Annotated in this window: 103 protein-coding genes and 3 tRNA genes (1 of these 106 cut by a window edge); 54 read left to right on the forward strand and 52 right to left on the reverse strand. The window is 69.2% G+C overall.

Annotated elements, in window-relative coordinates:
• Both BGO45_RS12775 and BGO45_RS12780 read right to left on the reverse strand, forming a co-directional pair.
• On the reverse strand, positions 1-685 hold the 5' portion of the coding sequence (locus tag BGO45_RS12775) for a 3-hydroxybutyrate dehydrogenase (protein WP_292694821.1). 65 nt of this gene lie to the left of the window's left edge; 685 of the gene's 750 nt are visible here — the first part of the coding sequence; it begins with the start codon at positions 683-685; the stop codon falls past the left edge of the window.
• Between the two features lie 5 nt (positions 686-690).
• Positions 691-2,049, reverse strand: a complete 1,359-nt coding sequence (locus tag BGO45_RS12780; RefSeq protein WP_292694823.1) for an MFS transporter — start codon at positions 2,047-2,049, stop codon at positions 691-693.
• 104 nt (positions 2,050-2,153) lie between these two features.
• Here BGO45_RS12780 and BGO45_RS12785 point away from each other — a divergent pair, with 104 nt between their 5' ends.
• Complete coding sequence (locus BGO45_RS12785) at positions 2,154-3,056, forward strand: LysR family transcriptional regulator (RefSeq protein ID WP_292694825.1); 903 nt, start codon at positions 2,154-2,156, stop codon at positions 3,054-3,056.
• An 82-nt stretch (positions 3,057-3,138) separates the two neighbouring features.
• On the opposite strand, the gene sfnG is transcribed toward BGO45_RS12785, so the two are convergent.
• The gene (gene sfnG / locus BGO45_RS12790) at positions 3,139-4,272 is read right to left on the reverse strand and encodes a dimethylsulfone monooxygenase SfnG (RefSeq protein ID WP_292694827.1); all 1,134 of its coding nucleotides are present in this window, start codon (positions 4,270-4,272) and stop codon (positions 3,139-3,141) included.
• A 125-nt stretch (positions 4,273-4,397) separates the two neighbouring features.
• Between sfnG and BGO45_RS12795 the strand changes: the two genes are divergently transcribed.
• Positions 4,398-5,459, forward strand: a complete 1,062-nt coding sequence (locus BGO45_RS12795; protein ID WP_292694829.1) for an LLM class flavin-dependent oxidoreductase — start codon at positions 4,398-4,400, stop codon at positions 5,457-5,459.
• A gap of 128 nt (positions 5,460-5,587) precedes the next feature.
• Here the strand turns inward: BGO45_RS12795 and BGO45_RS12800 are convergent, their stop codons facing one another.
• Together BGO45_RS12800 and BGO45_RS12805 are read right to left on the reverse strand one after the other, a co-directional pair.
• The gene (locus BGO45_RS12800) at positions 5,588-6,892 is read right to left on the reverse strand and encodes an O-acetylhomoserine aminocarboxypropyltransferase/cysteine synthase family protein (RefSeq protein ID WP_292694831.1); all 1,305 of its coding nucleotides are present in this window, start codon (positions 6,890-6,892) and stop codon (positions 5,588-5,590) included.
• Positions 6,885-7,826 (reverse strand): alpha-L-glutamate ligase, encoded by a 942-nt coding sequence (locus BGO45_RS12805; RefSeq protein WP_292694833.1) that lies wholly within the window; start codon positions 7,824-7,826, stop codon positions 6,885-6,887. Before BGO45_RS12805 ends, BGO45_RS12800 begins: the two co-directional genes overlap by 8 nt.
• 143 nt (positions 7,827-7,969) lie before the next feature.
• On the opposite strand from BGO45_RS12805, the gene BGO45_RS12810 reads away from it, so the two are divergent.
• The 6 genes from BGO45_RS12810 to BGO45_RS12835 all read left to right on the forward strand — a co-directional run bounded on the left by BGO45_RS12810 (position 7,970) and on the right by BGO45_RS12835 (position 13,073).
• Positions 7,970-8,800 (forward strand): bifunctional 2-polyprenyl-6-hydroxyphenol methylase/3-demethylubiquinol 3-O-methyltransferase UbiG, encoded by an 831-nt coding sequence (locus BGO45_RS12810; RefSeq protein ID WP_292694834.1) that lies wholly within the window; start codon positions 7,970-7,972, stop codon positions 8,798-8,800.
• A 131-nt stretch (positions 8,801-8,931) separates the two neighbouring features.
• Positions 8,932-9,468 carry a hypothetical protein gene (locus BGO45_RS12815; protein ID WP_292694835.1) on the forward strand — a complete coding sequence of 179 codons (537 nt, stop codon included), beginning with the start codon at positions 8,932-8,934 and terminating at the stop codon, positions 9,466-9,468.
• Between the two features lie 85 nt (positions 9,469-9,553).
• Complete coding sequence (locus BGO45_RS12820; protein ID WP_292694837.1) at positions 9,554-10,489, forward strand: ABC transporter ATP-binding protein; 936 nt, start codon at positions 9,554-9,556, stop codon at positions 10,487-10,489.
• Positions 10,486-11,283 (forward strand): ABC transporter permease, encoded by a 798-nt coding sequence (locus BGO45_RS12825; protein WP_292694839.1) that lies wholly within the window; start codon positions 10,486-10,488, stop codon positions 11,281-11,283. Before BGO45_RS12820 ends, BGO45_RS12825 begins: the two co-directional genes overlap by 4 nt.
• A gap of 20 nt (positions 11,284-11,303) precedes the next feature.
• Positions 11,304-12,413 (forward strand): histidine kinase, encoded by a 1,110-nt coding sequence (locus tag BGO45_RS12830; RefSeq protein ID WP_292694841.1) that lies wholly within the window; start codon positions 11,304-11,306, stop codon positions 12,411-12,413.
• Positions 12,414-12,467: 54 nt separating this feature from the next.
• The gene (locus BGO45_RS12835) at positions 12,468-13,073 is read left to right on the forward strand and encodes a response regulator transcription factor (RefSeq protein ID WP_076493636.1); all 606 of its coding nucleotides are present in this window, start codon (positions 12,468-12,470) and stop codon (positions 13,071-13,073) included.
• Position 13,074: 1 nt separating this feature from the next.
• On the opposite strand, the gene BGO45_RS12840 is transcribed toward BGO45_RS12835, so the two are convergent.
• Both BGO45_RS12840 and BGO45_RS12845 read right to left on the reverse strand, forming a co-directional pair.
• The gene (locus BGO45_RS12840) at positions 13,075-13,311 is read right to left on the reverse strand and encodes a hypothetical protein (RefSeq protein ID WP_292694843.1); all 237 of its coding nucleotides are present in this window, start codon (positions 13,309-13,311) and stop codon (positions 13,075-13,077) included.
• Positions 13,312-13,355: 44 nt separating this feature from the next.
• Positions 13,356-13,952 carry a hypothetical protein gene (locus tag BGO45_RS12845; protein ID WP_292694844.1) on the reverse strand — a complete coding sequence of 199 codons (597 nt, stop codon included), beginning with the start codon at positions 13,950-13,952 and terminating at the stop codon, positions 13,356-13,358.
• Positions 13,953-14,468: 516 nt separating this feature from the next.
• Here BGO45_RS12845 and BGO45_RS12850 point away from each other — a divergent pair.
• From BGO45_RS12850 to BGO45_RS12860, 3 genes are all read left to right on the forward strand, one after another.
• Positions 14,469-14,741, forward strand: a complete 273-nt coding sequence (locus BGO45_RS12850; RefSeq protein ID WP_292694846.1) for a hypothetical protein — start codon at positions 14,469-14,471, stop codon at positions 14,739-14,741.
• A 90-nt stretch (positions 14,742-14,831) separates the two neighbouring features.
• Complete coding sequence (locus BGO45_RS12855) at positions 14,832-15,293, forward strand: response regulator transcription factor (RefSeq protein WP_292694848.1); 462 nt, start codon at positions 14,832-14,834, stop codon at positions 15,291-15,293.
• Positions 15,294-15,429: 136 nt separating this feature from the next.
• Positions 15,430-16,536, forward strand: coding sequence for a hypothetical protein (locus BGO45_RS12860; RefSeq protein ID WP_292694850.1), 1,107 nt, complete (start codon positions 15,430-15,432; stop codon positions 16,534-16,536).
• On the opposite strand, the gene BGO45_RS12865 is transcribed toward BGO45_RS12860, so the two are convergent.
• Together BGO45_RS12865 and BGO45_RS12870 are read right to left on the reverse strand one after the other, a co-directional pair.
• Complete coding sequence (locus tag BGO45_RS12865) at positions 16,533-16,907, reverse strand: (deoxy)nucleoside triphosphate pyrophosphohydrolase (protein WP_292694852.1); 375 nt, start codon at positions 16,905-16,907, stop codon at positions 16,533-16,535. The genes BGO45_RS12860 and BGO45_RS12865 overlap by 4 nt on opposite strands.
• 222 nt (positions 16,908-17,129) lie before the next feature.
• The gene (locus BGO45_RS12870; RefSeq protein WP_292694853.1) at positions 17,130-17,564 is read right to left on the reverse strand and encodes a hypothetical protein; all 435 of its coding nucleotides are present in this window, start codon (positions 17,562-17,564) and stop codon (positions 17,130-17,132) included.
• A gap of 276 nt (positions 17,565-17,840) precedes the next feature.
• On the opposite strand from BGO45_RS12870, the gene BGO45_RS12875 reads away from it, so the two are divergent.
• Both BGO45_RS12875 and BGO45_RS12880 read left to right on the forward strand, forming a co-directional pair.
• The gene (locus tag BGO45_RS12875) at positions 17,841-19,184 is read left to right on the forward strand and encodes an SIR2 family protein (RefSeq protein WP_292694854.1); all 1,344 of its coding nucleotides are present in this window, start codon (positions 17,841-17,843) and stop codon (positions 19,182-19,184) included.
• 11 nt (positions 19,185-19,195) lie between these two features.
• Positions 19,196-20,809, forward strand: a complete 1,614-nt coding sequence (locus tag BGO45_RS12880; protein WP_292694855.1) for a hypothetical protein — start codon at positions 19,196-19,198, stop codon at positions 20,807-20,809.
• 23 nt (positions 20,810-20,832) lie between these two features.
• Here BGO45_RS12880 and BGO45_RS12885 read toward each other — a convergent pair whose 3' ends face one another.
• The 4 genes from BGO45_RS12885 to BGO45_RS12900 all read right to left on the reverse strand — a co-directional run bounded on the left by BGO45_RS12885 (position 20,833) and on the right by BGO45_RS12900 (position 24,512).
• Positions 20,833-21,216 (reverse strand): DUF779 domain-containing protein, encoded by a 384-nt coding sequence (locus tag BGO45_RS12885; RefSeq protein WP_292694856.1) that lies wholly within the window; start codon positions 21,214-21,216, stop codon positions 20,833-20,835.
• A 110-nt stretch (positions 21,217-21,326) separates the two neighbouring features.
• Positions 21,327-22,877, reverse strand: coding sequence for an aldehyde dehydrogenase family protein (locus tag BGO45_RS12890; RefSeq protein WP_292694858.1), 1,551 nt, complete (start codon positions 22,875-22,877; stop codon positions 21,327-21,329).
• Positions 22,878-23,073: 196 nt separating this feature from the next.
• Positions 23,074-23,649: a sugar O-acetyltransferase gene (locus tag BGO45_RS12895; protein WP_292694860.1), complete on the reverse strand. Its 576-nt coding sequence runs from the start codon at positions 23,647-23,649 to the stop codon at positions 23,074-23,076.
• Positions 23,646-24,512, reverse strand: a complete 867-nt coding sequence (locus BGO45_RS12900; protein WP_292694862.1) for a helix-turn-helix transcriptional regulator — start codon at positions 24,510-24,512, stop codon at positions 23,646-23,648. Before BGO45_RS12900 ends, BGO45_RS12895 begins: the two co-directional genes overlap by 4 nt.
• 127 nt (positions 24,513-24,639) lie before the next feature.
• On the opposite strand from BGO45_RS12900, the gene BGO45_RS12905 reads away from it, so the two are divergent.
• Positions 24,640-25,059 carry a cupin domain-containing protein gene (locus BGO45_RS12905; RefSeq protein WP_076492742.1) on the forward strand — a complete coding sequence of 140 codons (420 nt, stop codon included), beginning with the start codon at positions 24,640-24,642 and terminating at the stop codon, positions 25,057-25,059.
• A complete protein-coding gene (locus BGO45_RS12910; protein ID WP_292694865.1) occupies positions 25,056-26,090 on the forward strand; it encodes an alcohol dehydrogenase catalytic domain-containing protein in 1,035 nt (344 codons plus the stop codon). The genes BGO45_RS12905 and BGO45_RS12910 overlap by 4 nt, the downstream gene beginning before the upstream one ends.
• A 63-nt stretch (positions 26,091-26,153) precedes the next feature.
• On the opposite strand, the gene BGO45_RS12915 is transcribed toward BGO45_RS12910, so the two are convergent.
• Entirely contained in the window at positions 26,154-26,678 is a 525-nt protein-coding gene (locus BGO45_RS12915; protein WP_292694867.1) for a hypothetical protein, read from the reverse strand.
• Positions 26,679-26,706: 28 nt separating this feature from the next.
• Positions 26,707-28,014, reverse strand: a complete 1,308-nt coding sequence (locus BGO45_RS12920; RefSeq protein ID WP_292694868.1) for a GAF domain-containing protein — start codon at positions 28,012-28,014, stop codon at positions 26,707-26,709.
• Between the two features lie 256 nt (positions 28,015-28,270).
• On the opposite strand from BGO45_RS12920, the gene BGO45_RS12925 reads away from it, so the two are divergent.
• From BGO45_RS12925 to BGO45_RS12935, 3 genes are all read left to right on the forward strand, one after another.
• Positions 28,271-29,305 carry an NAD(P)-dependent alcohol dehydrogenase gene (locus tag BGO45_RS12925; RefSeq protein ID WP_292694870.1) on the forward strand — a complete coding sequence of 345 codons (1,035 nt, stop codon included), beginning with the start codon at positions 28,271-28,273 and terminating at the stop codon, positions 29,303-29,305.
• Positions 29,306-29,507: 202 nt separating this feature from the next.
• On the forward strand, positions 29,508-29,867 hold the full coding sequence (locus tag BGO45_RS12930; protein WP_076492733.1) for a PadR family transcriptional regulator: 360 nt from the start codon (positions 29,508-29,510) through the stop codon (positions 29,865-29,867).
• Positions 29,864-30,970, forward strand: coding sequence for a hypothetical protein (locus BGO45_RS12935; RefSeq protein WP_292694873.1), 1,107 nt, complete (start codon positions 29,864-29,866; stop codon positions 30,968-30,970). The genes BGO45_RS12930 and BGO45_RS12935 overlap by 4 nt, the downstream gene beginning before the upstream one ends.
• Before the next feature lie 306 nt (positions 30,971-31,276).
• Here BGO45_RS12935 and BGO45_RS12940 read toward each other — a convergent pair whose 3' ends face one another.
• Together BGO45_RS12940 and BGO45_RS12945 are read right to left on the reverse strand one after the other, a co-directional pair.
• Positions 31,277-32,704, reverse strand: a complete 1,428-nt coding sequence (locus BGO45_RS12940) for a CCA tRNA nucleotidyltransferase (protein ID WP_292694875.1) — start codon at positions 32,702-32,704, stop codon at positions 31,277-31,279.
• Between the two features lie 133 nt (positions 32,705-32,837).
• Positions 32,838-34,349 (reverse strand): methyltransferase, encoded by a 1,512-nt coding sequence (locus BGO45_RS12945; protein ID WP_292694877.1) that lies wholly within the window; start codon positions 34,347-34,349, stop codon positions 32,838-32,840.
• A 104-nt stretch (positions 34,350-34,453) separates the two neighbouring features.
• Here BGO45_RS12945 and BGO45_RS12950 point away from each other — a divergent pair, with 104 nt between their 5' ends.
• The 3 genes from BGO45_RS12950 to trxA all read left to right on the forward strand — a co-directional run bounded on the left by BGO45_RS12950 (position 34,454) and on the right by trxA (position 38,065).
• Positions 34,454-36,598, forward strand: coding sequence for a DUF6049 family protein (locus BGO45_RS12950; protein WP_292694878.1), 2,145 nt, complete (start codon positions 34,454-34,456; stop codon positions 36,596-36,598).
• Between the two features lie 94 nt (positions 36,599-36,692).
• Positions 36,693-37,679: a thioredoxin-disulfide reductase gene (gene trxB / locus BGO45_RS12955; protein ID WP_292694880.1), complete on the forward strand. Its 987-nt coding sequence runs from the start codon at positions 36,693-36,695 to the stop codon at positions 37,677-37,679.
• Between the two features lie 62 nt (positions 37,680-37,741).
• Positions 37,742-38,065, forward strand: coding sequence for a thioredoxin (gene trxA, locus BGO45_RS12960; protein WP_292694882.1), 324 nt, complete (start codon positions 37,742-37,744; stop codon positions 38,063-38,065).
• Positions 38,066-38,181: 116 nt separating this feature from the next.
• On the opposite strand, the gene BGO45_RS12965 is transcribed toward trxA, so the two are convergent.
• The 9 genes from BGO45_RS12965 to rpmH form a co-directional block, all read right to left on the reverse strand.
• Positions 38,182-38,529 (reverse strand): tryptophan synthase subunit alpha, encoded by a 348-nt coding sequence (locus BGO45_RS12965; RefSeq protein ID WP_292694884.1) that lies wholly within the window; start codon positions 38,527-38,529, stop codon positions 38,182-38,184.
• Between the two features lie 84 nt (positions 38,530-38,613).
• Positions 38,614-39,600, reverse strand: coding sequence for a ParB/RepB/Spo0J family partition protein (locus BGO45_RS12970; protein WP_292694886.1), 987 nt, complete (start codon positions 39,598-39,600; stop codon positions 38,614-38,616).
• The gene (locus BGO45_RS12975) at positions 39,600-40,517 is read right to left on the reverse strand and encodes a ParA family protein (protein WP_292694888.1); all 918 of its coding nucleotides are present in this window, start codon (positions 40,515-40,517) and stop codon (positions 39,600-39,602) included. The genes BGO45_RS12970 and BGO45_RS12975 overlap by 1 nt, the downstream gene beginning before the upstream one ends.
• Positions 40,518-45,361: 4,844 nt before the next feature.
• Positions 45,362-45,991: a 16S rRNA (guanine(527)-N(7))-methyltransferase RsmG gene (gene rsmG / locus BGO45_RS12980; protein ID WP_292694890.1), complete on the reverse strand. Its 630-nt coding sequence runs from the start codon at positions 45,989-45,991 to the stop codon at positions 45,362-45,364.
• A 9-nt stretch (positions 45,992-46,000) separates the two neighbouring features.
• On the reverse strand, positions 46,001-46,504 hold the full coding sequence (locus BGO45_RS12985) for a R3H domain-containing nucleic acid-binding protein (protein ID WP_076492710.1): 504 nt from the start codon (positions 46,502-46,504) through the stop codon (positions 46,001-46,003).
• 18 nt (positions 46,505-46,522) lie between these two features.
• Positions 46,523-47,593 carry a membrane protein insertase YidC gene (gene yidC, locus BGO45_RS12990; protein WP_076492707.1) on the reverse strand — a complete coding sequence of 357 codons (1,071 nt, stop codon included), beginning with the start codon at positions 47,591-47,593 and terminating at the stop codon, positions 46,523-46,525.
• A 3-nt stretch (positions 47,594-47,596) separates the two neighbouring features.
• On the reverse strand, positions 47,597-47,953 hold the full coding sequence (yidD, locus tag BGO45_RS12995; protein ID WP_076492705.1) for a membrane protein insertion efficiency factor YidD: 357 nt from the start codon (positions 47,951-47,953) through the stop codon (positions 47,597-47,599).
• Positions 47,950-48,288 carry a ribonuclease P protein component gene (gene rnpA / locus BGO45_RS13000; RefSeq protein ID WP_292694894.1) on the reverse strand — a complete coding sequence of 113 codons (339 nt, stop codon included), beginning with the start codon at positions 48,286-48,288 and terminating at the stop codon, positions 47,950-47,952. Before rnpA ends, yidD begins: the two co-directional genes overlap by 4 nt.
• Positions 48,289-48,296: 8 nt before the next feature.
• The gene (gene rpmH / locus BGO45_RS13005; RefSeq protein ID WP_076492700.1) at positions 48,297-48,434 is read right to left on the reverse strand and encodes a 50S ribosomal protein L34; all 138 of its coding nucleotides are present in this window, start codon (positions 48,432-48,434) and stop codon (positions 48,297-48,299) included.
• Positions 48,435-48,729: 295 nt separating this feature from the next.
• Here rpmH and dnaA point away from each other — a divergent pair, with 295 nt between their 5' ends.
• The 10 genes from dnaA to BGO45_RS13055 all read left to right on the forward strand — a co-directional run bounded on the left by dnaA (position 48,730) and on the right by BGO45_RS13055 (position 59,388).
• Positions 48,730-50,154 (forward strand): chromosomal replication initiator protein DnaA, encoded by a 1,425-nt coding sequence (gene dnaA / locus BGO45_RS13010; protein ID WP_076492698.1) that lies wholly within the window; start codon positions 48,730-48,732, stop codon positions 50,152-50,154.
• A 449-nt stretch (positions 50,155-50,603) separates the two neighbouring features.
• Positions 50,604-51,755 (forward strand): DNA polymerase III subunit beta, encoded by a 1,152-nt coding sequence (gene dnaN, locus BGO45_RS13015; RefSeq protein ID WP_076492696.1) that lies wholly within the window; start codon positions 50,604-50,606, stop codon positions 51,753-51,755.
• 48 nt (positions 51,756-51,803) lie between these two features.
• Positions 51,804-52,955, forward strand: a complete 1,152-nt coding sequence (gene recF, locus BGO45_RS13020) for a DNA replication/repair protein RecF (RefSeq protein WP_292694899.1) — start codon at positions 51,804-51,806, stop codon at positions 52,953-52,955.
• On the forward strand, positions 52,948-53,436 hold the full coding sequence (locus BGO45_RS13025; protein ID WP_292694901.1) for a DUF721 domain-containing protein: 489 nt from the start codon (positions 52,948-52,950) through the stop codon (positions 53,434-53,436). Before recF ends, BGO45_RS13025 begins: the two co-directional genes overlap by 8 nt.
• A gap of 119 nt (positions 53,437-53,555) precedes the next feature.
• Positions 53,556-55,592, forward strand: a complete 2,037-nt coding sequence (gene gyrB, locus BGO45_RS13030) for a DNA topoisomerase (ATP-hydrolyzing) subunit B (RefSeq protein WP_292694903.1) — start codon at positions 53,556-53,558, stop codon at positions 55,590-55,592.
• 33 nt (positions 55,593-55,625) lie between these two features.
• Entirely contained in the window at positions 55,626-58,253 is a 2,628-nt protein-coding gene (gyrA, locus tag BGO45_RS13035) for a DNA gyrase subunit A (protein ID WP_292694905.1), read from the forward strand.
• On the forward strand, positions 58,250-58,654 hold the full coding sequence (locus BGO45_RS13040; RefSeq protein WP_076492687.1) for a DUF3566 domain-containing protein: 405 nt from the start codon (positions 58,250-58,252) through the stop codon (positions 58,652-58,654). The genes gyrA and BGO45_RS13040 overlap by 4 nt, the downstream gene beginning before the upstream one ends.
• 68 nt (positions 58,655-58,722) lie before the next feature.
• A tRNA-Ile gene (locus BGO45_RS13045) sits at positions 58,723-58,796 on the forward strand.
• Positions 58,797-58,810: 14 nt separating this feature from the next.
• A tRNA-Ala gene (locus BGO45_RS13050) sits at positions 58,811-58,883 on the forward strand.
• A gap of 82 nt (positions 58,884-58,965) precedes the next feature.
• On the forward strand, positions 58,966-59,388 hold the full coding sequence (locus tag BGO45_RS13055) for an NUDIX hydrolase (protein WP_292694907.1): 423 nt from the start codon (positions 58,966-58,968) through the stop codon (positions 59,386-59,388).
• Positions 59,389-59,395: 7 nt separating this feature from the next.
• On the opposite strand, the gene BGO45_RS13060 is transcribed toward BGO45_RS13055, so the two are convergent.
• Together BGO45_RS13060 and BGO45_RS13065 are read right to left on the reverse strand one after the other, a co-directional pair.
• Positions 59,396-59,869, reverse strand: coding sequence for an aminoacyl-tRNA deacylase (locus tag BGO45_RS13060; protein WP_076492683.1), 474 nt, complete (start codon positions 59,867-59,869; stop codon positions 59,396-59,398).
• Complete coding sequence (locus BGO45_RS13065) at positions 59,866-60,438, reverse strand: DNA helicase (RefSeq protein ID WP_292694911.1); 573 nt, start codon at positions 60,436-60,438, stop codon at positions 59,866-59,868. The genes BGO45_RS13060 and BGO45_RS13065 overlap by 4 nt, the downstream gene beginning before the upstream one ends.
• A gap of 100 nt (positions 60,439-60,538) precedes the next feature.
• Here BGO45_RS13065 and BGO45_RS13070 point away from each other — a divergent pair, with 100 nt between their 5' ends.
• On the forward strand, positions 60,539-61,096 hold the full coding sequence (locus BGO45_RS13070; protein ID WP_076492678.1) for a peptidylprolyl isomerase: 558 nt from the start codon (positions 60,539-60,541) through the stop codon (positions 61,094-61,096).
• 16 nt (positions 61,097-61,112) lie between these two features.
• Entirely contained in the window at positions 61,113-62,042 is a 930-nt protein-coding gene (locus tag BGO45_RS13080) for a rhomboid family intramembrane serine protease (RefSeq protein WP_366515021.1), read from the forward strand.
• 60 nt (positions 62,043-62,102) lie between these two features.
• On the opposite strand, the gene BGO45_RS13085 is transcribed toward BGO45_RS13080, so the two are convergent.
• A complete protein-coding gene (locus tag BGO45_RS13085) occupies positions 62,103-62,342 on the reverse strand; it encodes a cell division protein CrgA (RefSeq protein WP_076492674.1) in 240 nt (79 codons plus the stop codon).
• 54 nt (positions 62,343-62,396) lie between these two features.
• On the opposite strand from BGO45_RS13085, the gene BGO45_RS13090 reads away from it, so the two are divergent.
• The 3 genes from BGO45_RS13090 to BGO45_RS13100 are packed head-to-tail and all read left to right on the forward strand — an operon-like array spanning position 62,397 to position 63,963.
• Positions 62,397-63,170 (forward strand): class E sortase, encoded by a 774-nt coding sequence (locus BGO45_RS13090; RefSeq protein ID WP_292694917.1) that lies wholly within the window; start codon positions 62,397-62,399, stop codon positions 63,168-63,170.
• Positions 63,170-63,325, forward strand: coding sequence for a hypothetical protein (locus BGO45_RS13095; protein ID WP_228161982.1), 156 nt, complete (start codon positions 63,170-63,172; stop codon positions 63,323-63,325). Before BGO45_RS13090 ends, BGO45_RS13095 begins: the two co-directional genes overlap by 1 nt.
• Positions 63,322-63,963 carry an aminodeoxychorismate/anthranilate synthase component II gene (locus BGO45_RS13100; protein ID WP_292694920.1) on the forward strand — a complete coding sequence of 214 codons (642 nt, stop codon included), beginning with the start codon at positions 63,322-63,324 and terminating at the stop codon, positions 63,961-63,963. Before BGO45_RS13095 ends, BGO45_RS13100 begins: the two co-directional genes overlap by 4 nt.
• On the opposite strand, the gene pknB is transcribed toward BGO45_RS13100, so the two are convergent.
• Genes pknB through BGO45_RS13135 form a run of 7 tightly spaced genes read right to left on the reverse strand, consistent with a single transcriptional unit; the run spans position 63,945 to position 72,869 of the window.
• Positions 63,945-65,645, reverse strand: a complete 1,701-nt coding sequence (gene pknB / locus BGO45_RS13105; protein WP_292694922.1) for a Stk1 family PASTA domain-containing Ser/Thr kinase — start codon at positions 65,643-65,645, stop codon at positions 63,945-63,947. The genes BGO45_RS13100 and pknB overlap by 19 nt on opposite strands.
• Before the next feature lie 44 nt (positions 65,646-65,689).
• Positions 65,690-67,435: a serine/threonine-protein kinase gene (locus BGO45_RS13110; RefSeq protein ID WP_292694924.1), complete on the reverse strand. Its 1,746-nt coding sequence runs from the start codon at positions 67,433-67,435 to the stop codon at positions 65,690-65,692.
• Positions 67,432-68,901, reverse strand: a complete 1,470-nt coding sequence (locus tag BGO45_RS13115) for a penicillin-binding protein 2 (protein WP_076492663.1) — start codon at positions 68,899-68,901, stop codon at positions 67,432-67,434. The genes BGO45_RS13110 and BGO45_RS13115 overlap by 4 nt, the downstream gene beginning before the upstream one ends.
• A gap of 46 nt (positions 68,902-68,947) precedes the next feature.
• Positions 68,948-70,348 carry an FtsW/RodA/SpoVE family cell cycle protein gene (locus tag BGO45_RS13120; protein ID WP_076492661.1) on the reverse strand — a complete coding sequence of 467 codons (1,401 nt, stop codon included), beginning with the start codon at positions 70,346-70,348 and terminating at the stop codon, positions 68,948-68,950.
• Positions 70,345-71,583 (reverse strand): PP2C family serine/threonine-protein phosphatase, encoded by a 1,239-nt coding sequence (locus BGO45_RS13125; RefSeq protein ID WP_292694927.1) that lies wholly within the window; start codon positions 71,581-71,583, stop codon positions 70,345-70,347. Before BGO45_RS13125 ends, BGO45_RS13120 begins: the two co-directional genes overlap by 4 nt.
• A gap of 9 nt (positions 71,584-71,592) precedes the next feature.
• Positions 71,593-72,135 (reverse strand): FHA domain-containing protein, encoded by a 543-nt coding sequence (locus BGO45_RS13130; protein WP_292694929.1) that lies wholly within the window; start codon positions 72,133-72,135, stop codon positions 71,593-71,595.
• Positions 72,132-72,869, reverse strand: coding sequence for a DUF3662 and FHA domain-containing protein (locus BGO45_RS13135; protein ID WP_292694931.1), 738 nt, complete (start codon positions 72,867-72,869; stop codon positions 72,132-72,134). Before BGO45_RS13135 ends, BGO45_RS13130 begins: the two co-directional genes overlap by 4 nt.
• A gap of 153 nt (positions 72,870-73,022) precedes the next feature.
• Between BGO45_RS13135 and BGO45_RS13140 the strand changes: the two genes are divergently transcribed.
• Positions 73,023-73,106: transfer RNA gene (locus tag BGO45_RS13140), tRNA-Leu, on the forward strand.
• A gap of 51 nt (positions 73,107-73,157) precedes the next feature.
• Here BGO45_RS13140 and BGO45_RS13145 read toward each other — a convergent pair.
• Entirely contained in the window at positions 73,158-73,559 is a 402-nt protein-coding gene (locus BGO45_RS13145) for a PIN domain-containing protein (RefSeq protein WP_292694933.1), read from the reverse strand.
• Positions 73,547-73,810 carry a hypothetical protein gene (locus BGO45_RS13150; RefSeq protein WP_292694935.1) on the reverse strand — a complete coding sequence of 88 codons (264 nt, stop codon included), beginning with the start codon at positions 73,808-73,810 and terminating at the stop codon, positions 73,547-73,549. Before BGO45_RS13150 ends, BGO45_RS13145 begins: the two co-directional genes overlap by 13 nt.
• Before the next feature lie 186 nt (positions 73,811-73,996).
• Here BGO45_RS13150 and BGO45_RS13155 point away from each other — a divergent pair, with 186 nt between their 5' ends.
• From BGO45_RS13155 to BGO45_RS13170, 4 genes are all read left to right on the forward strand, one after another.
• On the forward strand, positions 73,997-75,304 hold the full coding sequence (locus BGO45_RS13155; protein WP_292694937.1) for a histidine kinase: 1,308 nt from the start codon (positions 73,997-73,999) through the stop codon (positions 75,302-75,304).
• A 1-nt stretch (position 75,305) separates the two neighbouring features.
• Entirely contained in the window at positions 75,306-75,989 is a 684-nt protein-coding gene (locus BGO45_RS13160) for a response regulator transcription factor (protein WP_292694939.1), read from the forward strand.
• 198 nt (positions 75,990-76,187) lie between these two features.
• On the forward strand, positions 76,188-78,749 hold the full coding sequence (lanKC, locus tag BGO45_RS13165) for a class III lanthionine synthetase LanKC (RefSeq protein ID WP_292694941.1): 2,562 nt from the start codon (positions 76,188-76,190) through the stop codon (positions 78,747-78,749).
• A complete protein-coding gene (locus tag BGO45_RS13170; RefSeq protein WP_292694943.1) occupies positions 78,746-78,877 on the forward strand; it encodes a SapB/AmfS family lanthipeptide in 132 nt (43 codons plus the stop codon). Before lanKC ends, BGO45_RS13170 begins: the two co-directional genes overlap by 4 nt.
• 328 nt (positions 78,878-79,205) lie before the next feature.
• Here BGO45_RS13170 and BGO45_RS13175 read toward each other — a convergent pair whose 3' ends face one another.
• From BGO45_RS13175 to BGO45_RS13185, 3 genes are all read right to left on the reverse strand, one after another.
• Entirely contained in the window at positions 79,206-79,559 is a 354-nt protein-coding gene (locus BGO45_RS13175; protein WP_292694945.1) for a UBP-type zinc finger domain-containing protein, read from the reverse strand.
• Position 79,560: 1 nt separating this feature from the next.
• Positions 79,561-79,836 carry a hypothetical protein gene (locus tag BGO45_RS13180; RefSeq protein WP_292694947.1) on the reverse strand — a complete coding sequence of 92 codons (276 nt, stop codon included), beginning with the start codon at positions 79,834-79,836 and terminating at the stop codon, positions 79,561-79,563.
• Between the two features lie 105 nt (positions 79,837-79,941).
• Complete coding sequence (locus tag BGO45_RS13185; protein ID WP_292694949.1) at positions 79,942-80,250, reverse strand: hypothetical protein; 309 nt, start codon at positions 80,248-80,250, stop codon at positions 79,942-79,944.
• Positions 80,251-80,364: 114 nt separating this feature from the next.
• On the opposite strand from BGO45_RS13185, the gene BGO45_RS13190 reads away from it, so the two are divergent.
• From BGO45_RS13190 to BGO45_RS13205, 4 genes are read left to right on the forward strand one after another with little or no spacing between them, the layout of a single operon-like run.
• A complete protein-coding gene (locus BGO45_RS13190; protein WP_292694951.1) occupies positions 80,365-81,111 on the forward strand; it encodes a 3-oxoacid CoA-transferase subunit A in 747 nt (248 codons plus the stop codon).
• A complete protein-coding gene (locus BGO45_RS13195) occupies positions 81,108-81,755 on the forward strand; it encodes a 3-oxoacid CoA-transferase subunit B (RefSeq protein ID WP_292694953.1) in 648 nt (215 codons plus the stop codon). The genes BGO45_RS13190 and BGO45_RS13195 overlap by 4 nt, the downstream gene beginning before the upstream one ends.
• Position 81,756: 1 nt before the next feature.
• On the forward strand, positions 81,757-82,932 hold the full coding sequence (locus BGO45_RS13200) for a thiolase family protein (RefSeq protein WP_292694955.1): 1,176 nt from the start codon (positions 81,757-81,759) through the stop codon (positions 82,930-82,932).
• A 34-nt stretch (positions 82,933-82,966) separates the two neighbouring features.
• Complete coding sequence (locus BGO45_RS13205; RefSeq protein ID WP_292694957.1) at positions 82,967-83,758, forward strand: IclR family transcriptional regulator C-terminal domain-containing protein; 792 nt, start codon at positions 82,967-82,969, stop codon at positions 83,756-83,758.
• A 129-nt stretch (positions 83,759-83,887) separates the two neighbouring features.
• On the opposite strand, the gene BGO45_RS13210 is transcribed toward BGO45_RS13205, so the two are convergent.
• The 4 genes from BGO45_RS13210 to BGO45_RS13225 all read right to left on the reverse strand — a co-directional run bounded on the left by BGO45_RS13210 (position 83,888) and on the right by BGO45_RS13225 (position 87,928).
• On the reverse strand, positions 83,888-84,829 hold the full coding sequence (locus BGO45_RS13210) for an Abi family protein (protein WP_292694959.1): 942 nt from the start codon (positions 84,827-84,829) through the stop codon (positions 83,888-83,890).
• Positions 84,830-85,138: 309 nt separating this feature from the next.
• Entirely contained in the window at positions 85,139-87,346 is a 2,208-nt protein-coding gene (locus BGO45_RS13215) for a cation-translocating P-type ATPase (RefSeq protein WP_292694961.1), read from the reverse strand.
• Positions 87,343-87,630: a heavy-metal-associated domain-containing protein gene (locus BGO45_RS13220; protein ID WP_292694963.1), complete on the reverse strand. Its 288-nt coding sequence runs from the start codon at positions 87,628-87,630 to the stop codon at positions 87,343-87,345. Before BGO45_RS13220 ends, BGO45_RS13215 begins: the two co-directional genes overlap by 4 nt.
• A gap of 16 nt (positions 87,631-87,646) precedes the next feature.
• Positions 87,647-87,928 (reverse strand): metal-sensitive transcriptional regulator, encoded by a 282-nt coding sequence (locus BGO45_RS13225; protein ID WP_076493623.1) that lies wholly within the window; start codon positions 87,926-87,928, stop codon positions 87,647-87,649.
• Between the two features lie 78 nt (positions 87,929-88,006).
• Between BGO45_RS13225 and BGO45_RS13230 the strand changes: the two genes are divergently transcribed.
• Entirely contained in the window at positions 88,007-89,011 is a 1,005-nt protein-coding gene (locus BGO45_RS13230) for an endonuclease/exonuclease/phosphatase family protein (protein ID WP_292694965.1), read from the forward strand.
• Positions 89,012-89,021: 10 nt separating this feature from the next.
• Here BGO45_RS13230 and BGO45_RS13235 read toward each other — a convergent pair whose 3' ends face one another.
• Positions 89,022-89,450, reverse strand: coding sequence for a hypothetical protein (locus BGO45_RS13235; RefSeq protein WP_292694967.1), 429 nt, complete (start codon positions 89,448-89,450; stop codon positions 89,022-89,024).
• 59 nt (positions 89,451-89,509) lie between these two features.
• Positions 89,510-90,127, reverse strand: coding sequence for a GntR family transcriptional regulator (locus BGO45_RS13240; protein ID WP_076492590.1), 618 nt, complete (start codon positions 90,125-90,127; stop codon positions 89,510-89,512).
• A 318-nt stretch (positions 90,128-90,445) separates the two neighbouring features.
• Here BGO45_RS13240 and BGO45_RS13245 point away from each other — a divergent pair, with 318 nt between their 5' ends.
• The gene (locus tag BGO45_RS13245) at positions 90,446-90,652 is read left to right on the forward strand and encodes a cold-shock protein (RefSeq protein WP_076492588.1); all 207 of its coding nucleotides are present in this window, start codon (positions 90,446-90,448) and stop codon (positions 90,650-90,652) included.
• Between the two features lie 7 nt (positions 90,653-90,659).
• On the opposite strand, the gene BGO45_RS13250 is transcribed toward BGO45_RS13245, so the two are convergent.
• The 5 genes from BGO45_RS13250 to BGO45_RS13270 form a co-directional block, all read right to left on the reverse strand.
• The gene (locus BGO45_RS13250; RefSeq protein WP_292694970.1) at positions 90,660-92,723 is read right to left on the reverse strand and encodes a bifunctional lysylphosphatidylglycerol flippase/synthetase MprF; all 2,064 of its coding nucleotides are present in this window, start codon (positions 92,721-92,723) and stop codon (positions 90,660-90,662) included.
• A gap of 27 nt (positions 92,724-92,750) precedes the next feature.
• The gene (locus tag BGO45_RS13255; RefSeq protein ID WP_292694973.1) at positions 92,751-93,956 is read right to left on the reverse strand and encodes a hypothetical protein; all 1,206 of its coding nucleotides are present in this window, start codon (positions 93,954-93,956) and stop codon (positions 92,751-92,753) included.
• Complete coding sequence (locus BGO45_RS13260; protein WP_292694975.1) at positions 93,949-94,650, reverse strand: HAD hydrolase-like protein; 702 nt, start codon at positions 94,648-94,650, stop codon at positions 93,949-93,951. Before BGO45_RS13260 ends, BGO45_RS13255 begins: the two co-directional genes overlap by 8 nt.
• Positions 94,651-94,773: 123 nt before the next feature.
• Positions 94,774-95,469, reverse strand: coding sequence for an endonuclease NucS (nucS, locus tag BGO45_RS13265; RefSeq protein WP_292694977.1), 696 nt, complete (start codon positions 95,467-95,469; stop codon positions 94,774-94,776).
• Positions 95,470-95,478: 9 nt separating this feature from the next.
• On the reverse strand, positions 95,479-96,720 hold the full coding sequence (locus BGO45_RS13270; protein WP_292694979.1) for an MFS transporter: 1,242 nt from the start codon (positions 96,718-96,720) through the stop codon (positions 95,479-95,481).
• A 77-nt stretch (positions 96,721-96,797) separates the two neighbouring features.
• Here BGO45_RS13270 and BGO45_RS13275 point away from each other — a divergent pair, with 77 nt between their 5' ends.
• From BGO45_RS13275 to mnhG, 7 genes are all read left to right on the forward strand, one after another.
• Entirely contained in the window at positions 96,798-97,847 is a 1,050-nt protein-coding gene (locus BGO45_RS13275; RefSeq protein ID WP_292694981.1) for a LacI family DNA-binding transcriptional regulator, read from the forward strand.
• Between the two features lie 95 nt (positions 97,848-97,942).
• The gene (locus BGO45_RS13280; RefSeq protein ID WP_292694983.1) at positions 97,943-100,876 is read left to right on the forward strand and encodes a Na+/H+ antiporter subunit A; all 2,934 of its coding nucleotides are present in this window, start codon (positions 97,943-97,945) and stop codon (positions 100,874-100,876) included.
• Positions 100,873-101,487, forward strand: coding sequence for a Na(+)/H(+) antiporter subunit C (locus tag BGO45_RS13285; RefSeq protein ID WP_292694985.1), 615 nt, complete (start codon positions 100,873-100,875; stop codon positions 101,485-101,487). Before BGO45_RS13280 ends, BGO45_RS13285 begins: the two co-directional genes overlap by 4 nt.
• Positions 101,484-103,040, forward strand: coding sequence for a Na+/H+ antiporter subunit D (locus BGO45_RS13290; RefSeq protein WP_292694987.1), 1,557 nt, complete (start codon positions 101,484-101,486; stop codon positions 103,038-103,040). Before BGO45_RS13285 ends, BGO45_RS13290 begins: the two co-directional genes overlap by 4 nt.
• Positions 103,037-103,651, forward strand: coding sequence for a Na+/H+ antiporter subunit E (locus BGO45_RS13295; RefSeq protein WP_292694989.1), 615 nt, complete (start codon positions 103,037-103,039; stop codon positions 103,649-103,651). The genes BGO45_RS13290 and BGO45_RS13295 overlap by 4 nt, the downstream gene beginning before the upstream one ends.
• The gene (locus BGO45_RS13300) at positions 103,648-103,914 is read left to right on the forward strand and encodes a monovalent cation/H+ antiporter complex subunit F (protein WP_292694991.1); all 267 of its coding nucleotides are present in this window, start codon (positions 103,648-103,650) and stop codon (positions 103,912-103,914) included. Before BGO45_RS13295 ends, BGO45_RS13300 begins: the two co-directional genes overlap by 4 nt.
• Before the next feature lie 2 nt (positions 103,915-103,916).
• Positions 103,917-104,291: a monovalent cation/H(+) antiporter subunit G gene (gene mnhG / locus BGO45_RS13305; protein WP_076493621.1), complete on the forward strand. Its 375-nt coding sequence runs from the start codon at positions 103,917-103,919 to the stop codon at positions 104,289-104,291.
• The last annotated feature ends 264 nt before the right edge of the window (positions 104,292-104,555 follow it).

Here is a 104,555-nt window from a genome sequence, read left to right on the forward strand (position 1 = left end):
CCGCGAGCCACAGCGCGAGCGACGCGACCTCGGACGGCTCGACGAGCCTCTTGATCGCGGCGTCCTTCAGGAGCACCGTCTCGAGCACTTCGGACTCCGGGATGCCATGCGCCCGCGCCTGGTCCGCGAGCTGCTTCTCGACGAGCGGCGACCGCACGTACCCGGGGTCGATGCACACGCTCGTGACCCCGCGCGGGCCGCCCTCGAGCGCCGTGGTCTTCGACAGACCCTCGAGTCCATGCTTCGCGGTGACGTATGCCGACTTATATGCCGATGCGCGTATACCGTGCACGCTGGACACGTTGAGCACGCGGCCGAAGCCACGCTCGTACATCCCCGGGAGTGCCGCACGGATGAGCAGGAACGGGGCCTCGAGCATCAGCCGCAGCATGAACGAGAAGCGCTCGGGAGCGAACTCCTCGATCGGGCTCACGTGCTGGATGCCGGCGTTGTTGACGAGGATGTCGACGTCGAGGCTCAGGTCGGCCAGTGCCGCGGTGTCGGACAGATCGACCGCCCACGCGCGGCCGCCGATCTCGGCGGCGAGGGCTTCCGCGCCCTCGGCGTTGAGATCGGCGACCGTCACCGTGGCCCCGGCCTCGGCGAACGCCCGCGCGATCGCCGCACCGATGCCGCTGGCACCGCCGGTGACGAGGGCGCGACGCCCGCTGAGGTCGATACGCATGGTTCCTACTTCCCCCGCGCGGCGTCGGCGGCGTCGATGTCGCGGAGCGAGATGCCCCGCGTCTCCTTGAGCGACAGTACGGCGATCGAGGTCAGCACGCAGGCCGCCACGATGTACAGCGCGATCGGCAGCCACGAACCGAAGTCCTTCAGCCACTGCGTCGCCAGGATCGGTGCGAGCGAACCCGCGAGGATCGCGGTGACCTGGGCTCCGAGCGAGACGCCCGAGTAGCGCATGCGCGTCGGGAACAGCTCGGCCATGACCGCCGGCTGCGGCGCGTACATGCCGGCGTGGAACACCAGGCCCAGCGCCACGGCGGCGACGATGACGACGGGGTTCAGCGTGTCGAACATCGGGAAGGCGAAGAACGCCCAGGTCGCGCTGAGGATCGCGCCAGTGAGGTACACGGGCTTCCGGCCGATGCGGTCGGCGAGGCGCCCGATCGGGGGGATCACGGCGAAATGGATGATGTGCGCGATCAGCAGCGCGAGGAGCAGCTGACTCGTGTCGTACGAGTGCACCACCTTCAGGTACACGATCGAGAAGCTGACGACGATGTAGTAGACGATGTTCTCCGCGAAGCGGACGCCCATCGCCTGGACGACGCCCTTCGGGTAGCGGCGCAGCACCTCGACGACCCCGAACGACGTCGCCTTCTCCTGCTCGACCTGCTTCTTCGCCTCGAGGAAGATCGGCGCCTCCTCGACCTGCGTGCGGATGTAGAAGCCGACCAGCACGATCACGGCCGAGAGCCAGAAGGCGACACGCCAGCCCCAGTCGAGGAACGCGGCCGGGGACAGGATGAACGACATCACCAGCAGGACGGTCGTGGCCAGCAGGTTGCCCACGGGCACGGCGGCCTGCGGCCAGCTCGCCCAGAACGCGCGCGAGCGGTTCGGGCTCTGCTCCGCGACGAGCAGGACGGCGCCGCCCCACTCACCGCCGACCGCGAAGCCCTGGATGAAGCGCAGGGCCACCAGCATCGCGGGCGCCCAGTAGCCGACGGAGGCGAAGCCGGGGAGGCATCCCATCAGGAACGTCGCGGCGCCGACGATGATGATCGTCGCCTGCAGGGTGGGCTTGCGGCCGAACCGGTCGCCGATCTGGCCGAAGACGATGCCGCCCAGGGGGCGGGCGACGAAGCCGACGGCGTAGGTGACGAACGCGGCGATGATCCCGTCGAGGGGCGAACCCGACGACGGGAAGAAGAACGTGCCGAACACCAGGCTCGCGGCCGTGGCGTAGAGGAAGAACTCGTACCACTCGACGACGGTGCCGGCCATCGAGGCGGCGACGACGCGGCGGATCTTGCTGGTCGAGATTTCGGGGGAGGCGCTGCGTTGCGCGGTGGCGGGGGATTCCATGCTGCTCCTTCGGTGTCGACGGTGACATCCGGGGACGAGTCTGCGGTGCGGTCGGTTTTGCGGCAATGCCCAGACCTGCGGGTCGCGTGTGCAGAATTGCACACATGGATGCCACGAACGTCCGCGCCGACGACCTCCTGATGCTGCTCGCGGTCGCCCGTACCGGCCGCTACACCGCTGCCGCGCAGGTGCGCGGTGTCGACCACACGACCGTGGCCCGCCGCATCGCCGCCCTTGAGGACGCGCTGGGCGGGAGGGTCGTGGCCGCCTCGGGCCGCGGGTGGGAGCTCACGGCGCTCGGAAAGCACGCGGTCGAGACGGCCGGACGCATCGAGGCGGCGATGTCGCGGCTGTCCGGCGGGGGAGAGGAGCCGGATCCCGTCTCGGGTGTCGTGCGCATGTCGGCCACCGACGGCTTCAGCGCCTACGTCGCGGCTCCCGCGATCGCCGCGTTGCGTCAGCGGCATCCGGAGCTCACCGTCGAGATCGTGGCGACGCAGCGGAGGGCGGCACTCCACCGCCCAGGGCTCGACCTCGAGGTCGTGGTCGGGGAGCCGCCGTCGTCGCGCGGGACCGCGACCCGCCTCGGCACCTACACGCTCGGCATGTACGCCTCCCGCGCGTACCTCGAGCGCGAGGGCACCCCGCGCGATCTCGCCGAGCTCGAGCAGCATCGGCTCGTGTACTTCGTCGACTCGATGCTGCAGGTGGAGGCGCTCGACCTGCCCCGACGGCTCGTCCCGCGCATGCGCGACGGCGTCACCTCGACCAACGTGTTCGTCCATGTGGAGGCGACACGCGTAGGTGCCGGAATCGGCATGCTTCCCTGTTTCGCCGCCGACCGGCATCCGGATCTGGTGCGGCTCCTGCCCTCGCTCGTGGCGGAGAGGCTGTCGTACTGGATGATCGTGCGCGCGGATTCCCTCCGGATCCCCGCGGTGGCGGCGTTGGCGGAGGCGCTGCGCGCGCAGACCGCTCGCGCCCAGTCCATGCTCGACGGGGCATAGACGCTTCGGTCGTCGTCGAGTGTCCAAGACACGCCGCATGGCGCCCGACGACACGGCGTGTTCTGGACACTCGACCGGAGCGTCAGCCCCGCGCGACGCCGATCGGGTCGCCGGTGCGGGCGAGGTCGGCCTCGAGTTCGCGCACGATCGGGATGACGGTCTCGCCGAACCGCTCGAGTTCCTCCTGGAAGTGGAGGAAGCCGAGCAGGAACAGGTCGACGCCGCGCTTCTTGTACTCGATGATGCGCTCCGCGATCTGCTCGGCATCCCCGAAGAGCCGCGTGCGGAAGCCGTCGTTGTACTGCACGAGATCGTCGAACGTCGAGTCGGCCCACATGCCTTTCTTGTCGGCGGTGGCGTTGCCGGCCTCCTGAACGCTCTTGCGGAAGCCCTCGACCGCGCCGTCGTCGGCGTGTGCGATGATCTCGCGGAGCTGCTCCTCCGCCGCGGCGCGGCTGTCGCGCTGGATCACGAATCCGTTGAGACCGAAGCGCGTGCGGCGGCCGTGTTCGGCGGCGATCCGGGTGACGTCGTCGTACTGCTCGGTGAACCCGTCGAAGTCCTTGCCGTTGGAGAAGTACCAGTCGGCGTAGGCGCCGCCGTTGAACCGCGCAGCCGTGGAGTTGCCGCCCTGGAAGATGTCGGGGTGCGCGCGCCCCGGCACCTCGTACGGGAACGGCCGCAGCGTGAAGTCGGTGATGTCGTAGTACTTGCCGTGGAACGAGAACCTCTCCTGCGTCCACAGTCCGCGCAGGACCTGGATGAACTCCGCCGCACGTTCGTACCGCTCGTCGTGCTCGAGCCACTCGAGTCCCAGGTCGGTGTACTCGTCTTTGAACCAGCCGCTGACGACGTTCACGGCGGCGCGGCCGTGCGAGAACTGGTCGGCGGTGTTGATGAACTTCGCCAGGACGGCCGGATGCCAGATCCCGGGGTGGATGGCCGAGATGACCTTGAGCTTCTCGGTGGCCAGCAGCAGCGCCAGGCTGATCGACGTCGACTCGTGCTGCTGCGCGGCGCCGTAGCTGGAGGCGTACCGCACCTGGCTCAGGGCGTACTCGAATCCGACGCGCTCGGCCGTGCGGGCGAGTTCGACGTTGTAGTCGAGGCCCCAGTCGGTGCGCTGCTCGATGGAGCTGATCACCAGGCCGCCGCTGACATTGGGGACCCAGTAGGCGAACTTCAGGGGCTCGTGCGTGGGGGCGATGTCGGTCATGGGGTTCTCCTCGCGGATCGGAACCCGGCTACGGTCGCACCCCCGTCGGCGGGGGTCAACGGCGTGTGACGGACCATGTCCTCGCGTGACGACACACACCGTTCGACCGGGTGAGGATGGATGCCATGACCTCCCCCCAGCGCGTGCGTTTCGGCTACTGGACTCCGATCTTCGGTGGCTGGCTGCGCAACGTCGACGACGAGCAGACGCCTGTGTCGTTCGCGCACATCGCGGAGATCGCGCGGGCCGCCGAAGAGGGGGGCTTCGACCTGACCCTCATCCCCGAGCTGAACCTCAACGACATCAAGGGTGTCGACGCTCCGTCGCTCGACGCGTGGGCGGTGACCGCGGGTCTCGCGGCGGTGACGTCGAAGCTGGAGCTGCTCGCGGCGGTGCGCCCGGGCTTCCACAACCCGTTCCACACGGCGAAGCAGGCCGCGACGATCGACGAGATCAGCGGGGGACGCTTCACCCTCAACGTCGTGTCGGCGTGGTGGGCCGAGGAGGCGAAGCAGTACGAGGGTCTCTTCAGCGCGCACGACGACCGCTACGCGCGCACGATCGAGTGGGTCGAGGTGCTCCGCGGCCTGTGGACGCAGACGCCGTTCGCATACGAGGGGGAGTACTACCGCACCGAGGGAACGTTCCTCGAGCCGAAGCCGCGCGTGATCCCGCGGCTGTACGCCGGTGGCGAGAGCGAGGCCGGACGTACCGCGATCACGCGTTTCGCGGACGCGTACCTCACGCACGGCGGCACCCTCGACGAGCTCGAGGTGAAGGTCGCCGACATGCGGCGGCGCCGCGCGGAAGCCGGAGCCGCACCGTTCGAGGCCTTCGGCATGGCGGCGTACGGGATCGTGCGCGACACCGAGGAAGAGGCGCAGGCCGAGGTCGACCGCATCACCGATGTGCGCGGGGGAGCGGCCTACGGCTCGTACCAGGAGTTCGTGAGCAAGTCGAAGCTCGACACCCAGGTCGACCTCAAGGAGTACTCGGTCTCGAATCGCGGCCTGCGCCCGAATCTCGTCGGCACGCCCGACCAGGTGGCCGAGCGCATCGTCGCGTTCGCGAACGTCGGTGTGTCGACGCTGCTGCTGCAGTTCTCGCCGCACCTGCCCGAGCTGCAGCGGTTCGCCGCCGAGGTCATCCCGCGCGTGCGCCGGCTCGAGGCCCTGCGCGACGCCTGAGGCGGTGCTCCGTAGGGTGCGCCCGGGGTTCGTGTCCAGAACACGCGGACCGGATGCCATGGCATCCGCGTGTCGTGGACACTCAACGTCCAAGCGCCGCCCGCCGCCCGCCGCGCGGAGCCGCAGACCTACGCCGCCGCGCGGAGCGCCTGGTCGAGGTCGGCGATGAGGTCGGCGGCATCCTCGAGTCCGATCGACAGGCGGATGAGCCCGTCGTGGATGCCGAGGCGGTCGCGCACGTCTTGAGTGAAGCCGAGGTGGGTCGTGGTCGCGGGGTGCAGCGCCATCGAGCGCGTGTCGCCGATGTTGGTCATGCGGCTGAACAGGCGGAGCGCGTCGAAGAAGCGCTCCGCTCCGTCACGTCCGCCGCGCACCGTGAACGAGAACACCGAGCCGGTGAGCCCGCCGTAGTCGCGCACGGCGAGCGCGTGCTGCGGGTGCGAGGGGAGCCCCGCGAAGTCGACGCTCTCGACGAGTTCGTGCTTGTCGAGCCACTCGGCGATCTCGCGGGCGGATGCCAAGTGCTGGCGCATCCGCACGGACAGGGTCTCCATGCCCTGCTGTAGCAGGAAGCCGTTGAGCGGTGAGAGCGCGGGGCCGGTGTCGTTGGCGATCCCGAACCTCAGGTAGAACTCGAACGCACGACGGCCGAAGGCCTCGGTGTACGAAGGATGGCCGGCGATCGCGGTGTCGGTGATCCCGGGATACGGCCGCGAGGCTCCGGCCCAGTCGAAGGTCCCGCCGTCGACAATCGCTCCGGCGAGGTTCGCTCCGTGACCCGACAGGAACTTGGTCGCGGAGTGCACGACGACGTGCGCGCCGTGCTCGAGGGGCCGGAGGAGAAAGGGCGTCGCGATCGTGTTGTCGACGACGAGCGGCAGACCGTGGCGCGCGGCGATCCGGGCCACGCGCGCGATGTCGACGACGTCGTTCTTCGGGTTGGGGAGCGTCTCGGTGAAAATCGCCTTGGTCTCGGGCCGGATCAGGGCATCCCACTCGGCATCGTCGTCGGGGTCCCAGACGTACTCGACCGTGACGCCCAGGCGCGCGAACGTGCGATCGAAGAGCACGCGCGTGCCGCTGTAGATGCTGGCTGTCGACACGATGTGCTCGCCCGCGCCCGCGAGCCCCAGCAACGTGGCGGTGATCGCGGCCTGTCCCGACCCGACGACGAGCGCGCCCGTTCCGCCCTCAAGCGACGCGAGACGCGCCTCGGCGACCTGGTTCGTCGGGTTGAGGTTGCGCGAGTACAGGTGCCCCAGGTCGGTGCCGGCGAAGCGATCGGTCGCCTCCTGGAACGACGCGAACCGGTACGCGGCCGAGAGGTGCACGGGCGTCACGCGCGAACCGTGCGTCAGATCTTCGACCTCGCCGGCGTGCACCTGGCGGGTCGCGAACCTGAAGCCGTCCCAATCGCGGTGGGGTTCAGCCACGCACACCCACCGCCTCGTGCGGCAGCAGGGCTCCGAGCCAGCGCGCGATCTCGCGCGGACCGGAGCGGGGGGCGGATGCCTCGACGTCGGGGTTGTAATTCGTATTCGTGTTGACGTCGTAGGTGACGACCCGACCGTCGCGGGTCTCGATGAACTCGATGCCGGCGACGCCGATGCCCTCGGCCGCGAGGAACGCGAGGTAGCGGTCGATGATCGCGGGGTCCACGTCGTCGCGGAGACGGAACAGCGGCTCGGGCTCCACGCCGTCGGCTCCGGGGATCGCGCACGCCTCGGCCGGGCACAGCTCGAAGCTGCCCGCGCTCGTGTCGACACGGACGGCGTAGACGAACTCGCCCCCGACGAACTCGGCGCGCGTGATGAACGGGGCGCGAGCGACCAGCAGCTCCTGCAGCAGCGTGATGCCGTCAGGCGACGGCTCGAAGTCGGGGCCGTCGACCCACGCCGCGAACTCGGCGTGCGATTCCCACCGGCGCACGCCGAGGCCCTTGCCGCCCTGGTTGTGCTTGCTGATGAACGGGGCGTCGAACTCGCGGGCCTTCGCGGGCAGCCCAGCGCGCCCGAACACCGCCGACGTGCGCGGCACCTCGACGCCCGCGTGACGCAGCGCCGCGTGCTGCGCGACCTTGCTGACCTCGAGCTCGAGCACATCGGCGCCGTTCACGACCGTGCGGCCCCACGACGAGAGCCACCGCAGCACGGCGCGACCGTACTCCTTACTCGCCGCGTGATCGCGGGTGTGGGCGGACGCGCTCAGGCGCGACCAGAACACGCCCTCCGGCGGCTCGGCGGAGAGATCGATCGACCCGTCGGTCAGCAGCCACTCCTCCAGCGGCACCCCTTCCGCCTCGAAGGCCGCCTGGAACGGCGGAAGCCACTGGGGGTTCTCATGAATCACGTACACACTGCCCGACATGCCCGTCAGGCTAACCCGGGCCTCCGACACCGGCACAGGCCCTCGTCACGCGCGGTCACGACGACCCGACGGATCCGGCGCGGCCTGGAATCCCGGCATCCACGTGTGTATCGTCGCAAGGCTGTGCCGTCGGAAGGGATGCCATGACCACCGAGTACCTCGATGCGAACCGCGCCAACTGGAACGAGCGCGCCACTCTGCACGCCGCCCGCGATGGGTCGGGCTACGGCGTGCTGCGCTACGTGGAGGACCGTGATGCGCTCAGCGACGTCGTGCGGTTCGACCAACCACTCCTCGGTGACCTGACCGGCACGCGCGCTGTGCACCTGCAGTGCCACATCGGCACGGACACGCTGTCGCTCGCGCGCCTCGGCGCCCGGGTGACGGGCCTCGACTTCTCGGAGAACGCCGTTGAGGAGGCCCGGCGCCTGGTTGCCGAGACCGGGGATGCCGTCGATTTCGTCCGATCGGACGTTTCTCACGCCACCGACGTCCTGCCCGCGGGGGAGTTCGACCTCGTCTACACGGGCATCGGGGCCTTGTGCTGGCTGCCGTCGATCAGCGAATGGGCCGGAGTCGTCGCGGAGCTGCTGGCCCCGGGTGGGACGCTGCACATCCGCGAGGGACACCCCGTGCTCTGGTCGATGAACGAGACGCTGCCCGGACTCACGCTGGCGTTCCCGTACTTCGAGCAGCCGGTGCCGCTGGAATGGGATGACGACAGCACCTATGTCGAGGTATCCGCGCCGCTGCAGTCCACGCGCACGTACGAGTGGAATCGCAGCCTCGGCGAGATCGTCACGGCGCTGCTCGACCGCGGTCTCCGACTCGACGCGCTCATCGAGCACGACAGCGTGCCGTGGGAGGCGCTCCCCGGCCGGATGACCCTGCGGCCCGACGGCGAATACGCGCTCACCGAGCAGCCGTCGGTCATGCCGCTGAGCTACACGATTCGGGCGTCGAAGCCGGTCTGACAGAACGGTTCCGGTCTGTCAAGGTCCCCCGCTCTCAGAGCCGGGGGGCTGACTCTGCCGCGCCGAACGTGCACCGTGAAAAGCGGAGAGCAACGGCACCGAGCCGTGTGCGACGAAAAAGGGCAGCAGGAATGACGCCGACTCGAACCCCCACGATCACGGGCTTTGTCGCCCTCGCAGCCCTGAGTCTTGCGGGCTGCACGGCCGAAGCGGCGGGGCCGGATTCTCCCGCTCCGACGGTCTCGACCGCCCCGGCGACCCCGTCGCCCGACGCGCCGAACCCGGACGCCCAGAGCGACGAAGCACTGCTCCCGATCCCGGCCGCGGAGATCGGCGACTGGGCGGAGACGGCCGTGCCGGCGTCGGAGGGCACAGCGCTCACCGGCCGACTCAGCGGCTGGCTGAGCGAGAACACCTCGCCCCGGCAGCGGAACTCCTTCGCCACCCTTCCGGCCGGGTCCTATCAGGCCCAGCTCGCCTGCCGAGGTTCGGGCACGATCACGATGTCGGCCGGTGAACTGGCCGGCGATCCCCCCACCGCGACCGCCAGCTGCAGCAACTCGACCGTCGCGTTCGAGATCCCGATCACGCAGACCGGGATGACGATGGCCCTCGAGCTCGAGGGCGCGCCCTCCATCTACGCCATCTCGCTCATCAAGATGACCTGATCGCAGGCCACCCATGACGAACGTCACCCCCACACCGTGACCCCCGCCCCAGGCACGGGGCCCGCGGCCGCGCGAGCATGAGGACATGACCTCCTCCACCACCGCCCCCGCCGCGATCGACGCGCGGGGCGTCGTCAAGAGCTTCGGCTCCGTCCACGCCGTCCGCGGCGTCGATCTGCGCGTGCAGCCCGGCGAGATCGTGGCGTTCCTCGGCCCGAACGGCGCCGGCAAGACCACGACGATCGACATGATCCTCGGCCTCACGAACCCGGACTCGGGCTCGATCAGCGTCTTCGGGCACACCCCGCGCGGCGCCGTCTCGCGCGGCCTCGTCTCCGCCGTCCTGCAGACCGGGGGTCTGCTGAAAGACCTCACCGTGCGCGAGACGGTCGAGCTCACGGCATCCCTCTTCGCCGAGAAGCGTCCCGTGGACGAGGCGTTGGAGCGGGCTGGCATCCGGGATCTGGCGAACCGTCGCGTCGGGCTGTGCTCGGGCGGCGAGCAGCAGCGGCTGCGATTCGCGATGGCGCTCGTGAGCGACCCGGCGCTGCTGATCCTCGACGAGCCGACCACGGGCATGGACGTCGAGGCGCGCCGCTCGTTCTGGAACGCGATCCGGACGGATGCCGCCCGCGGCCGCACCGTGATGTTCGCGACGCACTACCTCGAAGAGGCCGACGAGTACGCCGACCGCATCGTGCTGATGAGCCGCGGGCAGATCGTCGCCGACGGCACGACCGCCGAGATCAAGAACCTCGTCTCGGGTCGGGTCGTCCAGGCGACGATCCCGGATGCCGATCTGGCGGCGCTCGCGTCCCTGCCGGGCGTCGACTCGGTCGAGGCCGCCGGCGAGCGCGTGACGCTGCACACGCGGGACTCCGACGCCCTCGCGCGCCACCTGCTGACCACCACCGCCGCGCGGGATCTGGAGATCACCGCGCAGAACCTCGAGAGCGTGTTCGTCGCTCTCACCATCGACTCCTCGGCATCCGCCGACGCCTCGAACGGAGCAACCCGATGACCACCATCAGCCTCGACCGTCCCGCCCCCGTCCTGGGCGGCTTCACGCTCACGTATCTGCGGATCGAGCTGGTGCGGAAGCTCCGCAACCCGCGCGCGCTCTTCTTCACGGTGGCGTTCCCGGTGCTGATGTTCTTCATCATCGGCTACCAGATGCTCGATACGCCGCTCACGCAGGTGCCGATCGCCGATGGGGGAGTGTCGGTGGCCGCGTACATCATGGTGTCGATGGCGATGTACGGCGCGATGATGTCGGCCACCCAGACGGGCGCGGCCGTCGCGGTCGAGCGCGCGCAGGGGTGGACGCGGCAGCTGCGCCTCACGCCGCTGAGCCCGCTCGTCAACGTGATCGTGAAGCTGCTGGCCGGTATGGTGTTCGGACTCCTCGCCGTGGTCGCGACGTACGTGGTGGCATCCCTCGTCGGAGTCGAGCTGTCCGCGGTGCAGTGGATCGTGACCGGTGTCGCCGCGTGGCTGCTGGCGAGCGCGGTGTTCACGACGCTCGGGCTCATGGTCGGGTACATGGTGCCGGGCGAGAACGTCGCGCAGATCACGAGCCTCGCGGTGGTGCTGCTGTCGTTCCTCGGCGGGCTGTTCTACCCGCTGTCGTCGATGCCCGACTTCCTGCAGACGATCGGCAAGCTCACGCCCGTGTACGGCATCGCCGAGCTGGCGCGGTCGCCGCTGACGGGGGATGCCTTCGACCTCGGCGCCCTGATCAACGCGCTGGTGTGGCTCGCGGTGTTCATCGCCGGCACCGTGTACTTCTTCCGTCGGGACACGCGGCGTTCGTGAGCCGCTCTATCGTGAACGACATGGACGAGACGACCGGCCCGGGGCGCGCGCGCGCTTCGGGCCGGCGCTCGTTCACGCGGGGGTGGTTCGTCGGCGGGGGCATCTCGCTGATCTGGACCTTCCCGACGCTGCTGTCGATCTGGGAAGTGCCGGATCCTCTCGCTCACGCCGGGGGAACGGTGATCGTGGCGGTGTTCGCGGTGGTGTTCCTGCTCAGCGTCCCGTTCGCGCGGCGCACGCCGTCGCGCTGGCAGCGACTGATCCCGGCCGGGGTCATGTTCGCGCTGAGCCTGAGCCTGGTGTCGTGGATCGGCGGCGACGTGCGGTGGATGTGGACGTTCGTCGGCGTGGCCGTCGCGGTGTCGAGCGTCGCGCGGCGGCCGACGTGGGTCCTGGTGCTGTCGCTGAGCGCGCTGTCGTTCCTGGTGGGGGAGTGGAGCGGCGCCGACACGTTCACGAACGTGCTGAACTCGGCGATCATCCTCTCGATCTCGATCATGATGCTGAGCTTCGTCGAGAACATCATGAACCTCGAGCGGCTCCGCGCGGCGCAGGAGCAGGTCGCCGAACTCGCCGCCGAGCGCGAGCGCAGCCGGGTGGCGCGCGACGTGCACGACATCCTCGGTCACTCGCTCACCGTGATCACGGTGAAGGCCGAACTGGCCGGACGGCTGATGGATGCCGGCTCCCCGGCCGCCCGCGACGAGGTGGCGCAGATCGAGCAGCTGTCGCGCGGTGCGCTGTCCGACGTGCGCGCGACGGTGCACGGATATAGAGGAGTGAGCATCAGCGGCGAGCTCGCCGCCGCCCGCGCGGCGCTGGAGAGCGCCGGAGTCACCGCCGAGCTGCCCGGATCGACGGATCAGGTGCCGTCGGACCGGCGCGAGCTCGCGGGATGGGTGGTGCGCGAGGCAGTGACGAACGTGGTGCGGCACGCCGAGGCATCCGTCTGTCGGGTGTCGCTGGATTCTCGCTCGGTGGAGGTTGCCGACGATGGGCGTGGGCCGTCTGCTGCTTCTTCGTCGGGATCGGGGCTGTCCGGGCTGCGCGAGCGCGTCGAGACCTCGGGTGGCCGTATGACCGTGGGGCGCAGCGACCTGGGCGGATTCCGTGTGAAGGTGTCGTGGTGATCCGTCTGACCTTGGGCCGCAGCGGCCTCGCCGGATTCGGGGCGGGGTGACGTGGTGATCCGACTTCTCATCGCCGACGATCAGGCGCTCGTGCGCGGCGCTCTCGCGGCCCTCCTCGGTCTGGAGCCCGACATCGAGGTCGTCGCCCAGGTCGGCCGCGGCGACGAGGTGGTCGAGGCCGCCCGCGCGTCCGAGGCGACCGTGGCGCTGCTCGACATCGAGATGCCCGGCATCGACGGCATCGCCGCCGCATCCCTACTGCGTACGCAGGTTCCCGGATGCCGCGCCCTCATCGTCACGACCTTCGGCCGGCCCGGATACCTCGCGCGGGCCATGCAGGCCGGGGCATCAGGATTCGTCGTGAAGGACACGCCCGCGGCGGAGCTGGCGGATGCCGTGCGGCGCGTCTCGCAGGGGCTTCGGGTCGTCGATCCGGTTCTGGCCGCCGAGTCGCTGGCGCAGGGGGACTCACCGCTGACCGAGCGTGAGACCGACGTGCTCGCCGCCGCCCGCGCCGGAGGGTCGATCGCCGACATCGCGCGGATGGTGCACCTGTCGGAGGGGACGGTGAAGAATCACCTGTCCAGCGCGATCGGGAAGACCGGGGGGCGGAACCGGGCGGATGCCGTTCGCGTGGCGGTGGAGCGGGGGTGGCTGTGAGTCAGGGACGGTCGCGGTGACGTGTCATCGCGACAATCGGGAGGGGTGCGGCGAGAAGAAGGATCAGGCCCAGCACCGACATCCATGATCCGTCCACCGTCACCGCGTTCGATCCGGTCGAGTCGACGAACCCTCTGAACGTGGCCACGAAGGGGATGTCGATCGTGGTGCGGTTCACGAACGCGACGACCGCGAACAGTGCCGCTCCAATGCAGGTGACGCCGATCGCGATGGCCAACGAGCACAGGGCTACGAAGACGTGACCGGTGTCCCGGTAAGGGGCTATCGCACGCATCGGGCCGTGAACCCGTTCCGGGTGGAGAGCTCGGGGTACATGTTGCGCGCACGGCAGTAGTTCCACCAGTTGATGACGATCCAGGTCGCGATACCGAGTGCCGCGGCGGCCACTATTATGGCGGCTGCGGCCGTGACGACGATGAGGATCACCGGCAGCGGGTCGGCCACCACGGGGTAAACGACATCGCTCATGTGGCGGTGATCGACGATCTGCGTGAGCGTGCCCCCGTGGACGACGTATCGCGTGGGCACCGGCTTGCCCTCGGCATCCTTCGCCCACGCCGGCTCGAACGCCGCCTTGACCGTCCCGGCGGAGTCGACGACGCGAGCACCGCCATCGGGCGTCGTTTCGAGAACGTGACCCGAAGGAAGCGTGAGCGGGTAGGAGTACGACTCGGCCGCCTCTCGAGTCTCAATGACTGAGAGAAGCTGTACACCGCCCGCGACCGGGATCACCGCATTCGCGCTCTCACCCTCAGACGGATAGGTCACGATGCCCTGTTCTGTGCTGGTGGCCGAGGCGGCGTCCTCCGAGTGCGGCAGACCGATCGTCAGGCTGAAGTCCCCTACGGCGAGACGCACACCATCCGCAGGATCGCTCGGGATGTCGAGAGCCAGAGCTTCCGGTGAGGATGTGGGGTCGAGCGCGATTGGCGGGGTCGCAGTCGATACCGCATCACGGACCAAACCGTCACCCACTCCCTCGAGAGCGGTAACCATCTCAGAAGAGGTCACGGCTTCGCTCTCGCTCGCGGATGCCGAGATCCCGGGATTCACCACCGTGCTCGCCACGATCGTCGCTGCCACCGCGGCGAGGGCTACAACGAAGCGGTGCGTCGGGATGGTTGCGTCGTACATCAGGTCCCCCTGTCTGCGGGCGTGTCTGTGAGGGAGAAGCTAGTAGCGATGCGCATGTTTATGTGTGGCTGACTGGGACTCTCACCCGACGGGAGCCCTATCTTCGCCACCGCCTGAGTGAGACACGTATACATGCTTCCGTCGTATGCTCGCTGTGACACCCGGGCACGTCGTTGTTAGGAACGCGAATGCTGCTTGCGGGCAGATGAACCGAAGGCGATCAATGAAGGGCCGCGAGCAATGACCGAGATTCTCGAGTTGATTGGGAACCCCATCGTCGTGTGCATCCTCGCCGCCCTGATCGGGATCGGGATCGGGCTGGGCTTTGACGAGAAGAGTCGACTCCGAGGTTCGATCTCGATCGTGGCGGCCGTCGCGAGTGGTCTCCTCATCGGAGATGCGGAACCGGAGACTCCACTGGCGACACCCGTGCTGACGCTCGGCTTCACTCTCACGGTCATCACACTCCACTCACGGGCAACCAAGAGGCGGCGCGCGCGTTCAGCGGACTAATCGGCATCTGGCAGGCGTATGGCGACACGGTATAGCCCGCTCGTGCAGCTGCAGGTCGTGAGGGCACGAGATTGACCACCGTCGGATCCATTGCGCCGAAGTGGCTCTGATCTCTCTTCAGCACCGTTTGGATCGGACCTCGTCCGCGGTGCCCTCGCGGCCCTGCTCGGTCTGGAGCCCGACATCGAGGTCGTCGCCCAGGTCGGCCGCGGCGACGAGGTGGTCGAGGCCGCCCGCGCGTCCGAGGCGACGGTCGGGCTGCGTGACATCGACGGCATCGCCGCCCCGTCTCTTCTGGGCACGCAGGTTCCCGGATGTCGCGCCCTCATCGTCACGACCTTCGGCCGACCCGGGTACCTCGCGCGGGCCATGCAGGCAGGCGCATCGGGATTCGTGGCGGCCCGCGCCGGAGGATCGATTGTCGACATCGCCCGGATGGTGCACCTATCGGAGGGGACGGTGAAGAATCACCTGTCCAGCGCGATCGGGAAGACCGGCGGGCGTAATCGCGCGGATGCCGTGCGCGTGGCGGTGGAGCGGGGGTGGCTATGAGGGGCCACGGATCGGAATGACTTCGACCGAATGGGTCGCATTCTCCAAAGTCCCCGCAGCCCGCGCATTCGCACAGGCTAAATCGAGCGAAGAAAGTGAGCTCTAACGCCGAGTCTCCTCCGATTAAGTTCGATTCATGGCCACAATCACGCCGGCGCAACTCTCGATCGAGCTTCAGATTCCTCAGAAGCGAATCCGAGACTATCTGCGCTCGCTCTACGGAACCCTCCCCAGTGAGGAGCCACGGTGGCAGCTCACAGAGCAGCAGGCAGACGGTGTGCGAGCACGGTTCTCGGACGCTTCAGGTTCAGAGAAGCGGTGGCTTCTCGAACCCGGCGATACCGTGCGCAGGCGATCGATGCATGTCGCGTACGGCGGCCAACAGCAAGGCGGCATCTCTACCCCGCGCGGCCGTCCAGAGATTCTGATCTTCACCGACCCGGAGGCCGGGGCGAGGTTTGGATACGACCGCTACGAGGGTCTGCGCGAAGACGGTTCGTACGCTTACACCGGTGAGGGCCAATACGGGCCACAAGAATTTGTGCGGGGAAACCGAGCACTCCGAGACGCCGAGCGCGATGGCAAGACGATCCGCCTGTTTCGAACGAAGGGGACGTCAGCCACCTACGTGGGAGCATTCACAACAGGCGCTCCGACCTACACGATCGAGACCATTCCCGACGCCGACGGCAACCCTCGGGATGGCATCATCTTCAACCTGCTACCGCTGGATGCTCGAGTGGATCTGCTCCCTGCCTATGGCGGAGAGCTCGAGTCGGCCGAGAGCCCGGTGAGCTATGTCGGGACCCCACGGGTGTGGAGCCCTCCCGAGTTCACTGATGTCACCATCCCCAGAATGGAACACGCGCCGGGCGAGCGTGTGGTGTCGAGGGTCGAGTTCGAGCTCCAGGCGGCCTTCGGGGAATGGCTTCACACTCAGGGCGCCGCACCTGCGCGGCTTCCGCTCCGCGCCGGAAGCACTGTCATCGAGCCAGACCTGTGGGTTCCCGATAGGAACTGGATCGTGGAGGCGAAGCGCTCTACTGCGCGGGGGCACGTGCGAATGGCAATCGGGCAGGTCCTCGACTACGCACACGTCGCTCGCAAGGCGGACCTGGCAGCGGTACCGGTGGTACTTCTTCCGGGAACCCCGGAGATGGACCTCAGGGAGCTGATGGCCCAGCTCGGGATCACCCTCGTCACGCGGACGGAGGACGGTTTCCGAGTTTCCGTCCCAAGTTAGGCAGAGACCGACAGCAGACGTACGGCCGGCAGATCCGGGGCCGCCCATTCGAGCTCAGACAAGCGGTCAGTCGCAACCCACTCAAGTCGGTCGTGATCCGAGCTCGTCTCGGGCGCCGGGCCGACCAACTCGCAGCGCAGGCAACTCAGTCGGATGGTCACCTCTTCGAGGTCCGTATCGTCCGTGGTCAGCTCCCCGAGCACGCGGACATCGGTCGCCAACTCTTCGACGATCTCCCGTCGGAGCGCCTCGCTAAGTGTCTCTCCCTTCTCGACCTTCCCGCCGGGGAACTCCCAGAGACCGCCGGCTGACTTTTCGGGGAGCCTGCGACACGCGAGCACGGCACCGTCGCGCACGATCACAGCGGCCACGACATGAAGGGTTCGGCGCATACAGAGACGTTAGATGGCTTGGGGCCCGCCTCGGTAGGCGAAGGCAACGTTGCGAGAGGCGCCGTCAGTACCAATACGACGACCAATACCCCGAACCACGATCCCTGTACCGTGACCGCATGCGAACCGCTGTGCTCCACGTACCTGCGGAAACGAACGAGCTCACGGTGACGAAGAGGCGGTCTAGGTTGCCTTTCATCGTCAACGCACGCACCGCGCAGTAAAGCCGTTCCGCGTGGACAGCTCGGGGTACATGTTCCGCGAACGGCAGTCGTTCCACCAACTGAGGACGATCCAGGTCGCAATACCCAGGGCGACTGCCGCGACGACGATCGCCGCAGCCGTGGCGAACACGATCAGGATCACAGGAAGCGGGTCGGCCACGACCGGCGACGTGATGTCCGCGACCCCGCCATGCTCCACGACTTGGGTCAGGGTGTTCCCACTAATCGAATAGTGAGTCGGCATGCTCCTTCCTGCGGCATCCTTCGCCCACGCCGGCTCGAAGGCGGCCTTGACGGTGCCCGTAGCATCAACGACCCAAGCGCCTCCGTCTGTGGTGGCAACGAGCGAGTGGCCGGCAGGCAGCGTCAGGGGATACGCGCAGCTTTCATCGGCATCCCGGTTGTCGATCACCGAGAGCAGCTGGACACCCCCTCGTGGTCACGAAGGCGAAGGCATTCCAGTCAGGCGTCTCGCGAAACATCCTCTTGGCTCCCGAAGAAGCCTTCACTCGTTCAGGGCGAGCATGCGGCCGCCAGCGGGTGGCGACGCCGCCAATCCGCAACGCGTCCGACCTCTCCCTCCGCTGCGGTCCGGGTCCTCTTCGGCGTCAACGTCCTCGCCCGCTAAGGTTTGCGTTATCGAGACCGAACAAAGCCGCTGCGGCGGGGCATCGGAGAGAAGGGCAGAATGAGGTCGTTCGAAGACGCCGTCGCAGACTCGGACGTCATCTTCATCGTCGGCACAGGTGTTTCAGCTGCTTCGACCGCTGGAGCCGACACCGCAACCTGGATCGGCCTCATCAGGAGTGGAGCAGAGCGGGCGGCCCGCCTGAATCCCAACCTCGGCACACGGTGGAAAGAGATTGTTACGAGCCAGCTCGAGTATGGCTCGGTGGACATGGTGATTGGTGCCGCCAGCATTGTCGCCAATGCGATTCGGGACTTAGGAGACACCGCCTTCGCGGCATGGCTCCGCGAAGACGTTGGTGAGCTAACAGCGAAGGACACAACTGTTGCACGCGCGCTGCTTGCCTACCCGTTCCCAGTTCTCACCACTAACTACGACACTCTTCTCGAGGACGTGGGCAAACGCGACACAACTGACTGGACCGATGCGAGAGCGTTCCATGAGGTCGTCACTCGCGCAAGTGCCGCGATCGGCCACATCCACGGTGTCTGGAATAGACCCGACTCGGTCGTGCTGACCGCCACAGACTACGCACAACTTGGGGTCCACGAATCGATGCAGGCGTTAGAGAAATCGATGGCGACTCTCAAATCGATCGTGTACGTAGGCTTCGGGAGCGGCCTCGCGGATCCGAACTTCGGGGCGCTGCTCGCATGGCACCGGAGAGTATTCCCTCAATCGAGCACGCTTCACTACCGACTCTGCAGAGCAGACGAGGAAGCAGACCTTCTACGTGTGCATGCGAACGACCATGTCCTGCCAGTGGTGTATGGACGAGAGCATGCCGACCTCGCCCCATTCTTGAGCGAGCATTGCCCCGCAAGCGGGATGCTAACGACAAATGATGCAGGTCTCGCGCGCGATGTCGTCCAGGAGGCACGGGAGCTCCTTCGTGACTCTATGGTGAATGAGTCGGTCCTCGTTGACGCAGGCGCGGACGACCTGGTGCGGAGAGACCTGACAATTCCCCCGATCTTGCTGCCGGTACCTCACGCGAGCTTTGTGCGCGAGCGGCTTCGACGCGGACGCGGCGCTGAAGTCGAGCACCTCGACCCGTATAAGGAGGTCCAATCGCACGATTTCTTTGTCGTGGTTGGCGACGAGGGGTCTGGGCTCAGCACCACAGCCAAGTGGCTCGCCGCGCAATCCTCCGAAATTCTGGGATCGGCAGCGCCCATCTTTGTCAGATTCTCTGACTGCCGCTACAAACGTGACCCTCTCGGTTCAGCCGTGCGCACTGTCGCGATGAACTGTGGTCTCATCCCTGATAAGAACACCCGCTACCGGCACACGTTGTCGCAATTGACGATTTCCGGGCGTCAGTGCCACGGCTGTCTGAGCTAGTACTGAGTCAAGTGGTCGCCTCCGACGCCATTGTGAAGATCGTCGGCTGCCGCCAGGGTGAAGAGGATGAACTCGTCAGCAGGCTCAATGCGTCGGGCGTGACGCCGCGAGTCGTGTTTCTCGGTCGGATGCGGAAGGCTGACATCGTCACGCTCGCCGAAAAGCTCGCGCCAGGCCAGGGCAAGCACCTGGCTGGGGAAGCGATCAAAGTGCTCGAGACCGAAGGACTACGCAGGACACCTCTCACTGTTGCCCTGTTGCTCTATCTTGCGCATCGCGGGAGCGCACACGAGACACGCGATCAGGCGAGCATGTTGGATGCCTACACATCTCTTCTATTGGGAATTGGTAACCCCCACGAGAACACTACGGGTCTGACTGAGACTGATCTTGAGGCGATTCTCGGAAAGTACGCTGAGTCGCTAATTTGGGACGAGAAACCCAGCGTCAGCGAGACCGCCGCCGTGAGGATAATCAGTGAAGCCGTCTCGAAGTTCGGGTGGCAAGCAAATGCAACCGGCGTCTTGAACTTCTTTTTGCATCGGCGGATTCTCCGGAGACATGGCGAGTCAATCGAGTTCGCCCGCTACGCCTACTTCACCCTATTTGCAGCCAAACGCGCCGTGGTCGACTCCGAGTTTCGGGATCTTGTGGTCAACGATCTCTTCTACTACCAGCCAGTTGCAATGAAGTTGTCAGCGTTATCGCGAGCCGACGAGGATCTGCTTCAACGGGTTCGCCCACTCCTGGACGAAGAACTAGCTCTGGCGGTCGGCCCTGGTTCACCTTACGAACCGACGCCGCTGATAACTATCGACGAGCTCCCACCGCCCGACGACCCGATACCGTTAGACACGCCGCACAATACGGGTGACGGGGATGAGCTCGAATTTCCTGAGAGCGACTCCGCAGGCTCCTTTGGACTTATCAAGGCCGAGATGTCAACGCCGGCGCGCCTGCATCGCACGCTCTCTCTGGTGTCGACCATCCTGCGAGACCTCGACCAGATCGAGAACCTCAAACTGAAACAGTCGTTGCTTGTCGACACACTCGAGCTATGGGGGCGGTTCATCGCGGTACTCAGCGCAGACTCCTCGCTGAGCGACCTCCGGAGCGCGGTAGCACGCCACCTTGAGACAGACGGAGACAGCGACAGCGCGGATCACGCCGATCTTGCCGACTTTCTGAGCCGCTCAATCCCTGCAGGCACGGCTATCGGCGGCATGGAAATGAGCCTCTCCTCACCAAAGCTCACCTCAGTGCTTGATCAGGCATTGCACGACGGCGAACTAGCCAAGACCAACGAGCGGCTCACTGCTGCTCTCCTCCTCCATTTTCTTCTGCGTTCCCGGGGTTGGGCAGAGAAGTGCGTCTCCCTCATTACCCGTGCGGAGCCGACGTGGGTAATCACGCACTTCTTCCACGCGCTATGTCAGGATGCGTACGCGCAGGGTGTCACTCCCGAGGAAGACGCAATGCGTCTATGCAAGACGATCTACCTTAAACAGCAGTCCTTCTCTTCTCCGGACATTCGCTCAGCACACCTTGATCGCTATGTGCAGAGACTGCGGACCATGCGCGCGCGAAATCGCCATTCTGCATCCGGGAAGAGTGACGAAGCTTAGCCAGTTACCTGAGTTCCTCCTTGCTAGTGTTCCACCCCGAAGGCCACCGCCTCCTCCTCCGTCAGCATCCGCGACCGGATGAGGAACCGCATCCCGGTCGGCCCCTCGACCGAGAACCCCGCACCCCGCCCGGGCACAACGTCGATCGTCAGGTGCGTGAACTTCCAGTACTCGAACTGCGACTCCGACATGTAGACCTCGATCGGGTCGTCGAGGCCGACGTCGATGTTGCCGAGGTGCACGTCGCTGGGACCGGTGAGGAACATCCCCACCGGGTAACACATGGGGGAGCTACCGTCGCAGCAGCCGCCCGACTGGTGGAACATCAGCGGGCCGTGCTTCGCCGTCAGGTCGCGCAGCAGCGCGGCCGCGGCATCCGTCACGTCCACGCGGGAAAGTTCTGGCATCCGTTCTTCTCCTTCGAATCCGGAAACGGGTGTGACCCCCGGGACGAACCCGGGGGTCACCGAGCGCCGGCGACCCGCCGCCCCGACGCTCCCTCCACAAGGGCGTCGGCTCAGAAGAAGCCCATCGCGCCTTCGGCGTACGAGACGAGCAGGTTCTTCGTCTGCTGGTAGTGGTCGAGCATCTTGAGGTGGTTCTCGCGGCCGATGCCCGACTGCTTGTACCCGCCGAACGCGGCGTGCGCCGGGTACTGGTGGTACGTGTTGGTCCAGACGCGTCCGGCCTCGATGGCGCGGCCGGCGCGGTAGGCGGTGTCGCCGCTGCGGCTCCACACACCGGCGCCGAGGCCGTAGAGGGTGTCGTTCGCAATCGAGATGGCGTCGTCGAAGTTGTCGAACGACGTGACCGAGAGCACCGGGCCGAAGATCTCCTCCTGGAAGATCCGCATGTCGTTCGTGCCCTCGAACACGGTCGGTGCGACGTAGTAGCCGCCCGACAGCTCGCCGCCGAGGTCGACCCGCTCGCCACCGGTGAGCAGCTTCGCGCCGCCGGCCTTGCCGATCTCGATGTACGACAGGATCTTCTCGAGCTGGTCGTTCGAGGCCTGCGCGCCGATCATCGTCTCGGGGTCGAGCGGGTTGCCCTGCTTCACCTTGCCGACGCGGGCGAGGCCGTCGCCGAGGAACTGGTCGTAGATCGACCGCTGGATCAGCGCCCGCGACGGGCACGTGCACACTTCACCCTGGTTCAGGGCGAAGAGCGTGAAGCCCTCCAGCGCCTTGTCGTAGTAGGCGTCGTCGGTCGCGCGGGCCACGTCCTCGAAGAAGACGTTCGGGCTCTTGCCCCCGAGCTCCAGCGTCACCGGGATGAGGTTCTGCGACGCGTACTGCATGATCAGGCGACCCGTGGTGGTCTCACCCGTGAAGGCGACCTTGCGGACCCGCTTGTGCTGCGCCAGCGGAGCCCCCGCCTCGATGCCGAAACCGTTGACGATGTTCACGACACCGGCCGGCAGCAGGTCGCCGATGATGTCGAACAGGAACAGCAGCGATGCCGGGGTCTGCTCGGCCGGCTTGATCACGACGCAGTTGCCCGCGGCGAGTGCCGGAGCGAGCTTCCACGCGGCCATGAGGATCGGAAAGTTCCACGGGATGATCTGCGCCACCACACCGAGCGGCTCGTTGAAGTGGTACGCGACGGTGTTCTCGTCGAGCTGGCTGAGCGACCCCTCCTGGGCCCGCAGCACACCCGCGAAGTAGCGGAAGTGATCGACGGTCAGCGGAATGTCGGCGGCGAGCGTCTCGCGCACCGGCTTGCCGTTCTCCCACGTCTCGGCGACGGCGATCTGCTCGAGGTTCTGCTCGATGCGGTCGGCGATCTTGTTCAGGATGACGCTGCGCTCGGCGGGCGTCGTCTTCTTCCACGACGCGAACGCCTTCCAGGCGGCATCCACCGCCCGGTCGATGTCGGCGGCGTCACCGCGGGCGACCTCGCAGAACGGCTTGCCCGTGACGGGGGTGATGTCTTCGAAGTACTCGCCGCTGTGCGGCTCGACCCACTCCCCGCCGATGTAGTGCCCGTACCGCTCGCGATACTGGGCGACGGCCCCGCGCGTACCGGGGGCGGCGTAGACGCTGGAAACGCCTTCTTCGACGATGGTCATGCGTGTCTCCTTCGACAGTTATGAGGCGCCGCGACGGCTTCGAGCGGCGATGCGCCGACGGTACGCCGGGCAACGTTGCATCGGGTTGCACGCTGCATCGCGAGACGAGACCGCACCCGATCGACGAAGCCGCATCGGATTGACGACCAGCTGGTGCGGTCTCGGCGAACGGATGCGGTCTCGGCATCCCACGCCCCTATGCCGGACCGTGGACGCCGCGCACCACCCGTGCGGGAGAGCCCACCGCGATCGTGCCCGCCGGAACGTCCTTCGTGACCACCGAACCTGCACCGACCACCGCGTCGTCGCCGATCGTCACGCCGGGCAGGACCGTGACGTTCGCTCCCAGCCACACGTTGCGTCCGAGCACCACCGGCGCCGGCAGCAGATCCGCGCGGCGGGCGGGGTCGATGCCGTGCTGCAGCGTCGCGATCACGACGTTGTGGCCGATCAGGCAGTCGTCGCCGATCGTGATGCCGCCCTGGTCTTGGAAGCGGCATCCGGAGTTGATGAACACCCTTTTGCCGAGCCAGATGTTTCGGCCGAAGTCGCTGGTGAAGGGAGGGAAGAGCGTGACGGACTCGTCGACCTCGCGCCCCGTCAGCCGCGCGAGGAGCGCACGGACGTCGTCGGGCTCGCGGTACGCGGAGTTCAGCTCGGCGGCGATCCGCAGGGCCTCCTGACTCGCGCGATGCATGACGTCGTGCAGGGGAGACCCGCCGGCGATGGTGTCCCCGCGGTCGAGGGCTTCGATGAGATCGGTGACGGTCATGATCGACCGGCCCCGCTGAGCGACCAACTCGCGAGCATCTGCAGACGCTCGGCCGACGGCGATCCCGGCTCGGCGGTGTAGACGAGCAGCGCCATGCCGTCGTCGGCGGTCACGGCGAGTTCTTCGTACGCGAGCGTGAGCTCGCCCACCACCGGATGATGGAACCGCTTGGTCCCCGTCCCATGGGTGCGCACATCGTGCGCCGACCACAGGCGGGCGAAGGTCTCGCTGCGGGTCGTGAGTTCGCCGACGAGGTCCTGCATCGTGCGGTCGTGCGGATCGCGCCCCGCCTCGACCCGCATGATCCCGACGCACATCTGCGCGAACAGGTCCCAATCCGGGTAGAAGTCGCGCGCCGCCGGGTCGAGGAATTGGAACCGCGCCAGATTCGGCACCCGCCCACTCGTGCCGATGACCGGGGAGTAGAACGCCGCCCCGAGCGCGTTCGTCGCGACGAGGTTCTGGTGGCGGTCGCGGACGAACGCGGGCCCGCCGGTGATGGCATCCAAGGTGCTCTGCAGACCCGGACGCGCCGTCACCGTCGCGCTCGAACGTCGCCGCGGTCGCCCGGAGGTCGGGATGCCATCGGCCGCCCGAGCGAGGTCGAGGAGATGCATCCGCTCGGTCTCGTCCAGCAGCAGGGCGCGAGACAGCGACTCGAGCACCGCGGCGGAGGCTCCCGCGATGTGCCCGCGCTCGAGCTTCGCGTAGTACTCGACGCTCACGTCGGCGAGCATCGCGACCTCCGCGCGCCGCAGACCGGGCACGCGCCGATGGGTGCCCGACGCCAGCCCGACCTGCTCGGGGGCGACGCGCGCACGGCGGGTCGTGAGGAACTCGCGCACCTCGGCCTTGTTGTCCATGCCATCCACGGTAGAGCCGCCGCTCGGAGGAAGGGATGCCCTGGTGGTACACCCTCCGTCAGGGCCTCCCGCGGAGGCTGTCGACGGAGTGTGCTGGGCGTACCGCCCCCGACGAATGGAGCACACCATGCGCATCCTCCCCACCCCGCCCACCGTGAAGAACCCGCCCGAATGGTTCACCGGCGACGTCTGGCTCGACCCGGTCGTGTCGCCGCAGCACGACGGTCAGCGGCTCCACGCCGGTCTCGTGCGCTTCGCCCCCGGCGCGCGCACGGCATGGCATTCGCATCCTCTCGGCCAGACCCTGCGCGTCATCGAAGGCACCGCGCGGGTGCAGGCGCGCGGCGGCGCCATCGTCGAGGTGCAGGCTGGTCAGACGGTTTCGTGCCCGCCCGGCGAGGAGCACTGGCACGGTGCCGCACCCGACAGCTTCATGACCCACCTCGCCCTGTGGGAGACCCCCGAGGGCAGCGAGAGCGCGACATGGGGTTCGCACGTCACCGACGACGAGTACAACGCCCCGATCACCGAGGGGAACGACCGATGAGAGCCACGCTGATGTACGGCGCGGGCGACGTCCGCGTCGAAGAGGTCGCCGACCCCACCATCGAGGAACCCACGGATGCCGTGATCCGGGTGACGCACGCGTGCGTATGCGGCTCAGACCTGCATCCGTACCACTCCCTCGAACACACCCCCGAGGGACGCCGAATGGGCCACGAGGCCATCGGCGTCATCGAGGAGATCGGCGCCTCCGTGCAGACCCTCGCGGTGGGCGACACGGTCATCGTTCCGTTCGCCTGGTCGGACAACACGTGCGTCTTCTGCCGCGACGGCCTCACGACGTCGTGCGTGCACGGCGGCTTCTTCGACGGCGCCGCATCGGCGACCCAGGCCGAGCGTCTCCGCGTCCCGCAGGCCGACGGCACCGCGGTCGTCGTCCCGGCCGGCACCGACGAGGCGCTCATGCCTTCGCTCCTGACTCTTTCGGACGTCTACCTGACCGGACACCACGCCGCCCACACCGGCGGCGTCGCTCCGGGCAAGACCGTCGTGGTGATCGGCGACGGCGCGGTCGGCCTGTCCGCGGTCCTCGCCTCACGCCAGTTGGGCGCCGAAACCATCATCCTCATGGGGCGCCACGAGGCTCGGACGAACCTGGGCCGCGACTTCGGCGCCACGCACGTGGTCGCCGAGCGCGGCGACGACGGTGTGGCCCGCGTGCTCGACCTCACCGGCGACGAGGGCGCGCACGTCGTACTCGAAGCAGTCGGACACATGCCCGCCTACGAGCAGGCGTACCGGATCGTCCGCCCCGGTGGAACGATCTCGCGCGTCGGCGTACCGCAGTACGAGGACGCTCCCGTCGGCTTCGCGTCACTGTTCGGCAAGAACGCCACCCTCACCGGAGGGCCCGCAACCATCCGGGCCTACATCGAGGCGGCGCTGCCGCAGGTGCTCGACGGCAGCATCGACCCCGGCCGCGTCTTCGACCGCGAACTGCCCCTGTCGGAGATCGCCGAGGCCTACCGTCTCATGGACTCCCGCGAGGCGCTGAAGGTGCTGATCCGCCCGTAACACCTTTCACGAACGAACGGATGCCGCGACCCCGAGGCCGCGGCATCCGCTCCGTTCGATCCTCTACGCGTCGGCGTCGACGAGCACCGACCGCAGCGGCGGGACGTTCACCTCGTGCAGGTCGACGTCGTCGAGACGCTCGATGCTCACCACGCGCGGAGCGATCGCGCGGTCGTCGGCCACGATCCAGCTGCCCACGAGGAGGAAGCGGTCGTTGCCGGCGGTGATGGGCCCCGTGACGGCGAACGTCGCAGCGGTCGGGGTGACGAACGTGACGCGCACGGGCGTGCCGTGGGGGAGTGTCGAAGGGTCGACGACGTCGGCCGACAGCGCCGGCTCGGGCACCGCGATGCCGAGATCGATGCGCTGGATCTCGGCGCTCGTGGCGAGGATCACGTCGCCGACGAGCGGCTGCCCACCCACGCCGATGCGGACGGCGCCCTCGATCGCGTACAGACCGTAGCGGGGCGACCGCACCAGGACCCGGGCGATGTCGCCCGCCTTCACCTCGGCGACGGCCTCGCGGATGCGCCCCACATCGCGACGGGCGCGAGCTGCCGAGAAGATGTCGAGCGTCGATTCGTCCATGGATTCAGCGTAACCAGGGCCTCCGACATCAGTCCCGTTCGAGGCGCTCGATCCGCGAGACGAGCCCGGCGCGTTTCGGCGACCGAGCAGGCAGCATCCCCAGGCACAACCGCAGCACCTCGACGTCGTCGCGCCCGTCCGACGTGTCGGCGTACGCGAGCAGCACGTCGATCCCCGCCTCTTCGATCAGCGCCTCGCGCAGCGCCTGACGTACCGACTCCCGCACCTCGGCCACGCCGGGCGCCACCGAATCCGGCAGCACCGGCCCGCGGTACGCGGCGAGCGCGACGCGGTGCGCCCCGCGATCGAGCAGCGACACCACCTGCTGGGCGTCGGTCTCGAGGCCGTCGGGCAGCCGGTACGGACGCGATGCCGGGACGAGCGCGGGCGCGAGAGGCTCCAGCACCCTCCGCAGCCGCACCATCTCGGGGCGGAGCGTCTCGGTCGCGGGGTGACCGTACACGGCCTCGCTCAGCGCCTCGGCGGACATGCCCTCGCGATGCACGGCGAGCAGCAGCAGGATCTCGGCGTGCCGTGCGCCGAGCTCGACCACCGTCTCCCCGCTCTCGCCGGACACCTCGAGCAGCGCCCGGTCCCGCCCCAGGATCCGCAGCAGCGCGCGCGTCCCGGTCGACCGTCGCGGGCGACGCGACGGGGGCTCCTGCTGTGCGCGGAGCCGCCCGACGAGGATCTCGCTCTCGATCGCCCGGGCCGTGGCATCCACCAGCAACTGGGCCTGCGGGGTCACGGCCTCGGGGCCTCCCGTGACGTCGATCATGCCCAGCAGTCGCCGCGTCTCGGGATCGTGCACCGGCGCCGCGGTGCACGACCAGGGCTGCACGAACCGGTTGAAGTGCTCGGCCCCGCGGATCTGCACCGACCGGTCGAGCGTCAGGGCCGTGCCCGGGGCGGACGTACCGACGACCTCCTCCGACCAGTTGGCGCCGGCGACGAAACCCATGTCGCCGGTGAGCGAGCGCACACGGCGGTCGCCCTCGACCCACAGCAGGCGTCCCGCGGCGTCGCCGACCGCGACGACGACGCCGGAGTCCTCCGCCGAGCCGGGCAGCAGCAGCGAGCGGATCATGTCCATCACCCCGGCGAGCGGGTGGGCACGGCGGTACGCCTCGAGCTCCGCGGAGGCGAGATCGAGCGTCGGCAGACCCTCCGGACCGACGAGGGATGCCAGGGACCTCCGCCACGAGTCCCGCACCAGTGGGCGCACGTCGCCGAGTCGACGATCCTCGTTGCCGGCGAGCAGCTCGTCGTGGGCGCGCGCGATCAGCAGCCCCGAGTTCTCGGGGGAGACGGCGGGTCGCGACCACGGCGAAGACACAGGACTCCCATCGGCGGTGACGGTGTCGCCCCCAGTGTAGGTCGCGGGGCGCGGGGGTGGGAGGGTTCCCAGCGGGATGCCAGGGGCCGGGGCGTGAGGAGTCTGCGGCGTGTCGGTCCCGGCATCCGTAATTCCATTCACACGCATTAATGAGAGTCATTCCCCACACCGGAAAACGCCGTCGACCCCCTCGACAGGCACCACCGACGCGCGCACGGTGGAGGTATCCCCCCGTCGCTCCAGAGAAAGGAACGCCATGAAGGCAGTGCAGTACCGCGAGATCGGCAAAGGCCCCGAAGTGGTCGAGATCGAGGAGCCGCACCCCGGTCCGGGACAGGTCCGCCTCAAGGTCACCGCCGCGGGTCTGTGCCACTCCGACTGGTTCGTCATGGACCTCCCGGAGGAGCAGTACACCTACGGCCTGCCCCTGACCCTGGGGCACGAGGGCGCCGGCATCGTCGACGAGCTCGGCGACGGCGTCGAGGGCGTGAACATCGGCGAGGCGTACGCCATCTACGGCCCGTGGGGCTGCGGTCGCTGCCACGCGTGCGCGCAGGGCGCCGAGAACTACTGCCCCTACGCCGCCGAGCTCGGCATCACCCCTCCCGGACTCGGCAGCCCCGGCGCGATGGCCGAGTACGTCATCGTCGACGACCCGCGCCACCTCGTGCCGCTCGGCGACCTCGACCCCGTCGAGACCGTGTCGCTGACCGACGCCGGCCTCACGCCGTACCACGCGATCGTCGCCGCGAAGGAGAAGCTGTACCCCGGCGCGACCGCCGTGGTCATCGGCGTCGGCGGACTCGGGCACGTGGGCGTGCAGATCCTCCGCGCGATCTCGCAGGCCACCGTCATCGCGGTCGATCTCGGCGAGGACAAGCTCGCCCTCGCCCGCGAAGTCGGCGCGCACCACACGGTGACCTCCGACGAGCACGCCGCCGAGCGCATCCGCGAGCTCACGAACGGCCTCGGAGCCACGGCCGTCTTCGACTTCGTCGGCGTGCAGCCGACCGTCGACCTCGCCCGGCAGGTCGCCGCGATCGACAGCTTCATCCACATCGTCGGCATCGGTGGTGGCATCCTGCCCGCCGGCTTCTTCTCGACGCCGTTCGGTGCCGCCGTCCGTGCGCCGTACTGGGGCACGCGCAGCGAGCTCATCGAGGTGCTCGACCTCGCGCGCAGCGGCGCCGTCGGCGTCCACGTCGAGCGGTACGGCTTCGACACGGCCGTCGAGGCCTACCAGCGCCTCCACCACGGCGAGGTGCGCGGGCGCGCGGTCGTCGTTCCGTAACCACGGCACCGAGGGGGTGGCATCCGGTTCGGGATGCCACCCCCTCGGCGTTCCCGTGCCCGCGATGCCACCCCTTCGGCGCTCGAGCGCCCGGTTTGGGGCCGCACCCTACCCCGCGCCCGGGCACGACGCGCGGAATCCGCACTGCGCACTACTGCGCATCGCGTGGTACTGTCCCTCACAGATGAGTAAAGGGGGGCGCGTGGATACGACGCAGCTACTGAAGGGGGTGCTGGATGCCGCGGTGCTCGCGGTCGTCCAGCACGACGACGGCTACGGCTACGACATCGTTCGGCGCCTGCGCGACGCGGGGCTCGGGGAGGTGGGGGATGCCTCGGTCTACGGCACCCTGCGCCGGCTGTACTCCGCGGGAGCACTGTCGAGCTACGTGGTGCCGTCCGACGGCGGACCGCACCGCAAGTACTACGCGATCAACCCACAGGGTCGGGAACTGCTCGACGCACAGCGCGCCAGCTGGACCCACTTCTCGTCGGCCATGACGAGCCTCCTCGACGAGACGACCACCCCGAAGAAGCTGCGCACGATCGGAGACGCCCGATGATCACCACGCCCGTCCGCGCCGACATCCACGAGTTCGCCACCGCCGTCCGCGCCCACCTCGACGACCTCCCGGCCGACGAGGTCGACGATCTGCTCGACGGCCTCGAGGCCGACTTGTCCGACCAGGCCGCCGAGGCCGGCGACGACTTCACGCTCCCGGATGCCACGACCTACGCGGCCGAACTGCGCGCCGCCGCGGGGCTCCCCGAGCGCACCGACACCGCATCGGCGACGACGCGCGTGAGCGTCGGACAGCGTGTGATCGACGGATGGCGCGAGATGGCCGCCGCGGTGCGCACGAACCCGGCCGGCGCGTGGACGCTCGATCTGCTGTCGTCACTTCGGCCCGTGTGGTGGCTGGTGCGCGGGTTCGCCTGGTACCTCGTCGCCTACTTCGTGATGCTCATCCTCTTTCCGTTCGGCACGACCGGCGGGATCCTGGGCGCGGTGCTCATGCTCGGGCGCGGCAACCTCGGGGCGTGGACCGCACTGTTCGGCCTCCTGCTGCTGAGCGTGCAGTGGGGAAGAGGACGCTGGCTTCCCCGCCGCGGGCTGCGCGTGCTCCGCACGGTGATGACCGTCGGTGCCGTCGTGGCACTCCCCGTCCTCATCGGGGTGTACACGGATGCCCTGGGGCAGGCCCTCACGCGCGTCGACCAGACGCCCGTCGCCTACGACGTCCCCGGCCTCTCCCTCGACGGACAACGCGTGCGGAACATCTTCGCCTTCGACGCCGAGGGCAACGCCATCCCGACCGTGCAGCTCTACGACCAGGACGGCAACCCGCTCACGACCGTCGGACGCGACATCGGTCCGACGCCGTACGACTCCTACTTCTACGGCGGGGGCGGCCCGGTGCCGGTGCCGTACACCGCGCCCGGAGCCAGCGACGCGTGGAACATCTACCCGCTGCGGGAGATCCCGCCCGGGGTCATGTCGTGGGATCCCTGGGAGGACGTCGCGAAAGCGAAGGCGACGACGTTCCCCTTCCTGCGGGTCCAACCGATCCCGACCGACGTCGCCCCGACCCCCGGTTCGACTCCGCTGCCCGGTCCGACCACGGGAGCGGTGTCGGATGCCACCCCCGGGGTGACCACACCGTGAGCGACGAGCCGCGGATCGTGAGCATCGACCTCACCCACCTCGTGCTCGCGGCGCTCCAGCAGGAGCGCGACGAGAAGGACTAGGCGTCCGGAACTTCGGGGCGTGATTCGGCGAATTGGGGCGCACGAATCACGCCCCGATGTCACTCGGGGGGCGGCCGCCCCGTGCCGTCACGCGGAGTCCGTCGCCGACACGCCGCCCCGCGCACCGCACGATCGGCGTGCCGGACAAGAACTCCGCCCTGCGGCGCAGCAGCCCGCCACGGCGGGCGCGGCACGGCACGGCCCAGGGACGTGTGCGCAGGCCTCAGGCTCGCGCGGCCCACCATTCGCGCAGCCGCTTCTCGGCCTCGTCCTCGCCGAGCACGCCCTCGTCGAGCCGCAGGTCGAGCAGGAAGCGGTACGCCTCGCCGACCTCGCGGCCGGGCTTCAGCCCCAGCACCTCCTGGATGCGGTTGCCGTCCAGCTCGGGGCGGATCGAGTCGATCTCCTCCTGCTCGCGCAGCGCGACGATGCGGGCCTCGATGTCGTCGTAGGCGGATGCCAGGCGCTGGGCCTTCCGCTTGTTGCGCGTCGTCACATCCGCCCGCGTGAGGATGTGCAGCCGCTCCAGTTCGTCGCCGGCGTCGCGGACGTAGCGGCGGACCGCGGCATCCGTCCACGCCCCCTCGGCGTACCCGAAGAAGCGCAGGTGCAGCTCGACGAGGCGCGACACCACGGTCGTCGTCGCGGCGTCGAAGCGCAGCGCCTGGAGGCGCTTGCGCGCCATCCGCGCACCCTTGATGTCGTGGTGGTGGAACGTCACGCCGCCGCCCGGTTCGAGGCGCCGCGTCGCCGGCTTGCCGATGTCGTGCAGCAGTGCCGCCAGGCGCAGCGGGACGTCGGGGGCGGTGCCGGGGTGACGCTGCTTCTCGAGCGCGATCGCCTGACGCAGCACCGTGAGCGAGTGCTCGTACACGTCTTTGTGATGGTGATGTTCGTCGACCTCGAGGCGCAGAGCCGGGATCTCGGGGAGGAACTCCTCGATCAGCCCGGTCTCCACGAGCACCCGGATGCCACGCACCGGGTCGTCGGTCTGGAGCAGCCGCACGAGCTCGGCCTGCACGCGCTCGGGACTCACGATCTCGAGAGTGCCGCGCAGCTCGGCGATGGCATCCAGGGTCTCGGGGTCGACCGTGAACTCGAGCTGCGAGGAGAACCGGGCGGCACGGAGCATGCGCAGCGGGTCGTCGCCGAAGCTGACCGCGGGGTCGATGGGGGTGCGCAGGCGCTGAGCGAGGAGGTCTTCCACGCCACCGGTGGGGTCGACGAGCGTGCGCGCGGGCACCCGCAGCGCCATCGCGTTGACCGTGAAGTCGCGGCGGGTGAGGTCGGCCTCGAGCGTGTCACCGAACTCGACCGTGGGCTTGCGGGTCACGCCGTCGTAGCTGTCGGCGCGGTAGGTCGTGATCTCGACCTGCTCGCCCTGCACCTTGGCGCCGATGGTGCCGAAGGCACGCCCGACGTCCCACTGCACCGACGACACGGGCTTCACGAGGGCGAGGATCTCGTCGGGGCGTGCGTCGGTGGTGAAGTCGAAGTCGTGGGTGGTGCGACCCAGGAGCGCGTCGCGCACGGGACCGCCCACGATGGCGAGATCGCGCCCGGCGTCGGCGAACACCCGCGCGAGGGTGGCGACCACCGGATGCTCGGCGAGTTCGCCGAGGCGCGCGACACCGTCGGCCATGTTCAGCATGCCTTCGAGCCTAACCGGGGGTGTCCTCGCGCGTCGGGCCCTGGCGTCCCGGGAGCGTTCGGTGTCCAAGACACGCGGACCGTGCGCGGACGCATCCGCGTGTCGTGGACACCGAGCCCACGTGGGCGCCGCCTCAGTCCGCGAACACCAGGAAGCCCGTGACGATGAGCTCGCGCACCCGCGGCAGGACGTCGGCGCGGAGTTCCCCGGCATCCACTTCCAAGAGCTGCGCGATCGCGTCGACGAGCGGACCGACCGCCAGATCGCCGTCGCACGCGCCGACCAGCGCCGCGAGCGCCGAGTCGACATCGATCGTGCGGCCGAACCCACCGCCCTGGCGCAGCTCGATCACCGAGGGCGACTCCTCGCCCGGGCGGTGGTGCCGGGCTTCGGTGACGTCCGGCGAGAACCGCAGCACAGCGGATGCCAGCCCCTCATCGTCGAGGAGAGCGGCGCGGTCGTGGTTCTCGAGGCATTCCGCGAGGTGCGGGCCGAACGCGGACTCCCCGCCGCCGGCGACCCGCTCGTAGCGGGCGAGCGTCGGCGCACCGGCGAGGGGTCGGCGCAGCAGGACGTAGCCGAAGCCGATGCCCGTCACCCCGCGAGCCGCGAAGTCGTCGAGCCACGCATCGATGAGGCGCGCGTACTCCGGCGTACCCGGAACGGTCCCGCCGTCGCGCACCCACAGCTCCGCGTAAGCGAGCGGGTCGAGCAGCTCGCGTTCGACGATCCAGGCGTCGAGCGACGGATCGACCCAGCCGCGCACGCGGTCCAGCCCCGACTCCCCCTCGCGGTACTCCCAATTGCCGAGCGACTGCGCGACGCCGCCTGGCGCGAGGTGCGCACCGACCGAGGAGATCACCGCGGCGACGAGCGCATCGCCCTCGAGGCCGCCGTCGCGATATTCGTACGCCGGGACGCCCGCGACCCGCGGCGTGATCACGAACGGGGGATTGGATGCCACCCGGTCGAACGTCTCACCCTCGACGGGGTCGAACAGCGAACCGACACGCGTCTCGATCCCGTCGACGTCGTTGAGCAGCGCGTTCAGACGGGTGAATCGCAGCGCACGCTCGGAGATGTCCGTCGCGATCACCCGCGGCACGAGCCGCCGCAGGCGGAGAGCCTGGATGCCGCAGCCGGTACCGAGGTCGAGGGCCGTACCGCCGCGCCAGGTGAGCTGGAGCTTCGCCAGGGTCTGCGATGCCCCGCCGACCCCCAGGACGTGGTCCTCGGGGAGGGGTCCCCCCAGGGCCGCCTCGTCGAGGTCGCTCGCGATCCACCACTCGACTTCTCCGTCGGCGTCGGCGAAGGGCTGGGGACGGATCAGGACCTCGGGGGCGACACGGTCGCCGTCGAGCGAGACGAGACCGAGCGCCTCCGCCCCGTCGAGACCGAGCGCCGGGAGAGCCGCCGCCGCGTCCTCGCGCGCGACGAGCGCACCGAGCCCCCACAGACGCCCGAGGACGGCGAGCGGGTCGCGTCGGTCGCCGAGTGCGCGTTCGGCCGGTCGCCGCAGGCCCCGCGCGAGCGCGTCGTCGGCGAGCGCTCCCCACGCCGCCCGCAGCGACGCACCTGCGTAGCCCGCGGACCGCAGATCGTCGGCGAGGGCACGGCAGAGTGTCGGATCGGGTTCGGGAAGCACCGGTCCATTCAACCGTCTGCGCGAGGCTATCGGGGGGTTCCGAGGCGGCGGACCTAGACTCGTCGCGGTGCGAGGCCCCCTCGCCCACCGACGCTCGTATGAACGTGACCTCCCTGCCTTCGGGCTCACCCGTGCCGCGGCGCTCCCTCACGCGCCGATTCCTGGCGACCCTCGCCGCGGCCGCCCTCGCGCTCGGACTCGCGGCGCCGCTCGCCGCCACCGCGGCGACCCCGACCCCCTCGCCCACCGCGGGTACCGCGTCGCCCACACTCGCCGCGGCGCCCGCCGGCAACGGCATCCTGCGCCCGGGCGAGACCTTCGCGGTCCTGGCGACACTCGCCAACCCCGGCACCGCGACGGTCTCGGCGGCCTCCGTCTCGCTGTCGATCGGTGCGACGCCGCTGACCGACGACGCCGCCCTCACCCGGTGGCTGAGCGGCGACGCGTCCGGTGTCACTCTGCAGCAGATCGCGACGGGAACCTTGGATGCCACGGCCCCGTCGGCACAGAACTCGGTGTCGTTCACGGTGCAGGGCACCGACCCGGCGCTTCTCGGGCGCGGCGCCGGGGTGTACCCCGTGCTGGCCCAGACGAGCGGGGGAGCCTCGCTCCAGGCGCCGACCGTGGTCGTCGTGCCCGCCGAGGGGGCGAGCACCCCGCTGGCGGTCGTCGTGCCGATCACCGCGGCCCCCCGCACCGGGGGCCTGCTCACCGCGAAGGAACTGGCCGACCTCACCGCGGTCGACGGGGCCCTCTCGGCGCAATTGGATGCCGTCGACGGCTCGGTCGCGACCCTGGCCGTCGACCCGGCGATCCCCGCCGCCATCCGGGTGCTCGGTTCTTCGGCACCCCCCACCGCGGTGGCGTGGCTGAAGCGCCTGCTCGCCCTCCCCAACGACCGTTTCGCCCTGCAGTTCGGCGACGCCGACCTGTCGGCGCAGATCCGCGCCGGTGTCACGACCCCCCTGGCACCGACGTCACTGCAGTCGTACATGACCGCGGCGGACTTCACCCAGCCGGTCTCGGCAGTGACGACGCCGAGCCCCTCCGCCTCGACGGCTCCCGGACAGCCCTCCTTCCCCGACCTCGCCGCCCTGCTCGACATCGGATCCGCCGATCAGAACGTGTTCTGGCCCGCGACCGGGTCCGTCGACTCCTCCGTGGTCGGCGCTCTCGGCGCCCTCGGATCGGACGCCGCCCCCGCCCGCATCCTCGTCGCGTCGACCAACCTGGCGGGAGGCACCGCGACCGCCACCGCGGCCGTGGACGGGGTGGCGACCCCGGTGTACGACGCGGAAGTGTCGCGTGCCCTGACCACGGCCGCCGCCGAGAACGACACCGCCCTGCGCGGCGCCGCTCTGGCCGCCGCCTCCGGGCATCTCGCCTTCGCCCGCACGGGTGCGGCCGACCGCCCAGTGCTGGCCGTCCTCGACCGTGGCACCGATCGCTCACGCGTGAGCCTTCGCGCGACGCTCGGCGCCCTGGCATCCGCCCCCGGATACCTCCCCACCACGTTCGCCGCGGTCATGGGCGCTCCGCGGACGGACGTGTCGCTCGGAGAGGCGTCCCCCGACGCCGTCCGCGCGGCCGACGTCGCCGACCTGCTCTCCGACGAAGACACGATCGACCGTTTCGCGACGATCCTCGACCAGCCGGAGCTCCTCACGGGACGCGAACGTGCGGAAATCCTCCAGGTGCTGAACGTCGCCTGGACCGGGGATGCCGCCCGCACCGCGGTCGCCGACCACCGCTCGGCGACGCAGACCACACTGGACTCCGTCGGCATCCTGTCATCGGACTTCCGGCTGGTCAGCTCCAGCGCACCGCTGCGACCGTGGGTGCGCAACGACCTGCCGTGGCCCATCTCGGTGGTGCTGCGGACCCAGCCCGACGACGTACGCCTCCGAGTGCAGGCCGACACACCGATCGATGCCCAGGCCTCGGCGAACACCCGCGTCGAGGTTCCCGTCGAAGCCCGCATCGCCAACGGCGAGGTCGACGTCTCGATGCAGCTCTACAGCCCGACCGGAGAGGTCATCGGCGCTCGACAGAACGTGCAGGTCGAGGTCCGCGCCGAGTGGGAGAGCATCGGCCTCATCGTCTTCATCGTCCTCGTGGTCGCATTCCTCGGAATCGGGGTACTGCGCACGGTCAGCCGCCGCCGGCGGGCCCGAGCGCCGGAGCAGGCGGAGCAGCCGGAGAGCGACGACAGCGCCTCCCGCGAGGCCGACCGCGTCGATCACACCTGACGCTCCGAGGACGCGCGCCAGCCCCAGGCCCCAGGAATACAGCGGGGCTACCATGGGTTTCATCCGGCGGAATCAACGAAGGGAACGCGCTACCGTGCGTCACGTCATCATCATCGGGTCGGGCCCGGCGGGCTACACCGCCGCGATCTACGCCGCCCGAGCCAACCTCGAACCCCTCGTCGTCGCGAGCTCCGTCGAAGCGGGTGGCGATCTCATGACCACCACCGACGTCGAGAACTTCCCCGGCTTCCCCGACGGCATCCTCGGACCCGACCTCATGGCCAAGATGCAGGCCCAGGCCGAGCGTTTCGGCGCGGAGGTCCTCTACGACGACGTCGTCTCGCTCGAGCTCGATGGCCCCGTCAAGAAGGTCACCCTCGGCAGCGGAAAGGTGCACGAGGCCGCCTCGATCATCTACGCGACCGGCTCCGCGTACCGCAAGCTCGGCCTCGAGGGCGAAGAGCGTCTCTCCGGCCGTGGCGTGTCGTGGTGCGCCACCTGCGACGGCTTCTTCTTCCGTGAGCGGACGATCGCCGTCGTCGGCGGTGGAGACTCCGCGATGGAAGAGGCCAACTTCCTGACGAAGTTCGCGTCGAAGGTCTACATCGTCCACCGCAAGGACACCCTCCGCGCCTCGAAGATCATGCAGGAGCGCGCTTTCGCGAACCCGAAGATCGAGTTCATCTGGAACAGCGAAGTCGCGGAGATCCTCGGAGACGAGGCCGTCGACGGCATCCGCCTGCGTTCGACGGTCGACGGCAGCGAGAGCGACCTCCCGATCGACGGTCTGTTCGTCGCGATCGGAAACGACCCGCGCACGCACCTCGTGCACGACAAGCTCCAGCTCACCCCCGAGGGGACGATCTGGGTCGACGGTCGCTCGTCGCGCACGTCGGTCGACGGTGTCTTCGCCGCGGGCGACGTGATCGACCCGACGTACCGTCAGGCCATCACGGCAGCCGGCAGTGGCACGGTCGCCGCGCTCGACGTGGAGCACTTCCTCGCCGCACGCGGTGAGGCCGGTGAGCCGGCAGTCGCCGAGAGTCCTCTCGAAGGACTCCCCGACGCCGCCGTGGTCTGAGGAATAAATCCGTTCTCACCGGGGTTTCATCCGGTAACGCTTCCATCTAAGGAGAAATGCACATGACCGCCAAGGCGACGACCAGCGCGACCTTCGAGCAGGACGTCCTGCAGGCCGAGGGCCCCGTTCTCGTGGACTTCTGGGCCGAGTGGTGCGGACCGTGTCGTATGGTCAGCCCCGTTCTCGATGAGATCCAGTCCGAGAACGCCGACAAGATCACCATCGTGAAGCTCAACGTCGACGAGAACCCCGACCTCGCGATGAAGTACCAGATCACCTCGATCCCCGCGATGAAGGTGTTCGAGGGCGGCGAGGTCAAGACGACCATCATCGGCGCCAAGCCCAAGTTCGCGCTCGAGAAGGACCTCGAGGCCTACCTCGGCTGATCCCGCGCGCAGCGAAGGCCCCCGGCATCCTCGTGATGTCGGGGGTCTTTCTCGTCGTTCTCGCCCGCGGAAGGATGCCAGGCCGCCGCCCGCGGTGCCGGCGGCTCCGTGGCACCCTAGGAGACGTCGAGACGCACCGAAGCGTCCCAGCGACGGTGCGGCTCCTCGTCGCCGAGAATGCGCCACACGGCCCGCGTGAGCGCCGGATAATCCAGCGCGATCTGCCGGAGCACGCGATAGTTGCGAGACCGGGTGGGTCGGACGCCGCCGTTCTCGGCGATGTTCTCAGCGCGAAGGGTCAGCACGACCAGTTCGTCGACACTCGGCAGGTCTTCCATGAAGTCCCACGGGTCTTCACCGCCGCGGAGACGCTCGTGGATGAGGACGGCGAGTTCGTCGGAGGCCTCGGCACGCAGCAGTTCGAGACTGGCGCGGCGGCGAGGGCTCTGGTCGTTCGCGGTCACCTCTCCAGCCTACGTCGAGCCTCCGACGGGGGAGCCGCTCGGCGTCCGCTCTCGGCATATGCCAAGTGGGGAATAAGCCCCTGCTCAGCCCGTGTAGCCCTCTTCACCCAGAACGGCAAGGATGCGATTAAGGTCCTGGATCGTCGCGAAATCTATGCTGATCTGGCCTTTTCTGGCCGTCAGCGAGACCTTCACCTTGGTGTCGAAGCGATCGCCCAGACGCTCCGCGATGTCGTCCAGACCCGAGCGGCGGCTGCCGGCCTTCGGCTTCTGCCGCACCGGAGCCACACCCGGCATCTTCGCGGCGGCCTCTGCAGCGCGCACCGAAAGATCTTCGTTGACGATCTTGTCCGCGAGCTTCTGCATCTCACGCGGGTCCTCGAGCGAGAGGATCGCGCGCGCGTGGCCGGCGGTCAGAACACCGGCAGCGACCCGCTGCTGAACGGGGACAGGGAGCTTCAGTAGACGGATCGTGTTGCTGATCTGCGGACGCGAGCGACCAATCCGGGTCGCGAGTTCCTCCTGCGTGATCCCGAAATCCTCGAGGAGCTGCTGATACGCCGATGCCTCTTCCAGCGGGTTCAGCTGCGACCGGTGCAGGTTCTCGAGAAGCGCGTCCCGCAGGAGGTACTCATCCTCGGTCTCGCGAACCACGGCGGGAATCGACGACAGCCCCGCCTCGCGCGAGGCACGGGTACGACGCTCCCCCATGATCAGCTCATAGGTGCCATCGCCCTTGTCGCGGACGACCACCGGCTGCAGCACGCCGAACTCACGTACGGAGTGGACGAGCTCGGCGAGGTCCTCCGGGTCGAAGTGCGTACGGGGCTGACGGGGGTTCGGCACGATCGACTGCGGGTCGATGTGAACCAAGCGCGCGCCCGGAACGGTGACGAGGTCAGGGGTTGCGTCGTCTGAGGGCTCCGTCGCCGTCGGGGTGGACGTCGTCTTCTTCGACTCCTCGGTCGTGGATGCGCCGGGGAAGAAGACATCGACCGGTCGCGCTTCCGACGACTCCGCCGTGGGGATGAGGGCACCGATACCGCGGCCCAGTCCGGTTCTCTTGGCCATCAGTCTTCCTTCGTGGTGGTGTCGCGTGCGACGATCTCGACCGCAGCCTCGCGGTAGGCGATCGCGCCCGCTGAGTGGCCATCGTACGCGATGACCGTTTGACCGAAACTCGGCGCCTCGGAGACGCGCACCGAGCGGGGGATCACTGTGTCGAGCACCTCTTTGGAGAAGTGCTCCCGAACCTCATCGGCGACCTGCTGCGCCAGACGAGTGCGCCCGTCGTACATGGTCAGCAGGATCGTGGACACATGGAGGGCGGGATTCAGATGCTTTTGAATCATCTGCACACTACCGAGGAGCTGGCTCAGCCCTTCGAGCGCGTAGTACTCGCACTGAATCGGGATGAGTACCTCATCCGCCGCCGTGAAGGCATTGATCGTCAGGAGACCGAGTGACGGCGGACAGTCGATGATGACGAAGTCGAGATGATTGTCGGCGTCCGCAAGGTAGTCCCGGAGCGCACCCCGCAGTCGGTGCTCACGCGCCACCTGGGAGACGAGTTCGATCTCGGCCCCGGCAAGGTGGATCGTGCTCGGCGCACACAGGAGGTTCGGCGACTCAGGACTCGTCTGGATGATGTCAGCGAGGGGGAACTCGTCGATCAGAACGTCATAGATGCTGGCGGTGTCGGCGTTATGAGGGACGCCGAGTGCGGTGGACGCGTTGCCCTGGGGATCGAGGTCGATCACGAGCACCTTGGCTCCGAGGGATGCCAGAGCCGCCGAGACGTTGACCGCGGTGGTCGTCTTGCCGACGCCACCCTTCTGGTTCGACACCGTGAACACGCGGGTGCGCCCCGACAACTTCACCTCGACTGCCTCCAGCGCTCGGCGTCGAGCCGAGAGATCCGCGAGCTCACGTGCAATGGGGGAGTCCTCGAAGGAGGTCGAGCCGGACGACTCGCCGGATTGTTTCACGTGAAACGCGCTCCTTCATCTCCGGGGACAACATCCCCAGTCTACGTGGGCTCCTGCGTCTCGAGTAGGCGCGGGGCGGCAATCACCGGGCGAATTGGGGGCGATACGGACGGTGGCTCAAGCACGAGGACGACGGTGACGGCGGGACGATGGCCCGCGGGTCGGGAGGTTCGCTCGAGTTCACCCTCGCGCGGGTGGGGGCTGAAGCTCAGCCCGGTCACGCGCGCGGGCGCGCCGACATCCGGGACCGGTCTGGGACCGGCGACGCGTCTCGGACGGTGAAGACCCTGGGCGGCCTGATTCCCGCGCGGCGACGCCGGATTCGTTGGCTCAGCGGCGTCGCGAGGCAGACCACTTCCACCCTGACCCACGCACTGGCAATCCGCTGTCCGGCCGGGCGAGGTGATGGTCGGTGCGCACTCACAGAGCGGTCCCATCCGCGTTTCGGCGAGATACGACGTGTTTCACGTGAAACATTTCATGGCGCTCGGCCCCATGCACCCATCTTGGGCAGTGATCCAGGCGACGCGGACACGGCGGTCGTGAGATGAAGGCCGCGGTGCTCACCTACTGAGGGAGACCGGCTCAGCCGTTGGGATCACCCATTGCATGGGGTTGCTTTCAGGGGTGCCGGCCGCCGTCGCGCCGCAGATTCCGCATCCCGCCAGACTGACCGGGCACCGGCGTGCCGTTGGGCAGGGATAGCGCGATCGTCGGTGAGCTGCGCATCTCTCCTGATGCAGTGCGCGACGTGGACCCCAGCACGGGCGACCGCCTGCGGTTCACGGGCGACGCCGCCATTCTGGGACGTGCGTGCTTTCGCGTGGCGGCGTTACGAATGTTGACGAGGTGCGAAGGATCAGGAGAGCGCCCGCACACGATCACCTGAGACCGCCTGCAATGGGGTCACGGATGGGCGCGCCAGTTGGCGGGGCTGGGTTGCGCCCCCGTCCGGGCCGTGGCGACGTTTGCGTTCTGGCGAGATGACACCGCGCGCAGGGCAACGGAGTTTGGCGTGCGTGCGGATAGCTCCGCCCACGCCTCACGCTGAGAGCAGCGCAGACAGACAGACAGACGATCCTTAGAGCACCGCACTGCGGGTGCCTCATCCTCGTGTTCTGACGGTGAGTTTGCGCACAGAGGCGGTCGCCCCGTTGTGCAATCGTCGTTGCACGTACCGGAATCGCGGATTCTGCCAGCACTGCCACGCCGCTCCGCGGTGCGCCCGCGAGAGCGCAGTCTCTGGCTGTTTCACGTGAAACGCATTGTCAGACCCCGAGCGGTTCCATTGGGGCGGCGCTGACGTGCGTGTTGTGGAGAGACGACGACGGACACAGCGCGCGATCCTTGGTACATCGCGTCCACACGCGGCCCGTGGCGCCCGGAATGGGGCTCGATCTCCGCTCAATTGGAGGCGGAGGGGAGCGGGTGAACGTCGTGCGGTCACGGCGGTTGTGGTGCGTAACGAATCGCTTCCGGCTTCCGTTGCGGAAGCGCGCGCCGCGCCGCGGTTCGTCCGCAAACCCGGTCCGATACGAAGATGCCCGTCATGCGACCTCCGCATCCGCATCCGCGGCCGTCGACACATGCGGGGGAGGCAGGCATCTTGATGACGTAGCGCGGAACACACCGACGGGCCGGCGTCGCTGGGTTCACGCGCTCCGAGATCGGTGTAAACATGTGCGACCTGAGATGGGCGGCGTGGCCCACAACTACCGGGAGAGAGGACGAACTCTCGTTCGAGCCGGCGACTGAACGCTGTTCGCCGCACACGCGACCGCTCTCGCTGACCTGCACACGATCAGCGGGGCTACAGGATGTTTCACGTGAAACGTACGGCTCAACCACTGCCGAGTCCGCCTTACTCGAGCGAGCCGCGCGGGGGATGGAGCTGAACAGGTGCGCACCCCATCACGCGGAGTCTCGCACGCGCTCCGGAGAATCGCCCAGCTTTGGGAGCGGAGAGGCTGACTACGTGCGCTTGAACGCGCGTAGTTTGTGGGGGAGCAGCGGCTCGGACTGGGGAGAACTCGCTGAAATGCTGGCCTAGCCGCACCCGCGCGCCTCGCCCGCGAGTCCGCCGCGTCGCGGCCAATGTTTCACGCGAAACACATCCTCACAACGCGACCACAACTCAGCCCACGGTGGACGCCCACGGATCCGACGTGCTGGATCGGTCTCCGGCCGACGGAAGACGCTCATGCGCGAGCGTCACCGGCAGCGCCATGGACTTCGCGCTGCGCGCGACACTCGCCGGTCTGGCTTTGAGCGCACCAGCCGACACCGTCCTCGGCTCTGCAACCAGCCGCCCCGACATACGCCCCACCTGGATGACGTACGGCCGCAACGACTACGAGGCCAACGTTTCACGTGAAACATGCAAGCGTGTAGTTGGACTCGAACGTGTGCTCCCCGTTTGAACGCGCGGAATCAAGACCCGAATGACTGTGCCTACATCCGCCCTGCGACGCCTGCACAACGTCGACGGCGCGCGACAAGCCGTCGACGCGTTGGGCGATGGAACCCGAAGTTCATGGACCAGAACCTTCGCAATCCGCATGTCGGCGGCGGGCTGGCGGCGTGACCATGTCGACAGGCGGGGTGCCGATCGTCCTCTCAGCGCCGAGCTGTTCCGACTGGTATGCCCGCCACGAGTGAGGACGTCGGAGGTCGCGGACGGCGGCGTCGCACAAGACACAGTGCCGAACTCAACGCGTCCGCACTCCGCCTGCGGCTGGGCGGGCGCTCCCAGAAGGCGACCACTTCAGATCCTTGCTCCGAGGCTCTGTGCCAACCGACACGGACGCGACCTTCGCGCGATTCGCGGTGGCTGCCCGACAACCCAGACGCGATGAGATGAGGCACCGGTCGCAGCGCAACCGGAGGATTCCTCCAGTCCAGCGCGTTCATGACCCGCACGGCGGACACTCGCGACACGGACCCGCGCATGGTCCGCCCTACGCGCGGAATCTCACTCCCCGCAGCACGCCTGGCGAGAGACGCACGGCCCACAACCCAGGTGAGCAGGGGAGCGCCCCACGTGTGCTCGTCATTGCCGCCGTAGGTACCACGGGGGCTTGGAGCGAGCGGGTCTCGACGAACGGACGGCACAGCGTTCGACACCCGATCACGTAGACACGGACCATGTTGGACCGCCCGGCGTGTCGAAGCCAACCCCACCTCCTCCGTGGGAGACCAGGGAACCGCGATCTGACCTCGGTCCGTCATCCGGGGCCCCAGACCCGACGACGACGGACGCTACCACCGCCGCAACGCGTCAACAGGGACCGTGTGGCCGCGCAGTGTCACGTCTCATCCATCGGGGATCGACTCCGGTCGATCCACCGCTCCTCGCCGGCATGCGCGCGAGTCATAGCCGCGGGGACTACAGACCCCACCCGACGCCGATGTTTCACGTGAAACAGAGGCCCTCGGGACGCCCGCGTCCAGCGCAACCGTAGACAGATCACTCGCCGCCGACCTGGCGCCGGTCCGTCGCGAGGACATCACTCAGGGCGCCGCAGCGGAAAGCCGCCATACCGACCTGGGAGTGGAGCCGGCACGCCCCGACGGCACGCACGTCGACCGGATCCGCACAGGGACTTCATCTCGCGACCCATCGCGCCACACACCACGGTCATACCGCGATGTTCCACGTGAAACGCGCCCCACACAGGACACTGACCAGACGGCCCGACGACCGCCGTCACCGAAGAGCTTCATCCAAGACACCGATCCGGCAACAGCGACCCCGCGCAGCGCGGAGTGACCACGGCTTGGCGAGGACTCAGGGACACTCGATCGATCAGAACGCTCCACGCCGCCTTCGCCGCAGCAGACGCGACTCGCGCCAGCGCGCACGGCGATCCCAGCCGGCGGCGGCGACCCACCACGCGGCGACACCGGACCGCCTGCCGACGGCGACGCGCGGTCCTGATCCGGCATCCGTGACGCGAAGCCGCAACCGACACTCCCTCTCTGCACACCTGACAAGCGCAGCGGAGGACCCGCCGGTGTCGGAGCCTCACGACAGACTGTCTCTCATGCCACGAACGCTCGGAGACCCGCTTCCACCCGAACCCCTGCAGACACCCGACATCGACGACGACTTCTCGAGCGAGATACTCGGAGAAGTGTGGGTTCCGCACTATCTGCCCCACTGGACGACACCCGCGAGATCTGCGGCGCGCGTGAGATCGGTCCCGGACGGTCTCGAACTCCGGATCGAGGAGGACCAACCCGACTGGCGCCCTGAGGACGCACCACTGCGCGTCTCCAACCTTCAGACGGCGACCTATTCGGGCGGTCTCGGATCACGCGCCGGAACACACCGTCACCGTCCCGACGGACTGGAGGTGCGTACGCCGACCCCACTCAGTCTGCGTTACGCGCCGACAGCCGGTCGGATCGATGTCACCCTGAGCGCGAGCACGGATCCCGACTGCATGACGGCCATCTGGCTCGTCGGCATCGAGCACGACGGCCCGCGTGACTCAGGCGAGATCTGCGTCGCGGAGATCGACGCGGACGCCATCGGCGACATCACGCACGTGCGCTGCGGTATCAAGGCCCACCACGACGACCGCTTGCGCACCGACATGATCACGACGTCCGTTCCGCACGATGCCGGACGCCCCCTCACGTGGACGGTCGAATGGGGTGGGGGAGTGACGATCATCGGGCTGGAAGGTCGCGTCGTCGCCGAGTTCGATCAGGCGCCGGCGTATCCCCAGATGCTCCTGATCGACGTGTTCGAGATGTCACCCGGCTGCGGCACGTACCCGAAAGCAGCGACTGTTCATCACGTGAAAGCGTGGTCAATGCATCCCATTGAATGGGAAAGGCTAGCGTGTCACCGTTGCGGTCAACACGCGCGTCGGCTCGTCGACCACACCCTCACCCACGACATGGACCTCGATGTCCGTCACACCGAACCGACGAACCTGCTTCGCGGCCGCGTCGATCTCGGCGGCGACGTTCGCCCCCTTGAGGTAGGCGAGTCTTCCACCGACTCGGGCGAGAGGAGCGGTCCAGGGGATGAGCGTCTTCAGCGCGCTGACGGCACGGGCGGTGACGACGTCGAAGACGCGCCCCTTCGCCCACTCTTCGGCGCGGAGACGCTCCACAGTGACGTTCTCGAGCCCGAGGTCCGCAACCTGCTCGCTGAGCCAGATCGTGCGTCGCTCCATGGGCTCGATCAGCGTGAACTCCACGTCCGGGCGCGCGATCGCAAGGACGAGACCGGGGAGCCCGGCTCCGGACCCCACGTCCGCCACACGTCCTGTGAAGAACGGCGCAGCCACCGCGCTGTTGAGGATGTGTCGGGTCCAGAGTCGGGGCACCTCGAGCGGCCCGATGAGCCCTCGCTCCTCGCCGTGAGTGGCGAGAGCACTCGTGAACCGACGTGCGAGATCGATGCGGTCACCGAACACCGCGACAGCGGCATCCGGTTCCGCTTCGAGTTCGTTGTCCACGTCGGCGGATCAGCCGCGACGCAGCACGGTGTGCCGGTCAGCGCCCTCACCGAACGACTCGGACGAGTACCCGCGGTCTGCCGCGATGTCGTGCACGAGCTTGCGCTCGTAGCTCGACATGGCCGGCAGTGACGCCTGGGAGGCGCCCTCGTCCAGGCGCTGGATGGCTCGGTCGACGAGGGTCTCCAGCTGACGCTGGCGAGCGTCGCGGGAGCCGCCGATGTCGAGGATCAGCCGCGAGAAACGACCGGTCGAATTCTGCACCGCCAGACGGGTCAGCTCCTGCAGAGCCTGCACGGTGTCGGGGTGCGAGATCGTCGACAGCGCAGAGGCGTCCTCGGCCTCGACGGACACGTACGCGCGGCCGGCGCGGACATCGAGGGCGAGATCACCGTCGATGTCGGCGATGTCGAGGAGGCCCTCGAGGAAGTCGGCGGCGACGTCGCCTTCCTGTTCCAGCTGCTCCTCGGTGGCGGTGGTGTGCTCGGTCGCGATCTGCTCGGACGTCGTCATCTCATGGTCTCCAAGTGCTCAGGAGGGGGAGTCGGTTCCGGGCTTCGCGGGCGTCCGCGGCGGGGTTCCGGAAGGCTTCGCGGACTGCTGCTTCTTGGCGCGCTGCTTGCCGACGGGCTGCTGACGCTTGGGCTGGGCGGCACGCGCGCGCTCGGCCTCCTCGAACAGGCGCTGCTGTTCGGCTTCGTACTTCTCGATCGGAACGACCTTGCCGCTCGAGTCGATCGCCTTGCCCTTACGTGCCAGTCGCTCCTCACGGGCCTTCGCGGCATCCGAGCCCGGAGTGGGCATCTCACGGATCACGACGAACTGCTGCACCATCGTCCACAGGTTGCTGACGAACCAGTAGATGACGACACCGAGCGGGAAGAAGACACCCGAGAAGATGAAGGCCAGCGGCAGGATGTAGAGCATGATCTTCTGCATCTGGTACGCCTGACCGGTCTTGGCCTCGGGCGACAGGTTCTTCGAGATGATCTGCAGCTGCGTGAAGAACTGCGAGCCGATCATGAGGACGACGAGCGTCAGCAGGATCGCGACGGTGAACTGGCCGTCGGGCTGTCCCCACGCGGTGACCAGGTTGACGTGCATGGATGCCACGTCGAAGAGCTTCGCGTCGTAGAACTCGGTCGTGAGCTCGGGGGTGAGGAGACCCACACCGCCCTGCCCGAGCGCCGCGTGCTTGGACACGTCGTTCAGCACGCTGAACAGCGCGAAGAAGATCGGCATCTGAACGAGGAGCGGCAGGCAGCTGGAGACCGGGGTCGTGCCGTGCTTCTTGTACAGCGCCATGGTCTCGCGACTCATGGCCTCGCGGGAGAGCTGATCCTTCTTGCCCCGGTACTTCTCCTGCACCTTGCGCAGTTCCGGAGCGATCTCCATCATCTTGCGCTGGCTCTTGATCTGCTTCACGAAGAGCGGGATCAGAGCAGCACGGACGATCAGGACGAGCCCGATGATGGACAGCACCCAGGTCAGACCCGCGGCGGGAGCGAGCCCGATCGCCGTGAACAGCGCATGCCAGCCGACCAGCACGAGCTCGACGGCCCATTTCAGGGGCCAGAGGACGATTCCAATGAGATCCGGCACGGATCAGTCCTTTCGGGAGGGCACGACGAAGCCGTGCGGAGTGAGTTCGTGGCGGAAGGCGCGGTGAGGACGGACGTCGTCGATGCCTCCCTGTGCCCAGGGATGGCACCGGGCGAGGCGGGCGGCGGTGAACGCGATGCCCTTCACGAGTCCGTGCTGCTGCACGGCGCCCACCGAATAGGCGGAGCAGGACGGGTAGTACTTGCACACGTCGCCGTAGACGTGCGAGATCGTCGCGCGGTAGGCGTGCAGAAGAGCGAGACCGGCGTTGCGGGGGAGGAGCGGAACGGATGCCGCGACCGTGGTCCACTCGAGGTGGCCGACACCGGTGGACGACGTGGGAAGTGTCGACGTGCTCATGCGGCAGCCTTGCGTTGCAGGCACCGGACGACATCGGCGCGGAGATCCGCGTAGTCGACCGTGGCCGCTGAGGGGAGCGCACGGATGACGACCGAGGCGCCCCCGCGAACGAGCGGGAGCGCCTCGGCGCACACCGCCTTGAGACGGCGGCGAACGGTGTTGCGTGTGACGGCGGAGCCGACCTGACGGCTCACGATGAAGCCGAACCGCGCGGGACCTTCATCCGGCACGCCGCCGACGTAGGTCACGGTGTGCGTTCCGGCACACCGAGAGCCCCGACGGACGGTGGCTTTGTAATCCGATCCGCGGGTGAGTCGGTTCGGCTTCGCGAGCACTAGGTGGGTCAGGCCGAGAGCTCGGTGCGGCCCTTGGCGCGACGCGCCGCCAGGATGCTGCGGCCGGCGCGCGTGCGCATGCGGGCGCGGAAGCCGTGCTTCTTGGCGCGGCGGCGGTTGTTGGGCTGGAAGGTGCGCTTGCTCATGGGTCACTCCGGAGGTGATGTCACCCGATGCTCTTCTGCCGGGGGACGTGGTCGGGACTGCCGTGTAGGCATAAGTCAACCGACTAAGGCTACGTCTCGCGCGACGTTAACTCAAACCGAGAGGCCGACCGCTCATTATCCCCAAGCGTCATCCACACCCGTGGCAAAGACACGCGAGCGCGTTCTACAGTTGATTTGGCTCCGTGCGGACCGCGAACTAGCGTGTCCCCGGAAGTTATCCACAGGTTCGGCGCGATGCACGTCGACAGTCGCGCGCCGAGATCCCGGAGGGGATATGTCATTGCACCAAGTACCGGATGTTCCCGTCTGGTCCGCCGTGCTCGACCATCTCCTCACCGACGACCGCGTCACGCCGCAGCTCCACGGCTTCCTCAACCTGGCCGTGCCGCAGGGCGTCATGGGCGGCACCCTCTACCTGGACGTGCCGAACGACCTGACCGCCGCGCAGATGAACAAGCGCATGCGCGCTCCGATCCTCGAGGCGCTCACTCAGGTGCAGGGAGTCGACCCCGAGGTCAGCAACTTCCGCGTGGTCGTGAACCCCGACCTCATCGAGTCCCACCGTTCCGCGCCCCCGGTCGAAGATCGCCCCGACCCGATCCCCGCGGCCGGCAATCCGTCGCCGATGCCGGAGCAGGCCCCCGCCCCCATCGTTCCGGCATCCCGCAACGACACGCGTCTGAACCCGAAGTACACCTTCGACAATTTCGTCATCGGCCAGTCCAACCGCTTCGCGCACGCCGCCGCGGTCGCCGTCGCCGAGGCCCCGGCCAAGGCCTACAACCCGCTGTTCATCTACGGCGATTCGGGGCTCGGCAAGACCCACCTCCTCCACGCGATCGGCGACTACGCCGCGAGCATGTACGCCGGCATCCGGGTGCGGTACGTCTCGAGCGAGGAGTTCACGAACGACTTCATCAACTCGATCGCGAACAACCGCGGCTCCGCCTTCCAGGCCCGGTATCGCGACGTCGACATCCTGTTGATCGACGACATCCAGTTCCTCCAGGGACGGGCCGAGACGCAGGAAGCGTTCTTCCACACCTTCAACACCCTGCACGACCACGACAAGCAGGTCGTGATCACCAGCGACCTCCCCCCGAAGCAGCTGACCGGCTTCGAGGACCGCATGCGCAGTCGCTTCGAGTGGGGTCTCATCACCGACGTCCAGGCGCCCGACCTCGAGACCCGTATCGCGATCCTCCGCAAGAAGGCGCAGAGCGAACGGCTGCTCATCCCCGACGACGTCCTCGAGTACATCGCGACCGTCGTCTCGTCGAACATCCGTGAACTCGAGGGTGCGCTCATCCGCGTGTCCGCTTTCGCGAGCCTGAACCGCTCGACGCTCGACATGTCGCTGGCACAGACCGTGCTGCGGGACATCATCGATCAGGACGACGCGAATGTCGTCTCACCGACCGACATCATCACCGCGACCGCACAGTACTTCAAGCTGTCGGTCGACGACCTGTACGGATCCAGTCGGTCTCAGGCCGTGGCGACGGCACGGCAGATCGCCATGTATCTCTGCCGTGAGCGGACGAGTCTCTCCTTGCCGAAGATCGGTCAGCTGTTCGGCAACCGCGATCACACGACGGTGATGTACGCCTACAAGAAGATCAGCGATCTCATGAAGGAGCGTCGCTCGATCTACAACCAGGTCTCCGAAATCACCACCCAGTTGGGCCGCATGCGCTGAGCGCCCATCTGAACCGAGGGGTTCATCCGCATCCGCGGGCGAACCCCTTCGTCGTTCTCGGCCGTTGACGGGCCGCAGAAAGCCTCTCGCAAAGTACTTTCAGTCGGTTCTACACAGTGTGGAAAACCTGTGGATAACTCTGAATCTCTGCGGAAGACATGTGAACGACACGCGGAGACCTGTGGAGGAACCGGCGAACCGCCGACGAGCCGATCGTGTTAACTGCCCAGGCTGTCCGCAGGGCTTCCACAGGTCACAGCCGTGTAGTTCCCTTCTGTTAACACGCATCGCGAGAGTTATCCACACTCTCCACAGCTGTTAACAAGATGAAGAATCCATAGATCGGTTAACAGAGATTCGATGACCTTGCGGTGCGAACACGGGGCGACGTGTGCCGACGCGGTCGGGCACTAGCATGGGTAAGCCATACCGCCGTCAAGGGAGCGCCCGTGAAGTTTCACGTCAATCGCGATGTCTTCAGCGAAGCCGTTTCGTTCGTGGTCAAGCTCCTGCCGCAGCGCAACCCGCAGCCGATCCTGGCCGGCGTCCTGATCGAGGCCGGCGAGCAGGGTCTGACCCTCGCGGCGTTCGACTACGAAGCGTCGGCGCGCACCACGATCGAGGCCACCGTCGACGAGCCGGGCACGATCCTGGTCCACGGACGTCTCCTCTCCGACATCGCCAGCCGCCTCCCGAATGCGCCGATCCAGATCGCGGTCGATGACGACGGCGGGATCCTCCTCACCTGCGGATCCGCGCGGTTCACGCTCGCATCCATGCCCGTGCAGGAGTACCCGGCGATCCCCGAGGTCACCGGTGAGTCCGGGCTCGTTCCGGCCGACGACTTCGCGACGGCGATCGCGCAGGTGGCGTTCGCCGCGTCGCGCGACGACGTCACCCCGGTCCTCACGGGCGTGCAGCTCGAGGTGACCGGCACGCAGCTGAGCCTCGTGGCGACCGACCGGTATCGCGTCGCGCTGCGTGAGATCCCGTGGGACGGCGGGGCCGCGGCATCCGACGAGCCCACCGCCGCCCTCGTGCCGGCGCGCACGCTGCAGGAGGTCGGGAAGACCTTCGCGCACGGCGGCGACATCTCGATCGCGTTCTCCGGCTCGGGCGACCGCGAGATCATCGCCTTCTCGTCGGGCAACAAGACGGTCACCTCGCTGCTGATCAAGGGCAACTTCCCGCCCGTGCGTCGACTCTTCCCCGCCCAGACCGAGCACCACAGCGTCGTGAACACCGCGGAGCTCGCCGAGGCCGTGCGTCGTGTCGCGCTCGTGCTCGACCGGTCCGCGCCGCTGCGATTCACGTTCGGACCCGACGGCGTGTCGATGGACGCCTCGGGTACCGAGCAGGCGCGTGCGACCGAATCCGTCGACGCGACGCTGGTCGGCGACGAGGTCACTCTGGGTCTGAACCCTCAGTACCTCCTCGAGTCGCTCGGCGCCGTCCGCAGCGAATTCACGCGCATCACGTTCACCTCGAGCGACAACGCGAACAAGCTGAGCCCGGTGCTGATCACCCCCCAGACCTCGGTCGACAAGGGCGGCGAAGGCTCGTTCAAGTACCTGCTGCAGCCCAACCTGCTCCTGCGCTGACCGACACGCGACCCGGTGCATGTCGGGGCCGGCGGGTAGTCTGACTCGGTGATCGTGGAGCAGCTCGGACTGGCGGATTTCCGCAATTATGCGGCTGCCGACGTGTCGCTCTCCGCGGGCGCGAACCTTTTCGTGGGCCGCAACGGTCAGGGCAAGACCAACCTGGTCGAGGCCGTCGCCTACCTCGCGACTCTGGGGTCGCATCGCGTGTCGAGCGACGCGCCCATGGTGCGCGACGGGTCCGATGCCGCGATCGTACGGGCGCGCTTGGCGCACCGTGAGCGCAGCATCCTGCTCGAACTCCAGCTCAATCGGCAGGGGTCCAACAAGGCCCGGGTCAACGGCGTGAACGTCCGGACCGCCGAGTTGCCGCGGTACGCCCAGGTGGTCCTGTTCGCCCCGGAAGACCTGCAGATCGTCCGCGGCGATCCGTCCGCCCGTCGCCGCTTCGCCGATCAGCTCATCGTGCAGCGTTCGCCGCGTCTCGCCGGCGTCCTGGCCGACTACGACCGTGTCCTCCGGCAGCGCACGGCGCTGCTGAAGTCGGCGCGAGCGCGCGGGATCCGCGGCGATGCCCTCGGCACGCTCGATGTCTGGGACGACAAGCTGGTCGCCCTCGGCACCGAGGTGATCGAGGCGCGGCTGGCCCTGGCATCCGATCTGTCCGCTCCCGTGGCCGAGGCGTACACCGCGATCGCGGGTGCCGACCACGACCCCCGTCTGCGCTGGGCGCTGTCGGTCGTCGGCGGCGACCCGGAGGAAGGGGACGCCGCGGCCGAGACCGGCGCGACCGGTTCGCTCGCCGAGCAGTTCCGCGCGGCGCTCGCGGCTCGTCGATCCCAGGAGCTCGAGCGGGGCCTGACCCTCGTGGGTCCGCATCGCGACGACCTCGTGCTCGAGGTGCGCGGACTGCCGGTGAAGGGGTACGCCTCGCACGGCGAGTCCTGGTCGGTCGCGCTCGCCCTGCGCCTGGCATCCGCCGAGCTGCTGCGCGCGGAGTCGCGCCTCGGAGACCCGGTGCTCATCCTCGACGACGTGTTCGCCGAACTCGACGCGGGTCGTCGCACCCGTCTCGCGGACCTCGTCGCGGGGTACGAGCAGGTCATCGTCACCTCCGCCGTGGAAGAAGACGTCCCCGACGGTCTGCGCGCGCACGTGGTCCGTGTCGAGGCCGGTCGGATCGTGGGCGCCGATGACTGACGAGAACGACCTCCCCGAGACGATCGCCACGTATCTGCGGCTGCGCGGCCTCGAGCCCTCGCCGTACCGCAAGAAGAAGCGCCGCCGGCGGGCCGATGACGGCGAGAACGCTCCCTTCACTCCCGGTCGCGATCCCCGGGGTCTCGGCGACGTGCTCTCCACCTTGACGAAATCCGCGGGCTGGGAGCCGCAGCTCGCCCGCGAAGACCTCGTCCGCACCTGGCACGACGTGGCCGGCGCCGACACCGCCGCGCACACACGTCCGGTGGCCATGGATGCCGGAACACTGACGGTCCAGGCGGACTCCACGGCGTGGGCGAAGCAGCTGCAGTTGATGCGCGCGCACATCCTCTCCGAGATCATCCGGCGCTTCCCCGAGGCGGGGGTCGAGTCGATCCGCTTCATCGGGCCGGACGTCCCCTCCTGGAAATGGGGGACGAGAGCCGTTCCAGGCCGCGGTCCGCGCGATACCTACGGCTAGCCCATGGTCGGGGCTGGTTCGCTCCGATTTCTCCCCTCCTACGGGCGTACACACCGCTTCCGGCGGCCTCGCGCGGTAAGATGGAGGTTCCGACGAATCGATCTGGAGCTCGCGAAGTCATGACGTCCGAAAACCCCGACAACGTTTCCGCGGAACCCGAAACGACGACCAGCGCGAAGGTTCCCAACGAGTACGGGGCAGACGCCATCCAGGTGCTCGAGGGTCTCGAGGCCGTCCGCAAGCGTCCCGGCATGTACATCGGCTCCACCGGTGAGCGGGGCCTCCACCACCTCGTGCAGGAGATCGTCGACAACTCCGTCGACGAGGCCCTCGCCGGATACTGCGACACCATCGACGTCACGATCCTCTCCGACGGCGCCGTCCGGGTGATCGACAACGGCCGTGGCATCCCGGTCGACATGCACCGGACCGAGGGCAAGTCGACCGTCGAGGTCGTCCTGACCGTGCTCCACGCCGGCGGAAAGTTCGGCGGCGGCGGCTATGCGGTCTCCGGCGGTCTGCACGGCGTCGGCTCGTCCGTGGTCAACGCGCTCTCCACGCGCCTCGAGGTCGAGGTCAAGCGCCAGGGTCACGTGTGGCGGCAGTCGTTCCGTGACGGCGGCGTGCCGCAGGCCCCGCTCGCGCAGGGCGAGGAGAGCGAAGAGACGGGCACCTCGATCACCTTCTGGCCGGATGCCACCATCTTCGACACCGTCGACTTCGACTACGACACGCTGCGTACGCGCTTCCAGCAGATGGCGTTCCTCAACAAGGGGCTGCGCATCAGCCTGCGCGACGAGCGGCCGCAGTCCATCGTCACCGAGGGCGAGCCGGGCGAAGAGACCACGGCGGCCCGTCACGACTCCTTCCTCTACGAGCGCGGTCTCGTCGACTACGTCGAGCACCTCAACCGCGTCCGCAAGGCCGACGTCGTCAACGAAGAGATCATCGAGGTCGAGTCGGAAGACACCGAGCGCAACATCGCCCTCGAACTCGCGATGCAGTGGACGACGGCCTACACCGAGAACGTCTTCACCTTCGCCAACACAATCAACACGCACGAGGGCGGCACCCACGAAGAGGGTTTCCGCGCGGCTCTCACGACCCTCGTCAACCGCTATGCGCGGGCGAACAACCTCCTCAAGGAGAAAGACGACAACCTCACGGGTGAGGACATCCGCGAGGGGCTCACCGCGGTCATCTCGGTGAAGCTGTCCGAGCCGCAGTTCGAGGGTCAGACGAAGACCAAGCTCGGCAACACCGAGGCGCGCGCGTACGTGCAGAAGGTCGTGGGCGACAAGCTCGGCGACTGGTTCGACCGCAATCCCGCCCAGGCGAAGAACGTCATCCGCAAGGCGATCGATGCGGCGACCGCGCGCCTGGCCGCCCGCAAGGCCCGCGAGACCGCGCGCCGCAAGAGCGTCTTCGAGTCGGCCGCCATGCCCGACAAGCTGAAGGACTGCACGTCGAAGGATCCGTCGATCAGCGAGATCTTCCTCGTCGAGGGTGACTCCGCCGGCGGTTCCGCGGTGCAGGGGCGCGACCCGCACACGCAGGCGATCCTGGCGCTGCGCGGCAAGATCCTGAACGTGGAGCGCGCGCGCCTCGACCGGGCGCTCGGCAACAAGGAAGTCCAGGCGATGATCCAGGCCTTCGGCACGGGCATCGGCGAAGACTTCGACATGGCCAAGGCCCGGTACCACAAGATCGTCCTGATGGCGGATGCCGACGTCGACGGCCAGCACATCACGACGCTGTTGCTCACCCTGCTCTTCCGCTACATGCGCGGTCTCATCGAGGCGGGTTTCGTCTACCTCGCGCAGCCCCCGCTGTACCGCCTCAAGTGGTCGAACCACCCCCACGAGTACGCGTACAGCGACCGTGAGCGCGACGCGATGCTCGTCGAGGGGCAGGCCGCGGGACGACGCATCCCGAAGGACAACGGCATCCAGCGCTACAAGGGTCTCGGCGAGATGAACGACCACGAGCTGTGGGAGACCACGATGGACCCCGAGACCCGCACCCTCAAGCAGGTCACGATCGACGACGCCGCCTCGGCGGACGAGATCTTCTCGGTGCTCATGGGAGAAGACGTCGAGTCGCGGCGCAGCTTCATCCAGCGCAACGCCAAAGACGTCCGCTTCCTCGACATCTGATCCCCGGTCGACTCGATACGAAACTGAGAATCCATGGCTGACGACATCACTCCCGAGCCCACCGGCGCGCCCGACGAGGCCGCTCACAACCACGGGAAGATCGACCAGGTCGACCTCCAGCTCGAGATGCAGCGGAGCTACCTCGACTATGCGATGAGCGTCATCGTCGGTCGCGCGCTGCCCGACGTGCGCGACGGCCTCAAGCCCGTGCACCGCCGCGTCATCTACGGCATGTACGACGGCGGTTTCCGTCCCGACAAGTCGTTCTCGAAGTGCGCCCGCGTCGTCGGTGAAGTCATGGGCCACTACCACCCCCACGGTGACGCCCCGATCTACGACGCCCTCGTGCGTCTCGTGCAGCCGTGGTCGCTGCGCTATCCGTTGGCCCTCGGCCAGGGCAACTTCGGCTCGCCGGGCAACCAGGGCGCGGCCGCTCCCCGATACACCGAGACGAAGATGGCTCCGCTCGCGCTCGAGATGGTGCGCGACATCGAAGAGGAGACCGTCGACTTCGAGGACAACTACGACGGCCAGACGCAGGAGCCGACGGTCCTCCCGGCGCGCTTCCCGAACCTCCTGGTCAACGGCTCGGTCGGCATCGCCGTCGGCATGGCGACCAACATCCCGCCGCACAACCTGCGCGAAGTCTCCGCCGGCGCCCTGTGGGCTCTGGAGAACCCGGATGCCAGCCGCGAGGAGCTGCTCGAGGCGCTCATGGAGCGCATCCCCGGGCCCGACTTCCCCACCCGCGCGCAGATCCTCGGCACCCGCGGCATCAAGGACGCGTACCGCACGGGCCGCGGCTCGATCACGATGCGCGCCGTCGTCAACATCGAAGAGATCCAGGGCCGCACGTGCCTGGTGATCACCGAGCTGCCCTACCAGGTCAACCCCGACAACGTCGCGGTCAAGATCGGCGACCTCGCCCGCGAGGGCAAGATCACGGGCATCGCCGACATCCGCGACGAGACGTCCGGTCGCACCGGTCAGCGACTCGTCATCGTGCTCAAGCGCGACGCGGTCGCGAAGGTCGTGCTGAACAACCTCTACAAGCACACGCAGCTCCAGGAGAACTTCGGCGCCAACATGCTCGCCATCGTCGACGGCGTGCCGCGCACGCTGTCGCTCGACGGCTTCATCAGCCTCTGGATCGACCACCAGGTCGAGGTGATCGTCCGCCGCACGCGCTATCGCCTCCGCAAGGCCGAGGAGCGCATGCACATCCTGCGCGGCTACCTCAAGGCGCTCGACGCGCTCGACGAGGTCATCGCGCTCATCCGCCGGTCGCCGACGGCCCAGGATGCCAACGAGGGACTGCAGAAGCTCCTCGACATCGACGACATCCAGGCGCAGGCGATCCTCGACATGCAGCTGCGTCGCCTTGCGGCGCTCGAGCGTCAGAAGATCATCGACGAGGCGCAGGAGCTCGAAGCGCGCATCGCCGACTACAACGACATCCTCGCCACCCCCGCTCGCCAGCGCACCATCATCCGCGACGAACTGACGGCGATCGTCGACCGCTTCGGCGACGACCGTCGCACCGAGATCCTGCACGGATTCGACGGCGACGTGTCGATCGAAGACCTCATCGCCGAGGAAGAGATGGTCGTGACGGTCACCCGTGACGGCTACATCAAGCGCACGCGCAGCGACAACTACCGTCAGCAGCACCGCGGCGGCAAGGGAGTGAAGGGCGCGCAGCTGCGCGCCGACGACGTGGTCGAGCACTTCTTCGTCACGACGACCCACCATTGGCTGCTGTTCTTCACCAACAAGGGCCGCGTGTACCGCTCGAAGGCGTACGAGGTCCCCGAGGCGGGGCGGGATGCCAAGGGCCAGCACGTCGCGAACCTCCTCGCGCTCCAGCCCGATGAGGAGATCGCCCAGATCCTCGACATCCGCGATTACAAGGTCGCGACCTACCTCGTGCTCGCGACCCGCAACGGCCTGGTCAAGAAGACCCGGCTCGACGAGTACGACACCAACCGTCAGGGCGGCGTGATCGCCATCAAGCTGCGCGGCCAGGTCTCCGACGACGCCGACGACGCCGAGCAGGGCACCCCCGACGAGCTCGTCAGCGCACTGCTCGTCGACGAGGGCGATGACATCCTCCTCATCAGCCGACTCGGCATGTCGCTGCGCTTCTCCGCCACGGACGGGGCGCTGCGCCCGATGGGCCGCTCGACGTCGGGCGTGAAGGGCATGGACTTCCGCGCCGGCGACAGCCTGCTCTCGGCATCCGTCGCGAAGGATGACGAGTTCGTGTTCATCGTCACCGAGGGCGGGTACGCCAAGCGCACGGCCGTGACCGAATACCGCATGCAGAACCGCGGTGGACTGGGCATCAAGGTGGCCCGTCTGACCGAGGATCGCGGCGTTCTGGCGGGCGGTCTGATGGTCTCGGAGGGCGACGAGGTCCTTGTGGTTCTTGCCAGCGGCAAGGTGGTACGCTCCTCCGTGGCCGAGGTGCCTGCCAAGGGTCGCGACACCATGGGTGTCGTGTTCGCCCGCGCCGGAGGCGATGATCGCATCATCGCGATCGCCCGGAACAGCGAGCGGAACCTGACCGAGACGACGGAGACGACCACCGATCCGGCCGCGCCCGACGCGGTCGAGACCGCCTCCTCTTCCGAGACCCCTGAGGAAAGTACTGACGCATGAGCACGGTAGCCGACAAACTCGCCAAGAAGTCGACCCAGAAGACGTCCGCCAAGCAGGTACGTCTGCGCCTGGTGTACATCGACTTCTGGTCGGCACTCAAGCTCTCGTTCCTGGCCGCCGTGGCGATCGCGATCGTCACCGTGGTCTCGTACTTTCTCGTGTACCTCGTGGTGAGCGCCACCGGCCTCATCGGTCGCGCGGATGAGTTCTTCGCGAGCTTCACCGACGGAAGCGCCACCCTGTCGCAGTACGTGGGCCTCCCGCAGGTCATGGCGTTCGCGGCGATCGTCGCGATCCTCAACCTGGTCGTCGTGACCGTCATGGGTGCGGTCGTGGCCGGCATCTACAACCTCGCCGTCAAGGTCACGGGCGGTCTGCTCGTGGGCTTCACCTCCAACTGACGCCGATTCGGAAAAACCTCGGGATTCAGGTAAAGTCTTCGAGGTTGACGACGTTACGTCAGCGAGACGGGGCTATAGCTCAGGCGGTTAGAGCGCTTCACTGATAATGAAGAGGTCCCAGGTTCAAGTCCTGGTAGCCCCACCCGTTCCCTTCCCGGGGCCTTAGCTCAGCTGGTAGAGCGCCTGCTTTGCAAGCAGGATGTCAGGAGTTCGAATCTCCTAGGCTCCACATCATCTCCGTCGATTCGGCTGCGGCCGACTCTTCGTCTTCCCGCGCTCCGTCGTCGTGTCTCGCGGCTAGGGTGATCGCAATGGACATGCGAGTCGCCGCGTACGCCGTCATCACCGACGCCGACGACCGCGTGCTGCTCGCGCACTGGATCGAAGGACGTCGCGCCGCCTGGACGCTGCCCGGCGGCGGTCTCGAGGACGGTGAGGACCCCGAACGCGCCGTACGCCGCGAGGTGCGGGAGGAGACCGGGTTCCGAGTGGTGGTCGACGAGCTTCTCGGCATCCATTCGCGCGTCATCGCGGCGGAGAGGCGTCTGTCGGACGACGCGAACGGACCCCTCCACGCCCTTCGGATCGTCTACCGAGCCCATATCGTCGGCGGGCGTCTGAGCTACGAGGTCGGCGGCTCCACGGACCGCGCCCAGTGGTTCTCGCTTTCCGCCGCCCGCAAGCTCCGGCGGGTGCAGCTGGTCGACATCGCGTTCCGGATGGCGAAGCTGTGACCGCCGGTCAGTCGCGCGGCGCGGTGATGTCGGCGACCGTGGCGCCGTAGGCGCGGATCAGGTCGTCGGCTTCGACGAAGAGGCTGTAGCCGTGCGCTCCCGCGCCCATCGCGATGCGTCGCCCCACGATGCTCTCGTCGGCATAGATCGGCCAGTCGGTCGAGCTGCCGATCGGCACGATCGTGCCCCGCTCATATCCGGTCGCGGCGAGGGCGAGCTCGGGCTCGGGCAGGCGCAGCTTGTTCACGCCGACCACCGCCCGCAGCTTCGGCCAGGAGATGACCCGGTCGCCGGGCACCAGGGCGAACAGGAAGGTGTCGTCGGATCGCTTCACGACGAGCGTCTTCACGATGTCATCCGGATGGATGCCGAGCAGCTCCGCCGCCTCGTCGAGCGAGCGGGCCGCCGGCCGTTCCCGTACATCGACAGAGAGGCCGCGCAACTGCGCGGCCTCTCTGACTCTGCTGGTGGGGTCGCTCACGCGTCGGGGGCGCGGAGCGGGTCGTCGGCCACCCACAGCTCGTCGTCGGCACGCAGGGTCTGCCACGCGGCGTAGGCGACACCCACGGCGGCGGCGACACCGAACAGGATGGCGATGACGCCACCGGCCCCGATGCCGTCGTGCTGCTTCGGGAGCTTGGCGGCGAGCTGCTTGCTCGCCTTCTTGCCGTACTTCTCGGCACGCTTGGCGTACTTGTGCGTGTCGAGCTCGAAACCGCGACCCTTGGCCAGGCGGTCACGGGTGTCTCCGGCGGCGTCCCACACCGACATCGCCCCACCCACGACGGCACCGGCCGTCGGGATGACCTTGTCGCTGAGGAAGCGGTTCGTGTACTTCACGCTCTTGTCGACGTACGGCGCGGCGTACTGGTCGTAACCGTCGCGCACGGCGGGAACGAGGTCTTCGCGGCTGAAGCGACCGAGCTGGCGACCGGCTTCGCGGGCCACCTTTCCGCTCTCGCCCAGCAGAACCTGCTGAGACTCCCACACCTTTGCGGCGTGCTTCTGGAGCTTGCGCAGTTCCTTCTTGCTCTTGCGGCTGAGGCCCACGGCTTCATCCTCCCTGTCGATGGGATGTACGCGTTTCATCTTGCCAGAACGGGGGTCCCCGTCCGCGAACCCTTGCAGATAACTCTGAGAGAATGTACCCATGGCTTCCCACACCGCCGTTGCGACCCTTCACACCAACCACGGCGACATCGTCGTCAACCTGTTCGGAGACCACGCTCCCCGGACAGTCCGGAACTTCGTCGGCCTCGCCGACGGCTCGCAGGAATGGACCAACCCGGCCACCGGCGCCAAGGGCGAGGGTCCGCTCTACTCGAACGTCGTGTTCCACCGCATCATCCCCGGCTTCATGATCCAGGGCGGCGACCCGCTCGGTCAGGGCGTCGGCGGTCCCGGCTACACGTTCAACGACGAGATCCACCCCGAGCTCGACTTCTCGGCCCCGTACAAGCTGGCCATGGCCAACGCGGGTCTCCGCCGCAACGCCATCACGGGTCAGCCCGAGGGCACGAACGGCTCGCAGTTCTTCATCACCACCGACCCGACGCCGTGGCTCCAGGGCAAGCACACCATCTTCGGCGAGGTGGCCGACGATGCCTCGAAGAAGGTCGTCGACGCCATCAGCGCAGTTCCCACCGCCGCCGGCGACCGTCCCGTCGAGCCCGTCGTGCTCGAGTCGGTCGACGTCGTCGCCGTCTGACCCTCGGCGGCGGCGGGTGTCTACGACCGAGGAGTTCCGTCGCAACAGCGACAACTTCTGCTACCGGCATCCCGACCGGCAGAGCTTCGTGCTCTGCCAGCGGTGTCTGCGCACGGTATGCCCCGAGTGTCGGACCCCCGCCGCCGTCGGCGTCATCTGCCCGGAGTGCATGGCCCAGCAGCGGGCCACCGCGACCCCGGCGCAGAAGAAGGCGCAGCGCCGCTGGTCGCGTTCGGCTCCGATGGCCGCGGTGGCCGGCGGTCGACCGATCGCGACGCTGACGATCATCGCGATCACCGGACTCGCCTACATCATCGGTCTCGTTCCCGGTGTCGGCGGCATCATCGGCAACGCCCTGGCCTTCTACCCGCCGTACCTCGTCCCGCAGTTCGGACCGATCGAGCCCTGGCGCCTCTTCACCGCCGCTCTCGTCCATTCCGGGTTCTTCCACATCGGCCTCAACATGCTGGCCCTGTGGTTCATCGGCCGCAATCTCGAGCCTCTGCTCGGACGGTGGCGCTTCGTCGTGCTCTATCTGCTGGGTGCACTCGGAGGGTCGGTCGCGGTGGCGCTTCTCGCCCCCACCACGGTCGTCGTCGGCGCCTCGGGAGCGATCTTCGCGCTGTTCGGTGCGCTGCTGGTCATCGGACGGCACATCGGCGCCGACATCCGCGTCATCGCCGTCCTCATCGGCATCAACTTCGCCTGGCCGTTCGTCGTCGCCTTGATCTCTTCGCTGGGAACGGGTGACTTCGCGACCGCCCTCGCCAACGTGGGCATCTCCTGGCAGGCGCACCTGGGAGGCCTCGTCGTCGGCGCGCTGGTCGGATTGATCTACGCGCGGACACGTCTGCTGCGCCAGCGTCCCGTGCAGATCGGGCTGCTGGTCGCGCTCACGATCGCTCTGTTCGCGCTGCTCGTGATCCCGGTCGTGGTCTACTACTGAAAGTTATCCACAGGCTCATCCACAGGTGGGGATGAATTACACGCGTGTAAGTCCGAGTGCTTATCGCCAACGCGTGGTCATCAGGAAGCCGACGAAGGCGATCCCGAAACCGATCACGAGATTCCACGCGCCGATGCCGGGCACGGGGAACTGCGAGTTGCTCAAGTAGAAGACGAGCACCCATACCAAGCCGACGAGCATGAGACCGATCATGATCGGCAGGAACCACACCGGGTTGGGCGTGGAACCGTTCTCGTTGCGCTCAGCGATCGGGTCTTCGCCGTTGCCAGTACGTGCCATGCGGGCCAGTCTAACGGGCAGGGCACTCTCCACCCACGGAAGTAGACTCGCCTCGTGTCCACGGTCGAGCATCCCCCCACTCGCCGCTCGGCCCGCCGCCCTCCGCCGCGCCGACGCCGCGTGACCGTCCTCGGCGTGCTCGGTGATCTGCTGCTGACGGCCGGTGTGGTCGTGCTGCTGTTCGTGGGCTGGCAGCTGTGGATCGGCGACGCGATCATCGGAGCCCAGTTCAAGAGCGAAGCCGGTGCCCTCACCGACGAGTGGGCGGCTGCACCGACGAACCCGGCCCCCTCGACCTCGCCGGGCGACGCGTCGGCGACGGAGCCGCCCGCCCTGGCACAGCCGGGGAACGGCGAGGTGTTCGGTGTGCTCCGCGTCCCTCGCCTCGGACCCGACTACCAGTTCAAGCTCGCCGGCGGAGTGAGTGCCTCCGTGACCCTCGACCCCATCGGGATCGGGCATTACCCCGACACCGCGATGCCGGGCCAGCAGGGTAACTTCGCCATCGCCGGCCACCGCGGCAGCCACGGTGCCCCGTTCGCCGACCTGCCCTCGCTGCGCATCGGTGACGCGGTCGTCGTAGAGACACCCGACGGCTGGTACACCTACCGCTTCCGCAATCTCGAGTACGTGCGCCCCGACGGGGTCCAGGTGCTGCTCCCGACCCCGCAGCAGCCGGAGGTGCAGGCCACCGACAAGCTGATCACGATGACCACGTGCAGCCCGCGGTACGGCTCGGCGGAGCGCGCGATCGCCTATGGCGTCTTCGAGTCGTTCACCCCCCGCGCCGACGGACCGCCCGCGTCGCTGACCTCCGGAGCCGCCTGATGTACGGAGCCCTCTGGCGAGTGCTGCCCGGACCCTGGTGGGTCCGTCTGCTCATCGTCCTCGTGCTGGTCGCCGCCGTGCTCTACGGCCTGTTCTTCTATGTCTTCCCGTGGGTGAGCGACATCCTCTATCCACAGGAGGTCACGGTCGAGTGAGCTTCCGCGTCGTCGTCGTGGACAACCGCGACAGCTTCGTGCACACACTCGCCGGATACGTCGCGGAGCTCGGCGCCGATGTGACGATGCTGGCCGCGTCCGCCCCCGACGTCGTCGCCTCCGTCGAGGACGCCCAGGCCGTGCTCGTCTCCCCGGGTCCCGGGCACCCCGCGGTCGCCGGCGCGTCCATCGAGGTCGTGCACGCGGCCCACGCGAACGGCATCCCGCTTCTGGGGGTGTGTCTGGGGCACCAGGCCCTCGCGCTCGCGTTCGGAGCAACGGTGACCCGGGCCCCGGAACTGCTGCACGGGATCACCAGCGTCATCCACCACGATGGCCACGGTGTCTTCGCGGACCTTCCGGACGGGTTCCGCGCGACCCGTTACCACTCACTCGCCGTCGACCCGGCCACCGTGCCCGACGAACTCGTGGTGACCGCCCGCAGCGACACGGGCGTCATCATGGGCCTCGCCCACCGTGACGCCCCGCTGACCGGGGTGCAGTTCCACCCCGAGAGCGTCCTCACCGAGGGCGGTCACGCCCTGCTCGGACGCTGGCTCGAGGATGCCGGTCTCCGTGGCGCGGCTGCGCGCGGGCGGAGCCTGCACCCTCGACGGGGTCAGGGACCGGTGCAGTAGGTCAGAGTGATCTCGCTGTGCACCGGCACCTCGCCGGGCGCGAGGGACTGCGTCTTCACCAGCGACGGAGTCGTCGCCGGGCAGCCGGCATCCTCCTGCGTCTGCACGGTCAGCTGCTTCTCGTCCGACTCGAGCTCGCGCTTCGCGACGTCGACGGGGTAGCCCTCGTAGTTGACGATGACGACCGTGCCGCTGGCGACGACGAGATTGACGGTCGTGCCCTTGGTGACCTCGGTTCCGGCCGCCACGCTCGCCGTCATCACGACACCGGCGGCGAGGGCGGGGTCGGGCTTGCGCTGCACCAGGCCCAGCGACAGGCCCGCGGACTCCAGCGCGGCGCGGGCCTCGGACTCGGTGATCCCCTCGAGCGTCGGCACTTTCGCGGTGTCGGCCCCCGAGGAGACGTAGAGCGAGATCTCCTGCCCCGCGGCGACCGAGGTGTCGGCGCCCGGCGTCGTGCGCACCACGTTGCCTGCCGCGATCGAGGCATCCGCGACGTCGATGCGCTTCGCGGTGAGGTCTTCCTTCTCGAGCGACTGGACGGCCTCGTCGTAGGTCATGTCGACCACGTTCGGGACGGTGCGTCCGGCCGAGGGCACGTCCGTGGACGGCTGGATCTGGATGACCCAGAGGAGCACGGAGACCAGCAGCACCGCCAGGACCGCGACACCCGCCCAGATCCACGCGACCGGCGGACCCGGCTGCGTGCGGCGCATCGTGGTGTCGGTGCTCAGCTGGCGGAGCGAGCGCGCGGTCTCCGCCGCCTGCCGCGGGTTCGGGCCGTACAGCTCGTTCGACAGCGCCGACATCTGCCGCTTCGTGGGCTCTTTGCCCTCGATCGTGGCATCCAGGTCTTCGCGGAACGCGGCGGCGTCCTGCGGACGCTGGAACGGGTCTTTCGCGAGAGCGCGGAGGACGACCGCGTCGAGCGCGCGCGGGACCGCGTCGTTGATCTCGCTGGGCGGGAGGGGGGCCTCGCTCACGTGCTGGTACGCCACCGCGACCGGGGTGTCGCCGCGGAACGGCGGCCGCCCGGTGAGCAGCTCGTAGAGCACCACGCCGGCGGAGTACAGGTCGGCGCGCGCGTCGACGGACTCGCCCTTGGCCTGCTCCGGGGAGAAGTACGCCGCCGTGCCGACGATCGCCGTGGTCTCGGCGACGGTCGAGGACGAGTCGGACACCGCGCGCGCGATACCGAAGTCCATCACCTTGATGCGGCCGGAGTCGGTGATCATCACATTGCCCGGCTTGATGTCGCGATGCACGACACCGGCGCGGTGCGAGTACTCGAGGGCCTCGAGGATGCCGTCGACGTAGCGCAGCGCGTCGTCGATGGGGACGGGACCGGTGGCGACGACGTCTTTCAGCAGGCGCCCGTGGACCAGCTCCATGACGATGTAGGGCACGGGACGTTCGTGCCCGTCGGCGCCCACCTCGACGTCTTCGCCGGCGTCGAACACTCGGACGATGGTCGGGTGCGCCATGCGCGAGGCCGCCTGAGCCTCGAGACGGAACCGTGTCCGGAACGCGGCGTCCCCGGCGAGGTCGGCCTTGAGGATCTTGATCGCCACCGTCCGCCCGAGCGTCTGGTCGTAGCCGCGGTAGACGCTGGCCATACCGCCGCGACCGATGAGGTCGTCGACACGGTAGCGTCCGGAGAGGACGCGCGTCTCAGTGGTCACGGGGGAACTCCTGGCGTGGTGGGGGGATCGTGTTCTTCGGTGCGTCAGCGGGAGGCGCTGGGGTCGGGCGTGGGCGTGTTGCCGCCCGTGATCGCCGCCGTCGCCTCGCCGGACTGGACGGTCCGGTCCGTGCCCGAGCAGCTCACCGTGTACGTCACCTTCAGCGTCTGGCCGGGCGAGTTGCTCACCTGGAGCTGGGCGCTGCGGGCGTCCGGAGCGAACGACGACGTCGACTGACCGTTCTGGAACGTGCCCTGGGTCGCGGTGAAGTTGTACGACGCGACGTTCCCCGTGCCGGACGGGCACGTGTACGCCTGCCAGGTGACCTCGACGGTGCCGCCGGCCGTGGCCTGGCTGGGCTGGATGGTCGGGGTCGCGGGGGTGGGGAGCTGGGTCTGCTCACCGAAGACGCGCAGCGTGATGACGGTGCCCGCGGGGACGCGACCGGTCGGCGTCACCGTGTCGACCGTGCCGACCTGGTCGGGGTTGGTCGCCGCGTTCCCGGGCTCGCAGTTGGCGCCGAGGTCGGCGTCACCGAGGATCTTGCTGGCCTCGTCGCACGTCTTCCCCGGCAGGCCGAGCGCGTTCACGTCGATCAGCTGGGTGGACGGCGTCGGAGTCGACGAGGGCGTCGATGCGCTCCGGGAAGGAGTCGACGACCCGGACGCGGAGCCCGACGGCGCGGGATCTGCGGAGTTCTGGTTGCTGAGGACCGCGAACAGCGTGCCGCCCAGGACCAGCAGCAGCAGCGCGATGAGGGCGACCAGCGGCCAGGTCCACGGGCTGCGCTTCTTCTTCTGCGCGCGCGGGTCTTCCTCGGTGTGCTGTTCGGTCAGGAGCGACGTCGCGCCGGCCGCGGGCAGCAGACGCGTCGCGGCAGAGGTCTGCCCCGCGGTCAGCAGCTGAGTCGCCTCATCGGCGACGGCGACACCCGCGGCGATCGCGGGAACGGCTCCGGCAGCGGCGGCGAGGTCGCCGCGACGCAGCGCGGTGGCCGCGCGGGAGACGGCCGCGGCGGAGGCCGGACGGTCGTCGGGCTTCTTCGCGATCATCGCCATCACGAGGTTCTGCACCGGGACGGCCACCGTCGGGGGCAGCGGCGCGGGCTGCTCGTTGATCTGCGCCATGGCGATGGCGACCTGCGATTCGCCCGTGAACGGACGCTTGCCCGCCAGGCACTCGTACGCGACGATGCCCAGCGAGTAGATGTCGGTCGCGGGGGATGCCGGGTGACCCGACGCCTGCTCCGGTGACAGGTACTGCACCGTTCCCATCACCTGTCCGGTCGCCGTGAGCGGCACCTGGTCGGCGATGCGGGCGATGCCGAAGTCGGTGATCTTCACACGACCGTCGGGCGTGATGAGCAGGTTGCCCGGCTTGATGTCGCGGTGGACGAGACCGGCCGCGTGCGCGGCCTGCAGAGCGGCGGCCGTCTGAGCAACGATGTCGAGGGTCTTGTCGGTCGACAGCGACCCCTCGCGCTCAAGGATCGTGGAGAGCGCCTCACCGGGCACGAGCTCCATCACGAGGAAGGCGCTGCCGTCTTCCTCGCCGTAGTCGAACACGCTGGCGATGCCCTCGTGGTTGACGAGTGCGGCGTGGCGGGCCTCGGCGCGGAAGCGCTCGAGGAACCCGGGGTCGCCCATGTACTCGTCTTTGAGGATCTTGATCGCGACCGTGCGTCCGATGACGTGGTCGGTCGCTTCCCAGACCTCGCCCATGCCGCCGATGGCGATCCGCGAATCGAGCTCGTAGCGCCCGCCGAAGGTCACTCCCTGTGTCGGTCTCATTTGCCCAGCACCGCCTCCATGACCTTCTTCGCTATCGGGGCGGCGATCTCGTTGCCGCTCCCGCTCTGACCCTGGCCGCCACCGTTCTCCACCACGACTGCGACAGCGACCTTCGGGTCGTCCGCCGGGGCGAAGCCGGTGAACCAGAGAGTGTAGGGACGAGTGTCGTTCTCTGCGGTGCCGGTCTTACCCGCCACCTGGACCCCGTCTATTCTTGCATTCGACGCCGCGCCGTCCTGGACGTTCGCCGTCATCATCGTGACCATCTGCGCCGCGAGGTTCGTGTCCAGCGCTCGGCCGTACTCGCTGTTGGCGCCCTCGCTGCGCACCGACAGATCGGTTCCGATCACCCGGTCGATCATGCGCGGGTTCATCACGACGCCACCGTTCGCGATCCCGGCCGACACCATCGCCATCTGCAGCGGGGTGGCGCGCACCTGGCCCTGACCGAAACCGCTGAGCGCCGTCTGGGGCGCGTCGAGGGTCGAAGGGTAGGTCGAGGGCGTCGAGGTGAACGCGGTCGAGTCGGGGACCATCGAGAACGAGGAGTTGAAGCCGTACTTCTCGGCCTCCGCGCGGATCGCGTCATCGCCGAGCTCGACCGCGAGCTCCGCCATCGGGATGTTGCAGCTGAGTCGCAGGGCCGTCGCGATCGTCACGGTGTCGCCGTCGCCGCAGGTGCCGCCGCCGGCGTTGCTCACGACACTCGAGGACTGCGGCAGCGTGTACGACGCGACGTTCGGGAACGACGAGTCGGGCGTGTACCGACCGGATGCCAGCGCGGCCGAGGCCACGACGAGCTTGAACGTCGAGCCGGGCGGGTTGAGGTCGCCCTCGATGGCCCGGTTCACGAGAGGCTGCGACGGGTCGGCGGTGAGCTGGTCGTACGCGGCGTTCACCGCGTCCGCGTCGTGCACGGCGAGGGTGTTGGTGTCGAAGCTGGGCTTGGACACCATGGCGAGGATCCGCCCCGTGGACGGCTCGATCGCGACGACGGCGCCCTGCTGGTCGCCGAGGGCGTCCCACGCGGCGCGCTGCACCGTGGCATCCAGCGAGAGCTCCACGTTCGACCCGCGCTGCACTTCTCCCGTGACGGTGCGTTCGATCCGGTTGAAGAAGTCGTTCTCGTCCGAACCGCTGAGCACGGCGTTCTCCGCGGACTCGATCCGGGTCTTCGCGTCGAGCACCGGATTCATGTAGCCGGTGACGGGCGCCCACATGTCGGCATCCACGTACTGGCGCTGCCAGCTGTAGACGTCCTCGGAGGGGACGGACGAGGCGATCGCCGTTCCGCTGGCGATGATCGACCCGCGCTGGACCTCGTAGGAGTCGTAGAGCGCACGCCGATTGCCGGGGGTGTTCGCGAGGTTGGCGGCCTGACCGACCTGGATGACGCTCGTGGACACGAACAGCGCGAGGAACATCGCCAGCATGACGATGCTGAGGCGTCGGAGCTCTTTGGTCACGGTGCCTCCTCCAGGGCTCGGGTGCGGGCGGATGGGACGGTGGTCATCAGCCGATCACCACCCGGGGGCGGCTGCGGACGGCGTCCGAGATGCGCAGGAGGAACGCGACGATGATCCAGTTCGCCACCAGCGACGATCCGCCGGCGGCGAGGAACGGGGTGGTGAGGCCGGTGAGCGGGATGACCCGGGTCACACCGCCGACCATGATGAACACCTGCAGGGCGATCGTGAACGAGAAGCCGGTCGCGAGGAGCTTGCCGAAGTCGTCCTGACCGGCGAGACCGACGCGGATGCCGCGGCTGGCGAAGACCATGTACAGGGCGAGGATCGCGAACAGGCCGACGAGACCCAGCTCCTCGCCGAGGCTCGGGACGATGTAGTCGCTCTGCGACAGCGGAGTGATGTACGGACGGCCCTGTCCGAGGCCGGTGCCGAAGAGTCCGCCGTGCGCGAGCCCGAAGATGCCCTGGGTCAGCTGGTAGCTGCCGCCGTCGGCGTCGACGACCGCCGGGTTGAAGGCGTCGAGCCAGTTGGTGAAACGGCCGTTGACGTACGGCAGGACACGGGATGCCAGGAACGCCCCGGTCGCGGCCAGCACGACGCCGATCAGCACCCAGCTCGTCTTGCCGGTCGCGACGTAGAGCATCGCGACGAACATGCCGAAGATCAGCAGACCCGTGCCGAGGTCGCGCTGGAGCACGATGATCCCGAGCGAGACGAGCCAGATGATCAGGAGCGGTCCGAGCTCCCGCGCGCGCGGCCACGTCATGAAGAGGAAGCGGGTTCCCGTCGACGTGAGGCTCTCCCGGGTGCGGACCAGATAGCCGGCGAAGAAGATCGCGAGCGCGATCTTCGCGAGCTCTCCCGGCTGGAACGACACGAAACCGAGCGACACCCACACGTCGGCGTTCTGATCGGTTCCCAGGCCCGGCACGAAGGGAAGCAGGAGCAGCAGGATGCCGATGAGTCCCGAGAGGTACGTGTAGCGGAACAGCACGCGGTAGTTGCGGACGAAGATCACCACGAGCAGGGCCGCCACCAGCGCGATCGCCGCCCAGGCGATCTGGCGGATGGCCGTGGCATCCCACCCCTTCAGACCCACCGCGAGGTCGATGCGGTAGATCATCGCGATCCCGAGGCCCGTCAGGACGGTCGCGATGGGAAGCACGAACGGGTCGGCATCGCGGGCGCGCAGGCGCAGGACCACGTGGAGCACGAGGGCGAGCAGGGCGGGGATGCCGGCGAGCATCAGGTAGCCCGACTCGACCGCCCCGTTCACTCCGAGCTGCACGAGCACGATCGCCGCGCCGTAGACCGCGATCGCGAAGAGCAGCAGACCCAGCTCGCGGTTGCGCTGCTTGGCGGGCGTCCGGATCTTCTTCAACGCGCGCATGACGGCGGTGTCGGTGGACACCTCTCCCGATCGCGTCAGCTTCTGGTCGGTCATCCCGTGGCCTCCGGTTCCGGGCGCAGACGATCCACGATGAGCTCCGCGTCCGAGAGGGAACGCGCCGAGATCGTCGCTTCCACCGTCTGCCGATCGAAGTCCGACAGGTCGGCGAGCACGATGTTCGTGTCCTTGTACACCGTCGACAACGACAGCGGACCGATGGACTGCTGGATGCCGCGGTAGATGACCACCGAGTTGTCGTCCGCTCCCACGTAGTAGCGGGTCTGCGTCCACTGGTAGCCCGCGAACAGGCCTGCCCCGATCGCCGCCAGCACGAGGATGAGGGCGGCGAGCCAGCCCAGTCGCCGACGACGTGCGCGACGGCGATCCTCTTCGATGAGCTCTTCCAGGAACTCGGCGGCGGGCTCGAAGTGCGTCGGCTCGTTCGCGGCCTGCCGGGCCGAGTGCAGCCACGTCGATCGCGCCGGACGCACGGGCGAGACGACGACGCCGCTGGGGTTGGAGGCCGAACCGACGATCGTCGGCGTACCGATGAACACCGGGTGCTGGCCGCCCACGTCGACGATCACGACCGTCACGTTGTCGGGGGCACCGCCGTCGAGCGCCTGCTTCAGGAGTGCGTCCGCGGTGCGGGCGGGCGGCATCCCGAGCGCGAGTGCCTTGGTGGTGTGTGCGTCGTCGACGACGCCCGAGAGACCGTCGGAGCAGAGCAGCCACCGATCGCCGTCCTGCGTCGGCATGATGAACGTGTCGACCTCGGGGTCGGGATCCATGTCGCCCAGCACGCGCATGAGCACCGAGCGGCGGGGGTGATACCGCGCCTCTTCGGGCGTGATGCGGCCCGAGTCGACCAGACGCTGCACGAAGGTGTGGTCGGTGGTGATCTGGGTGAGCGTGTCGTCGCGGTACAGGTAGACCCGCGAGTCGCCGATGTGACCGATGACGGCGTAGTCGTCGACCATGATGACCGCGCTGACGGTCGTGCCCATGCCGGCCAGCTCCGGACGCCGCGCGACCGTGTCGATCAGATTCGTCGCCGTGTCGGCGAGCGCGTCGCGAAGCGCGTGCTCGGCCGCCGTGGTGCTGGGGAACGGCTGGTCCAGTTCGGTCAGACGCGCGATCGCCAGGCTCGAGGCGACATCGCCTCCCGCGTGACCGCCCATGCCGTCGGCGACCACGAAGAGGTTGGATCCGGCGTAGCCGGAATCCTGGTTGTTGGAGCGCACCTTGCCCGTGTGGGAGATGGCCGCGCTCGAGCCTTGGAAGACCATGGAGGCGGGTTACTTCCGCAACTCGAAGGTCGTGGCGCCCACCTTGATCGGAGCGCCCACTTTCACTTGGACCGGGGATGCCACCCGTGCGCCGTCATGCGTGGTGCCGTTGGTGGAATCGAGGTCCTGCAGCATCCACTGGTCTCCCCACAGCACGAGACGCGCGTGGTGGCTGGAGGTGTAGTCGTCGCGGATGACCAGACCCGACTCGCTCGAACGGCCGATGGTGAGGGGTTCCGTGCCGAGGGGCAGCTCGAGTCCGGCCTTGGGGCCGCTCGTGATGACGATGCGCGACACCGACGCGGTCGTCGCGAGACCGCCGACCGGGGGGACGACCGGCGCGGCGGGACGCTTGACCTGCGTGGTCTCCGCGTTCGGTGACGACGTGGGCGCCGGTGCCGCCGGAGCAGCGGCGGGTGCCGCGGGCTCGGGGAGCTTGCGCACCTTCACGCCGAACAGGTCGGCGCGCAGCGAATAGACCACGCCGAACACGAAGAACCACAGCAGGACGAGGAAACCGCCCTGGAGGAGAAGAAGAGTCAGTGGACTCATGACAGGGGCCCCCGGTCGCGGACGTCGAACAGCTGCGTCGCATCGGACGGCGCCGCTCGCCGTGCGGTCTGTGCCTGCGCGACCACACGGAAGACGATATCGGTGCGACCGATCGAGATGGTCGAGTCCGGCGGGAGAGCGGCCTCGGAGACCTTGCGTCCGTTGAGGGTCGTCCCGTTGGTCGACCCGAGGTCGCGGACCATGGCGCGTTCGCCGTCCCACAGGATCTCGACGTGCTTGCGGCTCGTGCCGGCGTCGGGGATCGTGATGTCGGCGTCGCTGCCCCGACCGATGACCGTGCGGGCCTTCACGAGCGGATGCCGCGTGCCGTTGATGTCGACGACACCGCGCCACGACACCTGGCCCTCGCTGGTGCGCGAATCGACGCGCAAGGTGCCCGTCGAGAGCGACGTGTCGCGCTCGATCGAGATCGTGACGGGGCCGGCGAACGAGTAGCCCTGCGTGCGCGCGTGCTTCTTCACGAGGGTGTCGAGCTCGGTCACGAGGGTCGAACCGAGGGCGCTCATCTTCTCGTCGTCCGCAGGCGACAGCCGAACGGTGAAGGCGTTCGGCGTGAGGATGCGCTCGCGACTGACGACGACGGCCTTCTTGTCGAGCTCGCTCCGCAGTGCGGAGGCGATCTCCACCGGCTGGATGCCACTGCGGAAGGTCTTCGCGAACGCACCGTTGACGGCGCGTTCGAGACCCTTCTCGAAACTGTCGAGTAGTCCCACGAGACTCCTTCAGGCAGGCAGACCAGTAGGCACATCGTAGTCAGCACGGCTGGACAGGTCATGGATGCCGGCTCCGGACACGGTTCGCCGGGGGCCTGGGGCCGTGATATTCTCGGGAAGTTGAGTGAGCGGCATCCCTGGATGCCACGACTCGCGCGAGTGGCGGAATAGGTAGACGCGCTGGCTTCAGGTGCCAGTGCCCGCAAGGGCGTGGGGGTTCAAGTCCCCCCTCGCGCACAGAACGACGAAGGGTCCCGGGTTCTCCCGGGGCCCTTCTTCATTTCCGGGTCAGGCCGCGTCCGGGATCGGGTGCCGGAGGCCGACGGCGTCCGCAACGGCACCGAGGCGGTCATCGAAAGTCGCCAGCGGCACCTGAGCGTGGTGCGCGACCGCGAGAACGCACGTATCCGGCATCTTCATCCCGTGATCGGCTCGCAGGCGGGCGAGCAGCAGCGGCTCGGTGGGACCGATGTCGGCCACCTCGATGCCCAGGCTCTGCAGACGAGACCACAACGCGGCGTCTTTGTCCAGCTTCGCGGCACCGACCAGTGTCTCGGCGGCCGTGAGCGGGTGCATCAGGAACGGACCGCGTTCGAGGGTGATCAGCCTCTTCGCACGCTCGTGATGCGCGTCGCCGGGGGAGAGCAGGGCGATGATCACTCCGGCATCCAGGACGATCACTCGGGCCACTCGGCCCTCAGTTCTTCGAGGTGGCCCTCGGGGTGGATGCCCGCGAACTCTCCGACGAGTGCGTCGATGCTCCGGCGCCGGGCCGCCACCGTCGCGGGCTCGAGCGCCTCGATCGTCCGAGCGCCCTCCAGGACGAGGTGAGTCAGCAGGACGGACGGGCTTTCTCCGGGCCATCGCAGTCGTGCGATGCGCAGCGCCTCTTCGATCTCGGCCGTGTGCGTGACCTGCGTGCGCATCCGAGTCGTCGGCATGGAGGGAGTGTACCACCATGACGCAGGTGCAACACCGTCGGGAAGCCACCGCCCTCACGGCGGCGAGCGGGGGAAATGACGGCCTCCTCGGCTCGCCCCGTCCGCCTCGCGCGGCGGGAAGGCGAGAATGCCGCATATGAGGCTCCCGCACCGATCGCCGTCCACCCCCTGCCGACCGGCCGTTCGATGACGTCCCGCACGACGGAAACGCGCGCGGTTCCCGAGCCCGCGGCGGACGAGGGCGACCCGTCGACTCCGTCGAGGAGCGGTGTCGCCCGCACGATGACGTCTCCGGTCTTCGTCGCGGTGGTGTTCGCGGCGACGGTGGTGCAGGTGTGCAGCGATCCGATCCTGGCCATCTCGAGCGGTACCGGACAGTGGACGCACACCCTCCCGCCGCAGGTGGTCATCGCGCTGACCGCCCTCGTCTGTCTCGTCCAGGCGATCTGCGTCTCGCGTGCGGCATCGCGGCCCGAGCTCGCGATGCTCGGCACGACCGCGTGCTACCTGCTGGTGGCCGTGGTGCTCGGTGTGCCCACCTGGGCGACTCCGATGCAGTTGGTCGTCGGGATCGCGATGTTCGCGCTCGGTGCCGCCCGGCCCGTCGCGGTGGCGGCGCCGTGGGCGGCCTCCGTCGTCGTCGTCTCGTGCCTGGCGCTGGGCGGATGGGCGGCGAGCGTGGGCGCGCCGCCGGAAGCGGTCGTCAGCTTCCTGCTCACGGAGGGCGTCGCACTGGCGTCCGTCTCCTTCGCGGGCGTCGCGCTCGGCATCCTCTACGCCGTGCTCGAGCGCCGGGCCGAGCGGGAGCGTCGGCGGGCCGCCGACCTCCAGCTGCAGCAGGCCGAGGCCATCGAGGCGTCGAGGACCGCCGAACGGGGTCGGATCGCGCAGGAGCTCCACGACGTCGCCGGCCAGCACCTCGCGGGGCTCGTGTCGCTGTGCGACGCGTCCGTCGACCTGGCGCCCGCGCATCCCCAGCAGGCGCTCCAGCTCATCGACGAGGTGCGGGCCGAGGGGCGCTACGCCGCGGCCAGTCTCTACGGCGCGCTCGGCGATCTCCGGGCGGTCGAGGCGACCGCGCACACGCCGACGCCCGATCTCCGCCACATCGGCGGGCTCGTCGAGTTCTGGCGGGAACGCGGCAAGGACGTCTCGGCCGAAACCGAGGGCGATCCGGAGACGCTCCCGGCGGTGGTCTCCACCACGGCGTATCGCGCCATCCAGGAAGCGCTGTCCAACGCCGCCAAGCACGCGGCCGGCGCACCCGTTCGCATCCGGATCCACATCGCGCCGGAACGCCTGGTCACGGTGGTGCACAACGATGCTCCCCGGCGCCTCCGCGACGGCGAACCCGGTCTCGGACTGGGCTGGGGGTTGGATAGCCTGCGCCAGAAGCTCACCCTGGTCGACGGGACACTCGAGGCGGGTTCCGACGGGGCGGGGGGCTGGCGTGTGGAGGTGGACATCCCGCTTCCCCGGACGATGGAGGCATGACGTGACCGAGAGCGGATCGATCCGCGTGCTGATCGCCGACGACAACCGACCCTTCCGTCGGGGCGTCCGACTGCGACTGGAGCACGCGGACGGGATCGTCGTCGTCGGCGAGGCCGGGACGGGGCGGGATGCCGTGAAGGCGGCGATCGCCGAGCACGCGGACGTGGTCCTGATGGATCTGGAGATGCCCGAGATGAACGGCATCGACGCCACGCGCGCCGTGGTCGAGGAGTCGTACGGCGTCACCCGCGTGATCGCGCTGACCAGCCACGGAGAGGATCACCTGGTGATGAGCGCGCTGGACAGCGGGGCATCGGGGTACCTCCTCAAGACCCACGACAGCTCTCAACTCGTCGACGCGATCCGCGCCGCCCACCGCGGTGACGCCCTGATGTCGTCGCGCGTGACACGGTCGGTGCTCACCGACATCGCCCGCCGCCGGATCACGGCGGAGGACCGCGCGCGAGCGGCATCCCTCAGCCCGTCCGAGGCGCGCGTCGTGAGCCTGCTCAGCGATGGCATCACCTCCAACGAGCAGCTCGCCGCGGAGCTCGTCGTCTCGGTGAACACCGTCCGCAGCCACGTCCAGTCGTCGATGCGCAAGGTCGGTGCCGCCGATCGCACTCAGCTCGCGCTCTGGGGAGTGCGCGTCCGATCGGTGCTCACGGCTCATCCGATCGGATGATTTCCGCCGACCGTCCCCCGCGGGGCGGCGTGTGGGCGGAATGTCGGAGATTCATCGGTTGACCTGCCCAATCCTCTGGACGCGCCGCGCCCTCGGCGACCACGGAGTCGGCCCCGACGCGGCAGCGCGCGTCCGCGCACCCGCACACCATGTCCACGCGCCGTGGCCTTCCGGCGCGGGCGAGGCGGTGGGCGGGGCATGGACGCGATCTATCCGGTGTTCGCCCGCGCGGACCGCATCTTCTATGACCACCCCGGGCGTGCCCGCGTCGCCGCCGACGACCCGGCTTTCGCCGCGACGGTGCCGGCGTCGTGGGGTCGAGCGGATGACGGCATCTGGACGTACTACGAGCCCGCCGGGGCGGTCCTCCCCGAACAGGGGTGGAAGATCCACCTCAGCGCGACCCCGGCCGCGGCGCCGGCGATTCTGCGGATCGTCTCCGACCACTGCGTGCGTGGGCGTCTCCCGTTCAAGCACCTGTCCCGCGAGAGCGTGCTCGCCGCCTCGAACGGCAAGGATGCCGGTCGCGAGGGGTCGGGCAAGTTCGTCACGATCTATCCCTCCACCATCGGAGAGCTCGAGCGATCGCTGAGGGAACTCGGACGGCGGACGGCCGATTTCGACGGACCGCACATCCTGTCCGATCTCCGATGGACCAGCGGGCCCGTGTTCGTGCGGTACGGCGGGTTCCTTCGGATGCTGATCGAGGTCGACGGCGTACCGACCCCCGCGGTCAGACACCCCGACGGGCACCTCGTGCCCGACGTCCGCAGCCCGGGCTTCGAGCCGCCGTCCTGGGTCGAGATCCCGCCGTTCCTGCGCGATGCGGTACGGGAACTCGGCGAGCTCCGGCCCCCGGACGGGTTCCCGCAGATCACGGGAGTGCTCCACCATTCGAACGCCGGGGGCGTCTACACGGCCGTCGAGGGCGGGCGTGACGCCGTGGTGAAGGAGGCCCGGCCGTTCGCCGGCGTCACGGTCGACGGCCTGACCGCCGTGGATCGTGCCGCGCGCGAAGCCCACGCCCTGCGCGCCATCGCCGCGCCGGGGACGGTCGAGCTGATCCGCGAGTTCGAGGCGCTGGGGCACCGCTACCTCGTGCTCGGCCGCGCGCGGGGCGTGCCGCTGCACCAGGCGGTGGTCGCTCGGCATCCGCTGGTCTCCGCCGACTGCAGCGCGGCCGACGTCGCGGAGTATCGGCGGTGGGCCGTGGCGCTGGCCGCCCGCATCGCCCGGGTGGTCGACGACGTGCACGCCGCCGGCTTCTCACACGGTGATCTGCACCCGGGCAATGTCCTGGTCGGCGACGACGGGGCCGTCACCCTCATCGACTTCGAGATGGCGCGGAGCGCAGCGGAGAACGCACCGGTCGCCATCGGGGCGCCCGGCTTCGTGGCCCCGGACTTCGCCGAGCCCGAGGCCCGCGCCGGGCGGGCGGCCGACCTGTTCGCGTTGCGCCGGATCCTGCTCTTCCTGTTCGCGCCGCTCACGCCGGTCCTCGACCTGCACGCGGAGAAGGAGCACGAGGTGCGGGCATGGGTCGTCGAGCGCTTCGGACTGGGCGCCGCCGACCGGGACGCGCTCGGCTTCGCCGCCGATCCGGTCCGCCCGCCCGCGACCGTCGATCGGGACGACCGCATCGCGGCCATCGCGCGACAACTCGTCGCGGATGCCACCCCTAAGCGGGAGGACCGGCTGTGGCCGGGGGACCCCGTGCAGTTCGACGAGCCCGCGTACGCGGTCGCGCACGGGGCCCTCGGCCCCCTCCTCGCGTTGCACGCCGCGACCGGCACCGTCCCGGAAGAGGCGGCCGGGTGGGCGGCCCGCGCCATGCGGACCGCGCCGCCGCAGTCCGGTCTGTTCGACGGACTGGCGGGCGCCGCGGCGGCGTGGGAGGAACTCGGCGACGAAGCCCACGCGGATGAGGCGATCGCGCGCTGCCTCGATGCGCCGCTCCGATGGAGCTCGCCCGGTCTGTATGGGGGACCGCTGGGCACCGCCCTGGGGTTGCTGCGTTCAGCGGGGCGGCATCCGGAGCTCGTCGATGTCGCTCGCCACATGTTCGACGAAGCGGCCGATCGCGCGGACGGATGGGCCGGCGCCGGGCCGGAGAAGGTGGCGACCGGGGCCGGCGGCCTGCTCCGCGGGCCCAGCGGTGCCGCGATCGTGGCTCTGTCTCTGTACGACCGCCAGTCCGACACCGCACTCCTGGCGCTGGCCGAGGCGGCCGTCCGTCGGGATCTCGAGAGCTGTCTGCGGGCGTCCGACGGTTCTCTGCAGATGAACGAGGGCTGGCGTCTGCTGCCTTACCTGGGCTCCGGCTCCGCCGGCGTGGGGCATGCTCTCGCCGCAGTGGTCGAACGACGCCCGGCGACACCTCTCGCCGCGCAGCTCCACTCGCTCGCGCGTGCCGCTGAACCCGAGTTCGTCCTCGAACCCGGCCTCTTCCAGGGTCGCGCGGGTCTCCTCCTCTTCCTCGCCGGGATGCCGCGCCCGGCGGACGGCACGGAGGATGCCGCCGTCGCCCGCGCCCGCGTCCGCCACGAACGGTCCCTCGCGCTCCACGCGATCCCGCGGCCGGTGGGCACCGGGTATCCCGGCCGCGCGCTTCTTCGGCTCTCGTGCGACCTCGGAACCGGATCGGCGGGCGTGCTGTGGGCGCTCGCCGCCGTCCGCGACGGTCAGCGCCGCACGCTGCCGTTCCTCGACCTCCCCCCGGTCCACGCCGCCCGCGCGGTCATGACATCGGAGAGGGGGTGACACCGATGGGATATCTCCTCTCCCTGCAGACGCTCGAGCGCGCTGAGTCCGAGCGCAGCGAGGTCTTCGCGAGCTCGTGGAGCACCGGGATCTGCTACAGCAGCACATCGACCGGCCTCTGCCACTAGACCGAGACCGACGGGTGCGGGCACGGTGCTGCGGCGCCGTCGCCCGCACCTTTCGTCTTCGGCGGGGCAGGGAGGGGCGAGGGCCGCCCCCAACTCCGGCCCCCGCCCGCATCGGCATCCGACCCGAACGGATGCCGCCTGCATCGAGACCATCGACGCGTGAGCGGAGTGTCCCTGCGTGCCGACGGTAACCCCGCGATTCACCCCATCCGCGCCCGAACATTCACCCCGTCGACCCGAATGCCGCGGAGTTCCGCTGAATCCCGCCCGTCCGGTGCCTCACGGTCGCGAACAGACCGACCCGAAATGTCGTCCGATCGGATGAGGGTCAGTCGTCGAGCAGCCGTTGCCACTCGGCGGGGACGCGCCCGGCCGGCCCGGGGACGGGCTGGGTCACGGGATGACTGCGCGGCGGGGCGAGCAGGGGTCCGTCGATGAACGCCGCGGTGCGGTAGTCCCAGAACCAGTCCTCGCCCGGCTCGAAGCTCTGGATCACCGGATGCCCGCTCGTGTGGGCGTGGCGCGTCGCGTGCCGGTTCAGGGAGTCGTCGCAGCACCCGATGTGACCGCATTCGGCGCACCGGCGCAGATGCAGCCACCACGAGCCCTCGGCCTCGCACTCGACGCATCCGGTACCGCTCGGCGGGACCTCGGGGCGGATGGCATCCCGGTCGTCGCCCATGTCACTTCGCCGCCGTGGTGTAGCCCGCGTCGCGGAGGGCGCGGCGGATGTCCAGCACCGTCTGCTCGTCGATGTCCTTGTGCCGCGGGGGAGTGAGGATGAGGAGGGTGTCGCCCAGGCGGACCTTTACCTTGCCAATGTGCTCCTCGGCGACCTCGCCGACCTCGCGCAGCAACCCGATCACGTCGTGCCACTCGAGGTTGTGCGAGGTGGGGTGCTGCTCGAGGTGGAACAGGGTCGTGCGGTGGTTCTCGGTGAGGTCGTGCGTGTCGGACATCGTGGTGCTCCTCGGTTCTCGCGTCGGTGCAGGCGAACGTACCCGCGGCCGGCGGGGGCGCCATCCGACGAGCGTCGAGACCTGCATGGACCGCCGTCGAGCGGGTCAGGTCGCGCCCGCGCGTCGGTTGTGCCGCGCGACGGCGACGACGTGCGGTGCGAAGAGGAGGAGAGTCAGCGAGCCCCCGACCGCGACGGCCGCCACCCACCCGGGGAGGCCCCAGGTGGAGCTGAACATCCCTGTCCCGAAGACGATGGCCGCCGCCCCGACCGCGCGCAGGACGACCGCGCGGCGGGGGGCCTTCACGGGGTTCGCCCACACCGGCATCCGTTCGCCCGGGTAGGCCCTCAGGGTGAGCGCCAGCGACCACCACCAGAACGCGAGACCGACGACGACGAGAACGAGCCACCCCATCGCCCCATCCGAACACGGAGGTGGAGAGCGCGCAAGGGATGCCTCTGGTGCGGCGGGGCACCCGAAGGTATGATCGCTCAACGAACACGCGTTCGTTGAACGAACAGAGGAACCATGATCGACAAAACCGTGCCGAACGTCGCGGCAGCCGTGGCGGGCATCGCCGACGGCGCGACCGTGATGATCGGCGGATTCGGCCGCGCCGGGCAGCCCGTCGAACTCATCGACGCGCTCATCGCGCACGGCGCCCGCGACCTCACCGTCGTCAACAACAACGCCGGCAACGGCGACACGGGTCTCGCCGCCCTGCTGAAGGCCGGACAGGTGCGCAAGATGATCTGCTCGTTCCCGCGGCAGAGCGACTCGTGGGTCTTCGACACGCTGTACCGGGAGGGGAAGGTCGAACTCGAGCTGGTGCCCCAGGGGAACCTCGCCGAACGCATCCGCGCGGCCGGCGCCGGAATCGGCGGCTTCTTCACGCCGACCGGATACGGCACCCAGCTCGCCGAGGGCAAGGAGACGCGCCGTATCGGCGATCGTGACTACGTCCTCGAATACCCCATCCACGTCGACGTCGCGCTCATCAGCGCCTTCCGCGCCGACCGCTGGGGCAACCTCGTCTACCGCGAGACCGCGCGCAACTTCGGACCGATCATGGCGGCGGCGGCGAAGACCACGGTCGTGCAGGTCGACGAGATCGTGCCCCTCGGCGACCTCGATCCCGAGGCCGTCATCACGCCCGGCCTGTACGTCGACCGGGTCGTGGCCGTGGGCGAACGCCCCTGGCTGCGCGACGGCGTCTTCGCCGGCGGAGTCGACATCGAGGGGCGCCCGCTCGCCCGGGAAGGGGTCGACGCATGAGCACCCGCGTCTCCCGCACCGCGCTCGCCGCGCGCGTGGCATCCGACATCCCCGAAGGGGCCGTCGTGAACCTCGGCATCGGCGCCCCCACGCTCGTGGCGGATTACCTGCCCGAGGGGCTCGAGATCGTGCTGCATACCGAGAACGGAATGTTGGGAATGGGCCCCGCGCCCATCGAGGGCTCGGTCGATCCCGACCTGATCAACGCCGGAAAGCAGCCGGTCACCGCCCTCGCCGGCGCAGCCTATTTCCACCACGCCGACTCGTTCGCGATGATGCGCGGCGGCCACCTCGACGTGTGCGTGCTCGGGGCGTTCCAGGTGTCGGCATCCGGTGATCTGGCGAACTGGTCGACCGGGGAGCCGGGGGCGATCCCGGCGGTCGGCGGGGCGATGGACCTCGCGATCGGGGCGAGGGACGTCTACGTGATGACCGACCTGCTCACCAAGCAGGGGGCGCCGAAGCTCGTCGAGGCGTGCACCTACCCGCTCACCGGCGTCGGCTGCGTCTCGCGCGTCTACACCGACCACGGCGTCTTCGACGTCACCCCCGACGGCTTCCGCGTACGGGAACTGTTCGGCGACAACACGCACTCCGAGATCGAGCAACTGCTCGGTCTGACGCTGATCGACCGAGGAGCCTGACATGACCGCCAGCTACGTCTACGACGCCGTCCGCACGCCCTTCGGCCGCGCCGGGGGAGCTCTGGCATCCGTCCGTCCCGACGATCTCGCCGCGCTCGTGATGAAGGCCGCCGTCGAGCGGACCGGTCTCGATCCCGCCCGCATCGACGACGTGGTCTTCGGGGATGCCAACCAGGCCGGGGAGGACAACCGGAACGTCGCCCGTTTCGGCGCGCTGCTCGCCGGCTTCCCGACGACCGTGACCGGCACGACCGTCAACCGCCTGTGCGCATCGTCGCTCGAAGCCGTGATCCAGGGGTCGCGCGCGATCGAGTCCGGCGACGCCGACATCGTGCTGGCCGGAGGCGTCGAGTCCATGAGCCGCGCCCCCTACGTCGTGGAGAAGGCGGCGAAGCCGTTTCCGGCCGTCGGCAACGCGACGATGTGGAACACCGCGATCGGCTGGCGCATGACCAACCCGGCCCTCCCGAAGCACTGGACGATCTCGAACGGCGAGTCCGCCGAGAAGATCGCGCGCGAGTGGGACATCACGCGGGAGGCGCAGGATGCCTTCGCCGTCCGGTCGCATCAGCGCGCGGCATCCGCGTGGGCCGGCGGCGTCTTCGACAGCGAGATCGTGGCCGTGCCCGGCGTCGCGCTGACCCGTGACGAGGGGATCCGCGACGACACGTCGGTCGAGAAGCTCGCGGGGCTGAAGGCGCTCTTCGCCGCCGACGGGCAGGGGAGCGTCACGGCCGGCAACTCCTCGCCCATCAACGACGGAGCCTCCGCCGTCCTCATCGGCGGCGAGGGAGCCCTGGATGCCGAGCCGCTGGCGCGCATCGCGGGGCGCGCGGCGCACGGCGTCGACCCCGACGTGTTCCCCATCGCGCCGATCGAGGCCGCGAACAAGGCGCTCACGCGCGCCGGCAGGACGTGGGCCGACGTCGATTTCGTCGAGCTCAACGAAGCCTTCGCGTCGCAGTCGCTCGCGTGCCTGGCCGGGTGGCCCGACCTCGACCCCGAGAAGCTCAACGTCCACGGCGGTGCGCTCGCGATCGGTCACCCGCTCGGCGCGTCCGGCGGCCGCATCATCGGCCGCGCGGCGCACGAACTGGCGCGCCGCGGCTCGGGCGTCGCGGTCGTCGCGATCTGCATCGGCGTGGGGCAGGGCCTCGCGGTCGTGCTGGAGCGGTGAGGGCGGGCGGCCGACCGATCGATAGGGTGAGCCGGTGACCGACGCAGTGCCCACGGACGACGTCGACGGCCCCGGCGAGGTCGTCCAGGCGTTCGTGCGCGGGCTCGCGGTCATCCGCGCGTTCGACGCCGAGAACCCCGAGCTGACCCTGAGCGACGTCGCGCGCCGTGCCGGTGTGACGCGGGCCGCCGCCGGACGGTTCCTCCGCACGCTGCAGAGCCTCGGGTACGTGCGGAACGACGGACGCTCGTTCGCCCTCACCCCGCGCGTGCTGGAGCTGGGCTACAGCTACCTCTCGGCCCTGTCGCTCCCCGAGGTCGCGCAGCCGCATCTCGAGGCGCTCTCCCGCACGGTCGGGGAGAGCGCGTCGGCGGCGGTCCTGGACGGCACCGAGATCGTCTACGTCGCGCGCGTGCCCGTGCGCCGGATCATGTCGGTCGGCATCACCGTCGGCACGCGGTTCCCGGCCGCCGTCACGAGCATGGGTCGCGTGCTGTTGGCCGCGGCATCCGTCGAGGAACGCGATCGGATCCTGGATGCCTCGCCCCTGACGCCCCGGACCCCCCGGACGCTGACCGATCCCGTCGCCGTGCGGCAGGAACTCGAGCGGGTGCGCGCGCAGGGCTGGGCCCGCGTCGACGGGGAGCTCGAGCCCGGGCTGCAGTCGCTCGCGGCACCCGTCCGCGGCCGCGACGGCGCGGTGGTCGCGGCCATCAACCTGTCGATGTCGAGCGGACGCTACGCCGAAGCCGAGGTCACCGACCGGCTGATCCCCGCGCTGCTCGCCGCGGCCCACGACATCGAGGCCGACCTGCGGATGGCGTGACCGGCCGTCAGGGCGTCGGTTCCGCGCGGAACCGACGCAGCCGCAGGCTGTTGGTGATGCCTCTCCATCGCGGTGGTGAAGGAAGTTAACCCGGGACTTCCTGCTGATCGTGGGGCCCGGGTTTCGCGCCTACTGATGAATGCGACGCGCCCAGAACTCGTCTTCCGACCAATCGCTCGGAACTCCCATACCGGCGAGATTCATCGCAGGCCGCGAGCTCACAAGCGTGTGGAGTCGACGCGCCCAGCTGCTCCGCGGCGAAATGACATCAAGCACGGATTGCAACGACACAAGCACCGGATACAGGCGCTTCTCTGAGCGCGCCGGCAGCGCCCCGTCCCCCCGCAACCACGAGACGGCTCGGGAGGTCGGGATCAGTGGATAGACACCGATGCCGGAGTTCCAGAGGCGGCCGTGATGCGCGCAAATGTTGCGGACGCGCACATAGGTTCGCAGCCAGGACATCAGTACCGGTTCGGTGAGACCGAGGCGCCTGGCAATCGCGGTCCGATCGGCTCGGACCACAAGATTGCCGATGAGAGAGGTGAGCTGTCCAAGGGTGAGCGCCTCGACCATCAGCCATGACGGCGGCAATTCTGGTTCGCCGTAGGTGAGGAGGTAATGCTCAAGCGCGGATCTGTAGACGACACCCTCGCTACGCAAGCCCTCTTGCTCCGGCGAACCTTTGAGTCGCTGGTCGGATGCGTCCCGGACAATCATCAGCAACCCCTCGTGCCTGCGGTGATTGTCGAAATGCCTGGAGTCGACGTACCAATGGGGGTCGTCGTACGTGATGGACATGTGGTCCGTTAGCGCCGCTCGAACGGCGACCTCCACGCGCTCCAGTGCGTCCATGACGAGGAGCCGCAGGTTCCTATCGAAGACGTAGAGATCCAGAACGTCGTCGAAGGAGGAGCCGTCGCGGAATACGTGGTCGGGCTGGCCACGCTGAAAAGGGATGGTGTACGGCGACAGGCGGAAGTACCCGAGGTGGCGAAGGTACCGGATCGCCCTATCCCGGTCCGGAATCTCCAGCCCCCTGTCACAGAGGCGGTCGACCAGCTCTTCCAAGCTCAACGCGGGCTTGTCGTACTTCAGAGCGCCGCGAGGCCGTGGAACGGGAGCGGGTCGGGGCATAGAACTCCTCGGAGTGAGAAAGAAAAACCTCCCTAGTGCGCTTCTACGAGAGGCGAGGGAGGTGTAGTGGTACGAACGTAGCACACGGGTCAGACAGTCTGACTCGTGGGTCGTCGAGCCGTCTGGGTGCTGGTAGTCATCGACCAGCTCATACCGCCTCCCAGGGCGCACGAAGGAGATCCGGTCCCGTGACCGCGGCTGACCGGCGACTCCGTCGGACCAGATCTCCTGCGTGTGTCCGAGTCAGCGCGCCGCGCTCGGTTCCGCGCGGAACCGACGCAGCCGCAGGCTGTTGGTGACCACGAACACCGACGACAGCGCCATCGCGGCGGCGGCGACGACCGGGTTCAGCAGCCCGGCCATCGCCACCGGGATCGCGGCGACGTTGTAGGCGAAGGCCCAGAACAGGTTGCCCTTGATCGTGCCGAGCGTGCGGCGCGCGAGGCGCACGGCGTCGGCGACGACGAGCAGATCGCCCGAGACGACCGTGACGTCGCTCGCCGCGATCGCGGCATCCGTCCCTCCGCCCATCGCGATACCGAGGTCCGCGGCGGTGAGCGCCGCAGCGTCGTTGACGCCGTCGCCGACCATCGCCACGACGCGGCCCTCGGCCTGGAGCGCGCGGACGACCTCGAGCTTCTCGGCCGGCGTCACCTCGGCCCGGACGTCGTCGATCCCGACCTCGGATGCCACGCGCGCGGCGGTCGCCGTGTTGTCGCCGGTGAGGAGCACCGGTCGGAGCCCCAGGCGGCGGAACCGCGCGATCGCCTCGGCGCTCGTCGGCTTCACCGTGTCGGCGACGACGATCGCGCCGAGGTAGTCCCCGTCGCGCGCGACGGCGACGACCGTTCCGCGCGCCGACAGGGTGTCGACCTCGGATGCCACCGCCCCCACGCTCCATTGCTCGCGCAGCCACGACGGCCGGCCGGCCACGACGGCGGAACCGTCCACGACACCCTGGACGCCGTACCCCGCGTGCGCGGCGAACGACTCCACGGGGGCCGCAGCGCCCGCGGCCGCGGCGATCGCGCGACCCACCGGGTGCTCGGAACCGCCCTCGACGGCCGCGGCGACGGCGAGCAGCACGGCACGGTCGACGCCCGCGGCGGGCAGCACGTCGGTCACGGCCATGCGGCCGGTGGTGACGGTGCCGGTCTTGTCGAGCACGATCGTGTCGACACGGCGCGTCTGCTCGAGCACCTGCGGACCGCGGATCAGGATGCCGAGCTGCGAGCCGCGTCCCGTGCCCACGAGCAGCGCGGTCGGAGTCGCGAGTCCCAGGGCGCACGGGCAGGCGATGATGAGTGTCGCCACGGCGGCGGTGAACGCCAGCTCGAGCGGGGCGCCCGCGACGAGCCACCCGACGAACGCCGCGATCGCGAGAAGGATCACGACAGGGACGAACACCGCCGAGACGCGGTCCGCCAGACGCTGCACCTCGGCCTTGCCGGTCTGCGCCTCTTCGACCAGGCGACCCATGCGGGCGAGTTCGGTGTCGGCGCCGACGCGCGTGATCTCGACGACCAGGCGGCCCCCGACGTTGATCGTGGCGCCGACGACGCGGGCACCCGGGCCCACCTCCTCCGGAACGGATTCGCCCGTGAGCATGCCGGCATCCACCGCTGAGGTTCCGTCGACGACCAGGCCGTCGGACGGGATCTTCTCGCCCGGATGCACGACGACGACGTCGCCGACGACGAGGCTCGCGACCGGGACGGTCCGTTCGCGGCCCTCGTCGAGCTTCGTGGCAGAGGTCGCGCCGAGGCTCAGCAGGGCCTTCAGCGCACTGGCCGATGCCGTGCGCGCTCGCGCTTCCGCGTAGCGGCCGGCGAGGAGGAACACGGTCACGAGGGCGGCGACCTCGAGGTAGATCTCGTGCGCGCCGGCGGTGGGTGCGCCGAAGAGCGTGAAGCTCATCGTCATCCCGGGCATGCCGGCCCCGCCGAAGAACAGGGCGTACAGCGACCAGCCGAACGCGGCGATGACGCCGAGGCTGATGAGCGTGTCCATCGTGACGGCGCCGTGGCGGGCGTTGATCGCGGCCGCGCGGTGGAACGGCCACGCGCCCCACACCGCGACGGGGGCGGTGAGCGTGAGCGCGAGCCACTGCCAGTTCTCGAACTGCAGCGGGGGGATCATCGACAGCAGCGCGACCGGCGCGGCCAGCGCGAGGCTGATGAGCAGCCGCCGGCGGAGGGCCTCGGTCTCGGGGTCGGTCGCGACCTCTTCCGGCACGGGCGGGGCGGGCACGGCGGCCGCGTAGCCCGCGGCCTCGACGACCGCGATGAGGTCCGCCGGGTCGAGGTCGTCGCCGCGCACGCGCGCCTTCTCGGTGGCGTAGTTGACGGAGGCCTCGACGCCGGGGAGCTTGTTGAGCTTCCGTTCGATCCGGGTGGCGCACGAGGCGCACGTCATCCCGGTGATGTCGAGCTCGACGTCGGTGGTGCTCATGACGGATCGGCCGCCAGGGCGTAACCGGCCTCCTCGACGGCGTCGCGCACGAGGGCGGCGTCGAGCGGGGTTTCGCTGGCGATCGTGACGCGCGAGACGTCGCCGACGCGCAGGTCGACGGACACGCCCTGCACCCCCGCGATCTCGGAGATCTCCTCGGTCACGCTGCGGACGCAGTGTGCGCACGTCATTCCGGTCACGCCGATCTCCTGGATCACCGCGCCTTCCGGCAGGGGAGTGGATGCCACGGCCTCGCGGAGGCCGAGATCGATGCGGTCGTTCATGGTGTTCTCCTCGGGGTCAGGACCGGACGAGCCGGGCGATGGCGTCGTTGGCTTCGCGGATCTTCTCGGCGGCGACCTGGCCGCCCTCCGCGCTGGCCTCGGCGACGCAGTGGCTGAGGTGGTCGGACAGGAGCGACAGGGCGACGGTCTCGAGCGCCTTCGTCGCGGCGGACACCTGCGTGAGGATGTCGATGCAGTACTTGTCTTCGTCGACCATCCGCGCGATTCCGCGCACCTGTCCTTCGACACGGCGCAGCCGCTTCTGCAGGTCGTCTTTGTGTCCGTCGTATCCGTGCATGCTGGATACCATACCCCCCTAGGGTATGCGGGGGGGCCGATCCGGCGAACATTCATCGGACTCCGCTTCACTGTGGAGATGCCGACCGCCGCGCGCCGCCGACTCCCGCTCCTGGTCACCCTCCTCGTGGCGGGCCTCCTCGCCGCCCTCGTCGTCTGGCCGCAGCTCATCGGCGCGGAACGGTGGCAGGGCATGGCCCTGCTGATCTCGTTCCGTGCGCCGGTGGCGATCGGATGCGCCGCGCTCGCCGTCGTGGCCGGGATCGTCGCTCTCCTGCGTCGGCGGGCCGCCGTCGCCCTCGGTCTCGCGATCGCGCTCGGGGCGGCCGCGCTCGGCAACGGCGCCGTGCTCCTCGCGCGCGGCTTCGGCGGATCGACGGCCGATGGCGATCTCACCGTCGCCGTGTGGAACACCTACGGCGGCGGCGCACCGCCGGAGGCCATCGCCCGGCTCGTCCGCGAAAGCGGGGCCGACGTCGTCAGCCTGCCGGAGACCGATGCGGACGCGGCGGCGGAGGTCGTCGGCATCCTGGAGCGCGACGGGATCCGGATGACGGCCGCGACCGTGGACGCCGCACCCGGCGATCGCCCGGTGCCGACCTCGCTCCTGGTCGCGGACGCGCTCGGCCCGTACGTCCTCGACCCCGCCGCAGGATCGACGCCGGGTGCGCCGAGCGGCGTCTGGCGACCCGTCGACGGCACGGGACCGACGCTCATCGCCGCTCACCCGCTGCCTCCGCTGCCGTTCATCATCGACGACTGGGCTCAGGGCATCGACTGGGTCGCCGCGCAGTGCGCGGAGCCGGACGTCATCCTCGCCGGCGACCTCAACTCCACGCTCGATCACCTGTCGGGCCTCGGGCGCGGCGGTGCCGCCGTCGGTGAGTGCCGGGATGCCGCCCAGCAGGCAGGAGCTGCGGCCCGCGGCACGTGGCCCACCTCGATGCCCGCGGCGCTCGCCGCCCCGATCGACCACGTCCTCGTCGGCTCGGCGTGGATCGTGCGCGGCTTCGAGGTGCCCACCGACTTCGACGACGCCGGCAGCGATCACCGTCCGGTCGTCGCGGTCCTGTCGCGCCGCTGAGGCCGGCGGATCACTCCAGGGTCGGCGGCAGCACGTAGACGATGTCCGCCCCGTCGCGCCCGTGCTCGACGAAGCCGAGCCGCGCGAGCGTGTCGTGCGAGGGGTCGTCGTCGGCAGCGACGCAGGCGTACAGCGGTCGCTCGGGCTCGGCGAGCGTGAGCAGCCGCAGCGCCTCCGTCGCGGACTCGCGCGAGGTCTCGGGAGACACGGCGAGCAGGGCCTCGCGCTCCCCGTCGACGTCGAGGGTCACGGCGAGCCCCGCCACCTCGTCGCCGTCCACGATCGTGCGGGCCGTGACCCGGTCGGCATCCACCCACGCGTCGAACGCCGCGCGATCGGCGACCTGCCCGCGCGGCCACGTCGACGCGCTCGCGCGCAGCACCGCATACACGGCATCCCGGTCATCGGCACGGAGATCACGGAGCTCGATACGGGTCATGGCGTCACGGTAGCGGTGCCGCCCGGAGGACGGGATGCCTTGCGCTCGCGGCCGCGCACTCAGTAGAGGCCGTGCAGCCGCAGCCACAGGTGTGCCGACCGTGCCGTGTCGCGCTCCCGGATCCCGTCCGCGAGGAGCAGGAACAGCTCCTCGCAGCCCTCGACGTGCGCACACATCCAGCCGCGCAGGTTCCGCCGCAGCAGGAAGGCGGTCTGCTTCAACGTCTCGATCAGCACGATGTTCTCCGAGGCGCGCGTGAAGTGGGCGAGGAGCGCGTATCCCGCATCGACGTACGCGGGAGACGAGTCTGCGCGCGCGGCGTCCACGAGGACACCGAGCAGCCGGGCGCCCTCCGCGATGTCGTCATCGGAACAACGGGGCAGAGCCAGGTGCATGGTCATCGCGATCATGTGGACCGCGTAGTCCTGCATGTCCGCGATCTCCTTGTCGCTCGGCGACGTCACGCGGGTGAAACGGTGGGGGGCGATCTCGACCAGACGGATCGCCGCGAGTCGTTGCAACGCCTCGCGCACGGGGGTTCGGGAGATCCCCATCCGGGCGGCGAGTTCGACGTCACGCAGTCGGTCTCCGGGCCGCAGGCGCCCGTCGACGATCGCCTCGCCGAGGGCCGCATATGCCTCGTCGACGAGGGCGGAAGGCTGTCGCCGCTCGTCCACACGCGGATTCTATGACGACCGACTATCACAGATCATCGTCATACGTGAAGAATTCACAGCTTTCGTGTCGCGCGAAGGGCGTGCGCGGCGGTACAGTTATCGCCGTCACGCCTCGCGTGACATATCCGGGGGGATCCGTCGACGCCCGGGCTTCGAGCTTCTGCTCAGCCCGGGCGTCGTATGGGCTCAAGGGCTGATCACCTCCGTGACGCCGTGCAACGTTTCTGTCACGGGCCCGTGCGCTGTCCGGGCGCCACCCGTTAGCGTGAGCACTGATCGGCGCGCTGGGCGCCGGCGCAAGCGGGGAACGGCACGTCGATGAGCACGCAGGGCACGGTCAAGTGGTTCAACTCGGAGAAGGGTTTCGGCTTCATCGCGCCCGATGAGGGCGGCCAGGACGTCTTCGCCCACTACAGCGCCATCCAGTCGGGCGGCTACCGCTCGCTCGAAGAGAACCAGCGCGTCGAGTTCGACGTCGCACAGGGCCCGAAGGGCCTGCAGGCGGAGAACATCCGCCCCCTCTGAACCGGCGCTACCGTTCCGTCCGCACGAGGTCGACGCCCGCGGCGGCGAACTGCCGCAGCGTCGCGTGCGGCAGGAAGGCGCGGGTCAGCGCGGCACCGATGCGGGTGAGATCGGCTTCGTCCCGGTACAGCAGGTACATCGTCTCGTACCGGGGATGGAACTTCTGCTTGAACCGGTGCAGCGACGCGAAGCCGTAGACGGGCTCGAGCATCGACGCCATGCGCTCCTGCAGCTCGGCGATCGCTCCGGCATCCGGCGGATAATCGTGCGCGAGCGGTGCCCCCGACAGCGACATCACCTCCGCGCCCTCGGCCGAGAACTGCTGCGCGGACGATCCGATCAGATACTCCATGACCGGGCCGAACCCCCCGTCGCGGCGGCGCATGAGATCGAGCGTCCACCCGCGCACGCCGCCCTCGCCGTAGACCGGCAGCCACGACAGGAATCCATCCACGTCACCGGCCGGTGAGACCGCCAGCGCGACGCGCACCTCGGGGTCGCCGGCCTCATGGAGCGTCCCGAGCGTGAACCCCATCTCCGGCAGCCCCTTGTCGCCGACCCAGCTCTCCGAGATGGCCCGCAGCTGCTGCCGCACCCCCCACGTCTCGTCGGCCAGGCGCGACAGACGGAACGTCATCCCCTCGCGTTCGGCGCGGTTCAGCGACGTACGCACCGCGCCCCACGCTTTGCCCGTGAACTGCAGGCCCGGAAGGTCGACGATCGTGTCGTCCGCGACGACGATGCTGCGCCATCCCTCGGGGACCGCAGCCCGGGTCGCTTCTCCGGCGCTGAAGAAGCAGGGGGCGAGCCCCGCGTTCTCGGCGCGCTCGACGAACGCGCGCACGGTCGACGCGCGGGTCTCGTCGGGGCCGAGCGGGTCGCCCAGCACCAGCGCGACCCCCGACCGGCGCTGGAACGCGACGATGCCGCGCCCGAACCGGGCGTAGGCCATGCCGTCCCACGTCGTCATCCACGACAGGGTCCCGCCGCCGCTGGCGCGAAGCTCCGCCTTCACGTCGTCGACGGTCGGAGCGGGCGCGTCGCCGAGGGCCGCCTTGGGGCGTGCGCGGAACGCGGCGCGCACGAGGACGAGGTACACCAGGGCGATCGTCCACGTCGCCGACGACGCGAGCGTCACGGTGAGGTCCACGTCGACCGCCCCCTCGACGGCCCCCGTGCCGATCGCGACGATCAGCAGTGCCACCAGCACGAGGAGAAGGGCGTTCAGGATGCCGTACGCCACCAGCAGCACCCATGCCCACCGGCGTCCCCGTCGGATGCCGTTCGCGACGACCAGGACCACGACGGTGTTCACGGCCACGTCGACCCACGAACCGGACACGGGCTCGGAGCTGCCGAACGGTCCCGTGGTCGGGCTGAGGTAGGTGAGGACGTCGATCGCTCCGAGCCCGCACACCACCACGAAGGCGATGAGACGCTGCTCCCGGACCGGCACCCGCTGCGGGCGCAGCGACCGGTCGACGATGAGGACGAGCGCCGCGGCGAGGACGTGCTCGAGGTCGTTCAGCGATCCCCAGTAGAGGAACGTGACCGACAGGACCGCGATCAGCACGGTCCACGCGCGGAGTCGCCAGGGGGACGGGAGCAGCGACACCGCCGCCGCGAGACACGCGATCACCCCGGGGGAGGGACCCACATCGAGCGATCCGGCCTGCTCCTGAGCCCACGTCCAGGGGAGCAGAGCCGCGAGCCACAGCACCAGCGACGCCCCGAGGACGGCACCGAGCTGACCGCCGACGAAGTAGGACGCGGCCACGCGCGACCCGCGGCGGAACTCCAGGAAGCCCATCCCGACGAGCCCGATGATCACCGGTGCGTACAGCCACGGCACCGACACGAAGAACGTCCCCGTGACGGGGGTCCACCAGCGGCCGGCTTCGAGCGCCGGGAGCCCGTAGGCCACGGTGTCGTGGAGCGGTGACGCGGCGAACGGCGACCACAGACCCGCGGATGCCACGCCCACCCCGAGCAGGACGAGCGCGAGCACCGTGGTCGCCGGGAGACGGCGGGCGGCGGTGACGACGCGTTGGACGGTGACGGGCTCCCCCATGCCGCCCACGATATCGGGCGGTGCGTCTCAGCCGGGGGATACCGCGCGCCAGGCCGCCCGGGCGGAGGCGAGCGCCTCGAACGCGTCCTGCGTCGCCCGAGCGGCCGCCAGGTCACGGCGGGCGGCGTCGAGGCGCAGCCGGTCCTCGATCGACGGGGCGTCGGCGAAGGCCTCAGCCGCGGCGACCGCCGCGCGCGCGCAGGCGAGGGTTCCCGGCAGCGCGGTCCGCGCAGCGTCGAGGCGTCGGCGTGCGGTCAGGGCGCCTCCCACCGCCTCGTCGCGGACCTCGCGGACGCGCGCCACGGTCTCGATCGCGGCGCGCGGGCGACGAGGGAGCCCCTCGGACGCGGCGCGGAGGGCGGCGGCCGCGGTGCGCAGACGTTCGCCGGCATCGGGCGCTCCGTCGGCGGGTCGCGTCTCGGCGAGTTCGAGAGCCGCGACGAGCTCGGCCTCGGCGGCGGAGACCTCGGTCGCCGCGTTCTCGGCCGCCTGCAGCACGATCCGGTGCGCATCCTCGACCGCGCGCAGCAACCGGCCGGCCCGGCGGAGGGCGATGGATGCCTCGAGGACGCGGGCGTCCGCGGTCGCCGGGTCGTCGATCACGGCGTCGGCGGCATCGAGCGCCGCGTCGGCATGCGCGAGCGCCGCCCGCGCCTCGCGGTCGGCCCGGTCGGCATCCGCCCACTCCGTCTCGTCGAACCGCGACCGCGCCTCGGCGACGAGACGCGCCGGGTCGCCCGACGTGCGGGCGATCTCTGCGCGACGTGCGCGCGCGGCGACGACGCGCGACGTGACACTCCCGTGCGTGCGCGCCCACGCGGCCAGCCGGTCGCGGGCGTCTCCGGTCGCGGCGATGCGGCGCTCGAGATCGTCGCGGAGACGCACGGCATCGACACGACGCTGAGCGGGGAGTCGCGTCGAGGTCGCGAGGGCCGCCACCTCGGCGAAGCCGCGATCGCGTCCACGCAGGACGGCGGCGCGCGACCGGCGCAGGTCGGTCGGGGTGTCGTCACCGGTCAGGGCGTCCGCGGCCTCGAAGGCCACGTCGAGCTCGGTGGCGTCGTCGTCCAGTCGGAGAAGCGCCGCCTCCGCGGCCGAGCGTGCGGCGGCGGCCACCGCGGCCGCCCGCGGCGACCTCCGTCGGGCACGCACCACGACGACGACTCCGCCCGCGATGAGGAGCGCCGCGAGCAGGGCGATCGACGCGGGCAGCGCCCAGGAGATGTCAGACACCGTCGGCGGGACCGGAATCCTCGTCGGAGACGAGAAGCAGGGCGCGCAGCTCGTCCGCGGTGTCGACGGCCGCCTGAGCCCCGTCGGCCTCGTGCGGCCAGCTGAAACCCCACCGGACGAAGATCACCGGCACATCGGCATCCGCCCCGCCCTCGACGTCGTGATGCCGATCGCCGATCAGGACCGGGCGCGAGGTGTCGTATCCGCGCACCTCCAGGCGCCGGAGCGCCTCGCGCACGATGTCGGACTTCGCGCTGAGCGTCCGCTCGTCGGGGCTCGCACCGACGATGGCCTCCAGGTCGGGGGCCAGGCCGAAGTGGTCCATCAGCGCCACGACCTGCACCTCGGGCTTCGAACTCGCGGTCGACTGCGGGATGCCGGCGGAGTGGAGCTCGTGCACGATGTCGGCGACGCCCGGGTAGAGCTGCGCACTGCCGGTGTAGCCCTCGCTCTTGTTGAGCGTGCGGTAGTACGTGACCGCCTCGGTCGCCTGCTCGGGGGTCATCCCGACGTTGACCTGGAACGACTCGAACATGGGCGGACCGATCCACCGCGACAGTTCGCCGCGCGTCGGAGGCGTCCGTCCGAAGTGCTCGAGGGTGATGGTGAGACGGCGGAGGATCCCCTCGGACGCGTCGACGAGGGTTCCGTCGACGTCCCAGAGGACGCACGACCAGGGGGAGCGCACGGGCATGGCTTCCACGCTACCGGCCGCGCGTCGGTGTGACGGTGGCGAAGAGAGGACTCGGAAGCGGCAGCGCGTCCTCCGCTCCCCGTTTCTCGTCCGCTCCGCACGCCGAGCCACGGAGGCGAAGACTCAGAAGAGGCGCGGAGCCCCCGACTCGATGCCCTTCATCTCGTCGTAGTCGAGCGTGAGGCACCGGATGCCGCGGTCGGTGGCGAGCACGCGGGCCTGCGGCTTGATCTCCTGCGCGGCGAAGACGCCGCTCACCGGGGCGAGCAGCGGGTCGCGGTTGAGGAGGTCGAGGTAGCGGGTCAGCTGCTCCACGCCGTCGATGTCACCGCGACGCTTGACCTCGATCGCGACCGTGCCGCCGTTGTCGTCGCGCAGCAGCAGATCGACGGGGCCGATGGCCGTCGGATACTCCCGGCGGACCAGCGTCAGACCCTCGCCGACGACCGAGACCTGCTCGGCGAGCAGCCGCTGCAGGTCGGCCTCGACGCCGTCCTTGATGAGACCCGGGTCGACGCCGAGGTCGTGCGAGGTGTCGTGCAGCACTTCGTAGATCTTCACCACGAGCGCGTCGCCGGTCTTCTTGTGCGTGACGCGCCACTGTTCGGTGACGCCGACGCTCGCCGCCTCTTCCTCGGGCTCCTCCACCGTCAGCGTGCACGGCGGGCTCATCCAGTTCAGCGGCTTGTACGACCCGCCGTCCGAGTGCACGAGCAGCGACCCGTCCCCCTTGTGCACGAGCAGACGCGTGGCGAGGGGCAGGTGGGCGTTGAGCCGACCGGTGTAGTCGACCGAGCAGCGGGCGATGACGAGACGCACCCGACGAGCCTAATCGCGGCGGACGGCCTTCTCCGCCTCGGGTCGGGCGACGACGAGGGGCTTGGCCGCGCCGGAGAACAGCCCGGATGCCACGATCAGGCCCACGACGATGAGCAGCGTGTTGAGCAGCCCGATGTGGTCGCCGATCCAGCCGAGGATCGGGGGTCCGCAGAGGAAGGCGACGTAGCCGATCGTGGCCGCGGCAGCGACGCGCGAGGCGGCCTTGGCGGGGTCGTCGGCGGCGGCGGACATGCCGATCGGGAACCCGAGCGAGGCGCCGAGGCCCCACAGCGCGGCCCCGATGTAGACGAGCGGTCCGAACGGCGCGACGATGAACAGCAGCAGGCCGGCGGCAGCGGTGACGGCGAGGATCCGCAGCACCCAGACGCGTCCGAACCGGTCGACGACCGGGCCGCCGAGCAGGCGCCCCGCCGTCATCGCGACCGAGAACACGGCCAGCACCGCGGGCCCGGCCTCTTCGGGGGCGCCGTGTCCGAACACCACGGCGGACGGCAGCCAGTCGTTCGCACTGCCCTCCGCGAACGCCATGCCGAGCATGATCACGCCGAGCGTGTACGTGCGGGGCTCGCGCCACGCCGACATCGAGGCGGCCAGGCGTTCCCGCCAGTGCGCGCGCTCCTCCGCGGCCGGCGCGTCCATGGCGATATCGCGGTTCGGGACATTGGCGATCGCGGCGAAGGCGACGACCGCGATGACGATGCCCATCGCCACGCAGTGCGCGACCACGGGGACGCCGCCGCGGACGGCGAGGAATCCGATGCCGGCGCCGATGACTGTTCCGAAGCTGAAGAACGCGTGCAGCAGCGGCATGACCGTGCGCCCCGTCGCCTTCTCGAGCGCCGCGCCCTCGACGTTCATCATGACGTCGACCGAGCCGTTGCCGAAGCCGAAGAGGGCGAGGCCGACGAGGGCCACGCCGAACAGCTGCAGGGTGTCGGAGCCGAACCCGATGATGGCCACGCCGACCGTGACGAGCAGCAGGGCGATGAGCATGCCCCGACGTGCCCCGACCCGCGCCATGATGGCGGGCGCGACGGTGAGACCGATGATGGATGCCACGCCCATCCCCAGCAGCAGCAGCCCGACTCCGGAGTTCTCGATGCCGAGCGCCTCGCGGATCGCCGGGACGCGCGAGGCCCAGGTCGAGATGCTCAGTCCGCTCGCCAGGAAGATCGCGCAGATCGCGATGTACCAGCGCACGAGGCGCGAACGGGTGAGCGTGGAGTCCATGCGGCAACAGTATCCAGGATTCCCGCTCGGATCGAATCGATTCGAGAGATCGGTTCCACGCGGGGTACGATCGGGCGGTGAGCACGCGCCGCGCGACCATCAGCGACGTCGCCCGAGAGGCGGGCGTCTCCGCGTCGACGGCATCCGTCGTCTTCAGCGGGAAGACGCCGACGTCGGAGGCGACCCGGGCGCGCGTCCTCGCCGCCGCCGAGAAGCTCGGCTACACCGGTCCCGACCCTCGCGCCGCCTCGCTGCGCCGCGGACGGTCCGGCATCGTCGGGGTGGTCTTCGACGAGCACCTGGGCACGGCCTTCCTCGACCCCGTGGCGACCCACATGATGGACGGTCTCGCCGACGGCGTGTCCCGTCTCGGCGCCGCCCTCCTACTCCTGCGCGACGACGGACGCACCGTCAGCGAGCCGTCGCTGCACACCGCGCCGATCGACGCCGCGGTGCTCATCGGCTGCAGTCCGCGCATGCGCGATTCGCTCGAGATCGTCCGAGCCCGCGGCATCCCGGTCGTCGTCATCGAGGGCGACGCGGGCGACGGCGTCCCCCGGGTCCTGCTCGACAACGTCGAGGCGCAACGGCAGGCGGCGCAGCACCTCGCCGACCTCGGGCACACCGACGTCGTCATCGTCACCCTGCCGATCGACATCGAGCGGCGCCGGGGCTGGATCCCCGATGACGCGGAGCCGCGCGTCGACGTCACCGCCGACCGCCTGGCCGGCGCGCGCCAGGTCTTCCCGCACGCGCCCGCGCTCGCGGCGGCCTTCAGCTCGATCGATGAGGGAGCCATCGCCGGTCGCACCATCTTCTCGGACCCGTCCCGCCGCCCGACCGCGGTGATCGCCCAGAGCGACCTGCTCGCGGCGGGCGTGATCCGCGCCGCCGAGGAGGCGGGTCTCCACGTGCCGCGCGACGTGAGCGTCACGGGCTTCGACGGTGTCGTCGTCGACGGGCTCGCGCCGCACGTCCTCACCACCCTCGTGCAGCCGGCGACGGCGAAAGGCCGGGCGGCGGGCGAGGCCGTGGCGGCGATGCTCGAGGATGCGACGCCCGCCGGTCTCGACCTCACGTGCGCGTTCCGCGCGGGGACGACGACCGCCCCACCCCGTATCACGTGAGGTCCGTCGCGCGGGGAGACGAATGCTCCGGGTAGAATAGATCCGACACCCCGAGAGCCCGGGCATCAGCCCGTCGACCCCGAGGAGGCCTTCTCGTGCTGGCATTCCTCGGCGCCTTCGCCCTCGTCCCGATCCTTCTGCCGTTCCTCGTGGCGAAGATCGGCGCCCGCGCCTTCTATGTCGCCGCGGTCCTCCCCGCCCTCGCCTTCGCCCACGCGATCGCGCTCGCGCCGACCGTGCTGGCCGGCGGCATTCCCTTCGAGGAATACAACTGGATCCCCGGTCTCGGCGTCTCGCTCTCGATGCGGATGGACGTCCTGGGGTGGCTCCTGACGCTCGTCGTCACCGGCGTCGGCGCGCTCGTGATGCTCTACTGCCGCTGGTACTTCCGCGGCAAGACGCAGGGCGTCGGACAGTTCTCGGCCGTCCTGCTCGCGTTCGCCGGAGCGATGTACGGGCTCGTGCTCACCGACGACATCGTCGTGCTGATCATGCTGTGGGAGATCACCAGCGTCCTGTCGTACCTGCTCATCGGCTACTACCACGGCCGTGCGGCCAGCCGACGCGCGGCGCTGCAGGCGCTCCTGGTGACCACCCTCGGCGGGCTCGTCATGCTGATCGGCGTCGTCCTCCTCGTCGTGCAGTCCGGTACGACGAGCCTGTCGACGATCCTCGCGGCGCCGCCGACGGGCCCGGTGGTCGACGTCGCGGTGCTGCTGCTGCTGGTCGGCGCCCTCAGCAAGTCCGCGATCTTCCCGTTCCACTTCTGGCTCCCCGGTGCCATGGCCGCGCCGACCCCGGTCAGTGCGTACCTCCACGCCGCGGCGATGGTGAAGGCGGGCATCTACCTGATCGCTCGCCTGGCACCCGGCTTCGCCGACACCCCGTTCTGGCGCCCCACGCTCATCGCGCTCGGCGTGTTCACGATGCTGCTCGGCGGCTTCCAGGCGCTGCGCGAGCGCGACCTCAAGCGCATCCTCGCCTTCGGCACGGTGAGCCAGCTCGGTTTCCTCACGGTCATGCTCGGCTACGGAACCCGGGATGCCGCCCTCGCCGGTGTCGCGCTGCTCCTGAGCCACGCGCTGTTCAAGTCGTGCCTCTTCCTCATCGTCGGCGTCATCGACCGGCAGCTCTCCACGCGTGACATCGGCGAGCTCTCCGGTCTCGGGCGGCAGGCGCCGGTCATGGCGACCGCGGCGTTCATCTCGATCGCCTCCATGGCGGGCGTGATCCCGACCCTCGGCTTCGTCGCGAAGGAGACGGCGCTCACGGCCCTCTGGCACGAAGCCACCTCGGGCGCCGTCTGGGGTGTCGTCGCGCTCGTGGGCGTGGTCGCCGGTTCCGCGCTGACGGCGGGGTACGGCATCCGGTTCCTGTGGGGGGCCTTCTGGACGAAGCGCTCCGTCGCGCGCACCGAGTGGCCCGACCCGCCCATCGGCTTCCTCGCCTCGCCCGTGCTCCTGGCGGCGGCGTCGCTCTCGCTCGGCTTCCTCGCCCCGCTGGTCGACGGCTGGCTCGCGCCGTACGCCGACACCGTGCCCGAGGCGACCGCCGGCGTCCCGGCGCCGGAGTACCCCTACCACCTCGCGCTCTGGCACGGTCTCGAGCCCGCACTGTTCCTCTCGCTCGGCACCCTCGCGCTCGGCGCCGGCATCTTCTGGCTGGTGCGTCGCACGCAGCTGCACCGCCGCAAGCGGATGCTCCCCTTCACCGCGAACGACGTCTACAACCTCGCCCTACGCGGCATCGACCGCTCGTCCGAGTGGACGACCGCGCGGTTCCAGCGCGGCTCCCTCCCGTTCTACGTCGGGACGATCTTCGTCGTGCTCGTCGTGGCCGAGGGCACCGCGCTCCTGGCATCCGACGAGTGGCGCGCGCAGCTCGACGCGTGGCAGTCGCCGGCCCAGCTGCTGGCCGCACCCGTGATGATCGCGGCCGGGATCCTCGCGGTCCGCGCCCCCAAGCGGTTCACGGGCGTCGCGCTGGTCTCGGTGACCGGTCTCGGCATGGTGGTGCTCTTCGCCACGAGCGGCGCGCCCGACCTCGCCCTCACGCAGGTGCTGATCGAGACCATCACCCTCGTCGTCTTCGCGCTCGTGCTGCGGCGCCTGCCCGCGCGCATGGGGGAGCACAACGCCTCGGTGGCGCCGCTCGCGCGCGCCGCGCTCGGCGTCGGCGTCGGGCTCACGATGGCGCTCGTCGCCGTCGTCGCCACCGGCGCCCGGCAGGACGCCCCGATCTCCCTCGAGTGGCCCGCGCTGGCCTACGAGATCGGCCACGGGCGCAACGTCGTCAACGTCGCTCTGGTCGACCTGCGCGGGTGGGACACGATGGGCGAGCTGTCGGTGCTCATCCTCGCGGCCACGGGCGTGGCATCCCTCGTGTTCATCACCGACCGCAGCGACAACCTCTCGCGCCGCCGTTCGGGAACCGCGCGCAGCCGCGTCGGCCTCGGTCGCCGCCGTCCGCTCGTCGAGACCGACAGCGGCGTCCGCGCCCAGCGTGCGGGCGAGACCGACGCTCCGCGGGCCTGGCTGGTGTCGGGCGCGAAGGTGCAGCCCGAGAACCGCTCGATCCTGATGGAGATCATCATCCGCGTGCTCTTCCACGCGATCATGCTGATCTCGCTCTACCTGCTCTTCGCCGGGCACAACCTCCCCGGCGGCGGCTTCGCCGGCGGGCTCGTCGCGGGCATGGGTCTCGTCATGCGCTACATCGCCGGTGGGCGCTGGGAGCTCGGCGCCGCAGCCCCCACCGACGCCGGACGCCTGCTCGGAGCCGGTATGGCCCTCGCCGTGCTGTGCGCGATCGTGCCGCTGTTCTTCGGCTTCGCGCCGCTGCAGAGCTTCACGTTCGAGGGGGAGCTTCCTCTCATCGGGCACTGGGAGTTCGTCACCAGCACGATCTTCGACATCGGCGTGTACCTCGTGGTGATCGGCCTCGTGCTCGACGTGCTCCGCAGCCTCGGCGCCGAGGTCGACCGGCAGTCCAAGGACGCCGCCGACACCGAGGCGGTGACGGTGCCGTGAGCGTGTCGCTGGTCCTCATCGTCGTGATGGCGGTGCTCTTCGCGTGCGGTGTGTACGCGATGCTCGAACGCAGCCTCACGCGCGTGCTCATCGGCTTCCTGCTGCTCGGGAACGCGGCCAACCTCCTCCTGCTGATCGTGATGGGCCAGCCCAAGATCGCCCCGTTCTACGACGGGGGCACGACGGATGCCGCGGACATGTCGGACGCCCTGCCCCAGGCCCTCGCGCTCACGGCGATCGTCATCACCTTCGGCATCTCCGCGTTCCTGCTGGCACTGATCTACCGCTCCTGGCAGCTCGGTCAGGCCGACACCGTGATCGACGACGCCGACGATGTCGCGCTGCGCGAGCGCACGGCATCCGAGGCCGAAGACGCCATGGACGAGGAGTCCCGCTCCGACGACGAAGACGTCACGACCGACTTCGTCGGCGACGCGGTCTCACCGATCCGCGTGCTGCACCAGGGCGACCTGTCGCAGCTGATCGACGACGCTCCGGTCGATCGTGTGGCGGTCGGGCGCGACCGGCCGCAGGGCGACACCCGGCACCCCGAAGGTTCCGACCCCTCCGACGACGACACCCGCGACCCGGAAGACGGTGATCGTTCGTGAGCGCCCTGGTCCCCCTGCTCGTCGGCATCCCCCTCATCGGTGCCGCGATCAACCTCATCTTCGGTAGACGCAAGAAGACCCAGATCGCGGTCTCGGTCGTCTCGCTCGCGACCGTGCTGGTGCTCGGGGCCATCCTGCTCGTCGCCGTCGACACGAACGGGCCGATCGCGGTGGCGATCGCGGGATGGCAGATCCCCCTCGGCATCGTCCTGTACGTCGACGTGCTCGCGGCGCTCCTCGTCGTGGTCACGGCGATCGTGCTGCTCGCCGTCCTCCTCTTCTCGATCGGCCAGGGCGCTGCCGACAACGACGAGGACACCCCGGTCTCGATCTTCTATCCGGCGTACCTGATCCTCGGCGCGGGCATCTTCAACGCCTTCATCGCCGGCGACCTGTTCAACCTCTACGTCGGCTTCGAGATCCTGCTCGTCGCGTCGTACGTGCTCATCACGCTCGGCAGCACCGAGTCGCGGATCCGCACCGGCGTCGTGTACATCGTCGTGTCGCTGGTGTCGTCGATCCTGTTCCTCGCCGCGATCGCCATGGTCTACGGCGCGCTCGGCACGGTGAACATGGTGCAGATCAGCGAACGGATGGCGCTGCTCCCGCAGGACGTGCAGACGATCCTGCACCTCATGCTGCTGCTCGCGTTCGCCATCAAGGCCGCGGTGTTCCCACTGTCGTTCTGGCTGCCGGACTCGTATCCGACGGCCCCGGCGCCCGTGACGGCGGTGTTCGCGGGCCTGCTGACCAAGGTCGGCGTCTACGCGATCATCCGCACCGAGACGCAGCTGTTCGTCGACAACGACCTGAACTTCGTGCTGATGATGGTCGCCCTCGCGACGATGATCGTCGGCATCCTGGGCGCCGTCGCACAGGCCGAGCTCAAGCGCATCCTGTCGTTCACGCTCGTCAGCCACATCGGCTACATGATCTTCGGACTCGCGATCAACACCCCGCTCGCCGTGGGGGCGACGATCTACTACATCGTCCACCACATCATCGTGCAGACGACGCTGTTCCTCGCCGTCGGCCTCATCGAACGTCGGGCGGGCAGCACGTCGATCCTCAAGGTCAAGGGGCTCATGCGGGCGGCTCCGGTGCTGGCGGTGCTGTACTTCATCCCGGCCGTGAACCTGGGCGGACTGCCCCCGTTCTCGGGGTTCATCGGCAAGTACGCGCTCTTCGACGCCGCAGCCCAGGTGGGCACGCCCGTGATGATGGTGCTGATCGTCGGCGGCATCGCCACATCGATCCTGACGCTGTACGCCCTGATGCGCGCCTGGAACCTGTCGTTCTGGCGCGAGGAGAACGACTCCACCGAGACGCTCGAGCGCATCGCCTACCTCGGCAACGCCCCCGCGGCCGCGATCTCGACCGAGCGCCGGACGATCCCGCGCATCATGACCGCGGCGACGGCGGGGATGGTGGCCGTCACCGTCGCGCTGACCGTCTTCGCAGGTCCCCTGCTCGACGTCTGCCTGCGCGCGGGCGAACGGATCACCGACGGCATCACGCTCGTCCAGCTCCAGGATCAGGGGGCGGAACGATGAGCCCCTCGCGCCGGTCGCAGGTCGGCTTCTTCCTGCAGCAGCTGCCGTTCTTCCTCGTGCTGGTCGCTCTGTGGATGCTGCTGTGGGGGCAGTTCACCTGGCTCGCCTTCGTGACCGGTGTCGGCGCGGCGATCTTCGTGACCCGCGTGTTCCGCCTCCCGCCGGTGGACCTGTCGGGGCGGTTGAACCTCTGGTACGGCCTCGTCTTCGTCGTGACGTTCTTCGCCGCCGTCGTGCGCGGCTCGCTGGTCGTGGCGTGGCAGGTCCTCGACTTCCGTCGCGCGCCCGGCGCCGCCATCATCGCCGTCCCCCTCCGTGTCGACGACGACGTGATCATGGCGCACACCGCGGTCACGGCATCCCTGATCCCCGGTTCCCTGATCGTCGACGTCGACCGCGAGGGGCGCACGCTGTTCCTCCACACCATCGGGGTTCGCAGCGATGCGGATGCCGAGCACCAGCGCCGCGTCGTGCTGGGGTGGGAGGCGCGCATCACGCGGGCAGTCGGGTCGCGCGCGCAGCTCGCCGACCTCCGGCGGCAGATCGCCGCGGCCGACGACCACGCCCCCCTCGGCGCCGAGACGCCCCGCGACGGACGGACCCCGCTATGACCGCCCTCGTCATCGTCATCCTGGTCGTGTTCGCCGTCGCCGCGGTGCTCGCGCTCATCCGGCTCGTCATCGGCCCGTCGATCCTCGACCGGGCGGTTGCCGCCGACGTGCTGCTGACCGAGGTGATCTGCATCCTGGGTGCCGACATGGTGATCAACCACCACACGCGGTCGCTGCCGGCGATGCTGATCATCGCCGCCGTGGGAGTGTTCGGCTCCATCGCCGTCGCCCGCTTCGTCGCGCGGAAGGAGAACCCCCGGTGACCCTGGAATCCGTGCTCGACGTCGTCGCACTCGTACTGGTGCTGATCGGTGCGGTGCTGTGCCTCACGGCGACCATCGGCCTCCTGCGCTGGGCCGATGTCCCCACCCGCCTGCACGCGGCGACCAAGCCGCAGGTGCTCGGTGTGCTGCTGATCGTCACCGCCGTCGTGCTGTCGGTGCGCACGTGGGAGGCGCTGGCCTTCGGCATCCCGATCGTCCTCATCCAGTTCGCGACGGCACCCCTCGCCGCCCACATGGTCGGTCGCGCCGCGTACCGCAACCGCACGATGGACGAGCCGGGCCTCTACGTCGACGACCTGCAGCACCGCACCGAAGAGGGCGGCTCGATCGCCGCCCCCTCGCGCCCCGAGAGCTGAAGCGCCGCGCCCCGCCTTCGGCGATAAACGCGATTCGCGCCCAGAAACGGCTTCTCCCGCCGTTTATCGCCGTGGATGCCGTTTATCGCGGCGCTTTCCCGCGAGACGGGACCGGGGCCGAGACCGCGCCGCGCCGTGCGGGCCGCGGTGCTCTGCGGCACCGCACTGCACTGCACGCACTGCGCCGCGGCGCCGTGCCGCAGGGCGCGGCTGCCTCACACTGATAAACGCGATCGGCGGGTGGAAACGGCTTCGCGTACCGTT

Source organism: Microbacterium sp. 71-36 (assembly GCF_001898305.1).
Lineage (GTDB): Bacteria > Actinomycetota > Actinomycetes > Actinomycetales > Microbacteriaceae > Microbacterium.

Excerpts from the sequence above, each read along its gene's own strand:
- BGO45_RS12780 (WP_292694823.1), bottom strand. The coding sequence starts at position 2,049 with ATGGAATCCCCCGCCACCGCGCAACGCAGCGCCTCCCCCGAAATCTCG.
- BGO45_RS12785 (WP_292694825.1), top strand. The coding sequence starts at position 2,154 with ATGGATGCCACGAACGTCCGCGCCGACGACCTCCTGATGCTGCTCGCG.
- sfnG (WP_292694827.1), bottom strand. The coding sequence starts at position 4,272 with ATGACCGACATCGCCCCCACGCACGAGCCCCTGAAGTTCGCCTACTGG.
- BGO45_RS12795 (WP_292694829.1), top strand. The coding sequence starts at position 4,398 with ATGACCTCCCCCCAGCGCGTGCGTTTCGGCTACTGGACTCCGATCTTC.
- BGO45_RS12805 (WP_292694833.1), bottom strand. The coding sequence starts at position 7,826 with ATGTCGGGCAGTGTGTACGTGATTCATGAGAACCCCCAGTGGCTTCCG.
- BGO45_RS12810 (WP_292694834.1), top strand. The coding sequence starts at position 7,970 with ATGACCACCGAGTACCTCGATGCGAACCGCGCCAACTGGAACGAGCGC.
- BGO45_RS12815 (WP_292694835.1), top strand. The coding sequence starts at position 8,932 with ATGACGCCGACTCGAACCCCCACGATCACGGGCTTTGTCGCCCTCGCA.
- BGO45_RS12820 (WP_292694837.1), top strand. The coding sequence starts at position 9,554 with ATGACCTCCTCCACCACCGCCCCCGCCGCGATCGACGCGCGGGGCGTC.
- BGO45_RS12825 (WP_292694839.1), top strand. The coding sequence starts at position 10,486 with ATGACCACCATCAGCCTCGACCGTCCCGCCCCCGTCCTGGGCGGCTTC.
- BGO45_RS12830 (WP_292694841.1), top strand. The coding sequence starts at position 11,304 with ATGGACGAGACGACCGGCCCGGGGCGCGCGCGCGCTTCGGGCCGGCGC.
- BGO45_RS12850 (WP_292694846.1), top strand. The coding sequence starts at position 14,469 with ATGACCGAGATTCTCGAGTTGATTGGGAACCCCATCGTCGTGTGCATC.
- BGO45_RS12860 (WP_292694850.1), top strand. The coding sequence starts at position 15,430 with ATGGCCACAATCACGCCGGCGCAACTCTCGATCGAGCTTCAGATTCCT.
- BGO45_RS12875 (WP_292694854.1), top strand. The coding sequence starts at position 17,841 with ATGAGGTCGTTCGAAGACGCCGTCGCAGACTCGGACGTCATCTTCATC.
- BGO45_RS12885 (WP_292694856.1), bottom strand. The coding sequence starts at position 21,216 with ATGCCAGAACTTTCCCGCGTGGACGTGACGGATGCCGCGGCCGCGCTG.
- BGO45_RS12890 (WP_292694858.1), bottom strand. The coding sequence starts at position 22,877 with ATGACCATCGTCGAAGAAGGCGTTTCCAGCGTCTACGCCGCCCCCGGT.
- BGO45_RS12895 (WP_292694860.1), bottom strand. The coding sequence starts at position 23,649 with ATGACCGTCACCGATCTCATCGAAGCCCTCGACCGCGGGGACACCATC.
- BGO45_RS12900 (WP_292694862.1), bottom strand. The coding sequence starts at position 24,512 with ATGGACAACAAGGCCGAGGTGCGCGAGTTCCTCACGACCCGCCGTGCG.
- BGO45_RS12905 (WP_076492742.1), top strand. The coding sequence starts at position 24,640 with ATGCGCATCCTCCCCACCCCGCCCACCGTGAAGAACCCGCCCGAATGG.
- BGO45_RS12910 (WP_292694865.1), top strand. The coding sequence starts at position 25,056 with ATGAGAGCCACGCTGATGTACGGCGCGGGCGACGTCCGCGTCGAAGAG.
- BGO45_RS12915 (WP_292694867.1), bottom strand. The coding sequence starts at position 26,678 with ATGGACGAATCGACGCTCGACATCTTCTCGGCAGCTCGCGCCCGTCGC.
- BGO45_RS12925 (WP_292694870.1), top strand. The coding sequence starts at position 28,271 with ATGAAGGCAGTGCAGTACCGCGAGATCGGCAAAGGCCCCGAAGTGGTC.
- BGO45_RS12935 (WP_292694873.1), top strand. The coding sequence starts at position 29,864 with ATGATCACCACGCCCGTCCGCGCCGACATCCACGAGTTCGCCACCGCC.
- BGO45_RS12940 (WP_292694875.1), bottom strand. The coding sequence starts at position 32,704 with ATGCTGAACATGGCCGACGGTGTCGCGCGCCTCGGCGAACTCGCCGAG.
- trxA (WP_292694882.1), top strand. The coding sequence starts at position 37,742 with ATGACCGCCAAGGCGACGACCAGCGCGACCTTCGAGCAGGACGTCCTG.
- BGO45_RS12970 (WP_292694886.1), bottom strand. The coding sequence starts at position 39,600 with ATGGCCAAGAGAACCGGACTGGGCCGCGGTATCGGTGCCCTCATCCCC.
- BGO45_RS12985 (WP_076492710.1), bottom strand. The coding sequence starts at position 46,504 with ATGACGACGTCCGAGCAGATCGCGACCGAGCACACCACCGCCACCGAG.
- yidD (WP_076492705.1), bottom strand. The coding sequence starts at position 47,953 with ATGAGCACGTCGACACTTCCCACGTCGTCCACCGGTGTCGGCCACCTC.
- rpmH (WP_076492700.1), bottom strand. The coding sequence starts at position 48,434 with ATGAGCAAGCGCACCTTCCAGCCCAACAACCGCCGCCGCGCCAAGAAG.
- dnaA (WP_076492698.1), top strand. The coding sequence starts at position 48,730 with ATGTCATTGCACCAAGTACCGGATGTTCCCGTCTGGTCCGCCGTGCTC.
- BGO45_RS13025 (WP_292694901.1), top strand. The coding sequence starts at position 52,948 with ATGACTGACGAGAACGACCTCCCCGAGACGATCGCCACGTATCTGCGG.
- gyrB (WP_292694903.1), top strand. The coding sequence starts at position 53,556 with ATGACGTCCGAAAACCCCGACAACGTTTCCGCGGAACCCGAAACGACG.
- gyrA (WP_292694905.1), top strand. The coding sequence starts at position 55,626 with ATGGCTGACGACATCACTCCCGAGCCCACCGGCGCGCCCGACGAGGCC.
- BGO45_RS13040 (WP_076492687.1), top strand. The coding sequence starts at position 58,250 with ATGAGCACGGTAGCCGACAAACTCGCCAAGAAGTCGACCCAGAAGACG.
- BGO45_RS13055 (WP_292694907.1), top strand. The coding sequence starts at position 58,966 with ATGGACATGCGAGTCGCCGCGTACGCCGTCATCACCGACGCCGACGAC.
- BGO45_RS13070 (WP_076492678.1), top strand. The coding sequence starts at position 60,539 with ATGGCTTCCCACACCGCCGTTGCGACCCTTCACACCAACCACGGCGAC.
- BGO45_RS13085 (WP_076492674.1), bottom strand. The coding sequence starts at position 62,342 with ATGGCACGTACTGGCAACGGCGAAGACCCGATCGCTGAGCGCAACGAG.
- BGO45_RS13095 (WP_228161982.1), top strand. The coding sequence starts at position 63,170 with ATGTACGGAGCCCTCTGGCGAGTGCTGCCCGGACCCTGGTGGGTCCGT.
- BGO45_RS13110 (WP_292694924.1), bottom strand. The coding sequence starts at position 67,435 with ATGAGACCGACACAGGGAGTGACCTTCGGCGGGCGCTACGAGCTCGAT.
- BGO45_RS13120 (WP_076492661.1), bottom strand. The coding sequence starts at position 70,348 with ATGACCGACCAGAAGCTGACGCGATCGGGAGAGGTGTCCACCGACACC.
- BGO45_RS13125 (WP_292694927.1), bottom strand. The coding sequence starts at position 71,583 with ATGGTCTTCCAAGGCTCGAGCGCGGCCATCTCCCACACGGGCAAGGTG.
- BGO45_RS13130 (WP_292694929.1), bottom strand. The coding sequence starts at position 72,135 with ATGAGTCCACTGACTCTTCTTCTCCTCCAGGGCGGTTTCCTCGTCCTG.
- BGO45_RS13150 (WP_292694935.1), bottom strand. The coding sequence starts at position 73,810 with ATGCCGACGACTCGGATGCGCACGCAGGTCACGCACACGGCCGAGATC.
- BGO45_RS13155 (WP_292694937.1), top strand. The coding sequence starts at position 73,997 with ATGACGTCCCGCACGACGGAAACGCGCGCGGTTCCCGAGCCCGCGGCG.
- lanKC (WP_292694941.1), top strand. The coding sequence starts at position 76,188 with ATGGACGCGATCTATCCGGTGTTCGCCCGCGCGGACCGCATCTTCTAT.
- BGO45_RS13175 (WP_292694945.1), bottom strand. The coding sequence starts at position 79,559 with ATGGGCGACGACCGGGATGCCATCCGCCCCGAGGTCCCGCCGAGCGGT.
- BGO45_RS13180 (WP_292694947.1), bottom strand. The coding sequence starts at position 79,836 with ATGTCCGACACGCACGACCTCACCGAGAACCACCGCACGACCCTGTTC.
- BGO45_RS13185 (WP_292694949.1), bottom strand. The coding sequence starts at position 80,250 with ATGGGGTGGCTCGTTCTCGTCGTCGTCGGTCTCGCGTTCTGGTGGTGG.
- BGO45_RS13190 (WP_292694951.1), top strand. The coding sequence starts at position 80,365 with ATGATCGACAAAACCGTGCCGAACGTCGCGGCAGCCGTGGCGGGCATC.
- BGO45_RS13195 (WP_292694953.1), top strand. The coding sequence starts at position 81,108 with ATGAGCACCCGCGTCTCCCGCACCGCGCTCGCCGCGCGCGTGGCATCC.
- BGO45_RS13200 (WP_292694955.1), top strand. The coding sequence starts at position 81,757 with ATGACCGCCAGCTACGTCTACGACGCCGTCCGCACGCCCTTCGGCCGC.
- BGO45_RS13215 (WP_292694961.1), bottom strand. The coding sequence starts at position 87,346 with ATGAGCACCACCGACGTCGAGCTCGACATCACCGGGATGACGTGCGCC.
- BGO45_RS13220 (WP_292694963.1), bottom strand. The coding sequence starts at position 87,630 with ATGAACGACCGCATCGATCTCGGCCTCCGCGAGGCCGTGGCATCCACT.
- BGO45_RS13225 (WP_076493623.1), bottom strand. The coding sequence starts at position 87,928 with ATGCACGGATACGACGGACACAAAGACGACCTGCAGAAGCGGCTGCGC.
- BGO45_RS13230 (WP_292694965.1), top strand. The coding sequence starts at position 88,007 with ATGCCGACCGCCGCGCGCCGCCGACTCCCGCTCCTGGTCACCCTCCTC.
- BGO45_RS13235 (WP_292694967.1), bottom strand. The coding sequence starts at position 89,450 with ATGACCCGTATCGAGCTCCGTGATCTCCGTGCCGATGACCGGGATGCC.
- BGO45_RS13245 (WP_076492588.1), top strand. The coding sequence starts at position 90,446 with ATGAGCACGCAGGGCACGGTCAAGTGGTTCAACTCGGAGAAGGGTTTC.
- BGO45_RS13250 (WP_292694970.1), bottom strand. The coding sequence starts at position 92,723 with ATGGGGGAGCCCGTCACCGTCCAACGCGTCGTCACCGCCGCCCGCCGT.
- BGO45_RS13260 (WP_292694975.1), bottom strand. The coding sequence starts at position 94,650 with ATGCCCGTGCGCTCCCCCTGGTCGTGCGTCCTCTGGGACGTCGACGGA.
- BGO45_RS13270 (WP_292694979.1), bottom strand. The coding sequence starts at position 96,720 with ATGGACTCCACGCTCACCCGTTCGCGCCTCGTGCGCTGGTACATCGCG.
- BGO45_RS13295 (WP_292694989.1), top strand. The coding sequence starts at position 103,037 with ATGAGCCCCTCGCGCCGGTCGCAGGTCGGCTTCTTCCTGCAGCAGCTG.
- BGO45_RS13300 (WP_292694991.1), top strand. The coding sequence starts at position 103,648 with ATGACCGCCCTCGTCATCGTCATCCTGGTCGTGTTCGCCGTCGCCGCG.